The sequence below is a fragment of the Streptomyces sp. YJ-C3 genome, assembly GCF_053891275.1.
On the sequence record NZ_CM132685.1, the window covers coordinates 283344 to 398686 of the forward strand.

General features: G+C 71.7%; 86 protein-coding genes, 2 tRNA genes and 3 pseudogenes (1 of these 91 only partly in view). 52 read left to right on the forward strand and 39 right to left on the reverse strand.

What is annotated here, in order from left to right:
- Nucleotides 1-349 precede the first annotated feature (349 nt).
- Both ACVHNB_RS01300 and ACVHNB_RS01305 read right to left on the reverse strand, forming a co-directional pair.
- Entirely contained in the window at nt 350-772 is a 423-nt protein-coding gene (locus ACVHNB_RS01300) for a tetratricopeptide repeat protein (RefSeq protein ID WP_456227233.1), read from the reverse strand.
- 21 nt (nt 773-793) lie between these two features.
- Nucleotides 794-1359: pseudogene (locus ACVHNB_RS01305) on the reverse strand (YdcF family protein).
- A gap of 91 nt (nt 1360-1450) precedes the next feature.
- Here ACVHNB_RS01305 and ACVHNB_RS01310 point away from each other — a divergent pair.
- The 3 genes and pseudogenes from ACVHNB_RS01310 to ACVHNB_RS01320 form a co-directional block, all read left to right on the forward strand.
- Nucleotides 1451-1708 (forward strand): annotated as a pseudogene (locus ACVHNB_RS01310) (site-specific integrase); the annotation flags it as partial.
- A 631-nt stretch (nt 1709-2339) separates the two neighbouring features.
- Complete coding sequence (locus tag ACVHNB_RS01315; protein ID WP_456227234.1) at nt 2340-2762, forward strand: hypothetical protein; 423 nt, start codon at nt 2340-2342, stop codon at nt 2760-2762.
- A 13-nt stretch (nt 2763-2775) separates the two neighbouring features.
- The gene (locus ACVHNB_RS01320) at nt 2776-5274 is read left to right on the forward strand and encodes a tetratricopeptide repeat protein (RefSeq protein WP_456227235.1); all 2499 of its coding nucleotides are present in this window, start codon (nt 2776-2778) and stop codon (nt 5272-5274) included.
- A gap of 110 nt (nt 5275-5384) precedes the next feature.
- Here ACVHNB_RS01320 and ACVHNB_RS01325 read toward each other — a convergent pair whose 3' ends face one another.
- The 5 genes from ACVHNB_RS01325 to ACVHNB_RS01345 form a co-directional block, all read right to left on the reverse strand.
- Nucleotides 5385-5864: an NUDIX domain-containing protein gene (locus ACVHNB_RS01325; RefSeq protein ID WP_456227236.1), complete on the reverse strand. Its 480-nt coding sequence runs from the start codon at nt 5862-5864 to the stop codon at nt 5385-5387.
- A 19-nt stretch (nt 5865-5883) separates the two neighbouring features.
- Nucleotides 5884-7098, reverse strand: coding sequence for a helix-turn-helix domain-containing protein (locus tag ACVHNB_RS01330; RefSeq protein WP_456227237.1), 1215 nt, complete (start codon nt 7096-7098; stop codon nt 5884-5886).
- A gap of 282 nt (nt 7099-7380) precedes the next feature.
- Nucleotides 7381-7454, reverse strand: a tRNA-Pro gene (locus ACVHNB_RS01335).
- A 48-nt stretch (nt 7455-7502) separates the two neighbouring features.
- The gene (locus tag ACVHNB_RS01340; RefSeq protein ID WP_428953302.1) at nt 7503-8243 is read right to left on the reverse strand and encodes a Pr6Pr family membrane protein; all 741 of its coding nucleotides are present in this window, start codon (nt 8241-8243) and stop codon (nt 7503-7505) included.
- Nucleotides 8244-8288: 45 nt separating this feature from the next.
- The gene (locus ACVHNB_RS01345) at nt 8289-9260 is read right to left on the reverse strand and encodes a metallophosphoesterase (protein WP_428953301.1); all 972 of its coding nucleotides are present in this window, start codon (nt 9258-9260) and stop codon (nt 8289-8291) included.
- A 77-nt stretch (nt 9261-9337) separates the two neighbouring features.
- Here ACVHNB_RS01345 and ACVHNB_RS01350 point away from each other — a divergent pair, with 77 nt between their 5' ends.
- Nucleotides 9338-9802 (forward strand): GatB/YqeY domain-containing protein, encoded by a 465-nt coding sequence (locus ACVHNB_RS01350; RefSeq protein ID WP_404220116.1) that lies wholly within the window; start codon nt 9338-9340, stop codon nt 9800-9802.
- Nucleotides 9803-9880: 78 nt separating this feature from the next.
- Here the strand turns inward: ACVHNB_RS01350 and ACVHNB_RS01355 are convergent, their stop codons facing one another.
- On the reverse strand, nt 9881-12124 hold the full coding sequence (locus ACVHNB_RS01355) for a transglycosylase domain-containing protein (RefSeq protein ID WP_456227238.1): 2244 nt from the start codon (nt 12122-12124) through the stop codon (nt 9881-9883).
- Nucleotides 12125-12564: 440 nt separating this feature from the next.
- On the opposite strand from ACVHNB_RS01355, the gene ACVHNB_RS01360 reads away from it, so the two are divergent.
- On the forward strand, nt 12565-12909 hold the full coding sequence (locus ACVHNB_RS01360) for a WhiB family transcriptional regulator (RefSeq protein WP_365564675.1): 345 nt from the start codon (nt 12565-12567) through the stop codon (nt 12907-12909).
- Between the two features lie 39 nt (nt 12910-12948).
- On the opposite strand, the gene ACVHNB_RS01365 is transcribed toward ACVHNB_RS01360, so the two are convergent.
- Both ACVHNB_RS01365 and ACVHNB_RS01370 read right to left on the reverse strand, forming a co-directional pair.
- Nucleotides 12949-14220 carry an ArsA family ATPase gene (locus tag ACVHNB_RS01365; protein ID WP_428953299.1) on the reverse strand — a complete coding sequence of 424 codons (1272 nt, stop codon included), beginning with the start codon at nt 14218-14220 and terminating at the stop codon, nt 12949-12951.
- Between the two features lie 12 nt (nt 14221-14232).
- A complete protein-coding gene (locus ACVHNB_RS01370; RefSeq protein ID WP_428953298.1) occupies nt 14233-15192 on the reverse strand; it encodes an ArsA family ATPase in 960 nt (319 codons plus the stop codon).
- Between the two features lie 85 nt (nt 15193-15277).
- Here ACVHNB_RS01370 and ACVHNB_RS01375 point away from each other — a divergent pair, with 85 nt between their 5' ends.
- From ACVHNB_RS01375 to ACVHNB_RS01390, 4 genes are all read left to right on the forward strand, one after another.
- Nucleotides 15278-15442, forward strand: a complete 165-nt coding sequence (locus ACVHNB_RS01375) for a DUF4177 domain-containing protein (protein WP_073494871.1) — start codon at nt 15278-15280, stop codon at nt 15440-15442.
- Complete coding sequence (locus tag ACVHNB_RS01380) at nt 15439-15909, forward strand: RidA family protein (protein ID WP_428953297.1); 471 nt, start codon at nt 15439-15441, stop codon at nt 15907-15909. Before ACVHNB_RS01375 ends, ACVHNB_RS01380 begins: the two co-directional genes overlap by 4 nt.
- A gap of 83 nt (nt 15910-15992) precedes the next feature.
- Entirely contained in the window at nt 15993-16865 is an 873-nt protein-coding gene (locus ACVHNB_RS01385; RefSeq protein ID WP_456227239.1) for an NUDIX hydrolase, read from the forward strand.
- Nucleotides 16865-17695: an MBL fold metallo-hydrolase gene (locus ACVHNB_RS01390; protein WP_428953295.1), complete on the forward strand. Its 831-nt coding sequence runs from the start codon at nt 16865-16867 to the stop codon at nt 17693-17695. The genes ACVHNB_RS01385 and ACVHNB_RS01390 overlap by 1 nt, the downstream gene beginning before the upstream one ends.
- A 13-nt stretch (nt 17696-17708) precedes the next feature.
- On the opposite strand, the gene ACVHNB_RS01395 is transcribed toward ACVHNB_RS01390, so the two are convergent.
- The 3 genes from ACVHNB_RS01395 to ACVHNB_RS01405 form a co-directional block, all read right to left on the reverse strand.
- A complete protein-coding gene (locus ACVHNB_RS01395; RefSeq protein WP_428953294.1) occupies nt 17709-18608 on the reverse strand; it encodes a sigma-70 family RNA polymerase sigma factor in 900 nt (299 codons plus the stop codon).
- 37 nt (nt 18609-18645) lie between these two features.
- A complete protein-coding gene (locus tag ACVHNB_RS01400; protein ID WP_428953293.1) occupies nt 18646-19452 on the reverse strand; it encodes a nucleotidyltransferase domain-containing protein in 807 nt (268 codons plus the stop codon).
- A 111-nt stretch (nt 19453-19563) separates the two neighbouring features.
- On the reverse strand, nt 19564-20238 hold the full coding sequence (locus tag ACVHNB_RS01405; protein WP_016642758.1) for a Crp/Fnr family transcriptional regulator: 675 nt from the start codon (nt 20236-20238) through the stop codon (nt 19564-19566).
- Between the two features lie 357 nt (nt 20239-20595).
- On the opposite strand from ACVHNB_RS01405, the gene nth reads away from it, so the two are divergent.
- From nth to ACVHNB_RS01420, 3 genes are all read left to right on the forward strand, one after another.
- Complete coding sequence (nth, locus tag ACVHNB_RS01410) at nt 20596-21417, forward strand: endonuclease III (RefSeq protein ID WP_428953292.1); 822 nt, start codon at nt 20596-20598, stop codon at nt 21415-21417.
- A gap of 73 nt (nt 21418-21490) precedes the next feature.
- Nucleotides 21491-22267 carry an NUDIX hydrolase gene (locus ACVHNB_RS01415; protein ID WP_428953291.1) on the forward strand — a complete coding sequence of 259 codons (777 nt, stop codon included), beginning with the start codon at nt 21491-21493 and terminating at the stop codon, nt 22265-22267.
- A gap of 93 nt (nt 22268-22360) precedes the next feature.
- Entirely contained in the window at nt 22361-23560 is a 1200-nt protein-coding gene (locus ACVHNB_RS01420; RefSeq protein ID WP_456227240.1) for a MarP family serine protease, read from the forward strand.
- Nucleotides 23561-23585: 25 nt separating this feature from the next.
- Here the strand turns inward: ACVHNB_RS01420 and ACVHNB_RS01425 are convergent, their stop codons facing one another.
- The 6 genes from ACVHNB_RS01425 to ACVHNB_RS01450 all read right to left on the reverse strand — a co-directional run bounded on the left by ACVHNB_RS01425 (nt 23586) and on the right by ACVHNB_RS01450 (nt 31669).
- Nucleotides 23586-23771: a hypothetical protein gene (locus ACVHNB_RS01425; RefSeq protein ID WP_428953289.1), complete on the reverse strand. Its 186-nt coding sequence runs from the start codon at nt 23769-23771 to the stop codon at nt 23586-23588.
- Between the two features lie 256 nt (nt 23772-24027).
- Entirely contained in the window at nt 24028-24969 is a 942-nt protein-coding gene (locus ACVHNB_RS01430) for an alpha/beta fold hydrolase (protein WP_428953288.1), read from the reverse strand.
- Nucleotides 24966-25475 carry a phage holin family protein gene (locus ACVHNB_RS01435; protein ID WP_428953287.1) on the reverse strand — a complete coding sequence of 170 codons (510 nt, stop codon included), beginning with the start codon at nt 25473-25475 and terminating at the stop codon, nt 24966-24968. The genes ACVHNB_RS01430 and ACVHNB_RS01435 overlap by 4 nt, the downstream gene beginning before the upstream one ends.
- A 64-nt stretch (nt 25476-25539) precedes the next feature.
- Nucleotides 25540-26940, reverse strand: coding sequence for a Na+/H+ antiporter NhaA (gene nhaA, locus ACVHNB_RS01440; RefSeq protein WP_428953286.1), 1401 nt, complete (start codon nt 26938-26940; stop codon nt 25540-25542).
- Between the two features lie 199 nt (nt 26941-27139).
- Complete coding sequence (acs, locus tag ACVHNB_RS01445) at nt 27140-29098, reverse strand: acetate--CoA ligase (protein WP_428953285.1); 1959 nt, start codon at nt 29096-29098, stop codon at nt 27140-27142.
- Between the two features lie 183 nt (nt 29099-29281).
- Nucleotides 29282-31669 (reverse strand): bifunctional SulP family inorganic anion transporter/carbonic anhydrase, encoded by a 2388-nt coding sequence (locus ACVHNB_RS01450; RefSeq protein WP_456227241.1) that lies wholly within the window; start codon nt 31667-31669, stop codon nt 29282-29284.
- 334 nt (nt 31670-32003) lie between these two features.
- Here ACVHNB_RS01450 and ACVHNB_RS01455 point away from each other — a divergent pair, with 334 nt between their 5' ends.
- Nucleotides 32004-33293: a hypothetical protein gene (locus tag ACVHNB_RS01455; RefSeq protein ID WP_456227242.1), complete on the forward strand. Its 1290-nt coding sequence runs from the start codon at nt 32004-32006 to the stop codon at nt 33291-33293.
- A 6-nt stretch (nt 33294-33299) separates the two neighbouring features.
- Here the strand turns inward: ACVHNB_RS01455 and ACVHNB_RS01460 are convergent, their stop codons facing one another.
- A complete protein-coding gene (locus tag ACVHNB_RS01460) occupies nt 33300-34280 on the reverse strand; it encodes an ATP-binding protein (RefSeq protein WP_428953282.1) in 981 nt (326 codons plus the stop codon).
- 101 nt (nt 34281-34381) lie between these two features.
- On the opposite strand from ACVHNB_RS01460, the gene ACVHNB_RS01465 reads away from it, so the two are divergent.
- Nucleotides 34382-35206, forward strand: a complete 825-nt coding sequence (locus ACVHNB_RS01465; protein ID WP_428953281.1) for a Fic family protein — start codon at nt 34382-34384, stop codon at nt 35204-35206.
- 362 nt (nt 35207-35568) lie between these two features.
- Here the strand turns inward: ACVHNB_RS01465 and ACVHNB_RS01470 are convergent, their stop codons facing one another.
- Nucleotides 35569-36420: an HAD family hydrolase gene (locus tag ACVHNB_RS01470; protein WP_428953280.1), complete on the reverse strand. Its 852-nt coding sequence runs from the start codon at nt 36418-36420 to the stop codon at nt 35569-35571.
- 563 nt (nt 36421-36983) lie between these two features.
- Here ACVHNB_RS01470 and ssd point away from each other — a divergent pair.
- From ssd to ACVHNB_RS01505, 7 genes and pseudogenes are all read left to right on the forward strand, one after another.
- Nucleotides 36984-38093 carry a septum site-determining protein Ssd gene (ssd, locus tag ACVHNB_RS01475; RefSeq protein ID WP_428953279.1) on the forward strand — a complete coding sequence of 370 codons (1110 nt, stop codon included), beginning with the start codon at nt 36984-36986 and terminating at the stop codon, nt 38091-38093.
- A gap of 175 nt (nt 38094-38268) precedes the next feature.
- Nucleotides 38269-39408, forward strand: a complete 1140-nt coding sequence (locus ACVHNB_RS01480; RefSeq protein WP_428957599.1) for a TadA family conjugal transfer-associated ATPase — start codon at nt 38269-38271, stop codon at nt 39406-39408.
- Nucleotides 39409-39419: 11 nt separating this feature from the next.
- On the forward strand, nt 39420-40274 hold the full coding sequence (locus ACVHNB_RS01485; protein WP_456227243.1) for a type II secretion system F family protein: 855 nt from the start codon (nt 39420-39422) through the stop codon (nt 40272-40274).
- Between the two features lie 220 nt (nt 40275-40494).
- A complete protein-coding gene (locus ACVHNB_RS01490; RefSeq protein ID WP_456227244.1) occupies nt 40495-41301 on the forward strand; it encodes a type II secretion system F family protein in 807 nt (268 codons plus the stop codon).
- Nucleotides 41302-41506: 205 nt separating this feature from the next.
- Nucleotides 41507-41743, forward strand: coding sequence for a DUF4244 domain-containing protein (locus ACVHNB_RS01495; protein WP_456227245.1), 237 nt, complete (start codon nt 41507-41509; stop codon nt 41741-41743).
- Nucleotides 41730-42104 (forward strand): TadE family type IV pilus minor pilin, encoded by a 375-nt coding sequence (locus ACVHNB_RS01500; protein ID WP_428953277.1) that lies wholly within the window; start codon nt 41730-41732, stop codon nt 42102-42104. Before ACVHNB_RS01495 ends, ACVHNB_RS01500 begins: the two co-directional genes overlap by 14 nt.
- Nucleotides 42101-42478, forward strand: a pseudogene (locus ACVHNB_RS01505) (Rv3654c family TadE-like protein); the annotation flags it as partial. The gene ACVHNB_RS01500 and the pseudogene ACVHNB_RS01505, both read left to right, overlap by 4 nt.
- A 369-nt stretch (nt 42479-42847) precedes the next feature.
- Here ACVHNB_RS01505 and ACVHNB_RS01510 read toward each other — a convergent pair.
- Nucleotides 42848-45370 carry a DEAD/DEAH box helicase gene (locus ACVHNB_RS01510; RefSeq protein ID WP_456227246.1) on the reverse strand — a complete coding sequence of 841 codons (2523 nt, stop codon included), beginning with the start codon at nt 45368-45370 and terminating at the stop codon, nt 42848-42850.
- Between the two features lie 82 nt (nt 45371-45452).
- On the opposite strand from ACVHNB_RS01510, the gene bldG reads away from it, so the two are divergent.
- The 6 genes from bldG (at nt 45453) to ACVHNB_RS01540 (ending at nt 51831) form a co-directional block, all read left to right on the forward strand.
- Nucleotides 45453-45794, forward strand: coding sequence for an anti-sigma factor antagonist BldG (bldG, locus tag ACVHNB_RS01515; protein ID WP_003975386.1), 342 nt, complete (start codon nt 45453-45455; stop codon nt 45792-45794).
- 101 nt (nt 45795-45895) lie between these two features.
- Nucleotides 45896-46330: an ATP-binding protein gene (locus tag ACVHNB_RS01520; protein WP_428953274.1), complete on the forward strand. Its 435-nt coding sequence runs from the start codon at nt 45896-45898 to the stop codon at nt 46328-46330.
- A 331-nt stretch (nt 46331-46661) separates the two neighbouring features.
- Nucleotides 46662-49079 carry a sodium-translocating pyrophosphatase gene (locus ACVHNB_RS01525; protein WP_428953273.1) on the forward strand — a complete coding sequence of 806 codons (2418 nt, stop codon included), beginning with the start codon at nt 46662-46664 and terminating at the stop codon, nt 49077-49079.
- 232 nt (nt 49080-49311) lie between these two features.
- Entirely contained in the window at nt 49312-49893 is a 582-nt protein-coding gene (locus ACVHNB_RS01530) for a small secreted protein (RefSeq protein ID WP_428953272.1), read from the forward strand.
- A gap of 108 nt (nt 49894-50001) precedes the next feature.
- Nucleotides 50002-51525 (forward strand): DUF7059 domain-containing protein, encoded by a 1524-nt coding sequence (locus ACVHNB_RS01535; protein ID WP_428953271.1) that lies wholly within the window; start codon nt 50002-50004, stop codon nt 51523-51525.
- A gap of 108 nt (nt 51526-51633) precedes the next feature.
- Nucleotides 51634-51831: a hypothetical protein gene (locus ACVHNB_RS01540; protein ID WP_456227247.1), complete on the forward strand. Its 198-nt coding sequence runs from the start codon at nt 51634-51636 to the stop codon at nt 51829-51831.
- A 106-nt stretch (nt 51832-51937) separates the two neighbouring features.
- Here the strand turns inward: ACVHNB_RS01540 and ACVHNB_RS01545 are convergent, their stop codons facing one another.
- The 3 genes from ACVHNB_RS01545 to ACVHNB_RS01555 form a co-directional block, all read right to left on the reverse strand.
- The gene (locus ACVHNB_RS01545; RefSeq protein WP_428953269.1) at nt 51938-52222 is read right to left on the reverse strand and encodes a TM2 domain-containing protein; all 285 of its coding nucleotides are present in this window, start codon (nt 52220-52222) and stop codon (nt 51938-51940) included.
- 198 nt (nt 52223-52420) lie between these two features.
- Nucleotides 52421-52816 carry a DUF2752 domain-containing protein gene (locus tag ACVHNB_RS01550; RefSeq protein WP_456227248.1) on the reverse strand — a complete coding sequence of 132 codons (396 nt, stop codon included), beginning with the start codon at nt 52814-52816 and terminating at the stop codon, nt 52421-52423.
- Nucleotides 52817-52818: 2 nt separating this feature from the next.
- On the reverse strand, nt 52819-53295 hold the full coding sequence (locus tag ACVHNB_RS01555) for a TM2 domain-containing protein (protein ID WP_428953267.1): 477 nt from the start codon (nt 53293-53295) through the stop codon (nt 52819-52821).
- A 374-nt stretch (nt 53296-53669) separates the two neighbouring features.
- Here ACVHNB_RS01555 and topA point away from each other — a divergent pair, with 374 nt between their 5' ends.
- Together topA and tmk are read left to right on the forward strand one after the other, a co-directional pair.
- The gene (gene topA, locus ACVHNB_RS01560) at nt 53670-56495 is read left to right on the forward strand and encodes a type I DNA topoisomerase (RefSeq protein WP_428953266.1); all 2826 of its coding nucleotides are present in this window, start codon (nt 53670-53672) and stop codon (nt 56493-56495) included.
- A gap of 134 nt (nt 56496-56629) precedes the next feature.
- A complete protein-coding gene (gene tmk, locus ACVHNB_RS01565; protein ID WP_456227249.1) occupies nt 56630-59767 on the forward strand; it encodes a dTMP kinase in 3138 nt (1045 codons plus the stop codon).
- A gap of 20 nt (nt 59768-59787) precedes the next feature.
- Here the strand turns inward: tmk and ACVHNB_RS01570 are convergent, their stop codons facing one another.
- Nucleotides 59788-60237, reverse strand: coding sequence for an N-acetyltransferase family protein (locus ACVHNB_RS01570; protein WP_456227250.1), 450 nt, complete (start codon nt 60235-60237; stop codon nt 59788-59790).
- Between the two features lie 81 nt (nt 60238-60318).
- On the opposite strand from ACVHNB_RS01570, the gene ACVHNB_RS01575 reads away from it, so the two are divergent.
- The 4 genes from ACVHNB_RS01575 (at nt 60319) to ACVHNB_RS01590 (ending at nt 64811) form a co-directional block, all read left to right on the forward strand.
- On the forward strand, nt 60319-61524 hold the full coding sequence (locus ACVHNB_RS01575; protein ID WP_428953263.1) for a DNA polymerase III subunit delta': 1206 nt from the start codon (nt 60319-60321) through the stop codon (nt 61522-61524).
- 106 nt (nt 61525-61630) lie between these two features.
- Complete coding sequence (locus ACVHNB_RS01580) at nt 61631-63208, forward strand: alpha/beta hydrolase (protein ID WP_456227251.1); 1578 nt, start codon at nt 61631-61633, stop codon at nt 63206-63208.
- A 124-nt stretch (nt 63209-63332) separates the two neighbouring features.
- A tRNA-Thr gene (locus tag ACVHNB_RS01585) sits at nt 63333-63406 on the forward strand.
- Nucleotides 63407-63515: 109 nt separating this feature from the next.
- The gene (locus ACVHNB_RS01590; protein WP_428953261.1) at nt 63516-64811 is read left to right on the forward strand and encodes a DUF1015 family protein; all 1296 of its coding nucleotides are present in this window, start codon (nt 63516-63518) and stop codon (nt 64809-64811) included.
- Between the two features lie 53 nt (nt 64812-64864).
- Here ACVHNB_RS01590 and ACVHNB_RS01595 read toward each other — a convergent pair whose 3' ends face one another.
- The 5 genes from ACVHNB_RS01595 to ACVHNB_RS01615 all read right to left on the reverse strand — a co-directional run bounded on the left by ACVHNB_RS01595 (nt 64865) and on the right by ACVHNB_RS01615 (nt 72002).
- A complete protein-coding gene (locus ACVHNB_RS01595; RefSeq protein ID WP_456227252.1) occupies nt 64865-66628 on the reverse strand; it encodes a fatty acyl-AMP ligase in 1764 nt (587 codons plus the stop codon).
- Between the two features lie 47 nt (nt 66629-66675).
- Nucleotides 66676-68064, reverse strand: a complete 1389-nt coding sequence (locus tag ACVHNB_RS01600) for a condensation domain-containing protein (RefSeq protein ID WP_456227253.1) — start codon at nt 68062-68064, stop codon at nt 66676-66678.
- Complete coding sequence (locus ACVHNB_RS01605) at nt 68064-68360, reverse strand: acyl carrier protein (RefSeq protein ID WP_428953258.1); 297 nt, start codon at nt 68358-68360, stop codon at nt 68064-68066. The genes ACVHNB_RS01600 and ACVHNB_RS01605 overlap by 1 nt, the downstream gene beginning before the upstream one ends.
- Before the next feature lie 94 nt (nt 68361-68454).
- Nucleotides 68455-70170 carry an acyl-CoA dehydrogenase gene (locus ACVHNB_RS01610; protein ID WP_456227254.1) on the reverse strand — a complete coding sequence of 572 codons (1716 nt, stop codon included), beginning with the start codon at nt 70168-70170 and terminating at the stop codon, nt 68455-68457.
- Nucleotides 70167-72002 carry an acyl-CoA dehydrogenase family protein gene (locus ACVHNB_RS01615; RefSeq protein WP_456227255.1) on the reverse strand — a complete coding sequence of 612 codons (1836 nt, stop codon included), beginning with the start codon at nt 72000-72002 and terminating at the stop codon, nt 70167-70169. The genes ACVHNB_RS01610 and ACVHNB_RS01615 overlap by 4 nt, the downstream gene beginning before the upstream one ends.
- A 197-nt stretch (nt 72003-72199) precedes the next feature.
- Between ACVHNB_RS01615 and sbnA the strand changes: the two genes are divergently transcribed.
- The 10 genes from sbnA (at nt 72200) to ACVHNB_RS01665 (ending at nt 95796) form a co-directional block, all read left to right on the forward strand.
- Nucleotides 72200-73183 carry a 2,3-diaminopropionate biosynthesis protein SbnA gene (sbnA, locus tag ACVHNB_RS01620; RefSeq protein WP_428953255.1) on the forward strand — a complete coding sequence of 328 codons (984 nt, stop codon included), beginning with the start codon at nt 72200-72202 and terminating at the stop codon, nt 73181-73183.
- A gap of 8 nt (nt 73184-73191) precedes the next feature.
- Nucleotides 73192-74181 carry a 2,3-diaminopropionate biosynthesis protein SbnB gene (sbnB, locus tag ACVHNB_RS01625; protein WP_456227256.1) on the forward strand — a complete coding sequence of 330 codons (990 nt, stop codon included), beginning with the start codon at nt 73192-73194 and terminating at the stop codon, nt 74179-74181.
- A 46-nt stretch (nt 74182-74227) separates the two neighbouring features.
- Nucleotides 74228-74440 (forward strand): MbtH family protein, encoded by a 213-nt coding sequence (locus ACVHNB_RS01630; protein ID WP_428953253.1) that lies wholly within the window; start codon nt 74228-74230, stop codon nt 74438-74440.
- A gap of 66 nt (nt 74441-74506) precedes the next feature.
- Nucleotides 74507-79726 (forward strand): amino acid adenylation domain-containing protein, encoded by a 5220-nt coding sequence (locus tag ACVHNB_RS01635; protein ID WP_456227257.1) that lies wholly within the window; start codon nt 74507-74509, stop codon nt 79724-79726.
- Complete coding sequence (locus ACVHNB_RS01640) at nt 79723-90651, forward strand: amino acid adenylation domain-containing protein (RefSeq protein WP_456227258.1); 10929 nt, start codon at nt 79723-79725, stop codon at nt 90649-90651. The genes ACVHNB_RS01635 and ACVHNB_RS01640 overlap by 4 nt, the downstream gene beginning before the upstream one ends.
- Nucleotides 90648-91688, forward strand: coding sequence for an ornithine carbamoyltransferase (locus ACVHNB_RS01645; protein WP_456227259.1), 1041 nt, complete (start codon nt 90648-90650; stop codon nt 91686-91688). Before ACVHNB_RS01640 ends, ACVHNB_RS01645 begins: the two co-directional genes overlap by 4 nt.
- Nucleotides 91685-93067, forward strand: a complete 1383-nt coding sequence (locus tag ACVHNB_RS01650; RefSeq protein ID WP_456227260.1) for an MFS transporter — start codon at nt 91685-91687, stop codon at nt 93065-93067. The genes ACVHNB_RS01645 and ACVHNB_RS01650 overlap by 4 nt, the downstream gene beginning before the upstream one ends.
- Nucleotides 93064-94005 (forward strand): TauD/TfdA family dioxygenase, encoded by a 942-nt coding sequence (locus ACVHNB_RS01655; RefSeq protein ID WP_428953248.1) that lies wholly within the window; start codon nt 93064-93066, stop codon nt 94003-94005. The genes ACVHNB_RS01650 and ACVHNB_RS01655 overlap by 4 nt, the downstream gene beginning before the upstream one ends.
- 6 nt (nt 94006-94011) lie before the next feature.
- Nucleotides 94012-94794 carry a 4'-phosphopantetheinyl transferase family protein gene (locus ACVHNB_RS01660; protein ID WP_428953247.1) on the forward strand — a complete coding sequence of 261 codons (783 nt, stop codon included), beginning with the start codon at nt 94012-94014 and terminating at the stop codon, nt 94792-94794.
- 9 nt (nt 94795-94803) lie between these two features.
- Complete coding sequence (locus tag ACVHNB_RS01665) at nt 94804-95796, forward strand: TauD/TfdA family dioxygenase (protein WP_456227261.1); 993 nt, start codon at nt 94804-94806, stop codon at nt 95794-95796.
- A gap of 79 nt (nt 95797-95875) precedes the next feature.
- On the opposite strand, the gene ACVHNB_RS01670 is transcribed toward ACVHNB_RS01665, so the two are convergent.
- The 3 genes from ACVHNB_RS01670 to ACVHNB_RS01680 all read right to left on the reverse strand — a co-directional run bounded on the left by ACVHNB_RS01670 (nt 95876) and on the right by ACVHNB_RS01680 (nt 99880).
- The gene (locus tag ACVHNB_RS01670; RefSeq protein WP_428953245.1) at nt 95876-96523 is read right to left on the reverse strand and encodes a class I SAM-dependent methyltransferase; all 648 of its coding nucleotides are present in this window, start codon (nt 96521-96523) and stop codon (nt 95876-95878) included.
- A gap of 100 nt (nt 96524-96623) precedes the next feature.
- The gene (locus ACVHNB_RS01675; protein WP_456227262.1) at nt 96624-99125 is read right to left on the reverse strand and encodes an FtsX-like permease family protein; all 2502 of its coding nucleotides are present in this window, start codon (nt 99123-99125) and stop codon (nt 96624-96626) included.
- Complete coding sequence (locus ACVHNB_RS01680) at nt 99119-99880, reverse strand: ABC transporter ATP-binding protein (protein ID WP_456227263.1); 762 nt, start codon at nt 99878-99880, stop codon at nt 99119-99121. The genes ACVHNB_RS01675 and ACVHNB_RS01680 overlap by 7 nt, the downstream gene beginning before the upstream one ends.
- 251 nt (nt 99881-100131) lie before the next feature.
- On the opposite strand from ACVHNB_RS01680, the gene ACVHNB_RS01685 reads away from it, so the two are divergent.
- A complete protein-coding gene (locus tag ACVHNB_RS01685; RefSeq protein ID WP_456227264.1) occupies nt 100132-100884 on the forward strand; it encodes a thioesterase II family protein in 753 nt (250 codons plus the stop codon).
- Here the strand turns inward: ACVHNB_RS01685 and ACVHNB_RS01690 are convergent.
- Complete coding sequence (locus ACVHNB_RS01690; RefSeq protein ID WP_428953241.1) at nt 100868-101506, reverse strand: DedA family protein; 639 nt, start codon at nt 101504-101506, stop codon at nt 100868-100870. The genes ACVHNB_RS01685 and ACVHNB_RS01690 overlap by 17 nt on opposite strands.
- A gap of 194 nt (nt 101507-101700) precedes the next feature.
- Here ACVHNB_RS01690 and ACVHNB_RS01695 point away from each other — a divergent pair, with 194 nt between their 5' ends.
- Both ACVHNB_RS01695 and ACVHNB_RS01700 read left to right on the forward strand, forming a co-directional pair.
- Nucleotides 101701-102972 carry a sensor histidine kinase gene (locus ACVHNB_RS01695; RefSeq protein ID WP_456227265.1) on the forward strand — a complete coding sequence of 424 codons (1272 nt, stop codon included), beginning with the start codon at nt 101701-101703 and terminating at the stop codon, nt 102970-102972.
- An 11-nt stretch (nt 102973-102983) separates the two neighbouring features.
- Nucleotides 102984-103628, forward strand: a complete 645-nt coding sequence (locus ACVHNB_RS01700) for a response regulator transcription factor (RefSeq protein WP_428953239.1) — start codon at nt 102984-102986, stop codon at nt 103626-103628.
- A 21-nt stretch (nt 103629-103649) separates the two neighbouring features.
- On the opposite strand, the gene ACVHNB_RS01705 is transcribed toward ACVHNB_RS01700, so the two are convergent.
- Complete coding sequence (locus tag ACVHNB_RS01705; RefSeq protein WP_428953238.1) at nt 103650-104642, reverse strand: LuxR C-terminal-related transcriptional regulator; 993 nt, start codon at nt 104640-104642, stop codon at nt 103650-103652.
- 167 nt (nt 104643-104809) lie between these two features.
- Here ACVHNB_RS01705 and ACVHNB_RS01710 point away from each other — a divergent pair, with 167 nt between their 5' ends.
- Nucleotides 104810-105019, forward strand: coding sequence for a hypothetical protein (locus ACVHNB_RS01710; RefSeq protein WP_428953237.1), 210 nt, complete (start codon nt 104810-104812; stop codon nt 105017-105019).
- 7 nt (nt 105020-105026) lie between these two features.
- Here the strand turns inward: ACVHNB_RS01710 and ACVHNB_RS01715 are convergent, their stop codons facing one another.
- On the reverse strand, nt 105027-108125 hold the full coding sequence (locus tag ACVHNB_RS01715; protein ID WP_456227266.1) for an AfsR/SARP family transcriptional regulator: 3099 nt from the start codon (nt 108123-108125) through the stop codon (nt 105027-105029).
- Between the two features lie 299 nt (nt 108126-108424).
- Here ACVHNB_RS01715 and ACVHNB_RS01720 point away from each other — a divergent pair, with 299 nt between their 5' ends.
- Together ACVHNB_RS01720 and ACVHNB_RS01725 are read left to right on the forward strand one after the other, a co-directional pair.
- Nucleotides 108425-108937, forward strand: coding sequence for a SigE family RNA polymerase sigma factor (locus tag ACVHNB_RS01720; protein ID WP_428953235.1), 513 nt, complete (start codon nt 108425-108427; stop codon nt 108935-108937).
- A 31-nt stretch (nt 108938-108968) separates the two neighbouring features.
- Nucleotides 108969-110252 (forward strand): hypothetical protein, encoded by a 1284-nt coding sequence (locus ACVHNB_RS01725; protein WP_456227267.1) that lies wholly within the window; start codon nt 108969-108971, stop codon nt 110250-110252.
- A 31-nt stretch (nt 110253-110283) separates the two neighbouring features.
- On the opposite strand, the gene ACVHNB_RS01730 is transcribed toward ACVHNB_RS01725, so the two are convergent.
- Entirely contained in the window at nt 110284-111972 is a 1689-nt protein-coding gene (locus ACVHNB_RS01730; protein ID WP_456227268.1) for a bifunctional 3'-5' exonuclease/DNA polymerase, read from the reverse strand.
- 208 nt (nt 111973-112180) lie between these two features.
- Between ACVHNB_RS01730 and bla the strand changes: the two genes are divergently transcribed.
- Nucleotides 112181-113062, forward strand: a complete 882-nt coding sequence (bla, locus tag ACVHNB_RS01735; RefSeq protein ID WP_428953232.1) for a class A beta-lactamase — start codon at nt 112181-112183, stop codon at nt 113060-113062.
- Here the strand turns inward: bla and ACVHNB_RS01740 are convergent.
- A complete protein-coding gene (locus tag ACVHNB_RS01740; protein ID WP_456227269.1) occupies nt 113020-113868 on the reverse strand; it encodes an NAD(P)H-binding protein in 849 nt (282 codons plus the stop codon). The genes bla and ACVHNB_RS01740 overlap by 43 nt on opposite strands.
- A gap of 82 nt (nt 113869-113950) precedes the next feature.
- Here ACVHNB_RS01740 and ACVHNB_RS01745 point away from each other — a divergent pair, with 82 nt between their 5' ends.
- Nucleotides 113951-114349, forward strand: a complete 399-nt coding sequence (locus ACVHNB_RS01745) for a winged helix-turn-helix transcriptional regulator (RefSeq protein ID WP_428953230.1) — start codon at nt 113951-113953, stop codon at nt 114347-114349.
- Nucleotides 114339-115343, forward strand: the 5' portion of a protein-coding gene (locus ACVHNB_RS01750) for a DUF2786 domain-containing protein (RefSeq protein WP_456227270.1). Its footprint extends 96 nt past the window's final position; 1005 of the gene's 1101 nt are visible here — the first part of the coding sequence; its start codon is at nt 114339-114341; the stop codon falls past the right edge of the window. The genes ACVHNB_RS01745 and ACVHNB_RS01750 overlap by 11 nt, the downstream gene beginning before the upstream one ends.

A 115343-nucleotide genomic window follows, 5' to 3' on the forward strand; every position in this document is an offset into this window, starting at 1 on the left:
CGTTCGTTAGTTTGTGAAAACTGCAGGTCAGGGACACCGTGGCTCACTCGCCCCACCCACCACTCACCCCAGCTCCCATCCCGTCCGCCACGATGTGCCCGCGGCCGGGAACGGCGCCCCCTCCCACCCGGTGCCGGCCGATCCCCCGCCGGAGGCAAGAGCGGCGCCCCGAGCGGAGCCGGGTGCTTGATGAGGTAGAGAAAGTTGTAACAGCTCTCCAGCTACGGGAAGTTGGATCTGGTACCGGACCGGGCGGTGAGGGTGCGTCCGTCATGGTCTCGGATGCGGGGCGCCATGTCGTCGGTCGAGGTACCTGCGATGCGAACGCTGAAGGCTTCAGTCGTCCGCCTCATGAGCTCGGGCTCGATGACGCCTCAAAGGCAGCGAGGATCTCCTGGGCATACTGGTCCCGTGGGGCGATCTCTTCGACCGTTTCGCGTGCGCGCTCAGTTCGGCCTGTCTCGCAGAGCAACCGGACGAGCCTGTAGAGGGCGTCGCGGTCGCCGTTCTCCGCGCGCTCGTGGAGTACCGATGCCAACCCGCGATCGCGAAGCGCTCGGTTCAGCCGCCGACGGGCGTGGATGTCCATGTGGGCCAGGTCCGTGAGCTCTGCGAGTCGTCCGGCGTGGACGAGTAGGTCCATGTGCCACAGGTGGTTGCCGTGTCTGGTGTAGTCGGTGGAGTAGCACTCGGCGTGGGCGCTCACCAGGGGGATGGCGGTGTCCCAGTCGCCTGACTGCTCGGCTGCCTGTGCCTGCTCGAACCATCTCACCGGAGGAGTATCGCCCAGCCCTCAGACCGAAGTCTTGCCGGTGGTGAGGAGTTGGCTGGTGAAGCCCTCGCGGCAGAGTCGCTCGTACGCCTCGAGCACATCGTCGGGTACGGACTGGCTGATCATGAAGCCCTGGTCCGGATAGATCAGCAAGTGCTGAAGCGCACCGACAAGCACGTCGATGACGAGGCGGGCGTCCCCTTCGTACGGCTTGCTGATCAGAAGCACGGAGGACACGTCCACTCCGGCCTCCTCGAGCACGGCCTTGGAAAGACGGATGTTCTCACCGGTGTTACGGGCATTGGGCTCGACGAGAACCGCCGACCTGGGAACGCCGAGTTCAAGTGCCCGCTCGCGACAGTGGACCGCTTCACCTCGCGGCATGCGGTCCTTTGTCGTGGGGCTGGTGGCCCCGTGAAAACAAGCAGTGGAGCCATGCCGCGCTGGTAGATGTCTACTGCCGTGTCGGCCACACCCAAGTCGTGACTGCCCGAGCCGATAGCGACCGAGCAGGGCCGCAGGGTGTGGCCCATCTGGTGGGAGACCCACAGGCGTCGTGCGTCGGTCCATGCCTGCGTCGAGATCATTCCTGCCCCTTCGCCCTTCGCCCTTCGCTGAGTCCGGGACCTAGAAGTCGTACTCCCAGGCGAAGCGCGAAGCCGCGTGTACACCGATGGCCTCAACCGCTCGGTCAAGCGGGCCACGGCGCGGGACAAGGTGAAGCGCAACGTCGTCGCCCTGCTGACCGGGGCTCGGACCGAGGAACTGTGCGCGCTGACCTGGGACCACGTCTTCCTCAGCGGGAGGCCGGAAGCCAATCCGCCGCAGCCTCCGCACATTGCCGTGTGGCGGTCGGTCCGGCGTGGAGGGGACACCAAGACGCGGAAGTGCCGGCGCACGCTCGCCCTGCCGACACGTTGCGTAGAGGTCCTGTGGGCTTCCGGCCCGTGATCCAGACCGGCGCGATGGTCATGGACGGCATCTTCAAGCGGGATCTGGAGCCGTAGTCACGCAGAGAGGCACGCACGCAGAAACAGGTGAGGCGCCTACCGAATCCGGTAGGCGCCTCACCTGCTGTTTTGGCTGTCGGGGTGGCGGGATTTGAACCCACGACCTCTTCGTCCCGAACGCGATCTCGGGAAGTTTGGCCTGGTAGAGCGGGGGCCCGCCTGCATTGAGGTGCTTGGTTCCGTCCATGGTCGTCCACCGAAGCCCTCAGGCGGATGCGGCGGTTGGCCCCCTGTTTGGCTCCCTGCGGGTGTGCTGATCCAGCCCGGACGGGGTCGTGAACATGTGCCCCGTCACGAGTGAGCTTGTTAATCCGTGCAGTGCACATGTGTGCCTCTGGGGGACCGCCCACCCATGAACGGGGCCGATCAGGTGCTGAACGCCGCTACGTCGCGTTCGGCTGACTGCCGGCGACGAGAGCGGGCGCAAGCTGAGGGAACTGGTGCCCACTGTGAGGCGAGCGACGCGCCAGATGCACGCATCCGGAAGCGGGAATTCACAGTACACACAGTGGCCGGATCCTTAAAATGGCGGTACGAGTCCGCTGTAAGGAGCCACCATGGACCCTGCCCTGCTCGCCGTTGCGTCTACAAGCGCCAACGCGCTCGTCTCTCTTATGACTACAGACATTTGGGAACGAGCCAAAGCTGGCGTCACAAAAGCCTATGCCAAGCTATCTAAACCCTCAGGAATGGTCGAGCAGGAACTTGAAGAATCCCGAGGGGATTTGGGAAGTGCCATCGAGCGCGGCGATTCCGAGCAGACATCAATCGAGGTACAGCAGATGTGGCAAGGGAAATTCCGCCGCCTACTGGCGGAACACCCCGAAGCCGCATCTGATCTCGACATGTTGACTCGTTTGTGGAATGAAAACTCTGGAGCGATCGCTCCAGCCGTCGGTAACGCAATCACCCAGACGGCTACAGCGAGCGACAGTTCTCGAATCTACCAGCAGGGTTCTGGAATACAGTTCAATAACTGACCAAGGGGGAGACATGGAAGAATTACATGCTCCTTCCATTCAAAATTACTTCCGGGGGCACGCCGAGCAGGACGGCCGGGTATTCACCCTAGCTTCCGGAATCCAAGTAAATGCCGACCATTTACAGATTTCAGACCTACCTCAGCAAGGGCCGCTCGAAGGTCTAAGTTCATATACTCCGGTCCCTGTGGCTTCCGCGGACCCACTGGATTTCGGCGTTTATCGAGCTGAAGCCAATCAGGACGGACAGCTCCCAGAATACGTATCGAGGAATACTGACGCAGAGATCAGGCGCCGAATCTCGGAAGTGCACACAAACGGTGGATTTGTGTTAATTTCAGGAGATTCTACAGCCGGGAAAACTCGCTCGGCATTCGAGGGGCTAATGGCTGAGTGTCCTGGAAGTAAAATTTGGGCACCAACCGATGGTCCGGATTTGGTCAGAAATCTGCGAGCTGCGATAGAGCAGCAAGACGATTGCTTCATATGGCTAGACGACCTGGAACGCTACATAGGGCCGGACGGCTTGACGCCAACTACATTAGCGGTGATGAAAAAATTCAAACTCCGCAGCATCGCAACCATCCGGGCAGAACAATATCGACGCCTGACGCCCATGCAGAATACCGCTCATCGACTCGACGATGTCGGTAGGCACAATGCACTTGGATCCCGCGTTCTTGACCAGCTGCATCCCATCGTTCTGGATCGGCGCTGGCACGAGAGTGAACTCGCGAGGGCGCGCGAAGTTCGTGACTCCAGGGTTACTAGTGCAGTGGCCCATAGCCGTCTATTCGGAGTTGCGGAGTACATGGCTGCGGGTCCACGGCTCTTTCAAGAGTGGTCCCTTGCTGGCGGTCCCGGTGGTAGCCCTCGGGGGGCAGCACTTGTCGCGGCAGCGGTCGATCTAGCGCGAGCGGGGATCACCAGCGAAGTGCCGATCAACGTACTTCTTGAGTTGCACGAGGCCTATCTCAACAAGATGGGTGGTGACTTGCTTCGTCCGGAGGGCGTGCAAGAAGCGCTGGAGTGGGCGACGCTGCGCCGCTATGGAATTACGAGCCTCTTGCTCCCTATCAGGGCGGGTTCACACTATCGCGTATTTGACTACCTACCTGACGCCCTAGCTCGTTCGTCGGAACCCCCAGAGATACTTACAGAGGCATGGCAGGCAGCCTTGGAATACGGCGACCAGGCCAGCCTTTCTTACCATGTAGGTATGGCTGCCGTTCAGCATAGGCAATGGGGGATTGCCGAAAAAGCGTGGTCGAACGACCTGGAAAAGAACCCTATCCCTGCTCGAATAAATCTCGGCCGAGTTTACTTGAAGCTTGACAAGACAGTAGAGGCGAAGTCGACGTGGCAGGAGGCGGTTGACCTAGGAAGTATCGATGCGGCCATATACCTCGGAAGCCAATACGAGAGAGAGGGACGTATAGCCACGGCGGTGAGCCTCTTCCGAATCGGAGCCGAAAAGAACGATGCGCACGCCACCTACCACCTGGCCTACGCATTGCCGGATGATAAAGAAGCAATTGAGTGGTGGCATCGGATCGCAAATGATACGTCCACGGACTCGAGCGGTGGGGCTGCCCACAATCTAGCGCAAGCCTACGCCAGGCAAGGCGACAAAGAATCCAGCAGTAAATGGTGGAAAATAGGCGCCGAAAGGGGCAACGCTTATGCGATGAACAATCTTGGGGTCGACCTGCGCAATAAGGGTTTCCGGCCTGAAGCGCTGGAATGGTTCAAGAAAGCCGCAGAAGCCGGTAACTCCAGGGCATTCGTTAACTGGGGAGACCTAGTCGCGAAACGCGGGGATCGCGAAAAGGCGAAAGAGTTGATCGAAACGGCAATAACCCTGGGGGATAACGCCGCATACCATCGACTCGCCTTGCTTTATCTCGATGCAGGCGAAAATATGAAAGCTGACGAATGCTGGCGTAAAGGCTACGAGGCAAGCGACTCCATGTGTGCCTATAATTACGGGGTCAGCTTGAAAAATGGTGGATTCCTCGAAGGTGCCAAGGAGGCTTTCCGGGCGGCCGTTGCTGGCGGCGAAGTCCGCGCTTCTTTGCTCTATGCCTTTCTGCTTGTTGATGACGGGGATATCTACGAAGCCGAGATTCAGTTCATCAAAGCGCTAAGTGTGGCTCAGCCGGAAGAAATTTGCGACTTCGGTCGAGAATTTCTTCGAATCGGGAAATTTGGTCACGCCATGAAGTGGCTAGACCTGGCGCTCATGAAGGGGCATACGCATTCTGCTTGCCCTGCTGGCACAGTTTTTCTGCAATCTGGCTACTACGAACATGGGGAGTACTTTCTTCGGATCGCCCTCGCTGGGGGGCACGAACACGCGGGCAGAGTTCTAAGTGATTGGCTAGTTCGGACTGGGCGAGGCGCCGCAGCGGCAAAAGTGATGCGATCTACCCAAACCGCCCCCAAAGATAGAAAGGCGACCGCAAGAAAGAAGCATCCGCGCCGTAAACGCCACCGCAGCCGTCGACGCTGAGCGCACGGGCGGCCTATTCGTCCACCCGTACTCAGAGTCAATTCTGCCGAGGTGGCCTGTCACGTCGCGGTCTTCTGCTACGCAGTAATCGCTCCCAAGCCTTTGGGTATCTACTCGGGCGGTATGCCATGCTCCAGATATGCCACGGTGCCGGCGCTCCGCGCAGCCGCAGCTGCTCGGATACGGCGTGCGAGGCGCGGAATCGTGAGGTCATCGACGGCATCCGCGGGGTGGAAGGCATACGACTTGATCTCGGATGCCTGCAAGACGATCTCAGTCTGGAGCCGCTCGGGCAGAACGCCGCCGTCGAACAGGTAGAGCACCTTGTCGCCCTCGGCCGGACTCGGCGCCCAGTCGACGACGAGAAGGCGTCCGACTGCCGGTTCGATGCCGAGTTCCTCTCGGACCTCGCGGACACACGCCTGGAACGGCGACTCGCCCGCGTCGACGTAGCCACCGGGGATGTCCCGGTAGTCCTTGTACGTCGGCTCAAGGAGCATGACGCGGCCCTGGGCATCAAAGAAGAGCGCGCCCGAGGCCATGCGCGGGCGCGCCATCTTCGCTTCGTGTTCGTTCTCGGTCTCGCTCATCCGACCGAGCCTAACCAGATCAGATCACTCGAAGCCTCTCCGCCAGGTCAGCCACGGAACGAGTCGGCCGCCCGCGGGTTCCGCGAACCCAGCCGAGCACGATCTCTCGGCTCATGTAGTGGTGCCGCACCTGCTCCGGTGCCATTTCCTCGGCGTCGAGAACCACGTTGAGCGCGTCATCCGTGCGGTTCCAGGCCGTGAGCGCTCGTGCCACTTCGAGGTTGTGCCGCACCCGGCGTTCGACGGGAAGTCCGCTCGTATCGACCTGCGGCCCCAGCTCCGCCGCAACCTGGAAGTCTCCCAACTCACCGGCGGTGGCAACCTTGTGAATCGAGACGTTGGTGGGCCCGAAGGCCGTCCACATGTGGTTTCCGTCAGTCCCCAGCCGTGACGCCATCGCGTCGGCCTCACGCAGGAAGGCGTGAGTCGTCACACGGTCTTCTGCGCGAGCCGCCGCCATCGAGCCAGTCAGAAAGAGAGTTCCGTAGACGGACAGGTACGCCGGAGTCGCCTCGCCGAGCCCTGGCTCGAGGTAGCCGGCCGCGTCGCTCACGAGTTGCACCGCAGTCTCGAAGCGCCCGGTCGACAGAAGGCAGTGCGTCACCGACCGGAAGAGAGAACCGACGACGACGTTGTTTCCGCTCTGCTGCGCGGCGGCAAGCCCGCGATCCGCAGCCATCCAAGCGAGTTCGTTCTCTCCCAACTTGCCGAGCACCATCGCGGCCCCCTGATAGGTCAGGGCGAGCAGCGCGTTTGCCTCCTCCCGCTCTTCTCCGGCGTACGTACGCGCTGCGAGCAGGGCATCCGAGAGGATCAGGGGCAGTTGGCGCGTCGCGAAGCCGTACTGAGACGCCTGGTAGGCGTCCCAGACCTCGCTCACGTCTGACCTCAGGGCGGTCAGCGACGGAGGTTCTCCATCTGTCGGCGCCCCGAGGAGTGGCGTCAACTGGCGGTAGTCCATCAGCGCTTCGCGCAGGGCCGGCACCGTGCGGCGTCCGCTCTCAGCCGACCACTCCAGCAGGGTTGGCTCGCCGATGAGGTCTCCGATGGACACGTCCAACGCGTGAGCCAGTGAACGGATCACGGAGAGTCGGTCCAGCTCGATGCGGTTGTCCTCCGCTTTGCCGAGCCAGTCCGCGGTGCGGCCGACTAGCCCGGCCAGCACGTCTTGGGAGATTCCGCGGCGATGGCGGTACCACGCGACCCGCTCGCCGATCGTCAGTTGCTGCGTCATTCCTCGCATGACTTCAGCCTCGTCTCGGTTCGCAGATAGACCCCGGAAAGATTTTCCGGGGTCTACTCGTGAGCGGCTCATAGCGTCGTGGTTGTCGGGAGCCAGACACCCGGAACGACGACGAAGGAGCACGTCCATGTCTCTGGCAGCTGGTGAGCGGCATCAGGTGATGATGACGCCCACCGCCGACGAGGCTTGACCAAAAGCCTTTGGCCCCCTGTTTGGCTCCCCAAGTACGACAGAGGGCCTATCGCGATCACGCGATAGGCCCTCTGACCAGCGTCGGGGTGGCGGGATTTGAACCCACGACCTCTTCGTCCCGAACGAAGCGCGCTGCCAAGCTGCGCTACACCCCGATGTCGTTGCTCCGCTTCCCGCAGTCCTGCAGGTCGCGGCGACATCGATTACTTTAGCGGACCGGCGGCCTGAGACGAAATCCGGTTTTCGGGGCCGCGCATCCAGGGCCTGATCCGGTCGATCGCGACGAGGGCCAGGGCCAGGACGTAGAAGGCCAGGCCGAAGATCACGGCGTTGCCGAGGACACCGAGGTAGCCGTGGTCGTCGACGTCCAGGAACGGGTACGGGTAGCGGGCCGGCGTGCCCGGCGTCATGATCGCGCCACGGGCCAGGGCGAAGGCGAAGTAGGCCAGGGGATAGGCCAGCCAGATCGCGGCGTGGCGCGGACGCAGGGTGCCGGGGCGGGTGAGCAGGAGCCAGTCCAGGACGGCGCCGATGGGCGTGACCGTGTGCAGGAGCTGGTTGGAGAGCTGACGGGCCCCGGTCATCACGTGGTCCGGGTCGTCCGTCATGGAGAAACCGCTGGAGTCGTTGGCCAGGATGACGTGGTAGACGAGGCCGGTGATGCAGATGAAGAGCAGGACGCCGCCCGTGACCAGGGGAGGCAGGGGCGGGCGGGCGCTCCAGGCGCGCAGCGCGGAGAGGGCGAGAACGATCGCGACCAGGATGTTGGACTGGATCGTGAAGTAGCTCAGGACGCGCAGGGCGCTGTCGCTGATCGACAGGTCGATGACGATGCCCGTCGCCGCCGCCAGCGCCACCAGGGCACGGAAGACGGCGGCCACGGGGCGGCGGTGCTGCGGAACGACTGCCTCCGCCGGTACGGAGGCGGCACTCGGCGTGATCATCCACCCACGGTAGGGCCCGCCCCGCGGCGGGGCGAGCGAGGGGAGCTACCGGGCCGGGGCCGCCGGGGTCAGGGTCAGGAGCGAGGCCTCCGGCGGGCAGGCGAAGCGGACCGGGGTGTAGCGGTTGGTGCCGCAGCCGGCCGAGACGTGGAGGTAGGAGGTGTTGCCCTCGGCCTCGTGCGTCGACAGGCCCTTCACGCGGTCCGTGTCCAGGTCGCAGTTGGTGACGAGGGCGCCGTAGAAGGGGATGCAGAGCTGGCCGCCGTGGGTGTGCCCGGCGAGGATCAGCGGATAGCCGTCGGCGGTGAAGGCGTCGAGGGAGCGCAGGTACGGGGCGTGCACGACGCCGAGCGAGAAGTCGGGCCCGGACAGCGGTCCGCCCGCCACCTCCGCGTACCGGTCGCGCTTGATGTGCGGGTCGTCCAGGCCGGTCAGGCCGATCTCGACGCCGGCGACCTTCAGCACGCCCCGGGTGTTCGTGAGGTTCAGCCAGCCCGCCTCGTCGAAGCCGTCGCGCAGGCCCTGCCACGGGTTGTGGATCGCGCCGACGACGGGCGGGTTGCCGTTCAGCCCGTGCGCGCCCCGGACCTTCTCGGCCAAGTAGCGGGCGGGGTTACGGGGCTTGGGCCCGTAGTAGTCGTTCGAGCCGAAGACGTACGCGCCCGGGAACTCCATCAGCGGGCCGAGCGCGTCCAGGACCTCCGGCACGCCCTCGGGGTCCGAGAGGTTGTCGCCCGTGTTGATGACGAAGTCGGGGCGCAGGCCGGCCAGCGAGCGCAGCCAGCGCTGCTTCTTGCGCTGCCCGCCGACCATGTGGATGTCGGAGACCTGGAGGATGCGCAGCGGGCGCATGCCCTGCGGCAGGACCGGGACCGTCACCCGGCGAAGACGGAAGGAACGGGCCTCGAAGCCCGCCGCGTAGGCCACTCCGGCGGCGCCCACCGCCGCGATACCGGCCGTCACTTTCAGGGAGGTCTTCAGCGACGTCTTCAGGGGGGCTTCGTATTGCGCGCGCATGAGGCCCATCGTGTCAGACCGGCCGGGCCCCGGAAATCGGCGGGCGCCGCCGCCCTCGCACCTGCGACAATCGAGGCATGACCACGCTCAAGTCGAAGCTGCAGGACGACCTCAACGCCGCGATCAAGGAGCGCGATGAGCTGCGCTCCTCGACGCTCCGGCTGACCCTCTCCGCGATCACGAACCAGGAGGTCGCGGGCAAGGAGAAGCGCGAGCTCTCCGACGACGAGGTGCAGAAGGTGATCGCCAAGGAGGCGAAGAAGCGCCGCGAGGCGGCCGACGCGTTCGAGAAGGGCGGCCGTGCCGAGTCCGCCGCCCGCGAGCTGGCGGAGGGCGAGATCCTCGCCGTGTACCTGCCGCAGCCGCTGAGCGACGCCGAGTTGGAGCAGATCGTCGCCCAGGCGGTCGAGGAGGCCAAGGCGGCCGGGGCCGAGGGCCCGCGCGCCATGGGCCAGGTCATGAAGATCGCGAACCCGAAGATCGCGGGCCGCGCCGAGGGCGGCCGCGTCGCCGCGACGGTGAAGCGCCTGCTGGCCGGCTGACCGCGGAGCGGACCATGTGAGAGGGGCGCCCCCACCAGGTGGGGGCGCCCCTCTCACATGCCGGGCCGGTGGCGGGGCTCAGCGGCCCCAGCCGCCGCCGTTCCCGTTGCCGCCGTTCCCGTTGTTCCCGCCGAGCAGGTCCGGCGGGATGGAGATGCCGGGCAGCGGACCGTCGTCGCCGTTGCCGCCGTCGTCCCCGGGCTTGCCGTCGTCCCGGCCCTTGTCCCGGTCCTTGTCCTTGTTCTTGTCCGGGTCCGGGATGTCGACGAGGTTGAAGCCCGGCGCGGGCTTGCCGGACAGGGCGCCGGTCATGGCGCTCCGCCAGATCGGGCCGGGCGTGTCGGCACCGTAGACCTTGTCGTGGAACCGGCCGCCGATCGGGATGTTCACCATCTCGACGTTCTGCTGCGGGCTGCCGACCCAGACGGCACCGGACAGGTTCGGCGTGTAGCCGACGAACCAGGCGTTCTTGCGCAGGTCCGTGGTACCCGTCTTACCGGCGTTGGCCCGGTCCTGGAGACCGGCCGTCTTGCCGGTACCGGAGTCGGTCACGCCGCTGAGCAGCGTGTTGATCTTGTCCGCGGTCTCCGTCGACATGGCGCGCGAGCACTTCGTCTTCGGCACGCCGAGCGACTTGCCGTCGGCGGTGCGGATCGACTCGATGGCGATCGGCGTGCAGTACGTGCCCTCGTTGGCGAACGCGGCGTAGGCGGAGGCCATCGTCAGCGGCGACAGACCCGTCGAGCCGAGGGTCATCGACGACGGCACCTCGGGCACCTTCGTGCCGTTGCCCTGGACCACGCCGAGCTTGTCGGTCATCTGGACGACCGGGCACATGCCGGTGTCGGCGAGCATCTGCACGAAGTACGTGTTGATGGACTTCTCCATCGCCTCCTTGAGGCGATAGGGGCCGACCTCCGACTCGTTCTCGTTCTCCACCGTGTAGCCGCCGTCGTTCACCCACGGCTTGCCGCTGCACGTCTGGACCTGCTTCGGGTACGGCATGTCGTACGGCGCCGGGTACTGCTGCGTCGCCGGCTTGCCGCTCTCCAGGGCCGCCGACGCCAGGAACGGCTTGAACGTCGAACCCGTCGGGAAGCCGTAGTTGGAGCCGCCGTAGGCCGCGTCGACCGAGTAGTTGTACTCCGTCTCGTTCTTGCTGTAGCCGTACGGCTTCGACTGGCCCATGCCGAGGATCTTGCCGGTGCCGGGCTCGACGAGCGTGACCGCCGTCGCGACCTTGTCCGACTTGTAGACGTTCTCCTGGATGGAGGCCTGCACCGAGTCCTGCGACTGCGGGTCGAGCGTGGTCTTCACCGTCAGGCCGCCGCGGTTCCACACCTTGGCGCGGTCTTCCTTCGTCTTGCCGAAGACCGGGTCGCTGAGGAAGACCCGCCGGACGTAGTCGCAGAAGAACGCCGAGCCCTTGACCGCCGTGATGCAGCCGTTCTGCGGCTTGCTGACCTTGAGACCGAGCGGCGTCTCCTTCGCCTTCTCGGCCTCGGCCCGCGAGATGTCGTGCACCTCGGCCATGCGCTGGAGCACCACGTTGCGCCGCTTCTTCGCCTCGGCCTCGTCGTTGACGGGGTCGTAGCGGCTCGGCGACTGCACGATGCCGGCGAGCAGCGCGGACTCCTGCACGTTCAGGTCCTTGGCGTGCTTGGAGAAGTAGCGCTGGGCGGCGGCCTCGACGCCGTACGCCTGCTGGCCGAAGTACGTGATGTTCAGGTAGTTGGCGAGGATCTTCTTCTTGCCCAGCTCGTCCTCGACCTGGATCGCGTACTTGAGCTCGCGGACCTTGCGGCCGATCGTCTGCTGGGTGGCCTGCGCGACCTTGGTCGGGTCGTCGCCGGCCTCCTCGATGAAGACGTTCTTCACGTACTGCTGCGTGAGCGTGGAGGCGCCCTGGGAGACGCCGCCGTCGCGCGCGTTGGCGTTGATGGCGCGCAGGATGCCCTTCGCGTCGACGGCCCCGTGCTCGTAGAAGCGCGAGTCCTCGATGGCGACGAGCGCCTTCTGCATGTACGGGGAGATCTCGTCGAGCGGGACCACGGTGCGGTCGCGCGAGTAGACGGTCGCGAGCTTGCCGCCCTGGTTGTCCAGGATCGTGGTGCGCTGACTCAGCGGCGGTGTCTTCAAGTTGGCCGGAATCTCGTCGAAGCCCTCGACGGATCCCTTGGCCGCGAGGCCGAGCGCGCCCGCGGCGGGCAGCGCGATTCCGGCGAGGACGGCTCCGGCGAGCACGCTGACACCGAGGAACTTGGCGGCCTGCTGAGCCGGCGACAGTCCGCCGCCGCTCCCGGCCGAGCGCTTCTTTCCCATGCAGGGCAGCCTACGTTCTGATTCTCCGGACAGCCGTATATGCCTTGGCCTAAGCTGCACTCAACTGTCACAGCAGTGCGGTCTCGTATCAAGACGTGGGACGAACCCGAATCGTTCCCGACGTCCCTTGTAGTCATTCCCGTCCTCTCCTGCGGGGCTTCCGCAGAGGGGCTGGAGAGCGCCCGAAACCGCCTCGTGTGTCACTCGGTGTCCGTTGTGACGCAAGTGAACTGTCCTGGTTTGCCGGGGTTATTACGCATGTCCCTCGGTCACTCCGTCGGGTGATCTGCCGCTTACGCATAGTCCGTTCGGACCATTCAAGATTGGGCCCGAAGGGGGTGTTGCGCTGTGCCCACCTTCCGTAACGTCCTCAACTGGCGGCGGTGAATATGCCGCTGCCGCCGTGGGGGAGCCTCGATTCGGGAGAGGACGGCGCCGGTATGGGCTGGGTAGTCGACTGGAGTGCGCAGGCCGCCTGCCGCACTACCGATCCGGATGAACTGTTCGTTCAAGGAGCAGCGCAGAACCGGGCGAAGGCGGTGTGCACGGGATGCCCCGTGCGGACCGAGTGCCTCGCCGATGCGCTGGACAACCGCGTCGAGTTCGGCGTGTGGGGTGGCATGACGGAGCGGGAGCGCCGCGCACTGCTGCGCAGGCGTCCGACCGTCACTTCATGGCGCCATCTCCTCGAGACGGCGCGGACGGAGTACGAGCGTGGCGCGGGCCTGCTGCCCGCGGAACTCGAGGACGACGAGACGTACGAGAGGTACGCGGCCGTCGGCTAGCGCCGGACGGCACGCGTCACTCGCCGATCCACGTACGGCTCACGCAGCTCCGGCCGGAGTGCCACCGGCCGCGAGCCGTTCTCCGATGTCCCTGAGGCCTGCCAGGTCGTGCACGTCACCGGGCAGCGCCGCGACCTCGGTCACGGCGACCTCGGGGTGCAGCGCGGTGAAGCGGTCTCGGGTGCGCTGTTCGCGGGCGACCACGTGCATGCGCTCGGCGTGCAGCCGCAGCAGTCCTGCGGTCAGTTGCTGTGCGGTGTGCTCGGACGGTGTCTCCGCTGCGGCGGGGGAGCCGGACGCGGGAGCGGCCTCGGGAGTGGTACGCAGCTGTTCCTTCCCGTCCGCCTGATCCACAATGCCGCGCTCGTCAAGATTTTCTGCGGCGGCCAGCGCGCGCTCGGCGGACAGCCGGTCGGCGCCGCTGCCGTGCACCCGGTTGAGCACCAGACCGGCGAGCGGCATCCGCTCGGCGGCCAGCCGTTCCACGAAGTACGCGGCCTCGCGCAGCGCGTCCCGCTCCGGCGCGGCGACCACGAGGAACGCGGTGCCGGGTGCCTGGAGAAGCTTGTACGTGGCGTCGGCGCGGGTGCGGAAGCCGCCGAACATGGTGTCCATCGCGGCCACGAACGTCTGCACGTCGCGCAGGAGTTGACCGCCGAGCAGCTTGCCGAGCGCGCCGGTCATCATCGACATCCCGACGTTCAGGAACTTCATGCCCGCGCGCCCGCCGACCTTCGCCGGCGCCATCAGGACCCGGATCAGTTTCCCGTCGAGGAAGGAGCCGAGGCGCTTGGGGGCGTCCAGGAAGTCGAGCGCGGAGCGCGAGGGGGGAGTGTCGACCACGATCAGGTCCCACTCGTCGCGGGAGCGCAGCTGCCCCAGCTTCTCCATCGCCATGTACTCCTGCGTGCCCGCGAAGCCCGCCGAGAGCGACTGGTAGAAGGGGTTGGAGAGGATCGCCTTCGCGCGCTCCCCGTCCGCGTGCGCCTCGACGATCTCGTCGAAGGTGCGCTTCATGTCGAGCATCATCGCGTGCAGCTCGCCGCCCTCGGCCGCTCCGGTGGAGGCGATGCCCTTCACCCGCCGCGGAGTGTTGTCGAGCGAGTCGATGCCCATGGACTGGGCGAGGCGGCGGGCCGGGTCGATGGTGAGCACGACGACCTTGCGCCCGCGCTCGGCGGCGCGCAGCCCGAGGGCCGCGGCGGTCGTGGTCTTGCCGACGCCGCCACTGCCGCAGCACACCACGATGCGGGTGTCCGGGTCGTCGAGCAGCGGGTCGATGTCGAGCGTGCCCTCAGGATCCAGCGTCATCGAAGCGGTCCCCTAAATCCCTTGCTGTCGCAGTTCCTCGGCGAGCCGGTACAGGCCCGCGAGGTCCAACCCCTCGGTGAGCAGCGGCAGTTCGTGCAGCGGCAGCCCCGCCTCGGCGAGCAGCTCGCGCTGCGCCCGCTCCAGGGCGTACCGCTCCGCGTACTCCTCGGCCTGCGCGAGCAGCGGTCCCACGAGCTTCTTCGCGCCGCCGAGCCCGGCCGCCGTCAGCGCCTCGGTGACCGCGGGGCGCACCGACGTGTCGCGGCTCAGTGCCAGGGCGGGTTCCCCGAGGAGCGCGGGCCGCACCATGTTCACCATGATCCGTCCCACCGGAAGCTGGGCGGCGCGCAGCTCGGCGACCCCGTCGAGGGTCTCCTGCACCGGCATCTCCTCCAGCAGGGTCACCAGGTGCACCGCGGTCTCGCGGGACTTGAGGACCCGCATGACGGCCTGTGCCTGGTTGTGTATCGGGCCGATCTTGGCGAGCCCGGCGACCTCGTCGTTCACGTTGAGGAAGCGCGTGATGCGGCCCGTCGGGGGCGCGTCCATCACCACGTAGTCGTACGTGTAGACGCCCTGCTTGTCCTTGCGGCGCACCGCCTCGCACGCCTTGCCCGTCAGGAGTACGTCCCTGAGGCCCGGCGCGATGGTGGTGGCGAAGTCGATCGCGCCCAGTTTCTTCAGGGCGCGGCCCGCGCCGCCCAGCTTGTAGAACATCTGGAGGTAGTCGAGCAGCGCCAGCTCGGGGTCGATGGCGAGCGCGTACACCTCCCCGCCGCCGGGTGCGACGGCGATCTTCCGCTCCTCGTACGGGAGCGCTTCCGTCTCGAAGAGCTGCGCGATGCCTTGGCGCCCCTCCACCTCCACTAGGAGCGTGCGCTTTCCCTCGGTCGCGAGGGCGAGCGCGAGTGCGGCGGCGACCGTGGTCTTTCCGGTACCGCCCTTGCCGCTGACGACCTGGAGCCTGCTCACGTATTCGAGCCTAACCAGTGAGTGCCCCGATCACGCAGCAGCCTCCGGAACGTCCCACCCCGATACGGCGGCTACAGTCGGCCCCATGGCTAAGAAGTGGGAATACGCGACCGTGCCGCTCCTCGTGCACGCGACGAAGCAGATCCTCGACACCTGGGGCGAGGACGGCTGGGAGCTGGTGCAGGTCGTACCGGGGCCGAACAACCCCGAGCAGCTGGTGGCGTACCTGAAGCGCGAGAAGCAGGCATGAGCGGGAACGTCGAGGCGCGGCTGGCCGAGCTCGGTCTGACGCTGCCGCCCGTCGTCCCGCCGGTGGCGGCGTACCAGCCGGCCGTGCAGTCCGGCGTGTACGTGTACACGGCCGGGCAGCTGCCCATGGTCGACGGCAAGCTGCCGCTGACCGGCAAGGTCGGCGACGAGGTCACCGCGGAGCAGGCCAAGGAGCTGGCCCGCACCTGCGCGCTGAACGCGCTGGCCGCGGTCAAGTCCGTCGCCGGTGACCTGGACCGGATCGCGCGCGTCGTGAAGGTCGTCGGGTTCGTCGCCTCCGCCACCGACTTCACCGGGCAGCCCGGCGTCATCAACGGCGCGAGCGAGCTGCTCGGCGAGGTCCTCGGCGACAAGGGCGTGCACGCCCGCAGCGCCGTCGGCGTCGCGGTCCTGCCGCTGGACGCGCCGGTCGAGGTCGAGTTCCAGGTGGAGCTCACCGAGGCGTGAGGCCGTGAACGGCCCGATAAGGCCGTGTTTCCGGTGACGGGTGGGCCCTCGAACATCCGCCCGTCACCGGATAGCCTCCGGCCATGGCAAACGGGCAGTGGTATCCCCCCGAGTGGCCGGACCGCATCCGCGCCCTCGCCGCCGGCACCCTGGTGCCCGCGACGCCCCGGCGCGCCGCGACCGTGATGCTCCTCAAGGACGCCGACGGCGTCGAGGTGCACATGCTGCGGCGGCGCGCGTCCATGGCCTTCGCCGCCGGCGCGTACGCGTATCCCGGCGGTGGCGTCGACCCCCGTGACGACGACCGGCAGGTCCGCTGGGCCGGGCCGTCGCGCCAGGAGTGGGCCGCGCGCCTCGGCGTACCCGACGAGGACGCGCAGGCCATCGTCTGCGCGGCGGTGCGCGAGACCTTCGAGGAGGCGGGCGTGCTGCTCGCCGGGCCCACCCCGGACACCGTGGTCGACGACACGACGGGCGCCGACTGGGCCGCCGACCGGCAGGCGCTGATCGCCCGGGACCTGTCGTTCGCCGAGTTCCTGGACCGGCGCGGCCTCGTGCTCCGCTCCGATCTGCTCGGCGCCTGGGCGCGCTGGATCACCCCCGAGTTCGAACCGCGCCGCTACGACACCTGGTTCTTCGTGGCCGCGCTCCCCGCGGGGCAGCGCACCAGCGACGACTCCACGGAGGCCGACCGCACCGTGTGGATCCGCCCGGAGCGGGCCACGGCGGCGTACGACCAGGGCGAGTTGTCGATGATGCCGCCCACGATCGCGACGCTGCGGACCCTCGCGGCGTACGACTCGGTGGACGGCGCGCTGGCCGGTTCGGCGGCGTGCGACCTCACCCCCGTGCTGGCCCGGGCACGCCTGGAGGACGGTGAGCTGGTGCTGTCCTGGCCCGGCCACGACGAGTTCACCAAACACATCCCGACCGCTCCGAGCAGGGGGAACAGCTGATGACCGAGGCCGCCGCCCTGCCCGGGCAGCCGCGCGGCGGGGTGCTGTCCGGCCCCGCCACCGCCCGCGCCGTCAACGTGCTGGCGCCCAACGCGTCCGCGATGACCCTCGACGGCACCAACACCTGGATCGTCGCCGAGCCCGACAGCGACCTCGCCGTCGTCATCGACCCGGGCCCGCTGGACGACGCCCATCTGACGCAGGTCATCGCCACCGCCGAGAAGGCGGGCAAGCGGATCGCCCTCACGCTCCTCACGCACGGGCACCCCGACCATGCCGAGGGCGCGGGCCGGTTCGCCGAGCTGACCGGCACGAAGGTGCGGGCGCTCGACCCGGCGCTGCGGCTCGGCGACGAGGGGCTCGCGGCCGGCGACGTCGTCACGACCGGCGGTCTGGAGCTGCGGGTCGTCCCGACGCCCGGCCACACCGCCGACTCCCTGTGCTTCCATCTCCCCGCCGATCAGGCCGTGTTGACCGGCGACACGATCCTCGGGCGCGGCACCACCGTGGTCGCCCACCCGGACGGCCGCCTCGGCGACTACCTCGACTCGCTGCGCCGCCTCAGGTCCCTGACCGTCGACGACGGGGTGCACACGGTGCTGCCCGGCCACGGCCCGGTCCTGGAGGACGCCCAGGGCGCGGTCGAGTTCTACCTCGCGCACCGCGCCCACCGTCTCGCCCAGGTCGAGACCGCCGTCGAGAACGGCTACGCGTCGGCGCCCGACGTCGTCACGCACGTGTACGCCGACGTGGACCGCTCCCTGTGGCCGGCCGCCGAGCTGTCCGTCCGGGCCCAGCTCGACTACCTGCGCGAACACGGCCTGATCTAGGGCCGGACCGCCCCTAGGAGTCCGCCCCGGGCCAGGTGACGCCCATGGCGGCCAGCCGCGGCGGGTCGGCGATGATGTCGACGCCGATGACCAGGCCGTCCCGGAAGGTGAGGGCGAGCACCGTGACGACCTGGCCGCGCGGCACCTGCACGATGCCCATCCCGTCGCCCACGAACGCCGGGTACGCGGTCGGCACCAGCTGCCCGAACATCGTCGCCTGACCGGCCACCTCCAGGGCGCCGCGGACCAGCTTGGACGCCGTGCCGGGCCCCGCGTCCACCCGCAGCAGCACCTCGGGGTCGAGGAGCGCGAGCAGCGCCTCGAAGTCCCCGGCGCGGGTCGCGGCGAGCCAGGCGTCGACCACCTCGCGCTGCCGGGCCAGATCGGTCGCGGGCGGCACGGTGGCGCCCTGCACCCGGCGCCGGGCCCGGCTCGCCAGCTGCCGGGTCGCCGCCGGGGTCCGCTCGACGACCGGCGCGAGCTCCTCGAAGGGGACCGCGAACATGTCGTGCAGCACGAACGCCAGCCGCTCCGCGGGCGCCAGCGTGTCCAGCACGACGAGCAGCGCCAGGCCCACGGAGTCCGCGAGTTCGGCCTCCTGACCGGGGTCGGCCGGCCGGATCACCAGATCGGGAACACGGGTCTCGGCCGTGCCCGCGTCGAGGGGGTCCTCCCGGCGTGCCGCGCGCGTACGCAGCATGTCCAGGCAGATCCGCCCGACGACGGTGGTCAGCCAGCCGCTCAGGTTCCGTACGTCGTCGCTGTCCGCGCGCTGCAGCCGCAGCCAGCTCTCCTGCACGGCGTCCTCCGCCTCGGTGAGCGAACCGAGCATGCGGTACGCCACGGACCGCAGCCGGCCGCGCTCCGCCTCGAAGCGGGTGGCCAGCTCGGACTCGGACCGGGACTGTGTCATGCCGGGTTCCCCTCCAGGGACGTCGCGTTGGGTGGTCTCAGGGCCGGGGCGTCTTGATGCCGTGCACGCGCGCGTACTCGTCCGCCAGCCACGGCCCGATCTCGTCCGTGTACGTGTGCAGCGCGTCGAAGTCCCCTGTCGGCGCGTACGCCGCCGAGGCCGCGGCACGCATCGGGCCGGCCCACCGCGCGTAGTACGTCCCGAACACCTCGGCCATCTCGTGCAGATCGCTGGTCCAGCCGTTCCAGCGGGGCATGACGAGCGTGAAGCCGGTCCGCACGAGGTGCCGGGAGACGCGCCGCTCCAGGCGGGGGAGCTCCTCGGGACCGGCCGCGGCGATCTGCTCGCGCCAGCGCGGCAGGAACAGCGCGAGGTCGCCGTTGGTCTCACGGGCGAGCAGGGACGTGGGCCGGTAGCGCGGCAGATACTCGGCCAGGTCCTCGCCGAGCAGCGGAGTGCACAGGCAGGCGAGAAACCAGCCCAGGTCGTACCTCTCCAGCTCGCTCAGCAGCGTGGCCCGGCCGGCCAGCAGGGTGCCCGCGCCGTCGATCTGCGCGAACTCCTTGTCCAGCGCCTCGTCGAGCGTGCGCGCGTCGGCCCGGTCGGCCTCGCTCGGCCCGTCGCGCAGGACGAGCAGCAGGTCGAGGTCGGAGCGGCCCGGCCGGGCGGTGCCGCGCGGCACCGAGCCGTACAGGTACGCGCTCGTCATGCGTGCCCCGAAGACGTCGAGCAGCCGGTCGCGGGCGGCGGCCACGACGGGGCGGAACGGTGCCGCGACGCGGGCCAGGGAGCCTTCGCGCGCGATGTATCCCTGGGGGTCGAGCCCACGGGTGGGATTGGCCATGGGGTAACTGTGCAGGGAAGGAGGGCGCGGGGCACCGTATTTCCTGACCTGTACGCGGACGGGTCCCGCCACGAGGTGTGGCGGGACCCGTCTACGCGGCGGTGGGAGACCTCAGCGCGAACGCTTGGCCAGGCGCTCCACGTCCAGCAGGATCACGGCGCGCGCCTCCAGACGGAGCCAGCCGCGGCCCGCGAAGTCGGCCAGCGCCTTGTTCACGGTCTCGCGGGAGGCGCCGACCAGCTGGGCCAGCTCCTCCTGCGTGAGGTCGTGCACGACGTGGATGCCCTCCTCGGACTGCACGCCGAACCGGCGCGACAGGTCGAGCAGCGCGCGGGCCACGCGGCCCGGCACGTCGGAGAAGACCAGGTCGGACATCTGGTCGTTGGTCTTGCGCAGGCGCCGGGCGACGGCACGCAGCAGGGCAGCGGCCACCTCCGGTCGCGCGTTCAGCCAGGGCTGGAGGTCGCCGTGGCCGAGGCCGAGCAGCTTCACCTCGGTCAGCGCGCTGGCGGTCGCGGTCCGCGGACCGGGGTCGAAGAGCGACAGCTCTCCGATGAGCTCACCGGGGCCGAGCACGGCCAGCATGTTCTCCCGGCCGTCGGGGGAGGTGCGGTGGAGCTTCACCTTGCCCTCGGTGACCACGTAGAGGCGGTCGCCGGGGTCGCCCTCGTGGAACAGGGCATCGCCGCGTGCGAGGGTCACCTCACTCATGGAGGCGCGGAGCTCCGCGGCCTGCTCGTCATCGAGCGCCGCGAAGAGCGGGGCGCGCCGCAGAACGTCGTCCACGAGTCTCTCTCCTATGTCGCCTGCACTGTGGGGGACGGATGATTCCCGCCGCCCATTTTGCCGGACGGTCCAAACAGTGTGATCAGTCACTCAGGCACAAGTCTGCCGCACCTGCGTCACAACCCGAGGGGGAGGGGCCCATTCGGGGGCCGATCCAGTGGCTCCAGGGCGGATGTCGGTGCCGGGCTTTAGGCTGGCCGGGTGTCCAAAAAGCCGGTGACAGCGCAGGCGGAGGGGGCTGGGACGGTGGCGGCCGACCGCAATTCCGCTGTGGGCGAACAGGGGTGGACCGACGCCCGCTCCACCGGGCCGACCCCGCCCGAGACCGTGTCCGTACTGGGAAAGGCCGCCTAGCTCATGCCCGCGAAGAAGCCCGCCGTGAAGACCGGCTCCGCCAAGCCCGAGAGCCGCACCGCGCTCGTCCGCCGGGCCCGGAAGATCAACCGTGAGCTCGCGGAGACGTATCCGTACGCGCACCCCGAGCTGGACTTCGAGAACCCGTTCCAGCTGGTCGTCGCCACGGTCATGTCGGCCCAGACGACCGACCTGCGGGTGAACCAGACGACTCCGGCGCTGTTCGCCAAGTACCCCACGCCCGAGGACCTCGCCGCGGCCGACCCGGAAGAGGTCGAGGAGCTGATCCGGCCGACCGGGTTCTTCCGCGCCAAGACGAAGTCGATCATGGGCCTGGCCAAGGCGCTGAGCGAGGACTTCGGCGGCGAGGTGCCCGGCCGACTGGAGGACCTGGTCAAGCTGCCCGGCGTGGGCCGCAAGACGGCGTTCGTCGTGCTGGGCAATGCGTTCGGGCGGCCGGGCATCACCGTCGACACCCACTTCGGCCGGCTCGTGCGCCGCTGGAAGTGGACCGAGGAGACCGACCCCGACAAGGTCGAGAAGGCGATCGGCGAGCTGTTCCCGAAGAGCGAGTGGACGATGCTCAGCCACCACGTGATCTTCCACGGCCGCCGTATCTGCCACTCCCGCAAGCCGGCCTGCGGTGCCTGCCCGATCGCCCCGCTCTGCCCGGCGTACGGCGAGGGCGAGACGGACCCGGAGAAGGCGAAGAAGCTGCTCAAGTACGAGAAGGGCGGCTTCCCGGGCCAGCGCCTCAAGCCCCCGCAGTCGTACCTGGACGCGGGCGGTCTCCCGGCCCCGCCGCTGGGTGGCACGACCGGGTGACGTTCCCGGATGACGGAACGAATCGGGGGCGGCCGGGCGTTGGGCGAATCACGACAGGTACGGGGGCGGCGAGATGAAGCACGTGAGCGAGATCGACGGGATCGACGGGATCGACGGACCGGGCGCGGCCGGTGACCTTCAGGGCACCGGTGACGCGGCCCGCGGTGCCGCCCCGCACGTCCCTGACGTCACGCTGCGCACGGAGGGCCTGCCCGACTGGCTCGACCCCGTCGCCCACGCGGCGCGCACCGTCCGCGGCGAACAGCTCAGCCGCTTCCTGCCCCCGAAGGACGGCGCGGGCAGACAGTCCGCGGTCCTGATCCTGTTCGGCGAGGGCGAGCGCGGCCCCGAGCTGCTCCTCATGGAGCGTTCGGGCTCCCTCAGATCGCACGCGGGCCAGCCGGCCTTCCCGGGCGGTGCCCTCGACGCGGAGGACGGCGACCCGCGCACCGAGGGCCCGTTGCGCGCCGCCCTGCGCGAGGCCTGGGAGGAGACGGGCCTGGACCCGAGGGGCGTTCAGCTCTTCGGCGTGCTGCCGCAGCTCTACATCCCGGTGAGCGGCTTCGTGGTGACCCCGGTGCTCGGCTGGTGGCGGGTGCCGACGCCGGTCGCCGCGGTCGACCCGGCGGAGACGGCCCGCGTCTTCACGGTCCCCGTGGCGGATCTCACGGACCCGGAGAACCGGGCGACGACCGTCCACCCCAGCGGCCACAAAGGACCCGCGTTCCTCGTGGAATCCGCGCTGGTGTGGGGCTTCACGGCCGGCGTCATCGACCGGATCCTGCACTACGCGGGATGGGAGCGCCCCTGGGACCGGGCGAAGACGGTCCCACTCGACTGGCGCGCATGACAGGGTGGCCCCCGTGCCGTGGCGTCCCGGAGACCGACCCCGTGACCCCGGCCGGGAAGTGGAGATCCGCGATGCGAGGCGAGGCCTGAATCGGTGAACGTGCTGGACATCCTGCTGCTCGCAGCCGCCGTCTGGTTTGCGATCGTGGGCTACCGCCAGGGCTTCGTCGTCGGCGTCCTGTCGGTGATCGGCTTCCTGGGCGGCGGCCTCGTCGCGGTCTACACGCTGCCCGTCATCTGGGGAGCGGCCACCAGTGACGCGGAGGTGACGACGACCGCCACGGTCGTCGCCGTGGTCGTCGTGATCGTCTGCGCCTCGGTGGGCCAGGCCTTCACCACCCACCTGGGCAACAAGCTGCGGCGGTACATCACCTGGTCCCCGGCCCGCGCGCTCGACGCGACGGGCGGCGCCCTGGTCAACGTCGCGGCGATGCTCCTGGTCGCCTGGCTGATAGGTTCCGCCCTCGCCGGTACGACGCTGCCCACGCTCGGCAAGGAAGTCCGCAGCTCCAAGGTGCTGCTGGGGGTCTCACGGGCGCTGCCCACCCAGGCCGACACCTGGTTCGCCGACTTCTCCTCCACGCTCGCGCAGAACGGTTTCCCCCAGGTCTTCAGCCCGTTCGCGAACGAGCCGATCACCGAGGTCCAGCCACCCGACCCGGCCCTGGCGAACAGCCGGACCGCGCTGACCGCCAAGCGGTCGATCGTCAAGGTCGTGGGCCAGGCGCCCGGCTGCGGCAAGGTCCTGGAGGGCACCGGCTTCGTCTTCTCCGACCGCCGCGTGATGACGAACGCGCATGTGGTCGGCGGCGTCGACGAGCCCACCGTGCAGATCGGCGGCGAGGGCATCAAGTACGACGCGAAGGTCGTGCTCTACGACTGGAAGCGCGACATCGCGGTCCTGGACGTGCCGACGCTGAAGGCGCCCCCGCTCCAGTTCACGACGACGGACGCGCAGCGCGGCGGTAGCGCGATCGTCGCGGGCTTCCCGGAGAACGGCGCGTACGACGTGCGACCCGCGCGCGTCCGCGGCCGCATCACGGCCAACGGCCCGGACATCTACCACCGCGGCACCGTCCGGCGCGATGTCTACTCGCTCTTCGCGACGGTCCGTCAGGGCAACTCCGGCGGACCGCTCCTGACCCCCGACGGCCGGGTCTACGGCGTGGTCTTCGCCAAGTCCCTGGACGACGCGCAGACGGGCTACGCGCTGTCCGGGGACGAGATCCGCACCGACATCACCCAGGGCCGCACGGCGGTCCAGCAGGTGGACACGGACGCCTGCGCCCTGTGAGAGGTCCGGGTGGACCGGGAATGTGTCAGCCGCGCCCGCTGTGGCGCAGCCGGGCGGACATCCACCGGGCCCTACGGCGCAGGATGCGCGGGATCCCCAGCCGGGGATCGTGCGCCGCGTACCCTTCCGGCGCTCCCCTCTGGAGAGAGCCCAGCGTCATCGCTGGGCGGCGATTGCGTGCTGCGTCACTGTAGTCGTGCGTCCAGCCCATACACCGACGTGTGCCCGGGCCTCATGGTCGGTAATCGCCCCCACGGCCCCCAAATTGGCTTATGCGCCAGGCATTTGGCTGTTCGTAGGACAGACGTTCGCGCCCGGATACCGGGCGCTCAACGGTCGGGCTCGGGGTCCTTCAGCCAGCTCACCAGTTCCTTGGAGAACGCGACCGGGTCCTCCTCATGCGGGCTGTGCCTTCCCGGGGGACAACCCCCGGACCCCCGGCCGGGACCGGCGCTGGTCGTTGGTGCCTACCGGTCGGGCTCGGGGTCCTTCAGCCAGCTCACCAGTTCCTTGGAGAACGCGACCGGGTCCTCCTCATGCGGGAAGTGGCCGAGGCCGTCGAACAGGCGCCAGCGGTAGGGCGCTTCGACGTACTCGCCGGAGCCCGCGGCGCTGCGGGTGCGCATCACCGGGTCCAGCGAGCCGTGCAGATGCAGCGTGGGCACCCGGACCGGCCGCTTCATCCGCCGGTTGAACTGGATGCCGTCAGGGCGGGCCATCGACCGCACCATCCACCGGTACGGCTCGATCGAGCAGTGCGCGGTCGACGGGATGGACATGGCGCGCTGATACGTCTGCGCGGTCTCGTCGTCGGGCTGGTGCGGCCCCGACCAGTCCCGGACCAGGCGGCCGACCAACGCCGCGTCGTCCGCGACCAGCTGACGCTCCGGCAGCCACGGCCGCTGGAAGCCCCAGATGTACGATCCGGCGGCGGTCTGCTTGACGTCCGAGAGCATGGCCGAGCGCCAGCGCCGCGGGTGCGGCATCGACGATACCGCGAGCCGGCGCACCAGCTTGGGCCGCATCACGGCCGCGGTCCAGGCGAGATAGCCGCCGAGGTCGTGCCCCACGAGCGCCGCGTCCGGCTCGCCGAGCGAGCGCACCACACCGGTGATGTCGAGCGCGAGGTTCGCCGGGTCGTAGCCGCGCGGCGTCCGGTCGCTGCCGCCCACGCCCCGCAGGTCCATGGCCACGGCCCGGAAACCGGCGTCGGCGAGCGCGACGAGCTGATGCCGCCAGCTCCACCAGAACTGCGGGAAACCGTGCAGCAGCAGCACGAGCGGCCCGTCGCCCATCTCCGCGATGTGGAAGCGCGCGCCGTTGGCCGCGACGTCCCGGTGGGTCCAGGGACCGTCCAGACGTACGACAGAGGAGGGCGGCTGGGCCGAAGGAGTGGCGGGGTCCGTCATGAAGACGAGCGTGCCACAGCCTCGATGGCCTCGGGGACACGGTCGGCGGGCGTCACCTGACGGGGGTGCGGCTTGGCGTTCTGCAGTACGCCCGCCGTCTCCTTGACCGACGCGGCGACCTTCTGCGGGCCCTTGCCCTTCTTGGCCTTCTTGGCGAAGGCGATGCCGATCAGCCCGAGCAGGACCGCGAGGAACAGGCTCGCAGCGAAGGAGAGCAGGAAGCACCAGGCGAGGTTCCAGCCGCCGTTGCCGTTGTGCCCGCCCGTCCAGGTGTTGATGCCGTACGCGAGCGCGAAGCTCAGCATCGGCAGCGAGAAGATCAGTACCAGCAGCGCGGCCGAGAAGGCGCCGCCGCTCACCACGCCCTTCTTCACGTCCTGCTTGAGCTGCGCCTTCGCGAGGGCGATCTCGTCGTGCACCAGTGCGGACATCTCGGTCGTCGCCGAGGCGAACAGCTGGCCGACGCTGCGTTCGGAGCCGACCGGGCTGCCGTCGGGTGCGCTCATCGCGTACTCCCTGTTTTCCTGTAGAAGCTTGTGGATGCTCCGGATGTGCGGACTTGCTGTCAGATCATGCCGGACGCTCGTCCCCGCCGCCTGCCCCGCCCGTCACTTCGGCAAGCCTTCGATGCTCCGCGGCCTTCTTCTCGTAGATCTCGGCCATCCGCAGGTGGTACTCCGGCTTGTCCTTCTCGTAGATGTCGGGGATGCCGTCGAGGTCCTCGTCACGCTCCTCCTCTTCCCACAGGGCGCGGTACTTGGAGTTCCGGATCTTCAGCAGTACGCCGCTGATCACGGCCGCGAGCAGCGAGCCGATGAGGACGGCGGCCTTGACCTCGTCGGTGAGCACCGGGTCGTCGGTGAAGGCCAGTTCGTCGATCAGCAGCGAGACGGTGAAACCGATGCCGGCGAGGGAGGCGACCGCGAACACGTCCGGCCAGGCCAACTCGTCCGAAAGCGACGCCTTGGTGAAGCGGGCCGTCAGCCAGGTACCGCCGAAGATGCCGACGGCCTTGCCGACGACGAGGCCGAGCAGTACACCGAGCGTCTCGGGCTTGGTGAAGACATCCCCCAGCGCCCCGCCCGACACGACCACACCCGCGCTGAACAGGGCGAACAGCGGCACCGCGAACCCGGCCGACAGCGGCCGCACCAGGTGCTCGATGTGCTCGCCGGGGGACTGCTCCTCGCCCTCCCGGCGGGTGCAGCGCAGCATCAGGCCCATGGCGACACCGGCGATGGTGGCGTGGATGCCGCTGTTGTACATCAGGCCCCAGATGACGAGCGCGAGCGGCACGTAGACGTACCAGCCGCGTACGCCCTTGCGCATCAGCAGCCAGAAGACGGCGAGGCCGACGACGGCGCCGCCGAGCGCGGCGAAGTTCAGGTCGCTGGTGAAGAAGACCGCGATGATCAGGATCGCGAAGAGGTCGTCGACGACGGCGAGGGTCAGCAGGAAGGCGCGCAGGGCGCTCGGCAGCGACGTACCGATGACGGCGAGGACGGCCAGCGCGAACGCGATGTCGGTCGCGGTCGGCACGGCCCAGCCGTCCATCGAGCCGCCCCCGACCACGTTGACCAGGGTGTACACGAGGGCGGGCACGGCCATGCCGCAGAGGGCGGCGACGACCGGGAGCGCGGCGGCCTTCGGGTCGCGCAGATCACCGGCGACGAGTTCGCGCTTGAGTTCGATGCCCGCGACGAAGAAGAAGATCGCGAGGAGGCCGTCGGCGGCCCAGTGCTGGAGGGAGAGATCGAGGCCGAGCGCGCCGGGCCCGATGTGGATGTCGCGGACGGTCTCGTAACTGTGGCTGATCGCCGGGACATTGGCCCAGATGACGGCCGCGACGGCGGCGACGAGCAGCAGGACACCGCCGACGGTCTCGGCCCGCAGGGCGTCGGCCACGAAGTTCCGCTCGGGCAGGGACAGCCGGCCGAGTGCCTTGCGGTCGTTCTTCTGGGGCGCGCTCACGTGTGAGACCTCCGGTCAGGTACGGCTGATTGCTCGCCGACCAGACTTCCCGGCACACCCTGTGGACTTCCTGTCGCGTTCTTGACGCGCCCTTCACCCTACCGGGTGTACGCATGGCGTACCTGGTGATCATCACCATACGCACGAAACGGGCACCCGGCGCGCTCGCCGGGTGCCCGTTCGCCGTGCTGGGGCGGGATCAGTCCTCGCTGGGCGCCGCCGGCAGCTTCGTCTGGATCAGGTCCATCACGGAGGAGTCGGCGAGCGTGGTGACGTCACCGACCGCCCGGTTCTCCGCGACGTCGCGCAGCAGACGGCGCATGATCTTGCCGGAGCGCGTCTTGGGCAGCTCGGCGACGGGCAGGACCCGCTTGGGCTTGGCGATCGGGCCGAGGGTGGCACCCACGTGGTTGCGCAGGTCGGCCACCAGGTTCTCGTCGTCCGCGTTCGCGCTGCCGCGCAGGATCACGAAGGCGACGATCGCCTGACCGGTCGTCTCGTCGGCGGCGCCGACCACGGCGGCCTCGGCGACGGCCGGGTGCGAGACCAGCGCCGACTCGACCTCGGTGGTCGAGATGTTGTGCCCGGAGACGAGCATGACGTCGTCGACCCGGCCGAGGAGCCAGATGTCGCCGTCCTCGTCCTTCTTGGCACCGTCACCGGCGAAGTACTTGCCCTCGAAGCGCGACCAGTAGGTGTCGATGAACCGCTGGTCGTCGCCCCAGATGGTGCGCAGCATGGAGGGCCACGGCTCGGTGAGGACCAGGTAGCCACCGCCGCCGTTCGGCACCTCGTTGGCCTCGTCGTCGACGACGGTCGCGGCGATGCCGGGCAGCGGGCGCTGGGCCGAGCCCGGCTTGGTCTCGGTGACGCCCGGCAGCGGCGAGATCATGATCGCGCCGGTCTCGGTCTGCCACCAGGTGTCCACGATGGGGCACGTGTCGCCGCCGATGTTCTTCCGGTACCAGACCCACGCCTCGGGGTTGATCGGCTCACCGACCGACCCGAGCACGCGCAGGCTGGACAGGTCGAACTTCGCGGGGATGTCGTCGCCCCACTTCATGAACGTACGGATCGCGGTGGGCGCCGTGTAGAGGATCGTGACGCCGTACTTCTGCACGATCTCCCAGAACCGGCCCTGGTGCGGGGTGTCCGGGGTGCCCTCGTAGATGACCTGCGTCGCACCGTTCGAGAGCGGACCGTACGTGATGTACGAGTGCCCGGTGACCCAGCCGATGTCGGCCGTGCACCAGTACACGTCGGTCTCCGGCTTGAGGTCGAAGACGGCGTGGTGCGTGTAGCTGGCCTGCGTCAGGTAGCCGCCGGAGGTGTGCAGGATGCCCTTCGGCTTACCCGTCGTGCCCGACGTGTAGAGGATGAAGAGCGGCTGCTCGGCGTCGAAGGCCTGCGGGGTGTGCTCGGCCGACTGGCGGCCGACGACGTCGTGCCACCAGACGTCGCGGCCCTCGGTCCAGGCGACGTCCTGCTTCGTGCGCTGCACGACGAGCACCTTGTCGACGCCCTCGACGCGGGTCAGCGCGTCGTCGACGGCCGGCTTGAGGGCCGACGGCTTGCCGCGGCGGTAGCCGCCGTCGGAGGTGATGACGACCTTGGCGTCGGCGTCCTCGATGCGCTTGGCGATGGCGTCGGCCGAGAAGCCGCCGAAGACCACCGAGTGCGCGGCACCGATGCGGGCGCAGGCCAGCATCGAGATGACCGCCTCGGGGATCATCGGCAGGTAGACGGCGACGCGGTCACCCTGCTGGACGCCCAGTTCGGTCAGCGCGTTGGCGGCTCGGCTGACCTCGTCCTTGAGCTCGGCGTAGGTGATGGCCCGGCTGTCGCCCGGCTCGCCCTCGAAGTGGATCGCGACCCGGTCGCCGTTCCCGGCCTCCACGTGCCGGTCGACGCAGTTGTACGCGACGTTGAGCTTGCCGTCCTTGAACCACTTGGCGAACGGCGGGTTCGACCAGTCCAGTGTCTCGGTCGGCTCGGTCGCCCAGGTCAGGCGGCGGGCCTGCTCGGCCCAGAAACCGAGCCGGTCAGCCTTGGCCTGCTCGTACGCCTCGGCCGTGACGTTGGCGCTCGCCGCCAGGTCAGCCGGCGGCGCGAAGCGTCGCTCCTCCTTAAGAAGGTTGGCCAGGCTTTCGTTGCTCACGACATCTCCCTTGCGCTGCTTTGCGGGGGCGACCGTTGTGTCCCAGGCCACAGCTCATCAGACGCCGACCCCTGGTGACAAGGGGGGTCGGCGAATTGGTTTAGACCTGTAAACGGCTCCCGGCCGGACCGGCCGGGAGCCGTACGTTCTCATCCCGTTCCACGTGCGGGGGAAAGGGACGGTTCAGGCGCGCGCGGCGCCGCTGACGCTGCTGTCGTCGAAGGTCGTGGCCGCGACCTGACCGAAGACGGGATCGGCCTCCTCCAGCAGATAGGCCTGCGCCTCACCGACGTGGAAGTACATCCCGTGCAGCTCGAGCGCGCCCCGCTCCAGGGCCCTGGCCACCGACTCGTGCGCCCGCAGATGCTCCAGCTGCTGGACGACATTGGTCAGACAGAGCTGCTCCACCGTGTCGGCGGGGGCCCGCCCGGCGAGCCGTGCCCACGGCAGCTCCTTGTCCGCCAGCCGCTCCAGGCTCGGGTTGCCGTGCCGCAGCCACCGCTTGAGGGGGGTGAGCGCGCCGCCGGTGGGCGGGCTGCTCAACAGCGCCTGCATGGCACCGCATCCGGAGTGCCCGCACACGGTGATCGACTGGACCTCCAGCACGTCCACGGCGTACTCGATGGCGGCCGCGACCGAGTCGTCCCCGCTCTCGGCGCCGGGCAGGGGCACGAGATTGCCCACGTTCCGTACGACGAAGAGGTCGCCGGGACCGCTCGACGTGATCATCGACGTGACGAGCCGCGAGTCGGCGCAGGTCAGGAACAACTGCGTGGGCTTCTGCCCCTCGCGCGCCAGCCGCGCCAGCTCACCGCGGACCAGCGGAGCCGTGTCGCGCTGGAACGCGCTGATCCCACTGGCCAGTTGATGCCCGCCACGCCGCGGCGCGGCGGTCTCGGTCCTGGTCTCGGCCGCGGTCTCGGGCGCCGCGGTGTGCGGCCGGTCGCAGTGGTGGTTGCGCCACGGCGTCCAGGGCCGGCAGCACGTGTGCGCCGTGCTCGCGGGCTCGGCGATCCGGGCCCCGGAGCGGCCGGTCAACTCCACTTTTCCCCCTTGGGTCGTATGCGACTTCTGCCAGCCCTGCAGCGCTTCGAACGCGGCATGGTCCATGAAGGAGCCGTCCAACTCGACGACGGCGTCGGCCCCTTGGGGGACCTGGTGCAGGAAGCGGCTCAGGCGTGGCACGGCGAGAAACGTCAACTGCCCTCTGACCCGCACATGGTGGACACCGTGCGGGTCCTCCTCGTGCGTGATGCGGGTGCGGGCGAGGCGGTGCAGCGCGACGCCGACGGCGACCGCGACGCCGAGCCCGACGCCCTGCAGGACGCCGAAGACGACGACGCCGAGGGTCGTCACGACGTACACCAGGACCTCGCGGTGGCGGGTCACCGAGCGGATGTGGTTCAGCGACACCATCTGGATGCCGACCGCCATCACCAGGGCGGCGAGCGCGGCGAGCGGGATCAGCTCCAGGACGGGGACCAGGAGGAGCGTTGCGGCTACTACCCAAACGCCGTGCAGCATCGCGGAGTTCCCGCTGACCGCACCCGCGTTGATGTTCGCCGTGGTGCGCACCGCGACGCCCGCGACGGGCAGCCCGCCGAGCGATCCGGAGACGATGTTCGAGGCGCCTTGGGACAGCAGCTCGCGGTCCAGGTTCGAGCGGCGCATCCTGGGCGGCAGATCGGGCCGGCCGGCGGCCAGCTTGTCCGCGGCGACGGCCCCGAGCAGCGACTGCACGCTGCACACCAGGGTGGTCGTCAGGACGGCGGCGGCGATCCCGAGCACCGGCCCGTCCGGAAGTCCGGCCAGCGCGTGGCTGCTCCAGGACGGCAGGTCGACCTCGGGCAGCGTCAGGCCGAACAGCGCAGTGACCGCGGTCGCGGAGGTCACCGCGATGAGCGCCGCGGGCACCTTGCGCGTGACGCGGCCGACGCGTCCCGGGACACGGGGCCAGGCGAAGAGCACGGTGAGGGTGAGGGCGCTCACGGCGAGCGCGGCCGGCTGCACGTTCGCCAACTGGGCCGGCAGCGCGGCCAAGTTGTCGAGCACGGCGCTCTCGGGGGTGCCGCCGAGGACGATGTGCAGCTGGGCCACGGCGATGGTGATGCCGATGCCGGCGAGCATGCCGTGCACGACGGCGGGGCTGACGGCGAGCGCCGTGCGGGCCACCCGCAGGCAGCCGAGCCCGAGCTGGGCGATCCCGGCCATCATGGTGATCGCGCAGGTGGTCCGCCAGCCGTAGCGCTGGATCAGCTCGGCGGTGACCACGGTCAGGCCGGCGGCCGGGCCGCTGACCTGGAGTGGGGCGCCGCCCAGCAGGCCGGCGACGAGTCCGCCGACGGCGGCGGCGACGAGCCCCGATTCCAGGGGCGCGCCGGTCGCCAGGGCGATGCCCAGGGACAGGGGGAGCGCGATCAGGAAGACCGCGATGGACGCCGACAGATCGGCGCCGGCGATACGGAAGCGGCGGCCGGGCCCCGGCGGGGGGCTGTGGGCCTTTCGGGCGGCGGCTGTCGGCTCGTCCGTCCGGTCGGAGTCACTGGTGCGAGTGGGTACGCAGGCTGACATGTTTCCCGTCTCCTCCGGGGTGCAGCGCGGTCGCGGAATGTGGGGGACCCCTCGTGGTGGGCGGGGTCGATCGCGGCCGTGGTTCACGGCGTGCAGCGGCGGGATGAAAGCAACGCTCGGTAAACGGATCGTAATGCAGAGTAAAGGTTGTGGACGGATTAAACGGGCAAATGGGGTAATACTTCACTCCGGAGAGTGAATAAGAATCCTGGTCGGCTTGTCGTACAAATTCCGTGCGGACCTCGTGCGACGTTGACGGCGCCGCTCGCGCAAAGCGGGCATTTCTCGCATTCACCGTCTTGCAGGTCGACTCAAGGAAGTAGGTGGGCGGAAGATGGCCGCCACCCAGAGGATCGCCACCCTGAGGATCACCGCGGCCATCGCCGCCGCCGCGGCGTGCGCCGCGGTCCTCGCCGGCTGTGCGAACAGTGACACCGGCTCCGCACCCAAGCAGGGCGCCCCCGGCCCGAAGAAGGCCGCGCCCGCCGCCCCCGGCAGCGTGGTCCGGCTGATCGGCGACGGCTCGACCGCCTACACCGGTCAGCAGCCGCACCTGCCGAGAGCCGAGCGGCTCAGACCGGGCCAGAAGCCCCCGCAGTTCGTGGTCTTCTCCTGGGACGGCGCCGGCGAGGACAGCCAGAGGCTCTTCTCGCACTTCCGCAAGGTAGCCAAGGCGAACAACGCGACCATGACGTACTTCCTCAGCGGCGTCTACATGCTCCCCGAGGGCAAGAAGGACCTGTACCACGCGCCGCAGCACTCGCCCGGCCGCTCCGACATCGGCTTCAACGACGCCAAGGGAATCAAGGACACCGTCGACCAGCTGCGCGGCGCCTGGCTCGAGGGCAACGAGATCGGCACCCACTTCAACGGCCACTTCTGCGGCAGCGGCGGTGGCGTCGGCCAGTGGTCGGTGGCCGAGTGGAAGAGCGAGATCCAGCAGGCCAAGTCCTTCGTGAAGGCGTGGAAGACCAATACGGGCCTGAAGAAGGCGGCCCCGCTGCCCTTCGACTACGACAAGGAACTCGTCGGCGCCCGCACCCCCTGCCTGGAAGGGCAGAAGAACTTCATGCGCGCGGCCTCCGAGATGGGCTTCCGCTACGACACCAGCGGTGTCAACAACCAGCTGTGGCCCAAGAAGAAGAACGGCCTGTGGGACCTGTCCATGCAGCTCGTCCCCTTCCGCGGGCACTCCTACGAGCAGCTCACCATGGACTACAACTTCATGGTCAACCAGTCGGGCACCACGACCCAGGGCGACCCCGACAAGCGCGAGTACTGGGGCGACCAGATGCGCGACAGCCTGGTCGCGGGCTTCGACCGCGCCTACAAGGGCAACCGCGCCCCGCTGATCATCGGCAACCACTTCGAGTCCTGGAACGGCGGCGTCTACATGCGTGCCGTCGAGGAGACGGTCCACACGGTCTGCAACAAGCCCGAGGTCCGCTGTGTCTCCTTCCGGCAGCTCGCCGACTGGCTCGACGCGCAGGACCCGAAGACCCTGGCCAAGCTCACGAAGCTCGACGTCGGGCAGGCGCCCCGGCAGGGCTGGGCGTCCTTCCTCACCGGCAAGCCGGCCCCGGCCCCCAAGGGGGTACCGGGCGCACCGGCCACCAAGTCGTGAGCGTCGTCAGGCAGTTGTGGTGACGCTCTCCTGAAGGACGTAGTCGGGGTCGATCTGAGCAGCCAGGTCGGCCCCGGTCCGCTCGTTGCCCCAGCTCTGGGCGTTGCGCAGATGGAAGTGGACCATCTGGCGCGTGTAGCGCTCCCAGTCGCGGGTCCCGTACGTCGCGTCGGCGGCGGCCTGGAGTGCCTGCAGGGCGCCCCGGTTCGCCTCCTCCAGGAGCTCGAAGCGCGGCGGGCGCCCCTTCTCCATGGCACGCACCCAGTCCGAGTGCCCGACGGTGACGAGCAGGTCGTCGCCGACCTCGGCGCGCAGGAAGTCGAGGTCGTCCTCGCCCTGCACCTTGTTCCCCACGACCTTCAGGTCGATCCCGAAGTCCCGGGCGTACTCCTTGTACTGGCGATAGACCGAGACCCCCTTCCGCGTCGGCTCGGCGACGAGGAACGTCATGTCGAAGCGGGTGAACATGCCCGAGGCGAAGGAGTCGGAGCCCGCGGTCATGTCGACCACCACGTACTCGTCACGGCCGTCGACCAGGTGGTTCAGGCACAGCTCCACCGCTCCGGTCTTGGAGTGGTAGCAGGAGACACCGAGGTCGGCCTCGGTGAAGGGGCCGGTGACCATCAAACGGACGGTGCCGCCGTCGAGTTCCACCGGACGCGCGCAGGCGTCGTACACCGGGTTGTTCTCCCGGACGCGCAGCAGCCGCGAGCCCTCCCCGGGCGGCGTCGTCTTGATCATCGTGTCGGCGGAGGCGATCCGCTGGTTCGAGCCGCGCAGATAGTCCTTGATGAGCGGCAGCCGGGCGCCCATGGCGGGCAGCTCCGCGGCGACGTCCTCGTCGAGCCCCAGCGCGGCTCCGAGGTGCTGGTTGATGTCGGCGTCGACGGCGACGACCGGGGATCCGGTGGTGGCGAGGTGACGGATGAAGAGCGAGGACAGCGTGGTCTTGCCGCTGCCGCCCTTCCCCACGAAAGCGATCTTCATGTTCACGTAGCGTAGCGGCGCGATCGCTTTCCGTGTCCCACTCGCGTGAAGAAGACCACTCCATCGTGGGGCGGGGGCCCAGGGCCCGTAGGGTCGTACTCATGAGTACGACAGCCGATCCTCTTGCCACGCTCGGAACGCTCCCCGGCGTGAGCGATTCCGTGGACTCCGTGCGCAAGGCTGTGGACCGGGTCTACGGGCACCGGGTCATGCGGCGCCGCAGCAACGAGGTCACCTCCGAGGCGGCCCTGCGCGGCGCTCGGGGCAGCGCGGCGCTGTCCGGCGCCGACTGGGCGCTCGAAGAGGTGCGCAGGCGCACCGACTTCAGCGGCGGGGACGGCGACGACGAGGCGCGCACGGTCGGCGCCTCCTTGCGGCTGACCGCCGAGGCCGGTCAACTCCTGTCCATCTGGCGGCAGTCGCCCCTGCGCGTGCTGGCCCGTCTGCATCTGGTCGCGGCCGCCGACCAGGGGGACGCGGTCGGCCGCCCGCGCACGCCGGGCGAGCCGGTCGACGAGCCGCTCATCGAGCTGCCGCTGCCGGACGCGGACGAGGTGGCGGGCCGGCTCGAAGGACTCTCGCAGCTGGTCATCGCGGGGAGCGCGGCGCCCGCTCTGGTGAGCGCCGCCGTGGTGCACGGCGAGCTGCTCGCGCTGCGGCCCTTCGGCTCGCACAACGGCCTGGTCGCCCGGGCGGCCGAGCGCATCGTCCTGGTGGGCAGCGGCCTCGACCCGAAGTCGATCTGCCCCGCCGAGGTGGGGCACGCGGAGCAGGGGCGCGCGGCGTACGCGGCCGCGCTCGAAGGCTATGTCTCCGGCACGCCGGAGGGGATGGCGGCCTGGATCGCCCACTGTGGCAGGTCCGTCGAGCTGGGCGTCAGGGAGTCGACCGCGGTGTGCGAGGCGCTGCAGCGCGGCGCCGCGTAAAGCACCCGCGTCTCGGAACAGTCCTCGAACAGGGGTGCGGCGGTACGAGTCCTCGTACCGCCGCTGGCATGACTCGCCGGGTTACCAAGCGTCCTCGATATGTTGCCCATCAGGTCGGGACGTTGCCCGTCACCTGGTGCGGCTGGCCCGTAATCGACGGGTCGACGTCGCGTGGGTGCCCGGTGTTCATGCTTCGGTCCGTGGGGCCTGGTTTGCGTGTGAAGGTGATCCTCTCGGATGTCCTTGGTCTCGCGGGCCGTTGACTCCTTTGTACTCCTCCCCTGGGAGAAGCGGAAGCCCTGGCTGCACTTCTTTACTTTTAGGTTCAAACAGGGGTGAATCGGGCGCCGTTTTCCGGGATCTCAGCGCGAGGCGGCCAGTGACCGGCGCCGGCTGGCGTACCAGACGAGGCCCGCGGTGGCGGCCGCGGCGCCGACCGCGGCCGCCGCGACCAGGGCCGGACGCGACGGGGCGGAGAGGTTCGGCAGCCGCTGCTTGAGCCGGACCGGCTTGTGGAAGTCCAGAATCGGCCACTCGCGCGCGAGCGCCTCGCGACGCAGCGCCCGGTCCGGATTGACCGCGTGGGGATGGCCCACGGCGCTCAGCATCGGCACGTCCGTCGCCGAGTCGCTGTACGCGTAGCACCGCGCCAGGTCGTACCCCTCGGTCCGCGCGAGCTCCTCGATGGCCTCCGCCTTCGTCGGCCCGTACGCGTAGTACTCCACCTCGCCCGTGAAGCAGCCGTCGTCCCCGACGACCATGCGGGTGGCCACGACCCGGTCCGCCCCGAGCAGCTCGCCGATCGGCTCGACGACCTCGGCACCCGACGTGGAGACGATGACGACGTCCCGCCCGGCGGTGTGGTGCTCCTCGATGAGGGACGCCGCCTCGTCGTAGATGATCGGGTCGATCAGGTCGTGCAGCGTCTCGGCGACGATCTCCTTCACCTGCTGCACGTTCCAGCCGCGGCACAGCGCCGAGAGGTACTCGCGCATGCGCTCCATCTGGTCATGATCGGCACCGCCGGCGAGGAAGACGAACTGCGCGTACGCGGTGCGCAGCACGGCCCGCCGGTTGATCAGCCCGCCTTGGTAGAACGACTTGCTGAAGGTGAGCGTGCTCGACTTTGCGATGACCGTCTTGTCCAGGTCAAAGAACGCGGCTGTGCGGGGCATGGAGTGGGTCAAGGAGTGGTTTTCCACGATGGTGAGCATAGGCGCCCACCATTCGGCGTAAGCTGGGGCGCGTGGGTTTGCCTGAGAAGGCTCTCGGGTACACCATGGAAGTCACGGATCGTTCGCGACCGTGCTAACCCGGTCTGGCTCCTCCCCCCCCGAGTCGGACCGTGGGGACGACCCCCGCTCTCCCCCCCGGCGGGGGTCGTCGCATGTCCGGACCCGTTTTCGGGTCCTTTTTTCTTGCCCCTTCGCCGGTGATTCCCGTGCTGCGAACGGGAGTTGACCCGCACCCCGTCGTCACGGTGTGTGACCGTCAGGATGCTCTGCGGAGGTTCCGACGTGCCTTCGTGGCGTCACCGGTATGGGTGACGGAGATATTCACAAGCGTTCTCGCGTCCACAGTTATTGACCAAGATCCACACGATTTCCGGGATCGCTGCACGGTGATTCCGCACGCGAAGTTCGGACCGGCGTTCATGGCCGGTTCGTTATGGCCGGGCCGCGAGCGGCGGCCGGTATTCGGGGCTCCGGCGCCGGGGCTTCGCGGCGGACCGGATCGCCCGCGGGTGCGGGCGAGTGCAAAGAGAGGGGGCCGGATCGTGACGGAAGTCATCGCGGGTGACGCGCGGGGCGTGCGGCGCGCGCCGCTGATCGTGACGGAGGACGTGGAACTGCTGGACGATCTGCTGCGGTTGTGCGCCGCGGCGGGCGTGCGGCCCGAGGTCGGGCACGGGGTGCCCGAGGCCAGAGGCGGCTGGGAGGCGGCGCCGCTCGTGCTGGTCGGGGACGATGCCGCGGGCCGGCTGCGCGGGGTGGCCCGACGGCGGGGCGTCGTGCTGGTCGGGCGTGACCAGGACGACTCCGGGGTGTGGAAGCGGGCCGTGGAGATCGGTGCCGACCATGTGCTGATGCTGCCGGACGGCGAGCAGTGGCTGATGGACCGGATCGCCGACGTCGCCGAGGGCGTGGGCCGCCCCGCGCTCACCGTCGGGGTGATCGGCGGCCGGGGCGGAGCAGGCGCCTCGACGCTGGCGTGCGCACTGGCGGTGGCGTCCGCGCGGGCCGGGCACCGCACGCTCCTGGTGGACGCTGACCCGCTCGGCGGCGGGCTCGACGTGCTGCTCGGCGGTGAGGCGGTGGACGGCCTGCGCTGGCCCGCGTTCGCGCAGTCGCGGGGGCGGGTCGGCAGCACCGCCCTGGAGGAGTCGCTGCCCCGGCTGCACGATCTGCGGCTGCTCAGCTGGGACCGCGGTGAGCTGGCCGCGGTGCCGCCGGAGGCCGTGCGGGCGGTGCTCGCGGCGGGCCGGCGCCGGGGCGGGGTCATGGTGGTGGACCTGCCGCGCCGGGTCGACGCCGGCTCGGTGGAGGCGCTGGCCCAGCTCGACCTGGGGCTGCTCGTGGTGCCACCGGAACTGCGGGCCGTCGCGGCGGCCCGGCGGATGGCCGGGGCGGTGGGGATGGTGCTGCGCGATCTGCGCGTGGTGACGGCGCCGACGCGTGGTGCTGCCGCCCTCGACGGGGACGAGGTGGCGCGGCTGCTCGGGCTGCCACTGGCGGGTGAAGTGCCGCTCGATGGCCGGGTGTTGGCCGGGTCGGGACCGGGCTCGGGGACTGGAGCGGGGCTGGGTGTGGGGGGTCCGTTGGGGCGGTTCTGCGCTGAGTTGTGGGGGCGGATGTCGGTGGGGTCGGGGGATGGGGGCGGCCTGTGAGCGGGGGGCGTGAGGTGGCTCAGATGACTGAGACGACTGAGACGACTGAGACGGCTGGGGCGGCTGGGGTGCCTGAAGCGGTCGAAGTGGTGGGCGGGATGCAGGTGGGCGGGATGCAGGTGGCGTGTGGGGTGGATGCGGGAGGTTGCCCGTGAGTGCGGTGGTCGGGGCGCGGATGCTCGACGGCGTACGCCAGTGGCTCGCGGAGAACGGGGCGGAGGCGACCCCCGCGCGGGTGGCCGAGGCGCTGCGGGCCCAGGGCCGGATTCTGGGGGACGCCGAAGTGCTGGGCGCGGCGGGGCAGTTGCGGTCGGAGCTGGTGGGAGCCGGGCCGCTCGAGTCGTTGCTCGCGGATGCTTCGGTGACGGACGTCCTGGTGTCGGCGCCGGATCAGGTGTGGGTCGACCGGGGCGGCGGACTGGAGTTGACCGGAGTCACCTTCGAAAGTGCGTCCGCCGTACGGAGGCTGGCGCAGCGGCTCGCGGCCGTGGTGGGGCGGCGCCTCGACGACGCCCGGCCCTGGGTGGACGCGAGGCTGCCCGACGGGACCCGGCTGCACGCGGTGCTGCCGCCGATCGCGGTGGGCTGCACCTGTCTCGCGCTGCGGGTCGTACGGCCCCGCGCCTTCACGTTGGAGGAACTGGTGGCGGCGGGGACCGTGCCGCCGGGTGGCGACCGTGTGCTGCGGGCACTGCTCGACGCGCGGCTGTCCTACCTGATCAGCGGCGGGACGGGCAGCGGCAAGACGACGCTGCTGAGCGCGCTCCTCGGCCTGGTCGGGCCGCGGGAGCGGATCGTGCTGGCCGAGGACTCCGCCGAGCTGCGGCCGGACCATCCCCACGTGGTGCGGCTGGAGGCCCGGCCCGCCAATCAGGAGGGCGCCGGGGCCGTGGGCCTGGAGGACCTGGTGCGGCAGGCGCTCAGGATGCGCCCCGACCGGCTCGTGGTCGGTGAGGTGCGCGGCGCCGAGGTCGTGTCCCTGCTGGCCGCGCTCAACACGGGTCACGAAGGCGGTTGCGGGACCGTGCACGCCAACGCGGCGAGTGATGTCCCGGTGCGCCTGGAGGCGCTGGGGACGGCGGCCGGGCTCGATCGTGCGGCGCTGCACAGCCAGTTGGCGGCCGCGGTGTCCGTGGTGCTGCATCTCGTACGGGACCGGAGTGGGCTGCGGCGGCTCGCGCAGGTGCATGTGCTGGAGCGGGACGCGGCGGGGTGGGTGCGGGCGGTGTCGGCGCTGGAGTGGGGCGAGCGAGGGTTCGTGCCGGGGCAGGGGTGGGCGCGGCTCGGGGAGCTGTTGGGGGTGCGGTTGCCGTGAGGAGCTGGGCGGTGTCGGGAGCGGTCGTCGGGGCGCTGGGAATGGTGGCGGTGCTGTGGGCCGCCGGGATGCGGGACGCGGAGGTGCGACGGGCCCGCGCGGTGTTGGGCGTCGGGCCGGGCGAGGGCGCGGTGTCGGGGTGGCGGTGCGTCGTCGAGCGCTGGTGGAGGTGGGGCAAGAGGCGGCCCGAATGGGGGTGCGTGGCCGGCGGGCTGGTGATCGGTCTCCTCGGGGCGTCGGTGGTGCCGCTCGTGATCGGGGCCTGCGCCGTGCCGGGTGCGGCGCGGGTGCGGCGGGCTCGGGAGGCGCGGGGCGATCGGGAGCGACGCGGGGACGCGGTCATCGGGCTGTGCGGGCTGATGGCGGGTGAGGTGCGCGCCGGGCGGCAGCCGGGGGAGGCGCTGGCTGTCGCGGTACGGGAGTCGGCGGCACTGTCCGGCGCGGGGAGCGCGGCCGTGGTGGCCGCCGCGCGGTTCGGCGGGGACGTGTCCGGCGCGCTGCGGGAGGCGGCGCGGGAGCCGGGTGCCGAGGGGTTGCACGGGCTCGCGGCGTGCTGGCGGGTGGCCGTCGACCGAGGGGCCGGGCTCGCGGCCGGACTTGAGCGGCTCGCGGGTGCGTTGCGGGCGGAGCGGGACCAACGAGCCGACCTGAAAGCCCAGTTGGCTGGCCCTTGGTCGACCGCGGTGATGCTCGCTGGGCTGCCGGTGCTCGGGCTGCTGCTCGGTTCGGCGATGGGGGCACAGCCGCTGCGGGTGCTGCTGCATACGGGGGCCGGGGTGGGGTGCCTTGTGGTGGGCGGGGTGCTGGAGGCGGTGGGGATGTCGTGGGCCGTGCGGGTTGTGCGGGGGGCGGAGGTGGGGGGTTAGCGGGTTCGTGGTGGGTGCGGGGTGCGGGGTGCGGGGTGCGGGGTGCGGGGTGCGGGGTGCCGGGGTGCCGGGGTGTGGCGTGGTGTCGGGCTCTGCGGATGAGGACTGCAGGTCGGAGCCCGGAGCCCGGAGCCCGGAGCCCGGAGTGCGGAGTGCGGAGCTTGAGGTGTGAGGTCAGGCCGCATCGCTTGCGGATCGAGGGTTGAGGGAGTGAGAGGCGATGGATGTTGTCCACAGGCTGGGGGCAGTGCTGTGTGTTGCGGCGCTGGTGGCGTGGCTGCTGCTGGAGGTCGGGGCGCGGCGGCGGCAGCGGGCGGTGCGGCGGAGGGTGAGGTGCGTACTGGCGGCCGTCGCGGAGCGGCCGGTGCGACCGTCGTGGAAGGTGCCCCCGGTTGCGCGGCGTTGGGGGCCGGTGGCCGGGGCGGTGAGCGCCGGTTATGTGCTCATCGGCGGCGTGGCCGGGCTGGTGGTCGGGATGCTCGCGGGGGCAGGCGTATGGCGATGGCGGCGGGGTGAGGAGGGGCGGGCGAGAGCAGCGGCACTGGCGGGTGCGAGTGCGAGTGTGAGAGCGGGTGCGCGCGCTGAGGCTGAGCGGCAACTTCCCCTGGTGGCCGATCTGTTGGCGGCCTGTATTGCGGCCGGTGCGGAGCCGGTGGAGGCCGCGCGGGCGGTGGGGGAGTCGGTGGGCGGGCCGGTCGGACGGGCGTTGGCGAAGGGTGCCGCGCAGCTGCGACTCGGTGGTGAACCGGCGCTCGCATGGCGGGAGTTGGCGGCGATTCCAGGAGCCGGTGCGTTGGTCCGGCTCCTGGAGCGGGCGGGGGAGTCCGGGGCGCCGGCCGCGGCACCCGTGGCGCAGTTCGCCGCGGAGTGCAGAGCCGAGCGCGGGCGCCGGGCGACGGCCGTGGCACGTCGGGCGGCGGTGGTCATCACGGCCCCGGTGGGGCTGTGTTTCCTGCCCGCGTTCCTCGTGATCGGGGTGCTGCCCGTGGTGATCGGCCTCGCGGACGGAGTGCTGGGCGGCCGGTGAAGGGAGGCGCAGGTGTGGCCCGACCGTACGGGCGATGAGCGAACGGCAGTGATTCTCACGCAGCAGTGGTTCTCGAGCAGCCGTGGTTCCCAAGCAGCAGTGGTTCTCACGCAGCAGTGGTTCTCAAGTAGCGGTGTTTCTCGAGCCGTAGTGGTTCTCAAGTAGCCGTGATTCTCGAACGGCATGGATTCTCCAGGGGGTTGTGATGGAAGGAACGCGCAAGGTGTGGACGTGCGGGCGGCTGCGGCAGGGAGTGCTGCGCTGGGCCCGGGTGGTGCGGTCGTCGGCACGCAGGGACGCCGGGATGGTCAGCGCCGAGTACGCCGTGGGGCTGATCGCGGCGGTGGGTTTCGCCGGGCTGCTGTACCAGGTGGTGACGAGCGATGCGGTGCAGTCGGCGTTGCAGTCCCTGGTGGCGAAGGCGCTCAATGGGTCGTTCTGAGGCGCTCCGCGATCGACGTCGGGACCGGGGATTCGTGACGGCGGAGGCGGCCGTGGTGCTGCCGGTGCTGGTGGCGTTCACGATGGCGCTGGTCTGGGCGGTACTGGCGGCGTCCGCGCAGATCCGGTGCGTGGACGCGGCGCGGGCCGGGGCGCGGGCCGTGGCCCGGCAGGAGCCGCGGGGAGCGGCGGTCGCCGCCGCGCGTGAGGCCGCGCCGTCCGGTGCGCGGGTCGAGGTGAGCCGGGAGGGCGGCCTGGTCCGGGTGACGGTGCGGGCGCGGTCGACGGGACCGGGGCCGCTCGCCGTCGAGTTGAGCGCGCAGGCCGTGGCGGCGGCGGAGGAGACGGTGGGGGAGGCATGAGGAGACGGTGGAGGAACGGGCCGCGCGGGGTGCGGCGATCCGGCCGGGCGGGTTCGGATCGAGGGTCCGCGACGGTGTGGGTGGTGATGGCGCTGGCCGCGATCGGGGCGCTCTTCGGTGGTGTGCTGGCCGTGGGGCGGGCGGTCGAGGCACGGCACCGGGCGGGCGGCGCGGCCGATCTCGCGGCGCTCGCGGCGGCCGATCACTGGATGGAAGGGAAAGCGGACGCGTGCGCTCTGGCCGGCCGGGTGGCCAGGGCCCAGGGAGCGAGAGTCGTGCGGTGCGCGGTGTACGGGGAGGTGTCCGACGTGACCGCGGCCGCGGGATCCGGGGCGTTCACCGCCCGGGTCAGGGCTCGGGCGGGGCCTGCGGGCCCGGTCGCGCCAGGACCGGCAGCGGCGGCCGGAGCGGTACGGATCGTGCCGTGGTCGTCTCAGGTGATGACGGGTGCCGGGCCTGTCGTGCCCGGTCGCGCCTTCCGTGCGGATACGCGGATATTCCGAGGGCCGGCCTCGCACAAGACGCCCGCAGACCCGGACGGGCCTGGGGATCCGGACGGGCCTGGAGATCCGGACGGGTTGTAGAGCCGGATGGGTCTGTAGATCCGGACGGCCTTGAAGGCCCGTACGGCGCTTGAGGGTTGGGCGAGACGTGGCCCGACGAACGGGCGGTGCCCCCGAAGTGAGTCCTGTGGAGACGCCCTGCCCCGCCCCGGTCGGAGCCGCACGGCCCCGCCCATGGACTCAGCCGCTGACCGGCGCCGTCCCCGCCGCGTCCGACCCCGCGCCGCCCGGCCCCGTCCCCGTACTGCCCGCGTCCGCACCCGCCCCCTTCAGCAGTACCGACAGAAGCCGTACCGCTCCGCGCTTGTGCAGGGGGTCGTTGCCGTTGCCGCACTTGGGGGACTGGATGCAGGACGGGCAGCCGGCCTCGCACTCGCAGGAGGCGATGGCCGCGCGGGTCGCGGTGAGCCATTCCTGGGCGGTGTGGAAGGCGCGTTCGGCGAAGCCCGCCCCGCCGGGGTGGCCGTCGTAGACGAAGACCGTGGGGAGCAGCGTGTCCGGGTGGAGGGGGACCGAGACGCCGCCGATGTCCCAGCGGTCGCACGTGGCGAAGAGGGGGAGCATGCCGATGGAAGCGTGTTCGGCGGCGTGCAGGGCGCCGCCGAGGATCTCCGGGTTGATGCGGGCGGCGTCGAGTTGGTCCTCGGTGACCGTCCACCACACGGCGCGGGTGCGCAGCGTACGAGGAGGGAGGTCGAGTTTCGTCTCGCCGAGGACCTCGCCGGTGATGAGACGGCGGCGGAGATAGCCGACGACCTGGTTGGTGACCTCGACCGAGCCGTAGCACAACCGGCCCTCGCCCCAGGGGACTTCGATGTCGGTTTCCAGGATGGAGATGGCTGTCGTGTCGCGGGCGGTGGTGGAGTACGTGGGGTTGGCCGGTTCGACCAGGGCGACGTCGTCGTCGAGGTCGAGGTGCTTGACCACGTAGGTGCGGCCCTGGTGGAGATGGACCGCGCCGTCGTGGACCGTCGTGTGCGCGGAGGCGGCGTCGACGGTGCCGAGCAGCCGGCCCGTGGCGGCCTCGACGATCTGGACGGGGCTGCCGCCCTCGCCGCGGATGTCGGCCAGGTCGGCGGCGGACTCGCGGCGCGTCCAGTGCCAGGCCCTGGTGCGGCGGCGCAGCAGTTTCGCCGCTTCCAGCTGGGGGAGCAGCTCGCTCGTCGCCGGGCCGAACAGTTCCATGTCGGCTTCGGTGAGGGGGAGTTCGGCCGCGGCCGCGCACAGGTGCGGGGCCAGGACGTACGGGTTGTCCGGGTCGAGGACCGTCGACTCGACCGGCTGGTCGAAGAGGGCCTCGGGGTGGTGGACCAGGAACGTGTCCAGGGGGTCGTCGCGGGCGACGAGGATGGCGAGGGCGCCCTGGCCCGAGCGGCCCGCACGGCCCGCCTGCTGCCACAGGGAGGCGCGGGTGCCCGGGTAGCCGGCGATGACGACGGCGTCCAGGCCCGAGACGTCGATGCCGAGTTCGAGGGCGGTGGTGGCGGCGAGTCCGAGGAGTTCGCCGGAGTGCAGGGCGGCTTCGAGGGCGCGGCGTTCCTCCGACAGGTAGCCGCCCCGGTAGGCGGCGACACGGCGGGCCAGCGAGCGGTCGATCTCGGACAGGCGTTCCTGGGCGATCACCGAGATCAGCTCGGCGCCCCGGCGGGACCGTACGAAGGCGACCGAGCGGACGCCCTGCACCGTCAGGTCGGTGAGCAGGTCCGCGGTCTCGGCGGTGGCGGTGCGGCGGACCGGGGCGCCCTTCTCGCCCTGCATCTCGGTGAGAGGAGGCTCCCAGAGGGCGAAGACCAGTTCGCCGCGGGGCGAGGCGTCGTCGGCGACCTCGACGACGGGCAGGCCGGTCAGCCGGCGGGCGGCGACGGCCGGCTCGGCCGCCGTGGCCGAGGCGAGGAGGAAGACCGGGTCGGAGCCGTAGCGGGCGCAGAGGCGGCGCAGGCGGCGCAGGACCTGGGCGACGTGCGAGCCGAAGACGCCGCGATACGTGTGGCACTCGTCGATGACGACGTACTTGAGCGCCTTGAGGAAGGAGGACCAGCGCGGGTGGGAGGGCAATATCCCGCGGTGCAGCATGTCGGGGTTGGTGAGGACGTAGTTGCCGTACTGGCGTACCCACTCGCGTTCCTCGAACGGAGTGTCGCCGTCGTAGACCGCGGGGCGGATCGCCGGGCCCAGAGGTTGTGAAAGTTCCTTCACCGATCGGCACTGGTCGGCGGCGAGCGCCTTCGTCGGGGCGAGGTACAGGGCCGTCGCGCCGCGTCCGTTGGGTGCCTCGGAGCCGTCGAGCAGCTTCGACAGGACCGGGGCCAGATAGGCGAGGGACTTGCCGGAGGCCGTCCCGGTGGCGACGATCACCGACTCGCCGTCCAGGGCGTGCTCCGCCGCGCGTGCCTGGTGGGCCCAGGGGTGTTCGATTCCCGCGTTCTGTACAGCGGCGATGACCTCGGATCGGATCCGGTCCGGCCAGACGGCATGACGTCCCGGACGAGGGGGCAAGTGCTCCGTATGAGTGATGCGCGCAGCCCTGCTCGGACCCGCGGTGAGCCGCTCCAGGACCACCCCGGGAGAGGGGCGCGAGGCGGCGGGTGCCGGGGGTCGATCGGATCGGTGATTCTTGGCCATCGGCACCGAGTGTGTCACTGGCGTGACGGACAATGCTCCCAAGGCGTCGTGCACGCCTGCCGGTAAGTGATTGAATGCCATCGCGGCTGGCGAACCGTCCCGGGGGATCAAGCCGAGGTATCCCCGAGGGGCGACCGCTCGATAGCAAGGTGCTGGAGGATCCGTGGACCTGTCCCTGTCGACCCGTACCGTCGGCGATCGTACGGTCGTCGAGGTCGGTGGCGAAATTGATGTGTATACCGCGCCCAAGCTGCGCGAGCAGCTGGTCGAGCTGGTGAATGACGGCAGTTTCCACCTTGTCGTCGACATGGAGGGCGTGGACTTCCTCGACTCCACCGGGCTCGGCGTGCTGGTCGGCGGTCTCAAGCGTGTGCGCGCCCATGAGGGCTCGCTGCGCCTGGTCTGCAACCAGGAGCGCATTCTCAAGATCTTCCGGATCACGGGTCTGACCAAGGTGTTCCCGATCCACACCTCGGTCGAGGAAGCCGTCGCGGCGACCGACTGATCAGTTTGATCAGGCCGATCCGGTAGATCAGGTTGATGGCGGGGATCGGGCCGTGGCCGGCCCGGTCCCCGAGAGCACGCCCGTATGTCCGAGGGGGATGCATGGCCACCGTCGAACTCCGCTTCAGCCCTCTGCCCGAGCACGTCAGGACGGCCCGCCTCGTGGCGGCCGCCGTGGCGCGCAGGGCGGGCGTGGACGAGGCCGTGCTCGACGAGGTCCGGCTCGCCGTCGGTGAGGCGTGCAGCCGCGCCGTGGGGCTGCACCAGAGCAGTGGTATCCCCGCGCCGGTGCGGGTGGCGCTGATCGAGGAGGAGAAGAAGTTCTCCATCGAGGTCGGCGACGAGGCGCCGCGCACCGTGGCCGCCCCCGAGGTGCCCGGTGCCCGTGGTGCCGCCGACGATCTGGAGGCGGAGGGCGAGGACGAGATGGGTCTCGCCGTCATCAGCGGCCTCGTGGACGATGTGGAGGTCACCGCCGACGCGTCGGGCGGACTCATCCGCATGAGCTGGCCCGCGGCGCCCGTGACACTGCCGTAGGGACCGGGCCGCTCCCCGGAGCGCGCCATTGTTCTCTGTCGTGATCTTTGTTTCGATCTTTGTCGAGGCCTTGTTCGCCACCCATGGTGAACAGGGCCTTTTCTGTGTTCCCCGTTGATTTCCCGCTCGTGGATTCCTAGATCGGCGATCATCGATAATGCCTCAAGGGCGTTATTGATTTTCCTTCCGGTCGGGCCCGACTGGTGTTCGTCGATCATTTGCCGGGTAGCAGAAGAGGAACAATTCCGTTTACCGCGCACTGTTTTGATCAGGTCCCGCTCCCTACAATCCGTCCACATCTTGAGCTCAGCCCAAGCGTCAAGGAGGACGAATGGCGGAGCCTTCTGCCCCCGCTCACCTCGCAGCCGCAGTTCTGACGGACGACAACCGGCTGATCGTGATCGTCATCGCCGTCGTCGCGCTCGCGGCGCTCGCCGTCGCCGGAGTCCTGGTGCGCCAGGTGCTCGCCGCCGGTGAGGGCACGGATTCCATGAAGAAGATCGCGGCCGCGGTCCAGGAAGGCGCGAAAGCCTATCTGGGCCGACAGTTGCGGACCCTCGGCGTATTCGCCGTCGTGGTGTTCTTCCTGCTCATGCTGCTTCCCGCGGACGACTGGAATCAGCGGGCCGGACGTTCGATCTTCTTCTTGATCGGCGCCCTGTTCTCGGCGGTCACCGGCTATATCGGAATGTGGCTCGCGGTGCGCAGTAATGTGCGGGTCGCCGCCGCGGCCCGGGAAGCCACACCGGCGGAAGGTGAGCCGGAAAAAGATCTCACCGCCGTCTCGCACAAAGCCATGAAGATCGCTTTCCGTACGGGCGGCGTCGTCGGCATGTTCACGGTGGGCCTCGGCCTGCTCGGCGCCTCCTGTGTCGTGCTCGTCTACGCGGCCGACGCGCCCAAGGTCCTGGAGGGTTTCGGGCTCGGGGCCGCGCTGATCGCCATGTTCATGCGGGTCGGCGGCGGCATCTTCACCAAGGCCGCCGACGTCGGCGCCGACCTGGTCGGCAAGGTCGAGCAGGGCATTCCGGAGGACGATCCGCGCAATGCCGCGACCATCGCCGACAACGTGGGCGACAACGTCGGAGACTGCGCCGGAATGGCCGCCGACCTCTTCGAGTCCTACGCCGTCACGCTCGTCGCCGCGCTGATCCTCGGCAAGGCCGCCTTCGGCGACGCCGGTCTCGCCTTCCCGCTGATCGTGCCCGCGATCGGCGTCGTCACGGCGATGATCGGCATCTTCGCCGTCGCGCCACGCCGGTCCGACCGCTCCGGCATGAGCGCCATCAACCGCGGCTTCTTCATCTCCGCGCTGATCTCGCTCGCCCTCGTGGCCCTGGCCGTCTTCACGTACCTGCCGGGGAAGTACGCCGACCTGGACGGGGTCACCGACGCGGCGATCCGCGCCAAGGACGGCGACCCGCGGATCCTCGCGGTCGTCGCCGTGGCCATCGGCATCGTGCTCGCCGCGCTGATCCAGCAGCTCACCGGCTACTTCACCGAGACGACCCGGCGCCCGGTCAAGGACATCGGCCGGACGTCGCTGACCGGACCCGCGACCGTCGTGCTCGCCGGCATCTCCATCGGGCTCGAATCGGCCGTGTACACGGCGGTGCTGATCGGGCTCGGCGTGTACGGGGCGTTCCTGCTCGGCGGTACGTCGATCATGCTCGCGCTGTTCGCGGTCGCGCTGGCCGGCACCGGCCTGCTCACCACCGTCGGCGTCATCGTCGCCATGGACACCTTCGGTCCGGTCTCCGACAACGCGCAGGGCATCGCCGAGATGTCCGGTGACGTGCAGGGGTCGGGCGCGCAGGTGCTCACCGACCTGGACGCCGTGGGCAACACGACGAAGGCCATCACCAAAGGCATCGCCATCGCCACCGCCGTGCTCGCCGCCTCGGCGCTGTTCGGTTCGTACCGGGACGCGATCCTCACCGCGGCCCGGGACGTCGGCGAGAAGGTCGGCGACGGCGGGCCGATGAACCTGGTGATGGACATCTCGCAGCCCAACAACCTGGTCGGGCTCATCGTCGGCGCCGCGGTCGTGTTCCTCTTCTCCGGACTCGCCATCAACGCCGTGTCGCGGTCCGCGGGTTCGGTGGTCTACGAGGTGCGCCGGCAGTTCCGCGAGCGTCCCGGGATCATGGACTACACGGAGGAGCCCGAGTACGGACGGGTCGTCGACATCTGCACGAAGGACGCGCTCAGGGAGCTGGCCACGCCCGGCCTGCTCGCCGTCATGGCGCCGATCGCGGTCGGCTTCACGCTCGGGGTGGGTGCGCTCGGCGCGTACCTGGCGGGCGCCATCGGCACCGGGACGCTGATGGCGGTCTTCCTCGCCAACTCCGGTGGCGCGTGGGACAACGCGAAGAAACTCGTCGAGGACGGGCACCACGGCGGCAAGGGCAGCGAGGCCCATGCGGCCACCGTGATCGGTGACACGATCGGGGACCCGTTCAAGGACACCGCGGGGCCCGCCATCAACCCGCTGCTGAAGGTGATGAACCTCGTCGCGCTGCTCATCGCGCCCGCGGTGGTCAAGTTCAGCTACGGGGACGACGCGAGCGTGCCCGTGCGCATCGTGGTGGCCGTCGTCGCGCTCGCCGTGATCGTCGGGGCGGTGTACGTGTCGAAGCGGCGCGGCATCGCGGTCGGCGACGACGAGGGTGACGGCGGTGACGGCGAGCAGAACCCGGGGCGGGTGCCGAGGCCGGCGGACCCGGCCGTGGAGCCGTCCCGGACGTAGGGCGGATCAACAGGCGGGCGGACAGCGGCTCTTGATGCCCTGTCCGCCCGCTGCGGTGCCGGCTCCCGTGTCACCTGCGGCTTCCGAACCTGCGCGGGATTCGTGCGTACTTCTTCCGTGAGCCTTCTCTCCCTTGGTGCAAATGGCTGCTAAAGGTCAATAAAGCGGTCTTATGGGACGCCCGAGGTGCGATTGTCGTGTGCTCGGCGTGTAAGTTCCGGGGCCGAGAGCCATGGAAGGGACCGATCCGGTGAACAAGAAGCTTGCAGCCGCACTGTCCGGCGGTGCGGTACTGGTACTGGCCTTGTCGGGCTGCAGCGACGACAGCGACGCGAAGCTGAACTCCTGGGCCAAGGAGGTCTGCGACGCGGTCCAGCCGCAGGCGAAGAAGATCGAGTCGGCCAACGCCGCGATCCAGAAGGAGACGTCGGACAACAGCGCGCCGGCCGATGTCCAGAAGACGGACTCGAAGGCGTTCCAGGACATGTCCGACGCGTACAAGGCGATCGGTGACGCCGTCGACAAGGCGGGGGCCCCGCCGGTCGACGACGGCAAGACGAAGCAGCAGGACGCGGTCCAGGAGCTGGACAAGATCTCGACGTCGTACGCGGGCCTGAAGAAGCAGGTCGACAAGCTGGACACCGACGACCAGGCGAAGTTCGCCGAGGGCCTCAAGGGGATCGCGGGCGAGCTCGACAAGTTGAGCCAGAGCGGCAGCGACGCCCTGAAGAACCTGGAGGAGGGCGACGTGGGCAAGGCGATGGCCAAGCAGGAGAGCTGCAAGAGCGCTTCCGCTTCGCCGTCGGCCTCCTAGGTCCGGCCTCTTCGTCAGCGCCCCCGGTGCCGCGGTCCGTCCGCCGCGCCGGGGGCGCCGTCGTTCACCCGCACCCCCTGCGGGGCGCGTCGGCGTCACAATGGAGGCGTGAGTTCTTCCGTTTCCGCCGCCCTGCCCGCCGCCGACCGACCCGACGTCGCCGCCTCGCTGCGCGCCGCCCTGCTCGCCGCCGAGTTCACCGCCGACGGCCTCCTCGAACTGCTCGGGGCGCCCGCCTACGCGGCGCTCGCGCGCAGCGAGACCGTGCCCGCCCTGCGCGCCACCCGGGAGGACTCCTCCCTGGCGACGCTCGTCCGGCTCTTCCTGCTGCAGCGGCCCGTGCCGCGGGAGCGCGTCGCCGGGGTGCTGCCCCTCGACGCGTGCCTGGAGAGCGGGTGGCTGCGGGCGAGCGGCGACGAGGTGGCCGCGACCGTCGACGTACGCCCGTACGGCGGACCCGACGGCGAGGACTGGTTCATCGTGTCCGACCTGGGCTGCGCGGTCGGCGGCGCCGGCGGCATCGGCAGCCACGAGGAGGGCGTCGTGCTCGGCGTCGGCGGGGCGTCCACCACGCTCGCCGGAATCACCGTCCGTACGCCCGTCGCAGCCGCCCTCGACCTCGGCACCGGTTCCGGGATCCAGGCGCTGCACGCGGCGCAGCACGCCACCCGGGTCACCGCGACCGACCTCAACTCCCGCGCCCTGCACATCACCGCGCTCACCCTCGCCCTGTCCGGGGTGCGCGGCTCCGATCTGCGCGAGGGGTCCCTGTACGAGCCCGTGGGCGACGCGACGTACGACCTGATCGTGTCGAACCCGCCCTTCGTCATCTCGCCCGGCGCGCGCCTCACCTACCGCGACGGCGGGATGGGCGGGGACGATCTGTGCCGCACGCTCGTTCAAGGGGCGGGGGAGCGCCTGAACGACGGGGGGTACGCGCAGTTCCTGGCCAACTGGCAGCACGTGGAGGGGGAGGAGTGGACCGAGCGGCTGCGCTCGTGGGTGCCGCGCGGCTGCGACGCCTGGATCGTGCAGCGCGAGGTGCAGGACATCACCCAGTACGCCGAGCTGTGGCTGCGCGACGCCGGTGACCACCGCACGGACCCGGCCGAGTACGCGGCCCGGTACGACGCGTGGCTCGACGAGTTCGAGGCGCGGAAGGTGAAGGCCGTCGGGTTCGGGTGGATCACGCTCCGCAAGTCCTCCGGCGCGTCCCCCTCGATCGTCGTCGAGGAGTGGCCGCACCCCGTCGAGCAGCCGCTCGGCGACGTGGTGCGGGCGCACTTCGAGCGGGTCGACTGGCTGCGCACGCACGACGACGCGGCCCTGCTGGAGTCCTCGTTCCGGCTCGCCGGTGAGGTCGTGCAGGAGCAGGTCGGGCTGCCGGGCGCCGAGGACCCCGAGCACGTCGTGCTGCGGCAGGGGCGCGGGATGCGGCGGGCGACGAAGGTGGACACGGTCGGCGCCGGGTTCGCGGGCGTCTGCGACGGGACGCTGAGCGCCGGACGGATCCTGGACGCCATCGCCCAACTCGTCGGCGAGGAGCCGGTGCTGCTGCGCGACCGCACCCCGGCGCAGATCCGCACCCTGGTCGAGCAGGGCTTCCTGGAGCCCGTCGGGGACGCCGGATAGCCGCTCTTCGCCGTGCGCTGTCCCGGAGTTCACCCGGGGTTCCCCCGCCCGTGCCAGCGTCACCGGCCTGGGCGGCGCGAGCCGCCCCGACGTCGGGGAGGCAAGGCGATGGAGAGTGCACCTGCGGTCTTCGCGGGCACGGTGTTCGCGCTGTTCGGCGCGGGACTCGTGGTGTGGACGGGGGCGCGCACGGCGCACCGTGAACCGGTGGCGTACGGAGCTCGCCCGGTGGCGTCGGCGGTGGTCGCCGGGGCCGTCGGCGTGGGCTGTCTGGCGCTCGCGGCATGGTGTTTCGGCCAGGTGTGACGCGGGTTCAGGAACCGTGGCGCGTACGGCGACGCCCGCCTCCGGAAGGGTCCGGGGCGGGCGTCGGCGCGTACGGGAACGTACGCGGGCGTGCGACGACGGGGCGTCAGCGCAGGGGGCGGCCCTGGGCGTCCGTACGGTCGTTGCTCGTGAGGAACAGGATGCCGTCGATGAAGCCCCACAGACCGCCGGCGCCGCAGGTCAGCACGGAGACGACGAGCTGCCAGACACCGATCTTGGTGTCGCCCACGTAGAAGCGCCCGACGCCGAACGAGCCGAGGAAGATGCCGAGCAGGCCGGCGACCAGCTTCTGCTTGTCGGAGTACGGGCGGCCCTGCGGGTCGACGCCGAACGGGGCCTCGGGAGTGGCGCCGGGGAAGGGCTGGGACATGGGAGTTGCTCCTAGGGACGTGAAAGCGGGCACGGCGAAGCCGGGCCTGTGAGCGGATGATCCGAGAGTGACGCACCGGTGGGGACACGGCGTTGGCCTCGGGAGTCCGAAGCGTAGAGGGGGACAGCGGGGTGTCAGGGCGTCGGGGCACCGATCGTGGCGAGTTCGTGACCTTGCGCGTACGGCGGTGACGGGCGATCAGAACACGTTGCGCAGCACGGTCCAGAGCACGGCGACGGTGAGCAGGACGAGCTGGGTGCGGGTGCTCGGCACCGGCACCCACCGGCGCCCGCGCAGCCCCGACCAGAGCCAACGCCCCAGCAGGAAGAGGACGAACGGGGTGACCACGAGCAGCAGCGCGTTGTCGTGCCAGGCCGTGCCGAACCGGCCGTGCAGCACGTCGTACACCATGCGGGTGCCGCCGCAGCCGGGGCAGAGCAGCCCGGTGAGCGCGCGGAACGGGCAGCCGGGCAGCCAGTGTCCGGGCTCGTGCGGATTCGTGTCGTAGAGGTACGCGGCTGCGGCGGCCCCGGCGACGAGCACCGCGAGGGGTGCCGTGGCCGGGGCGCGCAGGACGGCGCGGGCGGAGGTCACGACTACGAGCGCAGGATGCGGCCCTGCGCGTCGGTCGTGTTGCTGCCGGCGAGCATGACGATGCCGTCGATGAAGCCCCACAGACCGCCGATGCCGCAGGTCAGGACGCCGACCAGGAGCTGGCCGACGGCGAGCCCGGTGTGGCCGGTGTAGAAGCGGCCGACGCCGAACGTGCCCAGGAAGATGTTGAGCAGACCGGCCGTCATCTTCGACTTGTCGGAGTACGGGCGGCCGTAGGGGTCGTACCCGTAGGGCGCCGCCGGGTCGTAGGCGACGGGCATGCCGGGCTGGGGCGGGTAGCCGCCGCCGGCCGGGGCGGAGCCGGGGTACGGGTAGCCGTAGCCGGGCTGGCCGCCCTGCGGGGGCTGGCCCGGAGCCGCGCCGTATCCGGGCTGCGAGCCCTGCTGCGGGTAGCCGTACGGGTTCGCGCCCGGCTGCTCCTGCGGGGGCTGCTGGCCGTAGGGGTTGCTGTCGGACATCGGGATGCTCCTGGGTCGGGATGCCGGTGGGGACGAGCCGGAGGCTTCCCTTGGGCTCCCCCAGCCATCCGCCATCTTGTCAGGAGCAGATAAGGGAGTGGAGCGAGGGAGCGCGACAGCAGCGCAATAGGGACGTCCGTGACAGGAATGTGGCACTGGATGGCACACACAGTGATCTTGTGGGTACCCGGAGGTGAAGCGTCCGCTCCCCGGTCCGGGGGCAGGATCACGAGGAGTCGGGTTACCGTTCCGAGTGGCTGCTGCGTGCTTTTCCCGTTTGACACACCGGCGGGAGGTACCGTCACACTCCGCAGTGCCATTGCCGTACTACCGACCAGAACGGCCCCAACCGCCGACCGGAGAGAAGAGCGAAGTTGTCCCCGACCAGCGAGACCGCACAGGGCGGCCGTCGACTCGTGATCGTCGAGTCGCCCGCCAAGGCGAAGACGATCAAGGGCTATCTCGGCCCTGGGTACGTCGTCGAAGCGAGCGTCGGGCACATTCGCGACCTCCCCAACGGCGCCGCCGAGGTGCCCGACAAGTACACGGGTGAGGTGCGCCGCCTCGGCGTCGACGTCGAGAACGACTTCGAGCCGATCTATGTCGTCAATGCCGACAAGAAGTCCCAGGTCAAGAAGCTCAAGGACCTGCTGAAGGACTCCGACGAACTCTTCCTCGCCACCGATGAGGACCGCGAGGGCGAAGCCATCGCGTGGCACCTCCTGGAGGTCCTGAAGCCCAAGGTTCCCGTCCACCGGATGGTCTTCCACGAGATCACCAAGGACGCGATCCGCTCCGCCGTGGCCAACCCGCGCGAGCTCAACAAGCGCATGGTCGACGCCCAGGAGACCCGCCGCATCCTCGACCGTCTCTACGGCTACGAGGTCTCGCCGGTCCTGTGGAAGAAGGTCATGCCGCGCCTGTCGGCGGGCCGTGTCCAGTCGGTGGCCACCCGCCTCGTCGTCGAGCGGGAGCGCGAGCGCATCGCCTTCCGCACCGCCGAGTACTGGGACCTGACCGGCACCTTCGCGACCGGCCGGGCCGGCGACTCCTCCGACCCGTCGTCCCTGGTCGCGCGGCTCAGCGCGGTCGACGGCAAGCGCATCGCGCAGGGCCGCGACTTCGACTCGCTCGGCCAGATCAAGGGCGGCAACTCGGCGAACACCCTCCACCTGGACGAGGCGAACGCGCGAGCGCTCGCCGCCGCCCTGGAGAACACGTCGTTCGCCGTCCGCTCCGTCGAGTCCAAGCCGTACCGCCGCTCGCCGTACGCCCCCTTCCGTACGACGACCATGCAGCAGGAGGCCTCGCGCAAGCTGGGCTTCGGCGCCAAGGCGACCATGCAGGTGGCCCAGAAGCTGTACGAGAACGGCTTCATCACCTATATGCGTACGGACTCCACGACCCTGTCGGACACGGCGGTCTCGGCCGCTCGTGCCCAGGTCACGCAGTTGTACGGGTCGGACTACCTGCCGGACAAGCCGCGCACCTACGCGGGCAAGGTCAAGAACGCGCAGGAGGCGCACGAGGCGATCCGCCCCTCGGGCGACCGCTTCCGCACGCCCGCCGAGACCGGTCTGACCGGTGACCAGTTCAAGCTCTACGAGCTGATCTGGAAGCGCACCGTCGCCTCCCAGATGAAGGACGCGGTCGGCAACAGCGTCACGGTCAAGATCGGCGGCACGTCCTCCGACGGCCGCGACGCCGAGTTCAGCGCGTCCGGCAAGACCATCACCTTCCACGGCTTCCTCAAGGCCTACGTCGAGGGCGCCGACGACCCGAACGCGGAGCTGGACGACCGCGAGCGCCGGCTGCCGCAGGTCGCCGAGGGCGACCCGCTGTCCGCCGAGGAGATCTCGGTCGACGGCCACTCGACCAAGCCGCCGGCCCGCTACACCGAGGCCTCGCTGGTCAAGGAGCTGGAAGAGCGCGAGATCGGCCGCCCGTCGACGTACGCGTCGATCATCGGCACGATCCTCGACCGCGGCTACGTCTTCAAGAAGGGGACGGCCCTGGTGCCCTCCTTCTTGTCGTTCGCCGTGGTCAACCTGCTGGAGAAGCACTTCGGGCGGCTCGTCGACTACGACTTCACCGCCAAGATGGAGGACGACCTCGACCGCATCGCGCGGGGCGAGGCCCAGTCCGTGCCGTGGCTGAAGCGCTTCTACTTCGGCGAAGGCTCCGGCGACGCCAGCGCGGCCGACGCGGGCAACGGCGACGGTGACCACCTCGGCGGCCTGAAGGAACTCGTGACCGACCTGGGCGCGATCGACGCCCGCGAGGTCTCGTCCTTCCCCGTCGGCAACGACATCGTGCTGCGCGTCGGGCGCTACGGCCCCTACGTCGAGCGCGGCGAGCGCGACTCCGAGAACCACCAGCGCGCGGACGTCCCCGAGGACCTCGCCCCCGACGAGCTCTCGGTCGAGTACGCGGAGGAGCTGCTCGCCAAGCCGAGCGGCGACTTCGAGCTGGGCACGGACCCGACGAGCGGCCACCAGATCATCGCCAAGGACGGGCGCTACGGCCCGTACGTCACCGAGGTGCTCCCCGAGGGCACCCCGAAGACCGGCAAGAACGCCGTGAAGCCGCGCACCGCCTCGCTCTTCAAGACCATGTCGCTCGACACGGTCACGCTGGACGACGCCCTGAAGCTGATGTCGCTGCCGCGCGTGGTGGGCGCCGACGCCGAGGGCGTCGAGATCACCGCGCAGAACGGGCGGTACGGGCCGTACCTGAAGAAGGGCACGGACTCGCGCTCCCTGCAGGCCGAGGAGCAGCTCTTCACCATCACGCTGGAAGAGGCGCTGGAGATCTACTCCCAGCCCAAGCAGCGCGGGCGTGCGGCCGCCAAGCCGCCGCTGAAGGAGCTCGGCCAGGACCCGGTCAGCGAGAAGCCGGTCGTCGTGAAGGACGGCCGTTTCGGCCCGTACGTCACCGACGGCGAGACGAACGCCACCCTGCGGTCCGGCGACTCCGTGGAAGAGATCACACCGGAGCGCGGCTTCGAACTGCTCGCGGAGAAGCGGGCCAAGGGCCCCGCCAAGAAGAAGACCGCGAAGAAGGCACCGGCCAAGAAGACCGCCGCCAAGAAGACCGCGGCCAAGACGACCACGGCCAAGAAGACGGCGGCGAAGAAGACCACCGCCAAGAAGACGACCGCTAAGAAGGCACCGGCGAAGAAGGCCGCTCCGGCCGAGTAGGAGCCGTGCGGCACGGGCCGGACATGTGAGGGTCGGACTTATCCGGACGGACGCCTCCGGGGATCGCTCCCCGGGGGCGTTTGTTTGTTCGGGCGGCCCCTCGTGGTGTCGGTGGCGCCCGATAGGCTGGACGAATGACCCGTGCCGAGCAGCCAACGGCCCCCCACACGGCCACAGACGACGCCCTGGTAGCGGACTCCCGAGAGCGCGCCGTGCGCGCGCTCCTGCGCGTACCGCAGTTGAAGCGGCTGTGGTCAGCACAGCTCGTCGGCGGGGTCGGTGATGTTCTCGGGCTGCTTGTGCTCGTGGTGCTCGCCCTGCAGGCGGCCATCTCCGAGGGTTCGTTCGGCGGTGGGTACCGGGGCGTGGCCTTCGCCGTCGCCGCGGTGTTCGGCGCCCGGATCCTGTCGACGCTGCTGTTCGGCGCCGTCCTGCTCGGACCGCTGACCGCGCTGACCGCCCCGGGCGGCCCCCTCGACCGGCGCTGGACCATGGTCGGCGCCGACGGGCTGCGCGCCGCGCTGCTGATCGTCGCCCCCCTCTGGATCGACTGGACTCCGGACAACGCGCTGGCGCTGGTCCTCGTGACCGCGTTCGTCGTCGGCGTCGCCGAGCGGTTCTGGACCGTCGCCAAGGAGAGCGCGGCGCCGTCCCTGCTGCCCGCGCCGCCGCTGGAGGGCGCGTCCGTACGGCCGCTGCCCGACCACATGGACGCCCTGCGGCGCCTCTCGCTGCGGACCGGCTTCGTCGCCGTACCGCTGGCCGCCGCCGCACTCGTGATCGTGACGCTCGTCCAGAACCTGATCGCCGCGGGCGTCGACTGGTTCGCGCTGCACCAGGTGGCGCTGTCGTCGTACGTGAGCGCGGGACTGTTCGCCGCGTCGCTGTCCGTCGTCTTCTTCCTCGAACTGCCCGGCACGCAGACCCCGCGCGCGCGGTCGCCGCTCGAAGGCCTGCGCCGCCCGAAGACCGGCAGCGGCATCGACAAGGGACGCACCGGCGCGATCCCGCTGCTCGTGCTCGCCTGCGCCGCCGTCGCCGGAGCGATCTCGGCCGCCGTCGCCGTGTCCGTGCTGCACGCCAAGGACCTGAGCGGCGGACCGGTCACCTTCGGGCTGCTCGTCCTCGGCCTGACCGGCGGCACCGTCGTCGGCATCCGCACCGCGCCGACCGTCCTTCCGTCGCTGTCCCGGCGCCGGCTGCTCGCGCTCGCCATCGCCCTGACCGGCCTGGCCCTGCTCGCCGCCGGCCTCGTCCCGGACGTCACCAGCGTGATCCTGCTCGTCGCGGTCGCCGGAGTCGCCGCGGGCATCGCCGCCAACACCGGGCACGCGCTCCTGGACCAGGAGACCGAGGAGTACCGGCGGGCCCGCACCACCGAGCACCTGCAGGCCGTCGTCCGCGTCAGCGTCGCGCTGGCCGTGCTGGCCGCGCCGCTGCTGGCCGCGCTCATCGGGCCGCACCGCCTGGAGAACGGCAAGTTCGTGTTCGCCCACGGCGGCGCCGCGTTCACCCTGATGCTGGTCGGCGCGCTGCTGCTGCCCGTCGCCGCGCTGGTCCTCGCCAAGGCCGACGACCGCAGCGGCGTACCGCTGCGCCACGACCTGAAGGACGCCCTGCTCGGCGGGAACGACCCGGCGCAGGCCCCCGCCGCGACCGGCTTCTTCATCGCCCTGGAGGGCGGCGACGGCGCCGGCAAGTCGACGCAGGCGGAAGCCCTCGCCGAGTGGATCCGCGGCAAGGGCCACGAGGTCGTCGTCACCCGCGAGCCGGGCGCCACCCCCGTCGGCAAGCGGCTGCGCTCCATCCTGCTGGACGTGTCGAGCGCCGGGCTCTCGCACCGTGCCGAGGCCCTGCTCTACGCCGCCGACCGCGCCGAGCACGTCGACACCGTCGTACGGCCCGCCCTGGAGCGCGGCGCCGTCGTCATCTCCGACCGCTACATCGACTCGTCCGTCGCCTACCAGGGCGCCGGCCGCGACCTGTCGCCCGTCGAGGTCGCCCGCATCAACCGCTGGGCCACCAGCGGCCTCGTCCCGCACCTGACGGTGCTGCTCGACGTGGACCCGGAGGCCGCCCGCGAGCGGTTCACCGAGGCGCCGGACCGGCTGGAGTCGGAGCCGCTGGAGTTCCACAACCGGGTGCGCTCCGGCTTCCTGACGCTGGCCGCGGGCGACCCCGGCCGCTACCTGGTCGTCGACGCCGGACAGGAGCCGGAGGCCGTCACCACCGTCGTCCGGCACCGGCTCGACCTCCTCCTGCCGCTCTCCGAAGCCGAGATCAAGGCACAGGAGGAGGCCCGCAAGGCCGCCGAGGAAGAGGCGCGGCGCAAGGCCGAGGAAGAGGCCGCGCGCAAGGCCGAGGAGGAGCGCATCGAGCGCGAGCGGCAGGAGCAGCTCGCCAAGCTCCGTGCCGAGGAGGAGGAGCGTCAGCGCCGCGAGCTGGAGGAGGCGCAGCGCATCGAGGCCGAGCGCCAGGCCGAGGAGGCCCGGCAGCGCGCCGAGGAGGCACGCAAGAAGGCCGAGGCGGAGCAGGCCCGGCTCCTCGCCGAGGAGCAGGCCCGCGCCGTCGAGGAGGAGCGCCGCCGCAAGCAGGCCGAGGAGGAGGCACGCCTGCGCGCCGAGGCCGAGGAGCGGCGCCTGGAGAAGCAGCGCAAGGCCGAGGAGGCGCTGCTGCGCGCCGAAGAGGCCCGGCGGCTCGCGGCCCAGGCCGCCCAGGCGGCGCAGACCAGCGCGACGGCGGCCACCCGGTCGACCGGGACCGCGGCTCGCCGCAAGCCCGCCGAGCCCGCCGCGCCTGTCGAGTCCGCCGCGCCTTCCGTGCCGGACAACGAGACGACGGTCCCGACGCCGATCGTGCGGCCCGAGCCGACCCAGGCCGAGGAGACCGCGGTGCTGCCGCCGGTGCGGGACGCCGAGGAGACCGCGGTGCTGCCGCCGGTGCGGGACGCCGAGGAGACGACGCAGCTGCCGCGTCCGCCGGCCGGTGCCGCGGACGAGACGGCCGTGCTTCCCCAGGTGTCCGACCGGACCGAGGACCGGGTGCCGCCCGGGTACTTCCGCGACGAGCGGCCCGCGCGGCCGGAACAGCCGGAGAGCGAGGCCGCCCGTACGGCGGAGCTGCCGCAGGTCGACGAGGAGGGCCGGCCGCGGCGCCGCCCCCGCCCGGACTGGGCGGAGGAGACGCCGCTGGACGACCTGCCGTCACTGGCCGACGAACTGCTGGGCGGACAGAACGAGGACGACGACCGGGGCGGACGGCGCCGCCGGTAACCGCGGCGCGGGGGTGGGGCTCAGACCAGCCTGAGCTCCACCCAGTCCACCGTGTCCCCGTCCAGCCGGTACCGGTCGACCTCCTGGGTGAACCCGGCGCGTTCCGCGAAGCGCAGCCCTGCCGTGTTCGAGGCCAGCACCACCGTCTCGACGGCCTCGGCGCCCAGGGCGCGGGCCTTGCCGAGCCCGCGCTCGTACAGCGCCCGGCCGAACCCCCGGCCCCGGTGGTCCGGCAGCACCCGCGAGATCACCGCGGCGACTCCGTCCCGCGGGGTGCGCACGGTCGAGCAGCCGACGAGGACGTCCCCGGCGTACGCGACCTCCAGGACGTTGCGCCCGGCGCGCTCGCGGACGTCGTCCAAGGAGAGGTACGCGGAGGCGACCGGCACGATCGTGTTGTGCACGTACTGCCAGTCGGCGACCAGCGCGCTGTCGGCGGCGGTCAGGGTCTCGACACGGAGATCAGTCATGGGCGTAGCCAACCCCGGTCCGGGCGGGGTTGTCAGTGGTTCCCGGCACAATGGCCTGAGCTCGAGGAAGGCGGTAACCGCATGACCGTATGGGACGACCTGGTCGGTCAGGAGCGCGTGGTCGCGGAGCTGGACGCGGCCGCGCGGGACGCGGACGCCCTGGTGACCTCCGCGGGGGCCGGCACGCCGCCGCCCGCGACGTCGAAGATGACGCACGCCTGGCTGTTCACCGGGCCGCCGGGCGCGGGCCGGGTCACGGCGGCCCGCGCGTTCGCCGCGGCGCTGCAGTGCGTGTCGCCGGACCGGGCGCTCGGCGGCGCCCCCGGCTGCGGATTCTGCGACGGCTGCCACACCGCCCTGCTCGGCACGCACGCCGACGTCACGACCGTCGCCGCCGTCGGCACGCAGATCCTCGCCGAGGACATGCGCGACACCGTCCGCAAGTCGTACACGTCACCGGCGACCGGCCGGTGGCAGGTGATCCTCGTGGAGGACGCCGAGCGGCTCAACGAGAAGTCGGCCAACGCCGTGCTGAAGGCCGTGGAGGAGCCCGCCCCGCGCACCGTGTGGCTGCTGTGCGCGCCCTCGGTGGACGACGCGCTGCCCACCATCCGCTCCCGCTGCCGGCTGCTGACGCTGAGCACCCCCGCCGTGGACGCCGTCGCCGACATGCTCGTACGACGCGACGGCGTCGAGCCCGCCGCCGCCGCGACCGCCGCCCGCGCCACGCAGGGCCACATCGACCGGGCCCGGCGCCTGGCCACCGACCCGCGCGCCCGGGAGCGCCGGGCCGCCGTACTGAAGGTGCCGCTGCGCGTCGAGGACGTCGGCGGCTGCCTCAAGGCGGCGCAGGAGCTGGTCGACGCGGCGACGGAGGACTCCAAGCAGCTCGCCGAGGAGGTCGACACCAAGGAGACCGAGGAGCTGAAGGCGGCACTCGGCGCGCAGAGCGGCGGCCGGATGCCGCGCGGCACGGCCGGGGTCATGAAGGACCTCGAGGACAAGCAGAAGCGGCGCCGGACGCGTTCGCAGCGCGACAGCCTCGACCTGGCGCTCACCGAACTGACGGGCGTGTACCGCGATGTGCTGGCGCTGCAGCTCGGCTCGCGGGTGGCCCTCGCCAACATCGAGATCCAGGACTCGCTGGAGCGGCTGGCCCGGGGCACGTCACCGGAGTCGACCCTGCGGCGTATCGAGGCGATCGGCCGGTGCCGCGAGGCCCTCGACCGCAATGTCGCTCCGCTGCTGGCGGTCGAGGCGATGACGATGGCGCTGCGGGCGGGATAGATCCGGCTTCCGGGCTCTGGCCGCGGGGCGCCGCCGCCGGGCGGGGCTGTCACGCGAGGGACCGACAGAAAGTGACCATGTGCGCGCGGAGCGTTACGCTCGCCGGATGTACTCCAGGCGCCACCCCTCCACCGCCCGCCGCCGGACCGTCCTTCTCGCCGCCGCCACCGGACTGCTGCTGACCGGCATCTCCGCCTGTTCGCCGGGGAGTTCGGGCACCGCGGACGCCTCGCTCGCCGCGCTGCCCAGTTCCGACCGGACCAGGCTCAGCGCCTACTACGACCAGAGCCCGAAGTGGCGTGAGTGCGGCGCCCCCGGCTTCGAGTGCGCCACCCTCAAGGCGCCGCTCGACTACGACAAGCCGTCCGCCGGCGACATCGACCTCGCCGTCTCCCGCAAGAAGGCCACGGGCAAGGGCAAGCACCTCGGCTCGCTCCTGGTCAACCCGGGCGGCCCCGGCGGCTCCGCGATCGGCTACCTCCAGGCGTACGCGGGCATCGGCTACCCGCAGAAGGTCCGCGCCGGCTACGACATGGTCGCCGTCGACCCGCGCGGCGTCGCCCGCAGCGCGCCCGTCACCTGCCTCGACGGCAAGCAGATGGACGCCTACACGCAGACCGACGTCACCCCCGACGACACCGGCGAGCAGAAGCAACTCGGCGCCGCGTTCCAGAAGTTCGCGACCGGCTGCGAGACGCACGACAAGACGTCGAAGCGGGTCCTGCCGCACGTCTCCACCGTCGAGGCGGCCCGCGACATGGACCTCGTGCGCGCGGCCCTCGGCGACGAGAAGCTGAACTACGTCGGCGCCTCCTACGGCACGTTCCTCGGCGCGACGTACGCGGGCCTGTTCCCCGAGCGGGTGGGCCGGCTCGTCCTCGACGGGGCGATGGACCCGTCGCTGTCCGCGCAGGAACTGAACCGGCAGCAGACCGCCGGGTTCGAGACGGCGTTCCGGTCCTTCGCGAAGGACTGCGTCGGCCGCTCCGACTGCCCGCTCGGCACCGGCACCCCGGACGAGGCGGGCACCCGCCTCAAGGACTTCTTCACCACCCTCGACCGCACGCCCCTCGGCACCGGCGACCCCGACGGCCGCAAGCTCGGCGAGGCGCTCGCCACCACCGGCGTGATCGCCGCGATGTACGACGAGGGGGCCTGGCCGCAACTGCGCGAGGCGCTCACCGCCGCGATGAAGAAGAAGGACGGCGCGGGCCTGCTCGCCCTCTCCGACAGCTACTACGAGCGCGACCCCGACGGCACGTACTCGAACCTGATGTTCGCCAACGCCGCCGTGAACTGCCTCGACCAGCCGCCGGCGTTCACCTCGTCGAAGGAGGTCGAGGACGCGCTGCCCTCCTTCGAGAAGGCGTCCCCGGTCTTCGGCGCGGGCCTCGCGTGGTCCTCACTGAACTGCGCCCACTGGCCGGTGCGGCCGACCGGCGAACCGCAGCGCATCACCGCCGACGGCGCCGCCCCCATCGTCGTGGTCGGCACCACCCGCGACCCGGCCACCCCCTACCCGTGGGCCCAGGCCCTCGCCGGCCAGCTCTCCTCCGGCCGCCTGCTCACCTACGACGGTGACGGCCACACGGCGTACGGCCGCGGCAGCGACTGCATCGACGGGGCGATCGACACCTACCTGCTCACCGGCACCCCGCCCGCGGACGGAAAGCGCTGTTCGTAGCGGTGAGCCCCTGGTCAGCCCCGGTCGGCCCCGCTCTTCCCCGGTCAAAAAGGGTGGGCGGAGCACCCCCGGGGAGCGTGTAGGATTGGCGACGTTGCTGACGCACTCCGGTGCGCGCGGCGGCGCCGCCTTAGCTCAGATGGCCAGAGCAACGCACTCGTAATGCGTAGGTCTCGGGTTCGAATCCCGAAGGCGGCTCTTCTTGAAACCCCAGGTCAAGCAGGACTGACCTGGGGTTTCTGCGTGATGCGGAGCGCGCCTCAGTGCCTGAAATCGAGGTGAAAGAGCGGCTTTCTACGCTGCGGCCATGAATTTCACGGCTCCTGTGCCGGCCCCCGTCCGGGGCGGACTTCAGCTTCATCCGTTTCGTGGGCTGCGCTATGTACCGGAGCGGGCCGGCAGTGTCGGAGCGCTCGCCGCGGTCACCGCCGACGGGGTGGCGGACACGGAGCCGGGCGATCCGTTCCACATCGTGCGGCTGATCCTGCCGCGCGGGCGGACCCCCGCCGACCGCACCGCGCACGTCGTGCGCACCCTGGCCGACTGGCTGTCACAGGGGGTCATCGCCGCCGATCCCGAGCCCGCGCTGTACGTGTGCGAGCAGCGCGGCGCCGGCTTCGTGCAGTGCGGGATCGTCGGTGCGCTGCGGCTGCCGCGGCACGGGGAGGACGTGGTGCTGCCGCACGAGGACGTGTTCGAGCACGTCGTCGAGGACCGGGCCGGTGTGCTGCGGGCCACTGCCGCCCAGTTGGAGCCGATGCTGCTCGCCTACCAGGGGGACGACGGACCGTACGGGGCGGGCGGTGTCATCGAGCGCACCGTGCGGCGGCCCGCGCTCGTCACCGCCGTGATGGAGGACGGGGTGCGGCACCGGCTCTGGGCGGTGACGGATCCGGTGGAGCTGGCGCGGATCGACGCCGATCTCGGCCGGCGGCAGGCGATGATCGTGGACGGGCACCACCGGTGGGCCACGTATCTGCGGCTGCGGGACGAGGCGGGCGACAGCAGCGGGCGGGAGCCCGGGGGCTGGGACTTCGGGCTGGCGCTGCTCGTGGACACCCGGCGCTATCCGTTCCGGGTGCGGGCCATCCACCGGGTGCTGCGGCGGCTGCCGGTGGCACGGGCGCTGGCCGCCGTCGAGGGCGCGTTCCGGGTCCGGGAGGTGCGGGGCGAACTGCCGTCCGCGCTGGATGCGTTGGCCGGCGCTGCCCGGGAGGGCGGGAACGCGCTGCTGCTGACCGGGGCCGGACCCCGCGTGTTCCATCTGCTGGACCGGCCCGATCCCGCGCTGCTCGCGCGGACCGTGCCAACTGACCGGCCGGCTGCCTGGCGGGAGCTGGACGCCACCGTGCTGCACACCACGCTGCTCGACCACGTGTGGGAGGTGCCCGACGAGCCCGACGAGATCGCCTACGTCCATGACGCGCGGGCCGCGGTCGCGCAGGCGCACCGGGAGGGCGGCACGGCCGTGCTGATGCGGCCGGTCGGCGAGCGGACCGTCCGGGAGCTGGCCGGGGTCGGCGTGCGGATGCCGCGCAAGTCGACGTCCTTCGGTCCCAAGCCCGCCACCGGACTCGTCATGCGCAGCCTCGACCTGTCCTGAGCGCGGTGCGCCGGAACACGAGGGGCGCCTCGTCGTGAGGCGCCCCTCGCGCGTCACGCGGCCTGCGCACCGTCCAGGTGGCGGCTCACGAGCCCGCCGTCCAGGAACTGGGCGCGCATCGCCGCCCGCTGGATCTTGCCGCTGGTGGTGCGCAGCACCGCGCCGCGCCTGACCAGCGCCACGGCCGCGGGCCTGACACTGAAGTCACGGGCGATGCCGCCCTTGATCCGGGCGGCCAGACGGGGGAGTTCGTCGGCGCCGACCGAGCCGCGCACCTCGTGCACGACCACGAGCTGCTCCTCCGTACCGCCGTCACCGGTGGCGACCGGGACGGCGAACGCGGCGCCGAACAGGCCCACCAGCTCCGGGTGCTGCCGGCGCAGCCCGTGCTCCACGTCCTGCGGATAGATGTTGCGGCCGCGCAGGATCAGCACCTCCTTGATGCGGCCGGTGACGTAGATCTCGCCGTCGTGCAGGGTGCCCAGGTCGCCGGTCCGCACGTAGCCGGCGTCCCCGTCCAGCGTGCTGACGCCGAACGTCTCGCGGGTGGCGTCCGCACGGCCCCAGTAGCCCTGCGCGACGCTGGACCCGCGCAGCCAGATCTCGCCGATCCGGCCGTGCGGCAGCGCCTCGCGGGTGGTCGGGTCGACGATCCGTACGGCGTACTCCTGGGCCGTGCCGCAGCTGACCACGTCGCGGCCGGGCCGGCCCTCGCCCACCGGGTGGAACTCGTGCCGCTCCAGACGGGACTCGTCGATGCGGGTGACGGCGAGCTCGCGCGGTCCGGTGCCCGAGATGAACACGGTCGCCTCGGCCATGCCGTAGCAGGGCGCCATGGTGTCGCTGCGGAACCCGGCCGGCGCGAAGCGCTTGGCGAACGCGGCGAGGGTGGAGGCCTGGACCGGCTCCGAGCCGTTGGCCGCGTACCGCCAGTGGGACAGGTCGAGTTCGGCGAGCTGCTCGTCCGTGATCTGCCGGGCGCACAGCTCGTAGGCGAAGTTGGGGGCGGCGGACCAGTTGATCCGGTACTTGTCGATCATCCGCAGCCACCAGTGCGGCCGCTTCAGGAAGGTCGTCGGGCTCATCAGGACGCACGAGCCGCCGAGCAGCAGCGGCGGCAGCAGGATCGCGAGCAGCCCCATGTCGTGGTACTGCGGGATCCATGAGCCGAACCGGGTGGTGCGGTCCAGGCCGAACGCGGTACTGAGCGCCGCCGAGTTGTGCAGCAGGTTGCCGTGATCGACCATGACGCCCTTGGGGTCCGAGGTGGATCCCGAGGTGTACTGGAGCAGGGCCAGCGTGTCCTGGTCGACGGCGGGCACCCGCCAGGCCTCGGCGTGCGCGTCGGTGAAGTCGGGGCCGTCGGTGACGGCGCAGACGATCTCGCGGCCCGGGTCGGAGGTCGCCCAGTCCAGGACGCTCGCGGCGACGGCCTCGCTGGTGAGGACGGCGGCGACGGTCGCGTTCTCGACGATGGAGTCCACCCGGCGGCGCTGGTGGCTGTACTGGCCGGGCAGCGAGGACGGGACGGCGACCATGCCCGCGTAGAGGCAGCCGACGAACGCGGCCGCGAACTGCAGGCTCTCCGGGTACAGGAGCAGCACCCGGTCACCGGGCGCGTACCGCTCCTGGAGCCAGCCCGCTATCCTGCGGGCCTCGTGGTCGAGTCTGGCGTACGACCATGTCTCGTCGCCGTCGGGCGAGTTGGGGTCTCGTACGAAGATCACCGCCGGGTCGTCCGGGGTGACATGGGCGTTCGTGCGGATGCGGGCCGTGGCGCTGCGGGCCTGCAGGAGCGTGTGGTCGTCCTTGAGCATGGGGTCCCCAGAGGTAGGCGGGAAGCGGGTGTGGGTGGCGGGCGCGGTCACCAGTCGGATGCCTGGCCCAGCGCCAGCAGGTCGTCCAGGTCGTCGGCCCGGACCAGTGCCGCGGTGGCCACCGGGGCGTCCGGATCGTCGACGGCCGCGGTGAGCAACTGCACGTAGGAATCGAGAAGCCGGCGGATGGTCGACTCGTCGAACAGGTCGGTGGCATAGCGGAACACCGCGGTCAGCGCGGACTCGCTCTGCCGCATCTCCACGTTGATGTCGAACTGGCCCTCCAGCTGCGGTACGTCGATGAGCGCGACGCGCAGACCGGCGTACTCGGTGTCCGTGCCCCGGGCCGCCGCCTCGGTGACCCGCATCAGGAGCGGCTCCAGGCGGCCGGGGGCGACCATCGTGAACACCATCCGCACGGGCGGGTTCCGACCGTTGTAGGGTTCCTCGCCGGCGAGCAGGGCGTACGGGTAGCCGATGTGTTTCATGGCCCGCATGACCTGGCGCTGCGCCGTGTTCGCGGCCTGCCCGAAGGTCGTCGTGTCGGTGAAGTGGGCGGGCAGCACCAGGGTGTTGACGAGGTAGCCGACGACCTCGCGCATGCCGGGGCCGCTGCGGGTGGTCGTCGGGCAGCCGATGAGGAAGTCCCGCTGACCGCTGTAGCGGTGCACCAGGGACTGGAAGACGCCGAGCGTCAGGGCGAACGGGGTGACGCCCGCCCGCCTGGCCGCCTCGCGCAGGCGCGGCAGCAGCTCGTCGGGGAGCCGGGCCTCGCAGGTGGCGCCGTTGAAGACGGCCGGCGGGCGCGGGGCGCGCGGCCGGTCGGAGGGGAGTTCGGCGGCGGAGGCGTCCGCGCAGAACTCCTCCCAGAACGCGACCAGCTGGTCCCGGCGGGTGCCGCCGAGGAGCTCCTGCTCGCCCCGCACGTAGGCGTCGTAGCCGCGGGCCAGGGGCGGCGGTGCGGTGTCCGTCGCGTAGGCGTCGAGCAGGTCCTGGAGCAGCAGCCACTGGGAGGTGGCGTCGGTGACGATGTGGTGGGTGGAGACGACGATCACGTGGTCGTCGGGGGCGATGCGCAGCAGCAGCGCCCGGCAGGTGCCCTCGTCGGTCAGGTCGAAGGGGGTGTCGCCGAACTCCTTGACGTACTTCTCCAGTCGGCTGTTCCCGGTGACGCCCGGAACCTCCCGGACCTGGAGCTGCACCAGGTCCGGGAGGCCGATCACCCGCTGCGGGCCCGCGGCGGTCTCGGTGAAGGTGGAGCGCAGCACGTCGTGCCGTTCCACCACCGCGCGCAGCGCGCGCCGCAGCCGTGCCTCGTCCAGGCCGCCGCGCACCCGCAGGGCGGCCTGGACGTTGTAGGCGGGGCTGTCGGGCGCCATCCGGTACAGGAACCAGAGCGCTTCCTGCCCGATGGAGAGGGCTCGGTCCTGGGCCATCACCGAGCGGCGAGTTCGGAGTGGATGTGCGCGGTGAGCGCGTCGATCGTGGGGTGGTCCCAGGCGAGCGTGGCCTCGACGAGGATGCCGAACTCGTCCTCCACGTCACCGCAGAGCGTGAGGGCGTACACGGAGTCGAGGCCTATCTCGACGAGCAGGTCGTCCGTGGCGATGTCCTGCGGCTTGACGTCGAGGAAGTAGGCGACGCGCTCGATCAGCCAGGTACGGACGGTCTCGACGGTCGCGGTGTCGGTCGTGGCGGTGCCGGTGGTGGTGTCGGTGCCGGAGGTGGCCATGAGGAGGCTCCTGGTGATGTGAAGGGTGTGGAAATTGGTGGGGTAGGGCTTCTGGTCCGGATACGGATACGGGTCGGGGTACGCGGGGGCGCGGTCAGGCCCGCGCCAGCCGCGAACGGTCGAGGTCGTAGCCCGCACGCTGTTCCTCCCTCGCGGTCAGTTCGGCGAACAGCCGGTGTTCCACCGCGTCGGGCAGGGCGCCCACGTCGTGGCCCAGGCGCGCGGCGATCCGGGCGAGGGCGCCGGTCAGCCAGGCGTCGTCGCGCAGGAACGCGTCGACGCTGTGCTGGTTGTGCCGCCATACGCCGATGCACGCGGCGGCCATCGACAGATGCGCGTACCGGTCGGCCAGCGCGAAGCCGGAGCGGCCCGCGACCACCGAGTGCTCGCTCGGCGGCAGGACCCGGCAGCGCCGGCCGAGGTCGGCGAGGTCGTCCCGGAGCAGCGCGGTGATCCGGGCGGCGGCCGGGGGCAGCGCCGCGACGGCGGCGGGGCTGTGGAGCAGGGCGGTGAGCTGGTCGGCGCCGCGTGAGGTGAGTTCGAGGGCCTGGTAGTCGATGTCGTCGAGCGGCGCGGACAGGTCGAAGAGCGCGGCCGGCGGCAGCTCGGCCGTGCCCCAGCTGGCGGCGGCGAGCCGGGGCAGCTGGGGCAGCGTCGTGGCCTGGCAGACGGCGGCGTTGGCGTGCGCGAAGGTGATGGCGGGCAGATCGCGGAAGAACTTCTGGAAGATGCCGTAACGGCCGTCGCGCCAGTACGAGTTCGCGCCGAGCAGGGTGCCCAGGGTGTGCGACGTCCTGTGCAGGACCTTGGGCACCACGTACTTGTTGACCGCGGTGACGACGCTGGTCTGGCCGGGCAGGACGTGCAGGGCGCGGCACGCCACGGTCGACATGCAGTCGGCCGCGAGCAGGTCCAGGAAGGCGCCGACCAGGGTGGCCCTGGCGTGCGGCAGGTCGGCGACCCGGCGGCCGTACAGGGCACGGTCGAGGGCGAAGCGGGTCACCGTGCGCAGCTGGGTGTCGGCGGTGCCGACCATCATGCCGGGGAGCACGGCGCGGGTGGTCTGGAAGGCGCGCAGGACGGTCTCCATCGCGCTGCCGACCGGACCGACGGGCGCGTCGGCGGGGACGGCGAGGTCGGTGAAGTCGGCGCCGCCGATGAGACATCCGCGCAGTCCGACCGTGGGAAAGCGGTAGTCCCTGCGGAGCTGGTCGGCGGGGGCGTCCGTGAGGTCCACCCACAGGTGGGAGTGGCTGCGGTTGCCGGGGCCCGCGCCGGTGCGGGCGAGCAGCACCACGGCGTCGGCCCGGCCCAGGTTGTTGACGATCTGCTTGCGGCCGTTGATCAGGTACCGGCTGCCGTCGGCGGTCAAGGTGGCGGTGAGGTCGGTGCGGGTGAAGTCGTTGCCGTGGGGCAGTTCGTTGTAGCCCGCCGCGGTCTTGCCGCCGGCCAGCAGGATCTGCGCCATCCGCTTCTGCTGGACGTCGCTGCCCGCCGTCCACATGGCGGAGCCGGAGATGTAGTTGGTGAAGCCGTAGCCGAGGGCCAGGGTGGGGTCGCGGCGGGAGACCGTACGCATCATGCGCATCAGGCGGTCGATCCGGCCGAGACGTCCGCCGTGCCGCCGGGGCACGTACTCCGCGTTGAACCCGTAGGCGTCCAGGGCGGCTTCACCGGCCGGCAGGATCTCGGCGCGCTCGTCGGCGGCGAGGACGGCGGCGTACCCCAGCGGGTTGTCCGGGTCGTGGGCGTCGCCGAGCGCTCTTTCCAGGACGTCGGGGCCGCCGGGAACGGCGTTCTGCTCGGTCATGACGCCTCCTGGGCGGGGGAGCCGGCGGGCCCGGTCGCGGTGCCGGTCTCCGACTCGGCGAGCGGGAAGGGCAGCAGGGAGAACATCTCGCCCCTCTCGTACTGGTCGACGAGCAGCGGCATCAGCCGGTCGAGCACCGCGGAGCCGTCGGTGCCGTCCTCGGGCAGCGTGCCGGGCGTCAGCCGCTCGGCGAGGCGGCTGAGGCAGGCCTCCAGCCACAGGCCGTCCCGCCACAGGCCGGCGGTCGCGGTGGTGCCGGCGGTGACGGTGTTCCGGTTGCGCAGCCACACCTGGACGCAGGCCGCCGCGGCGGAACACAGGGTGTAGCGGTGCGCCAGGTCGAAGGCCGCGGCGGGCACCTCGCGCGGGCTCGGCCGGTGGGCGGCCATCTGCTCGTGCGTGGTGTCGCTGATCCGCAGGAGGTGCTCGGCGACGGCCAGGAGGCTCTCGGGGGCCTCGCCCGCGGCCGTGAGCTCCCGCAGTTCCACCAGGCTCCGGGGCAGGGACGCCGCGACGCTGTTGCCGGTGCGCGAGGTCAGCACCAGCCGGGCCGGGTCGAAGGCCGGTATGTCCGCGTCGAGCGCGGCCGCGGCGGCCAGGCCCTCGGTGTCGGTGCGTCCGGCCCGGTAGCCGCGGGCGAGGGCGGCGAACTGGTTGATCAGGGCGTTCAGGTTGACCAGCGTGTTGCCGTCGAAGATGCCGACGATCCGGTGGTCGCGCTCCAGCTTGGGAAAGAGGCCGTGCGCGAACTCCTCGCTGAGGAAGGAGCGGGCGCCGAGGAACTGGCCCATCGCGGAGATCAGTTCGTCCGCGGTGGTCGGCACCAGGTACTTCACCGCGGCCGACGAGACGCTCATCTCCTCGGTGAGGGTGTGCACACCCCGCGAGGCGACCAGGGTGACGGCCTCCATGGCGAGCAGATCGGCGTAGGCCTCGGTGAGGGCGCGGTGCGCCTGCGGCAGATCGATCAGCCGCTTGCCGTACAGCCGGTGCTCCAGGCCGAATTCGGTGGCGATGCGCAGCGCCCGGTCGCCGGCGCCGAGCGAGAGCGCCGCGCAGATCGTGCGGGTGATCTGCAGGCTGCGCAGGACGGTCTCGATGCCCTCGCCCTCCTCGCCGATCAGCGCGGAGGCGGGCACGACGGCGCCGTCGAAGGCGATGCCGCTGATGTCGGCGCCGCGGATGCCGTGCGTCCTCGCCGCCGGAAGACAGGTGTAACTGCCCTCTTCCAGCTGGGACTTGTCAGCGAGGAGCAGGCTGTAGCCGCGGGTGCCGCCCGCCGGGGAGGTCCTGGCGAGGACGCAGACCAGGTCGCTGCGGGTGGCGTTGTTGATGAGCCACTTCTCGCCGTCGAGCCGGTACCCGCCGTCCACGGGGGTCGCGGTCAGCTCGCCGGAGAGCAGATCACTGCCATGAGCCCGCTCGGTCAGGCCCCAGGAGACGACGGCACCGGACGCGACCCGCGCCCCCAACTCCGCCGCCTGGTCGGCCGATCCGCCCACCCAGGTGCTCACCGCGCCCAGATACGTCTTGGTGTGCGCGATCGCCACGGTCAGATCGCGCCGGGCCACCACCCGCACCAGCTGGAGCAGATCCTCATAGCTGTGCAGGGCGCCGCCGTGCCGGGCGGGGACGTAGTGCGCGGGCAGGTCCAGCGCGTCGAGCCTGCGCACCGCTTCCGCGGGGAACGCCTCCGCGGCGTCGAGTTCGCGCAGCCGGGCCGCGAAGAACGGCAGGTCCCTGCGGGCGGGATGGCCCAGGGCCCGGTCGAAGCCGCCGGCCCGGTCGTACGGCGCGTACCGCCGCGGGGGTGCGAGTTGAGGTTCCGTCACGACTCCACCTGAATCTGAGAATGCGAGCACTCCGGGATTTCTGAATGGCCCCAGTCTTGGTCACCGGACAGAGCGCTGTCGCAGGATCTCGGTGTCAGGATGCTGCGGCTGCATCTGCCTGCCAGCGCTGAACCCGTTACCTCCTCCAAAGGCGAACTAGTGTCTCCACTGCACGCCTAACAGGTGGAAGGGAATCCATGCCGAAAACATTTGATTCGGGGATTCTGGGGACGATCGGCAAGACGCCTCTGGTGAAACTGGAGAGAGTGTTCCCCGGGGAGCACTCACAATTCTTTGCCAAGATCGAGCGGTTCAACCCAGGTGGCAGCATCAAGGACCGAAGCGGCCTCAACATGCTTCTCGAGGCGCTGCGCACCGGCAAGATAACGCCGGGGCGTTCGGTGGTCGTGGAATCGAGCTCAGGAAATCTGGCGGTCGGCCTCGCGCAGATCTGCCGGTACTTCGATCTGCGGTTCATCTGTGTGGTCGACGCCAAGACCACGGAGCAGAACCTGGCCATCATGCGGGCCTACGGGGCCGAGGTCGAGGTGGTCGACAAGCGGGATCCGGCGACCGGCGAGTTCCTGCCGGTGCGGCTGCGCAGGGTGCGCGAGCTCGTGGCGAGCATCCCGCACGCGTACTCGCCCGACCAGTACGCGAACCTGTCCAATCCGCAGGCGCACGAGCGGACGATGCGGGAGATCGTGGAGGCGCTCGACGGGCGGCTCGACTACCTCTTCTGCTCGGTCAGCACCTTCGGCACGCTGCGCGGCTGCGCGGACCACCTCCGCAAGGAGGGGCTGCGCACCAAGGTCGTGGCGGTCGACGCGCAGGGCAGCGCCATCTTCGGCCAGCTGCCCACCCGCCGGCTCATCCCCGGCCACGGCGCCTCCGTCGTGCCGGCCCTGATGGACCCGTCCGCGGCCGACGAGGTGGTGCATGTCTCCGACCTCGACTGTGTGGTGGCCTGCCGCCGCCTGGTGGCCCGCGAGGCGATCCTGGCCGGCGGTTCGTCCGGGGCGACACTCGCCGCGGCGGAGCGGATGCTGCCGCGCATTCCGGCCGGTTCGGTCAGCGCGCTGATATTCCCCGACGGCGGCGACCGCTATCTCAACACCGTCTATTCCGACGACTGGGTGCACGAACACTTCGGTGAAGTGTCGCATCTTTGGAAGGACTGAAACGCCCGATGCTCGTACTGCGCAAGGCAGACGTAGAGAAGATGCTCAGCGGAAGGGAGAAGGAACACATAGAACTGGTCAGGCAGACCTATGCACTGCACGACCGGGGCGCCACCGCCGTTCCGCACTCCATCTTCCTGCGCTTTCCCGACCAGCCCGCGAACCGCATCATCGGACTCCCGTCCTATCGCGGCGGCGAGAGCCCGGCCGCGGGACTCAAGTGGATTTCCTCGTTCCCCGCGAACATTCACTCCGGAATCCCGCGCGCCAGTGCCGTGATGGTGCTCAATTCGCTGCGCACCGGACACCCCGAGGCGCTGCTCGAAGCGTCTTTGATCTCGGCCGCGCGGACCGCGGCCAGCGCGGCCCTCGCCGCCGACATGCTCACCGAGGGGCGCCGTCCGAAGGGCGTCTCCCTCATCGGCTGCGGCGTCATCAACCTGGAGATCCTGCGCTATCTGAAGGCCGCGATCGACACGCTCGGCGAGGTGACGGTCCACGACACCTCGCGGGCCCGTGCCGAGGAGTTCGCCCGCGCCTGCAAGGAGATCCTGCCGGACGCCGTGATCCAGCTCGCCGACAGCCTCGACGACGCCCTGGCCGCCCAGCGGCTCGTCTCGTTCGCCACGAACGCGGGCGAGCCGCACGCGGACCTCACGGCCGCCGAGCCCGGCACCGTGGTCCTGCACATCTCGCTGCGGGACATCGACCCGCTCTCCATCAACGGCGCGCACAACATCGTCGACGACGCGGACCACGTGTGCCGCGAGCGCACGTCGCTGCACCTGACCGAGCAGATCACCGGCGGCCGCGCCTTCATCGACGCGTCGATCGGCCAGCTCATCAACGGCACGGTCGCGTTCACGCCCGACCCGGACAAGGTCACCGTCTACTCGCCGTTCGGCCTCGGCGTCCTCGACCTGGCCCTCGCCGTCGACGTGCAGGCCGGCGCCCGCGAGCTCGGCATCGGCGTGGAGGTCACGGACTTCCTGTCCTGACCCGGCCCCCTTCCGTCATCCCTTCCGTACGTCTCCGAGGAGAACCATGTCCAGCCAGTCCGCCACCCCCGCCCAGCGCGTCGTCCTGAACGCCGAGGAGCAGTACTCGATCTGGCCCGCCGACCGTGAACTGCCCGCGGGGTGGACCGCCGAGGGCACCGAGGGCACCCGCGAGGAGTGCCTGGCCCGCATCAACGAGGTGTGGACCGACATGCGTCCGCTGAGCCTGCGCCGCCGCATGGAGGGCGCCGCTGCCTGAACCCCCGTCGCCTGAACGGCATGTCCACGCACCGTCCAGTACGTCAGGTCATTGAAGGAGCACCTGTTGAACGCCGCACAGTTGCCGGGGGAACCCCTGAGCGGAACTGTCCCGCCCACCCTGCCCGCGCTCTTCACCGCGCAGGCGGACCGCACGCCCGACGCGGCTGCCGTTCTGGACGGCCCACGCACGCTGACCTACCGGGACCTGGCCCGCGCCGCCGAGCGCACGGCGCGCTTCCTGCGCTCGCAGGGCGTGGGCCCGGGTTCCCTGGTCGGGGTGTGCCTGCCCCGGGGCGCCGAGCTGATCGCCGCCCTCCTCGGGGTGTGGCAGGCGGGGGCGGCCTATCTGCCGCTCGACGTCGGCCACCCGCACGAACGTCTCAGATCCCTGATCACCCAGGCCGGTGCCGACCTCGTGGTCACCACCGGCGCGCTGCGCGGGCCGCTCGGGGAGGACGGCCCGCGCGCGGTGACCACCGAGGAACTGTCCGCCGCCGACGAAGGGGCCGAGGCCGGCCCGGCCGACACGGTCACGGTCGACCCGTCCTCGCTCGCGTACACCATCTTCACGTCCGGCTCCACGGGGGCGCCCAAGGGCGTCCAGATCACCCACGAGGGCATCGCGGGCCGTATCGCCTGGGCCGTGCGCGCACAGCGCATCGCCGCCGGTGACCGGGTCCTGTTCAAGACGTCCGTCGGCTTCGACGCGGCGGGCTGGGAGATCTTCGCGCCGCTGGTCAGCGGGGCGAGCGTCGTCATCGCGCCGGACGGCACCGAGAAGGACGCCGCCGCCCTGCTGACGGCCGTCGCCGCCGGCGGTGTCACCGTCCTCCAGGTGGTGCCGTCCGTACTGCGCCTCCTGGTCGAGGAACCGTCGTGGGAGGGCTGCGGCGCGCTGCGCCTGCTCTGCTCGGCGGGCGAGCCGCTGCACGCCGAACTGGTCCAGCGGGTGCGGGCGTTGACCGGCCTTGCCGTGGAGGTCTGGAACACGTACGGCCCCACCGAGTGCTCGATCGACGTCACCGCCCATCGTGCCGACCCGGCGCAGACGGCGGGCCCCGTGCCGATCGGCCGGCCGCTGACCGGGATGCGGGTGCTCGTCCTCGCCGCGGACGGCAGCCTCGCGCCCAAGGGCGTCACCGGCGAGCTGTACGCGGGCGGCGCGGGCGTCGCCCGGGGCTACGCGGGCCGCCCCGACCTCACGGCGGAGCGCTTCGTGCCCGACCCCTACGGTCCGCCCGGCGCCCGCCTGTACCGCACCGGCGACCTGGTCCGCTGGAACGCGGCCGGCCTCCTGGAGTACCAGGGCCGCGCCGACGGACAGCTCAAGGTCAACGGCGTGCGCATCGAGCCCGGCGAGATCGAGGCCCAGCTCACCTCCCACCCCGAGGTCATCGGCGCGGCCGTCGTCGCGTTCCGCCCGGACGGCGAAGAGCACCGCATCGGCGCCGCGGTCACCACGCGCGGCGAGCTGACCCCGAGCGACCTGCGCAGGTTCCTGCGCACCCGGCTGCCCGACAGCCATGTCCCGTCCCTGTTCCGCACGTTCGACGAGCTGCCGCTGACGCCGAACGGCAAGATCGACCGCAAGGCCCTGGCCGCCGCCCTGGAGGAGGGCGACGACCTCACCGGACAGGGCGCCTACGTCGCCCCGCGCAACGCCGCCGAGGAGAAGGTCGCCGAGGTGTGGGCGACCCTGCTCGGCCGCGAGAAGATCAGCGCCACCGACGACTTCTTCGCCCTGGGCGGCACCTCCCTCCAGCTCACCCGGCTCGCGGCCCGGCTGCGCGCCACCGGTGTCACCCTGTCGATGCGCGGCCTGTTCAGCGCCACCACGGTGGCGGCGCAGGCCGAGCTGCTGGGCGCGCAGGACGGCGACAGCGCCCCGATCCCGGCGGTCGACCGCGCGGGCCGGCTGCCGCTGTCGTCGGGGCAGCGCAGGCTGTGGTTCCTGGACCGGATGAACCCCGGCAGCCGCGAGTGGGTCGCCCCGCTGATCCTGCGGCTGCCCGCCGCGACCACGCCGGACGAGCTCGGGTCCGCGCTGACCGCGCTCGGCGGCCGCCACGAGGCACTGCGCACCCGGTACGCCGACGAGGGCGGCGAACCGCGCCAGGTGATCGGTGCCGCGCACCCGGTGGAACTCCGGGTCGTCGACACCGGGCGCGAGCAGCTCGCCGAGCGCTTCGAGGAGCAGTTCGCGCGGGGCTTCGACCTGGCCACCGGGCCGCTGTGGCGGGCCCTGCTCGCCCGGATCCCCGGCGAGGACCACGTCCTGCTCGTCACCCTGCACCACATCGCCTGCGACGGCTGGTCCACGGTCGTCCTGGAGCGCGAGCTGCAGGAGCTGTGCGCCGCCGCCCGCGAGGGCCGCGAGCCCCAACTCCCGCCCGTCGCGGTGCAGTACGCGGATTACGCGGCCTGGCAGGCGGGGCGCCAGACCGAGGAGTTCGTCGCGGGCGAGCTGGCCCACTGGAGCGCCGCCCTCGACGGCATCGCCCCGCTGGACCTGCCCGCCGACCGTCCCCGGCCCGCCGAGCGCGACCCGCGCGGCGCGGTCGTGCCGGTCCGCGTCGAGCCGGAACTCGCCGCCGCGGTCGAGGAGTTGAGCCGCCGCAACGCCGCCACCCCGTTCATGACCCTGCTCACCGCGTTCGCGACGGTCCTGGCGCGCCAGACCGGGCGCTGGGACGTGCCCGTCGGCACGCCGGTCGCGGGCCGCACCCGTCAGGAGCTGTCCGGCACGGTCGGCTTCTTCCTCAACTCCCTCGTCGTGCGCTGCGGTCTGGGCGCCGAGCTGAGCTTCGAGGAGGCGCTGGGCCGGGTGCGGGCCGCGGCGACCGCCGCCTTCGCCCACCAGGAACTGCCCTTCGACCGCCTGGTCGACGAGGTGCAGCCGGAGCGCGACCTGTCGCGCACCCCGCTGTACCAGGTCGCCTTCGACATGCACAGCGAGGGCGTCACCAGCATCGCCACCGACGCCGCGGACCTGCGCGCCTTCGCCGAGGCGTGGACGGTCGCCAAGACGGACCTGTCGGTCTTCATCGGGCGCTCGGCGGACGGCTCCCTGGAGGGCGTCCTCGAGTACGCGGTCTCGCTCTTCGACGAGGCGACCGTGGTGCGGGTGCGGGAGCAGTTCATCCGCCTCCTCGAGGAGGTCACCGTCGACCCGTCGGCGCGCCTGGCCGAGGTGCCGCTGCTGTCCGACGCGGAACAGCGCCTGATCCGTACGGAGTGGAACGCGAGCGCCGCCGACTTCGGTGACGCGACCGTGTGCGCCCGCTTCGAGGAGCAGGCCGCCCGGACACCGGAGGCGCCCGCGATCGGCTTCGCCGGTGACATCGTCACGTACGCCCAGCTGGACGCCCGCGCCAACCAGATCGCCCATCACCTGCGTGCCTCGGGCGTGGGCCCCGGTGCCGTCGCCGGCGTCCTCCTCGACCGCGGCCCGAACCTGGTCGCGAGCCTCCTCGGTGTCTGGAAGGCGGGCGCGGCGTACGTGCCGATCGATCCGTCGTACCCGGCCGAGCGCATCGCCTCCATGCTGGACAGTGCGGGCGCGGCCACGGCCCTCACGCACTCCGCCTACGCCGACCGCTTCGGCGACGGCGTCGACCTGGTCCTGGTGGACCTGCACGGGTCCGCGATCGATGCCCGGCCGCGGACCGCGCTGCCGCGCACGGACGACGGCGACGCCCTGGCGTACGTCATCTTCACGTCGGGCTCGACGGGCCGGCCGAAGGGCGTCGCGATCCCGCACCGGGGCCTGGCCAACCATGTCGCCTGGGCCGCCCGGGACCTGGCCTCCCGCGGCACCCGCGGCGCGCCGCTGTTCTCGTCGGTCGCCTTCGACCTGGTCGTCCCCAACCTGTGGGCGCCGCTCGTCACGGGACAGCGGGTGCACACCATCGCGCAGGACACCGACACCGCCGACCTGGCGCGGGAGCTGGTGGCCGCCGGCCCGTTCAGCTTCATCAAACTGACGCCCGGACACCTGGAAGTACTGGCGGCCCGGCTGACCGCCGACGAGGCCGCGCACCTCGCGCCGGTGCTGGTGGTCGCGGGCGAGGCCCTCACCCGTACGACGGTCGAGCGGTGGCGGGCACTGGCCCCGGACACCGATCTCGTCAACGAGTACGGGCCGACCGAGGCCTCCGTCGGCACCTGTGTCTTCCCCGTGCCGGACGACGAGGCCGGCGAGGTCATGCCGATCGGGCGGCCGCTGCCGAACATGACCATGTACGTCCTCGACGCCCGGCTCGCGCTCGCGCCCATCGGCGTGCCGGGTGAGCTGTACGTCGGCGGCACCGGTGTGGCGCGCGGGTACGCGGGTCGCCCCGACCTGACGGCCGAGCGTTTCGTGCCCGACCCGTACGGGCCCGCGGGCGCGCGCCTGTATCGCACCGGCGACCTCGCCCGTACCCGCCCCGACGGCGCCGTGGAGTTCCTCGGCCGCCTCGACGACCAGGTGAAGATCCGTGGCTATCGCATCGAACCCGGCGAGATCCAGACCGTCGTCGCCGAGCACCCGGCGGTTCGTGAAGCGGTCGTGGTGGCGCGTCAAACGCCGGCTGGCGACCAGCAGCTCGTCGCCTACTACGTCCCGCGCGAGGACGCGGACGTGACCCCGGCCGAGGACCTCACCGCGCACTGCGCCGCCCGGCTGCCCCCCTACATGCACCCCGACCACTACGTCCCGCTGGCCGAGATCCCCCTCAACGCCAACGGCAAGACCGACAGGCGCGCCCTGCCCTCGCCGGACGCCTCCGACGCGGCGGCCCCGGCCGGCCGGATCGCCCCGCGCACACCCACCGAGGAGCGCATCGCGGAGATCTGGACCGAGCTTCTCTCGGTCGAGCCCGGCGTGACGGACAGCTTCTTCCACTCCGGTGGCAACTCGATCCTCGCCATCCGCCTGATCTCGCGCATCCAGGAGGAGTTCGACATCGACTTCACGGTGCGCGCCGTGTTCGAGGGCCCGACGGTCGCCCAGCTCGCCGTCGCCGTGGAGGACGCCGTCCGCGCGGAGATCGAAGCGGGCCTCGACGAGGAGGAACTGCCCGTGCCCTCGGGCCCGGAGGACCTCGACGACCCGTCGGAATCCGAGGACCCGTCCGGCCTGGCCGATCCCTCCGACCCCGAGGACCTGGTGGATCCCGATGATCCGTCCGGGTTCTCCGGACGGCCCGCCGGTCTCGACGAGCCGTCCGGCCTCGCCGCCCCGTCCGCCCTGCCCAGCCAAGCGATCAACGGCCTCGCGCCGGTGAAGGAGTTCACAGCATGAGCACCGGTGCCACCACGCCCCCGGGCACGGACACGGACGCCGCGCGCGACAAGCTCGTCGAGCAGCGGCTCGCCGGGCGACGCCGCGGGCGCAGAACAGGGATACCCAAGGCGGACCGGACCGCTCCGCTGCGCCTGTCGTACGGGCAGGAGCAGATGTGGTTCCTCAACCGCCTCGACCCCGACAGCACCCAGTACCTCGTCCCGCTCCTCGTCCGGCTGACCGGGCCCCTGGACGCCACCGCCCTGGCCGGCGCCTGGCAGCGGCTCACCGACCGGCACGAGATCCTGCGCACCCGCTACGCCCTGCACGGCGAGGAGCCGGTGCAGATCGTCTCCGCCCGCGAGCGGGTCACCCTGCCCGTCGAGGACCTCACGCCACTGCCCCGTGGCCGGCGCGAGGAGCGCGTCCGGGCGATCGTCACCGACGAGCTGTTCGTACCGTTCGACCTGGAGCGCGACCTGCCGGTGCGGGCCCGCCTCGTCCGGCTCGACGACGAGGAGCACGTGCTCGCCGTCGTCTTCCATCACATCGCCTGCGACGCCTGGTCCACCGAGGTCGTCGGCCGCGAACTCAGCGCCCTGTACACCGCCCTCGCCCGCGGCGAGGAGCCCGACCTGCCCGAGGTCGCCGTCCAGTACGCCGACTTCGCGGCCTGGCAGCGCGCCGAGATGTCCGGCGCCACCCTGGAGCGGCACCTCGACCACTGGAAGGGCGAGCTCGCGGGTCTCACCCCGATCGAGCTGCCCACGGACCGGCCGCGCAAGAGTGTCCGGGACGCCACGGGTGACACGGTCGCCTTCTCCGTACCCGCCGAACTCGCCGACCGTCTGGCCACGTTCGCCCGGGAGCGGGCCGCCACTCCGTTCATGGTCGTGCTCGCCGCGTTCCAGAGCCTGCTGGCCCGCCACACCGGCTCCGCCGATGTCACCGTGGGCACCGTGGTGTCCGGCCGCGGCCGCCCCGAGCTGCAGGGCATGCTCGGCTACGGCATCAACACCCTGGCGCTGCGCGGCAGATGGGACAGCGGCACCTCCTTCGGGGAGCTCGTCGCCGCCACCAAGGACACCGTCCTCGGTGCCTTCGACCACCAGGGCGTGCCGTTCGCCCGGCTGATCGACGCCGTGCAGCCCGAGCGCGACCTGTCCCGCAACCCCCTCTTCGACGTCGCCCTGACCATGCACGGCGAGCGGACCGGCTCCTTCGCCCTCCCGGGCGTCGTCGCCGAGCCGTTCCACGCCGAGGGCAACGCCGCCAAGTACGACCTCGACCTCCAGCTGCGCCAGGACGCCGACGGCACCCTGCACGGCCACCTGGAGTACGCCGTCGAGCTGTTCGACCGCTCCACCGCCGAGCGGCTGACCGGACACCTGGTCCGGCTGCTCGACGCGGCGACCGCCGACCCGGACGCCGACCTCGACCGGCTCTCCTTCCTCGGCGCGGACGAGGTCCGGCTGCTCACCCAGGGCGCGGCCGTCACCGGCGAGGTGACACGGACCGTGCACCGGGCCTTCGAGGAGCAGGCGGCCCGCACCCCGGACGCCGTCGCCGTGCACGTCGCCGGCGAGGAACTCACGTACGCCGAGCTCAACGAGCGCGCCAACCGCGTCGCCCACCACCTCATCGGCCTCGGCGTCGGCCAGGAGACCCTGGTCGGCGTCTGCCTGGAGCGCGGCACCGACCTGATGCCGGCCCTGCTCGGCGTGCTCAAGGCGGGCGGCGCCTATCTGCCGCTCGACCCCTCGCAGCCCGCCGACCGCATCGGCTACATGCTCGACGACGCCGGCGCCCCGGTCGTGGTGACCGAGCGCGCCCACGCGGAGCTGCTGTCCGGCCTGCACGACGGGCCGCTCCTCGTCCTCGACACGGCGGAGGGCCGCGCCGCCCTCGCCGCCGAGCCGGCCGGTGACCCGGCCGCGCGCACCGACGCCGACAGCCTGATCTACGTCATCTACACCTCGGGCTCCACGGGCCGCCCCAAGGGGGTCGGCCTCACCCACGCCAATGTGCACCGCCTGTTCACGGTCACCGCACGGCAGACGGAGTTCCGCACCGACGACGTGTGGACGCTGTTCCACTCCTACGCCTTCGACTTCTCCGTGTGGGAGATGTGGGGCGCGCTGCTGCACGGCGGCCGCCTCGTCGTCGTGCCGAAGGAGGTGTCGCGCGACCCGTCCGCCTTCCTCGACCTGCTGGTCGAGCAGCGGGTGACCGTGCTCAACCAGACGCCGTCCGCGTTCCGCGCCCTGGTCACCGCCGCCCGCGAGGGCGACCCGCGCGTCGACGCACTGGCCCTGCGCACCGTGGTGTTCGGCGGCGAGAAGCTGGAGGTCGCCGATCTGCGGCCGTGGGCCGCCCGGCTGGGCCTGAGCGCCCCGACGCTCGTCAACATGTACGGCATCACGGAGACCACCGTGCACGTCACGTACTACGTCCTCGACGAGGACGACCTGGCGCAGGGTTCCGTCAGCCCCGTCGGCGTGCCCCTCGACGACCTCGCCGTCCGCATCCTCGACGCGCACGGCAACCTGGCGCCGATCGGGGTGCCCGGCGAGATCCACGTCGCGGGCCGCGGGGTCGCCCGCGGCTACCTGGGCCGCCCCGCGCTGACCGCCGAACGGTTCGTGCCGGACGAGTTCGGTGCGCCGGGCGACCGCCTCTACCGCAGCGGCGACGTCGCGCGGCGCCTGGCCGACGGCAGCCTGGAGTTCCTCGGCCGCAACGACGCCCAGGTCAAGATCCGCGGCTTCCGTATCGAGCTCGGCGAGATCAACGCCGCGCTCACCGGGCAGGACGGCGTGCGCGACGCCGTCGTCCTGGTCAGGGAGGACACCCCGGGCGACAAGCAGCTCGTCGCCTACGTGGTCCCCGCCGACGGCGCCGCCGCCGCGGACACCGCCGGCCTGCGCGCCGCGCTCGCCCGCGACCTGCCCGAGTACATGATCCCGGCGACGTTCGTCACCCTCGGCGCGCTCCCGCTGACCGTCAACGGCAAGCTCGACACCAAGGCCCTGCCCGCGCCCGCCGCGCGCGTCGCCGGAGCCGAGTACACCGCACCGCGCACCGATCTGGAGCAGCGCACCGCCGCGATCTGGGGCGAGGTCCTCGGTGTCGCCGAGGTCGGCGTCCACGACAGCTTCTTCGACCTCGGCGGGCATTCGCTGCGCGCCATCAACCTGGCGGGCCGGCTGCGGGAGGCCGGGCTCGACGTCAGCGTCCGCGACCTGTTCGAGCACCGCACCGTGGCCCTGCTGTGCGAGCAGCTCGCCGACCGGGCGCCGGTCACCGCGACGCACGGCGTGCGCCCCTTCGCGCTCGTCACCGACGAGGACCGGGCCCGGCTGCCCGAGGGCCTCGCCGACGCCTACCCCATGTCGCAGGTCCAGCTCGGCATGGTCGTCGAGATGCTCAGCGACAGCGCCCGCCACCCGTACCACAACGTCACCTCCTTCCGGATCCCCGACAGCCGCTCCTTCGACGTCGAGGCGCTGCGCGCGTCGGTCGCCTCGGCCGTCGCCCGGCACGAGGTACTGCGCACCTCCTTCGACCTCAACTCCTATGCCGTACCGATGCAGTTGGTGCACGAGAACGTCGAACTGCCGGTGCAGGCACGCGATCTGCGCGGCCTGGACGACGAGGCGGTGCGGGACGCGCTGCGCGCCTTCACCGAGGAGGAGCGCTCGCGGCTGATCCCGCTGGACAGCGCACCCCAGCTGCGTCTGTACGGCACCGCCTGCGACGACGGCAGCTGGTGGCTGACGATCACCGAGTGCCACGCGATCCTCGACGGCTGGAGCCACCACTCCCTCCTGATGGAGATCGTCGAGGGCTACCACCGGGCCCGCGACGGGCAGCCGGTGGACGCCCCGGCCGCGCCCGCCGTGCGGTTCGCGGACTTCATCGCCGCCGAGGTCGCCTCGCGCGAGACCGGCGACGACCGCGCCTACTGGACCGGCATCATCGAGGGCCATGCGCCGTTCGCGCTCCCCGAGGCCTGGGCCGGCGACGGCGTCGCGGGCGCCCCGCACCGCGTCAAGGTCCCCTTCCACGACCTGGAGGACGGGCTCCGCGCCCTGGCGTCCACGGCCGGGGTGTCCCTCAAGAGCGTCCTGCACGCCGCCCACCTGAAGGTGCTGAGCACGGTCACCGGCGACGAGCGCTTCTTCACCGGCCTGGTGTGCAACGCCCGTCCCGAGGCCCTCGGCGCCGACGGCCTGTACGGCATGCACCTCAACACGCTGCCGTTCGCCTTCGACGGCGCCCCGGACACCTGGCGCGACCTCGTGCGACAGGTCTTCGAGCGCGAGGTCGAGCTGTGGCCGCACCGCGGCTACCCGATGCCCGACATCCAGCGGGAGGCCGAATCCGGCGCGGCCGGTCAGCGTCTGGTCTCCGTGCGCTTCAGCTACCACGACTTCGACCAGGTCGACCGCGCACAGGTCGACTACCTGGCGAGCATCGACGACAGCCCCACCGAGTTCCCGCTCGGCGTCTCGGCCCGCCTGGGCCACCTCTTCCTGACGGGCGGCCGCAAGCACGTCTCCGCGCAGGCCCTGGAGCGCCTCGCGGGCACGCTGCGCGAGGTCCTCGTGGCGATGGCCACGGACCCGGACGGCGACGCCCGGGCCTCGTACCTCCCGGACGCGACACGGAAGGTGCTCCGTCAGCAGGGCACGGGCGAGAGCGCCGACTTCGGTGACGCGACCGCGTGCGCCCGCTTCGAGGAGCAGGCCGCCCGCACACCGGACGCGCCCGCCGTGTCACTCGGCTCGACGACATGGACGTACGCGGAACTCGACGCCCGCGCCAACCGGATCGCCCATCACCTGCGTGCCTCGGGCGTGGGCCCCGGTGCCGTCACCGGTGTGCTCCTCGACCGCGGCCCGGACCTGGTCGCGAGCCTGCTGGGCGTGTGGAAGGCGGGCGCGGCGTACGTGCCGATCGATCCGTCGTACCCGGCCGAGCGCATCGCCTCCATGCTGGACAGCGCGGGCGCGGCCACGGCCCTCACGCACTCCGCCTACACCGACCGCTTCGGCGACGGCATCGGCGTACTGGCCCTGGACCGGGACGAGTCGGCGGTCGCCACCCGCCCCGCGACGCGCATCGAGCGCACGGACGACACCGACACCCTCGCCTATGTCATCTTCACGTCGGGCTCGACGGGCCGGCCGAAGGGCGTCGCGGTGACACATCGCGGCCTGGCCAACCATGTCGCCTGGGCCGCCCGGGACCTGGCCTCCCGTGGCACGACCGGCGCGCCGCTGTTCTCGTCGGTCGCCTTCGACCTGGTCGTCCCCAACCTGTGGGCGCCGCTCGTCACGGGACAGCGGGTGCACACCATCGCGCAGGACACCGACACCGCCGACCTGGCGCGGGAGCTGGTGGCCGCCGGCCCGTTCAGCTTCATCAAGCTGACGCCGGGGCACGTCGACGTGCTTGCCTCGCAGCTGACACCGGAGGAGGCCGCCGCGCTCGCGCCGGTGCTGGTGATCGCCGGTGAGGCCCTCACCCGTACGACCGTGGAGCGGTGGCGGGCGCTGGCCCCGGACACCGATCTCGTCAACGAGTACGGGCCGACCGAGGCCTCCGTCGGCACCTGTGTCTTCCCCGTGCCGTCCGGCGAGTCCGGCGAGGTCATGCCGATCGGGCGGCCGCTGCCGAACATGACCATGTACGTCCTGGACGCGCGGCTCGACCAGGTCGCGGTGGGTGTACCGGGTGAGCTGTACGTCGGCGGCACCGGTGTGGCGCGCGGGTACGCGGGCCGCCCCGACCTGACGGCCGAGCGTTTCGTGCCCGACCCGTACGGGCCCGCGGGCGCGCGCCTGTATCGCACCGGCGACCTCGCCCGTACCCGCCCCGACGGCGCCGTGGAGTTCCTCGGCCGCCTCGACGACCAGGTGAAGATCCGTGGCTATCGCATCGAACCCGGCGAGATCCAGACCGTCGTCGCCGAGCACCCGGCGGTGCGCGAGGCGGTCGTCGTCCCGCACGAGACGACGACCGGCGACATCCAGCTCGTCGCGTACTACGTCCCGTCCGGCGCGGACACGTCCGTGGCGGAGCTCGCCGAGCACACGGCCGCCCGGCTGCCCGACTACATGATCCCGGCGACCTACATCGCCCTCGACGAGATCCCCCTCAACGCCAACGGCAAGACCGACAGGCGCGCCCTGCCCTCGCCGGACGACACCGACCTCGCGAGCGGTACGCCCCACGTCGCGCCCCGCACCATCACCGAGGCACAGGTCGCCGCGATCTGGGCGCAGGTCCTCGGCCTGGAGCGGGTCGGCGTCCTGGACGGCTTCTTCGACCTGGGCGGGCACTCCATCCGCGCGGTCGCCCTGGTGGGCGCCCTGCGCGCGGCCGGGTTCGACGTCGGCGTGCGGGAGGTCTTCGAGTACCGCACGGTCGCCGAGCTGAGCGAGTTCCTCACCGGGCGCCCGGCGCCGGCCGAGACCGCCCCGCCGGTCGAGCCGTTCGCGCTGCTCGCCGACGAGGACCGCGCGCGCCTGCCCGAGGGCGTCGTGGACGCGTACCCGATGTCGCAGGTCCAGCTCGGGATGCTCGTGGAGATGCTGGCCGACGACGAGAAGCGGGTCTATCTCAACGTCGCGTCGTTCCGCATCACCGACGGCACCCCGTTCGACGCGGACGCCCTGCGCGGCGCCCTCGACGTGGTCACCGGGCGGCACGAGATGCTGCGCACCTCCTTCGACCTGGACGCCTTCACCGCGCCGCTCCAGATCGTCCACCCGACGGCCCGGATCCCGCTGGCGGTCGAGGACCTGCGCCGGCTGTCCGACGGTGCCCGCGAGCTGCGCGTGCGGGACATCATGGGCGAGGAGCGGACCCGGGGTCTCGACCTCGCGGCCGCGCCCCTGCTGCGCATGACCGCACAGGTGGAGGCCGACGACTCCTGGCGCCTCGTCGTCACCGTCTCCCACGCCATCACCGAGGGCTGGAGCCACCGTGCCCTCCTGATGGAACTCCTCGACGTCTACCGCGCCCTGCGCGAGGGCCCCGCCCCGGCGCCCGTCGAGGCACCGCCCGTGCGCTACGCCGACTTCATCGCGGCCGAACTGGCCTCCCTGGACTCGGCGGACGACCGGCAGTACTGGCAGGACGTCATCGGCCGGTACGCACCGTTCGCGCTGCCCGCCGGCTGGGCCGGCGACACCGCGGAGCCGGCCGAGAAGTACCGGCTCGCCGTGCCCGTGCACGACCTGGAGCCGCGGCTGCGCGCCCTCGCCACCCAGGCGCAGGTGTCGTTCAAGAGCGTGCTGCTCGCCGCGCACCTGAAGGTGATGAGCACCCTCACCGAGGAGGACGGCTTCTTCAGCGGCCTGGTGTGCAGCGCCCGCCCCGAGTCACCCGGCGCGGAACGCGTCTACGGCATGTACCTCAACACCCTGCCGTTCGCCTTCGACCGCACCGCGGGCACCTGGACGGACCTGGTGCGCCAGGTCTTCGCCCGCGAGGCCGAGGTCTGGGACCGCCGGCGCTTCCCGATGCCCGTCATCCAGCGGGACGCGGGCACCGGACGCCTGCTCCGGGTCCGGTTCAGCTACCAGGACTTCGACCACGTCGACGACAAGCTCGTCGACGCCGGGGCCAGCGGCGGCGAGGGCGGCACCGAGTTCGCGCTCGCGGTCTCCGCCGTCTCCGGGCACCTGCTGCTGACCACCCACACCCACGCCCTGGCCCGCGCGCAGGGCGAGCGTCTGACCGCCCTGTACCGGCAGGTCCTGGAGTCCATGGCCGCAGACCCGCGGGGCAGCGCCCAGGACACCCACCTGCCCGCAGCGGAACAGGAGTGGCTGCTCGCCCAGAACGACACCGCCCGGGACTTCCCGGACCTCACCGTCCTGCAGCGCTTCGAGGAACGGGCCGCCCGCACTCCCGACGCCCCCGCCGTACGGCACGGCGACGCCACCGTCTCGTACGCCGAACTCGACGCCAGGGCCACGCGGTTCGCGTACCGGCTGCGCGCGGCGGGCGTCGGCGCCGAGTCCACGGTCGGCGTGCTGCTCGACCGCGGCCCGGACCTGCTCGCCACCCTGCTCGCGGTGTGGAAGGCGGGCGGCGCCTATGTGCCGATCGACCCGTCGTACCCGGCCGAGCGCATCGCCGCCATGTGCGACAGCGCGGCCGCCACGCTCGCCGTGACGCAGGAGGACCGCGCGGACCGCTTCCCCGGCACCGTGCCGGTCCTGGACGTCGCCGAACTCGCCGACAACAGAGGCGAGTTCGGGGCCGTGGCCCGCGTCGACGACCCGGAGCGGCTCGCCTACGTCATCTTCACCTCCGGCTCCACCGGGCGGCCCAAGGGCGTCCAGGTCCCGCACCGGGGCCTCGCCAACCATGTGGCCTGGGCGGCGGACGAGCTCGCCGCGCGGGGCACGGGCGGCGCGCCGCTGTTCTCCTCGGTCGCCTTCGACCTGGTCGTCCCCAACCTGTGGGGACCGCTCGTCACCGGTCAGACCGTGCACATCGTGGCGCAGGACACGCTGCCCGCCGACCTGCCGGCCGCGCTGCTCGACGGCGGCCCGTACAGCTTCATCAAGCTGACCCCGGGCCACCTCGACATCCTCACCGAGCAGCTCACCACCGAGCAGGTCGACCGGCTGAGCCGGGTCTACGTCGTCGCGGGCGAGGCCCTGCCGGGCAGCACCGCGAACCGCTCGCTCGAAGTGCTCGGCTCCGGCCGCATGATCAACGAGTACGGCCCGACCGAGGCGTCCGTCGGCTCGACCGTCCACCCCGTCACGGACCACGTCGCCCTCGACGTCGTCCCCATCGGGCGGGCGCTGCCGAACATGACGACGTACGTCCTCGACGCGGCGATGCGGCCGGTGCCGGCCGGCGTCCTCGGCGAGCTGTACGTCGGCGGCACGGGTGTGGCGCGCGGGTACGCGGGCCGCCCCGACCTGACGGCCGAGCGTTTCGTGCCCGACCCGTACGGGCCCGCGGGCGCGCGGCTCTACCGCACCGGCGACCGGGTACGGCTGCTCGCGGACGGGAACATCGAGTTCCTCGGCCGCCTCGACGACCAGGTGAAGATCCGCGGCTACCGCGTCGAACTCGGCGAGGTGCAGGCCGTGCTGGCGGCCCACCCGGCCGTCCGGGACGCGGTCGTCGCGGTCCACGAGCCGACCCCCGGCGACAAGCGCCTCGTCGCCCACCTCGTGCCCGCCGAAGGACAGCGGCTCCCGGACGCCTCGGCCCTCGCCGACGACTGTGCCGCGCTGCTTCCCGAGTACATGGTGCCCTCGGCGTTCGTCACCCTGGAGGCCATCCCGCTCAACGCCAACGGCAAGGTCGACCGCAAGGCCCTCGCCGCCCCCGACCGCTCGGCGATGCGCTCAGGCCGCGACTTCGTGGCGCCGCGCACCGACACGGAGCGGATGCTCGCCAAGATCTGGTCCGAGGTGCTCGGTGTCGACGAGATCGGCGTGCACGACGAGTTCTTCGAGCTGGGCGGACACTCGATCCTGATGATCCAGGTGCTCGCGGCGGCCCGCCGCGAGGGCCTCGCGGTCTCGGTGTGGCGGATGTACCAGCACGGCACGCTCGTCGACCTCGCCGCGGCGATCGACGAAGACGCTGCCGCCGCCGCTGCCGAGAAGGCCGCCGAGGCCGCCGCCGCGGCGCCCGCACAGGTCGAGGTCCCGGCCGAACTGCTCGCCTCGCTCCTCGAGCGGGCCGCGGGCGGCGACGCCGGACGCCTCGCCGACGGGCCGCTCGCGCAGGTCGCGGCGCTGCTCGGGAAGGAGACCAGGACCCAGGAGACGGTCGCCCTCGACGACCTGGAGTCCCTCATGGCCGAGCACCAGGTGCCCGGCGCGAGCCTGGCCCTGCTCGGCGCCGACGGATCGGTGCGCACCCACGCGGCCGGCGTCCTGTCGGTGGACGGCGAGCAGCCGGTCACCCCGGACACCCTGTTCCAGGTCGGCTCGATCAGCAAGCACGTCACGGCGTTCGCGACGCTGCGGCTCGTGGCCGAAGGACGTATCGCCCTGGACGACCCCATCGACACGCACCTGACGTCCTGGCACCTCGACGAGCTCGACTCCGCGCCCGGCGCGGTGACGCTCCGGCATCTGCTCGGGCACACCGCCGGTCTCGCCCGGCACCGCAGCGTCGGCTTCGCGCCGGGCGGCGAAGTGCCCACGCTGAGGGACCTGCTGGAGGGGACCGGGGCCGTCTCGACGCCGCGGGTGCGGCGTCAGCTGGTGCCCGGCTCCACGTTCCGCAAGTCCAGCACCCACTACTGGGTCCTCCAGCAGCTCCTCGAGGACGTCACCGGTGAGGCGTTCCAGGGCCTCGCGCACCGCCTGGTCCTCGCGCCGCTGGGCATGACCGGCAGCAGCTTCGACCAGACCTTCCCGCGGACGGCCGGACGGCCGGTGGCGCTCGGCCACCACGTCAAGGGCGTCGCCATGGAAGGGGGCTGGCGCGAGCGCGCCCACCTCGCCGCCGCCGGACTGTGGACGACGGCCGGGGACATCGCGAAGCTCGCCCGGCAGGTGCGGGCCTCGCTCCTGGGCCACGACGGGGCCCTGCTGCCCCGCGCCGTCGCCCAGGAACTCCTCGCCACCCACCCGGGCAGCTTCTACGGGCTCGGCACCATCGTCGACGACTCCGGCAGCGACGCCGAGTTCGGGCACGGCGGCGAACCCGCCGGGTACTGGAACCTGTCGCTCTCCCACCTGGGCAGCGGTGTCGGCCTGGTCGCCCTCACCAACTCCGACAGCGGAAAGGGCGTCGTCAAGCATCTGACCGCCCGCCTCGGCAGGGCCGAAGAGACATTCGGCAAGGGCGAGTTGATGGCCGAGTGGGCAGCCGCGGGCACCGGTTCCGCCGCCCCCGCCGACCACCCGCTGCTCAGCCCCGTCGTCACCGACGAGGAGCGCGTATGACCGCATCCGGCAGCCAGACACGCCACCCGCGACCGGCCACCCCCACCCAGGAGGACCCTGTGCACCACCCCCGCACACGCCACCTCATCTCCATCGACGACCTCACCGACGACGACCTGCGCACCCTCGTGGCCGACGGCGTCGCCTTCAACCAGGCGGCCCAGGCGGCCCGGCGGACCGGGTCGGACCGCGCGGCCGGGCCTCTCCAGGACCAGGTCGTCGGCATCTACTTCAGCAAGACGTCCACCCGTACCCGTACCGCCTTCTCCAGCGGCGCCCTGCGCCTGGGCGCCTCACTGATCACCTACGGTCCGGGCGACCTCCAGCTCAACACCGGCGAGACCAGCGAGGACACCGGCGCCGTGCTCTCCCGGATGCTCGACGTCCTCGTCGCCCGTACCGCGGGCGACGAGGCGGAGATGCGGGCCTGGGCGAGCCAGCGGCGGATGTCCGTGGTCAACGCGATGAGCGCCGGCGAACACCCCACGCAGGCCCTCACCGACCTCACCACCCTGAGCCTGCGCTTCGGCCGCCTGGAAGGGCTGCGCGTCCTGTACGTGGGGGAGGGCAACAACTCGGCGTCCGCGCTCGCCCTCGCCCTCAGCCGCTTCCCCGGCACCGAGCTGGAACTGCGCACCCCGCCCGGCTACGGGCTCGACCCGGCCTACCTGGCCCGCGCCCGGGCGCACGCCGCCCGCAGCGGGGCGAGCGTGCGCGAACGGCACGACATGGAGGACCTGCCCGGCGGCTTCGACGCGATCTACACCACGCGCTGGCAGACCACGGGCACCACGAAGGCCGAACCCCACTGGCGCGACGTGTTCGCGCCGTTCCAGGTCGGCGCGCGGCTGTGGGAGGCGAGCCCCAAGGCGGTGTTCCTGCACGACCTGCCCGCGCACCGCGGCGACGAGGTCACCGCCGAGGTGCTCGACGGGCCGCACAGCATCGCCTTCGACCAGGCCGAGAACAAGATGCACAGTGCGATGGCGGTCCTGAAGTGGTGCCGAGCGGGCGGCCCGGCCGCACCGGGAGAGTGAGCGTCACCGACGACCGGACGGCCCCCGCCGACGCGCACGCGAAGGGGGCCGGCCCGGTCCCGCTGCGGCGCAACCGCGACTTCCTGATGCTGTGGTCCGGCGCCGGGCTCACCCTGCTCGGCTCCCGCGCCACCTCCGTCGCCTACCCGCTGCTGCTGATCTGGTCCACCGGATCGGCGGCAGCGGGGGCGGTGGCCGGATTCGCCGCCCAACTCCCGCAATTGATCGTGCAGTTGCCCGCGGGAGCGCTCGTCGACCGGTGGAACCGGCGGCTGACGATGCTCGTGTGCAGCGCGGGCTGCGTCCTCTCCACGGCGAGCGTGGTGGCGGCGGTCGCGGCAGGCCACGTCCACCTCGCCCACCTGGCCGCGGCCTCCTTCGTCGAGGGCTCCCTGATGGTCTGCTACCGGCTCGCCGAACGGGCCTGCGTCCGGCACGTCGTCCCGGCCGCGCAGCTGACCGCCGCGCTCTCCGGGAACGAGGCACGGGGGCGGGCCGCGGGCCTGATCGGGCAACCGCTCGGCAGCGCCGCGTTCGCCGCGGCGCGGTGGTCGCCGTTCCTGCTCGGGAGCGTCGCGCACGTGCTGTCGCTGCTCGCCGTCCTGCTGATCAAAAAGCCGTTCAGCAGCAGGCCGGCGGCGGCCCGGCGCAGGCTCGGCCCGGAGATCGCCGAAGGGCTGCGCTGGCTGTGGCGGCGGCGTTTCCTGCGCAGGATCACGCTGCTGATCTCCGGCAGCAACGTCGTCTTCCAGGCGCTCGCGCTGCTGCCCGCCTTCGTCCTGTACGAGGACGGGCTCTCCCCCGCGACGGTCGGGGTGATCGCGGCGATCAGCGGGGCGGGCGGCGCCGTCGGCGCCCTGTGCGGCGGCTGGGGCATGCGCCGGATCGGCCTGGTCGGACTGATCCGCGGGGCGCTCCTGGTGTGGGCGCTGCTCGTGCCCGCACTGGCCCTGACCCGGTCGCCGCTGCTCCTCGGGGCGCTGCTCGCCGGGATGAGCCTGGTGGGCGGCGCCGTCAACGTCGCCGGCGGCGTCCACCAGGTGCGCACCACCCCCGACGCCCTCCAGGGGCGCGTCAACAGCGCGCTCCAGCTGGCCGGTTCGGGCGCCAACGCGCTGGGCGCCCTCACCGGGGGAGTGCTCCTCGACTCCCTGGGGGCGGGCCGCACCGCCGTCCTCCTGGGCGCGGCGATGGGCGCCCTGGCGCTCGTCGCCGTGGCCTCCGCGCTCCCCCGGCTCCTCGCGGCCGAGGAACTGCGGACCCGCCAGGACCAGGACCCGGCACACGACGCACACGACGCACACGACCAAGAAACAGCCCAAGCAGAAGCACAAGCAGAAGCACAAGCAGAAGACCGAGAAGGAGAACGCACTCCATGAACGCGACCCCCAGCTGGACCCCCCTGGTCATCACCCCGCAGAGCGCCGGGGTCGAGGCCTCGGCCGCAGGGCTGCTCAAGGTGATCGGGGACACCGCCACCATCGACGACCAGCTCGTCAAGGAGAAGGCGCTGATCTTCCGCGGCTTCGGCGTCACCCAGGAGGAACTCGACCCGGTCATGGACGAGTTGCTGCCCAACCGCCTCGCCTACGTCCACGGCAACTCGCCGCGCACCAAGGTCGGCAAGAACGTCTACACCTCGACGGAGTACCCGCAGGAGTTCACCATCTCGATGCACAACGAGATGTCGTACGCCCACGCGTGGCCGGCCCGGCTGCTCTTCTTCTGCCAGAAGGCCGCCGAGACCGGTGGCGCCACCCCGGTGACGGACTCCGCGCTCTGGTTCCGGTCCCTGGACCCGGAGGTCAGGGAGGCGTTCAAGGACGGCGTCTGCTACCAGCAGAACCTCCACGACGGCTACGGCCTCGGCAAGAGCTGGCAGGACACCTTCGAGACCACCGACCGCGCCGAGGTCGAGGCCTTCCTCGGCACCACCGGCGCCCAGTGGGAGTGGAAGCCGGACGGTTCGCTGCGGGTGCGCCAGATACGGCCCGCGACCGCCCAGCACCCGGTGACCGGCGCCGAGGTGTGGTTCAACCAGTCCGACCAGTGGCACCCGGCGGGCCTCGGCGACGACACCGCCGCCGCCCTCGCCCAGATCCTGCCGCCGGAGGAACTGCCGCAGTCCGTCACGTTCGCCGACGGCACGCCCATCCCCGACGCGTACGTCCTCCAGATCCGCGACCGGGGCCTGGACGCCGCTGTCGACTGCGACTGGCGCACCGGCGATCTGATGCTCATCGACAACATGCTGGTCTCGCACGGCCGCCGGCCCTTCACCGGGACCCGCCGCGTGCTCGTCGCGATGTCCGACTGAGGCCCGGTGAGTACCGCTGAGCGCGAATACCGCGCCCTGTGCGACAGCGGCGGTGTCCACCTCTGGCAGGGCGCCACGCACGCCCCGCCGTCCGCGGCCGAGCTGCGACTGCTCTCCGCGGCCGAGCGCGAGGTGATGCGCCGCAGGTCACGCCTCGACGGCCTGCGCTACGCGGGCGCCCACATCGCCGTACGCCGGGTTCTCGCCCGGTATCTGGGGGTGGCGCCCGCGGGCATCCGGTTCGGCACGACGCCCTGCCCGTGGTGCGCGGACCCGCGGCACGGCAGGCCGGTCGTCCGAGCGCCGGACACGGAACTGGAGTTCAACCTGTCCCACGCGGGCCCGCACTGGGCCCTCGCGGTGACCTGCGCGGGGCAGGTCGGGGTCGACGTGGAGGACGGCCGGTCGGGCAGCCCGGCCGGCGCCGCGTCGCTCGTCCTGTCCCCGTCCGAACTCGACCATCTGGACAGCCTGCCGGACGACGGGGCCCGCGAGGCCGCCTTCCTGCGGTGCTGGACCCGCAAGGAGGCGGTTGTGAAGGCGATCGGCGTCGGTATCACCGGGGACCTCAAGTCCCTCGAGGTCCATCCCGAGGACCCGGGCCCGCTCGTCGTCTCCTGCGCGGACGGCGCCGGCGGCGACTGGCTCGTCCAGGACGTGCCGAGCCGCGCGGACCTGTTCGTGGCGCTCGCCAGGCCCGCCGCCAGTACGGGCCCCGTCGTCCTGCGCGCCCAGGGCACCCCGCTCTCCCACTCCGTCCTCGAACCCTTCGCCTCCTCCAGGAGCTGATGACCCACCATGACCGCCACCACCCAGGCGAGCTCGCCGTCGACCGCCGCAACAGCCCGGGGCATCGACCTGCCGGGCCACCTGCCCAAGGTCTTCCTCGCGCCGGACCCCGACGCCGAGATCGGCGCGTACATCGCACAGCACCGGGCGGGCATCCGCGCCGCCCTCACCGAACGCGGCGCGGTCCTGCTGCGCGGCTTCGCCGTCGACGGCGTCGACGGCTTCAACGGCTCGGTGCACGCCCTGTCGGGCACACCGCCGCTCACGTACGCGGAACGCTCCTCGCCGCGCAGCACCATCAAGGGGCAGGTGTACACCTCGACCGACTACCCGGCGGACGAGGAGATCTTCCTGCACAACGAGAGCTCGTACCAGTCGGTCTGGCCGCAGACCCTGTACTTCTTCTGCATCGAGCCCGCCCACACGCTCGGCGCCACCCCGCTCGCCGACATCCGCGCGGTCCACGCGGCCATCGACCCCGAGGTGCGCGAGGAGTTCACCCGGCGCCGCTGGCGCGTGGTGCGCAACTTCCACGAGGACTTCGGCGTTCCGTGGCAGCAGGCGTTCAACACCGACGACAAGGAGCGGGTCGCCGCGTACTGCGCGAGCAAGGGCATCGACGTGGAATGGACCGCGGGCGGGCTGCGCACCACGGCGGTGCGCGACGCGGTGCACCGCCACCCGGTGACGGGGGAGACGGTGTGGTTCAACCACATCACGTTCTTCCACGTCAGCACGGTCGCCCCCGATGTGCGCGACGGCCTCCTGGAGATCTTCGCGCCCGAGGACCTGCCCACCAACTCCTACTACGGCGACGGGGCGCCGATCCCGGACGACGTCGTCGCCCATCTGCGCCAGTGCTACCGGGACGCCAGCACCCGCTTCGACTGGGAGCGGCACGACGTCCTGGTCGTCGACAACATGCTGGCCGCGCACGCCCGTGAGCCGTTCACCGGGCCGCGGAAGATCGCGGTCGCGATGGCGGAGCCGTCCGACGGCTGACGCCGCGGGCCGGCCCCGAAACGGATCCGCCGCCGTACCGGACAGGTACGGCGGCGGACTCATGCGCGCTCCGGGGGATTCAGGCGCGCATGACCGTGCTTGCCGCGGCGCACGAACTGTCGCGTGCGGCAGGCAGGTTGAGGGCGGCGGACGCCTTGCGGGGGCGCGGCCGCCGGGTGTGGTAGACGAAGGCCGGCGGCACGTTGCCCCACACCGTGCGCCCCGGCACCACCTCTTCGAAGGACGAGCCGAGCATCCGCCGGAACCGCCGGGCGGAGGCCAGGCGCGTCGCGTGCACATAGCCGAACGTCGTGAACGCCCCCTGCGGAGCCAGGGCCTGCCGCACCGAGTCGAGCGTCGTCCGCTGCACCGGCCGGGGCAGGGTGGCCCAGGGCAGACCGCTGATGACGACGTCCGCCGGGCCGAGCCCGCACTCCTCGAGCAGCCGGGGCAGCGCGGACGCCTCGGCGTTCAGGACCCGCACCCGCGGATAGCGTGCGGCGAGCGACGCGGCGAGCCGGGGATTGATCTCCACGGCCAGATGGTGGCCGCGGCCGCCCAGGAGCTCCTGGATGACCGCCGTGAACGCGCCGGTGCCGGGCCCGAGTTCGACGACCACCGGGTCGCCGGACTCGGGCACGGGAACCGCCACCTCGGTGGCGAGCCGGCGCGAGCTGGGGGCCACGGCGCCGACCTGAAGGGGAGAGCGCAGGAATTCTCTGAACATCGACCCGGCCGCACCGGTCTCACTCGTCAACGTTTACTGCCTCTCGGGCTCGTAGGGATCGGTACGTGTCCACGACGGCTTCTTCGGCGCGGTCCGCCGGCTACTCCCGCATGCCCGCCAGCTCCACCGGCCGGGTCCGCAGCGCGAACGACGCGGGCAGGGCCGCCGCGAGGACCGCGAGGACCGCGCTGGCACCGATCACCGCGCCCACCGTCGGCCAGGGCACGACGACCCCGGACCACACGTCGAGCAGCCCGAGGGCGCCCCAGACACCGAGCAGGTTCACCGCCGAGACCGCCGCGCCGAGCACCGCGCCGACCACGACGACCATCACCGACTCCACCGCGACCAGCCGCAGCACCTGGGCCTTCGTCGCGCCGGTCAGGCGCAGCGCCGCGAGATCGCGGACCCGGTCGGTGGTCGCCATCACCAGCGTGTTGGCGAGGGCGATGCCCGTGTAGACCAGGGCGATGGCCAGGATCATCAGCAGGCCGAGCCGGGTGGACTCGCTGGAGCGCGGGTAGTGCGCGTCCACCCACCGGCCCGCGGTGCGCACCTCGACGCCGCTCGCCTCGCCGGCCGCGCGCAGCCGCTGGGCGACGGCCGCCCGGTCGGCGTCGCCGGTGACCTTGATGTCGACGCGGTCGATGCCGGCGGCCGACGCGTTGTGGTCGGTGAGATAGACGCCGTTGCTGCCGGTGCCGACCGCGAGGACGGCGGCGATCCGCAGGCTCACCTTGCGGCCGTCGCCCAGCCAGACGGGGACCTGTTGGCCGACGCGGGTGGTCAGCCACTCCTCGTTGACGACGATGCTGTGATCGTCCAGATCGCTCAACCTGCCCGCCACCACGGGCAGTTCCGAGACAGCCGCCAGGTCCTCGGGGTCGGCGACCGCGCGGGCCTCCGAGCGGACCAGGGCGGTGCCCTCCTCCAGGACGGTCACCCCGGTCGAGCGGGACGTGCTGACCGTGACACCCGGCACGGCGCGGGCCGCCCGGACGAACCGGTCGGGCAGCGCCCGGCCCGCGTCGCCCGCCGACGCCACGAAGTCGGCCCGGGTCTGGGTACGGGCCTCGGCGGCCTTGGCCTCGTTGATCGTGGCCGTCGTGCCCATCAGGGAGCAGGCCAGCGCCACGGTGATGATGACCGGCGCGGCCACGGCCGCCGTCCGGCGCACCCCGGCCGCCGCGTTCTCCCGCGCCAGCATGCCCACGGCGCCCGGCAGCCGGGCGGGCAGCCAGGTGAGCAGCCGGGTCAGCGGACGCACCAGGACCGGCGCGAACAGCGCGAACGCCACGATGAGGAGCATCGGCTGCGTGATGTACGTCTTGCGCTTCAGCACGTCGCCCGGGTTCTCCACCAGCGCCATGACCAGCAGCCCGAGGCCGGTGAGCAGCACGGCCGCGGCCACCAGACGGCGGCTCCACGGCATGGTGCCGCTGTCGACGGCGGACTCCCGCAGCGCCGCCGTGGGGCCGGTACGGCCGGCCCGGAAGGACGCCACGACCACCCCGCACAGGGCCACGAACAGCCCGGTCCAGAAGGCGACATGGAGCGGCCAGGTCTGCTCCCCGATCCGGAACCAGGCCGGAGCGATGCCCTGCCCCGACATCCACGCGGCGAGCCGCGGCGCGCCCCACCGGCCGAGCAGGCAGCCCGCACCCGACGCGAGCACCCCGATCACCAGGGCCTCCGCGTACACCATGCGCCGCACCTGACCGGGCGTCGCGCCCGCCATCCGCAGCAGGCCGAACTCGCGCCTGCGCTGCGCCACCGCGAAGGTGAACGTCGAGGCCACGACGAACACCGAGACGAACGCGGTGATGCCGGCCGCGGTGCCGAGCAGCGCGTTCACCGAGACCAGGGCCTCCTTGTCACGGTCCGGGTCCGGGTCCGCGCGGCGCCGGTCGTCGCCGGTCAGCACGGACATGCCCGAGCCGGGGCCGACGGCCGCACGGACCGCGGCCGGATCGGCGTCCACCGTGACGCGGTCGATCCGCGGCGAGACGCGGGCGGCCTCGGCGGCGGTGAAGAACACCGCCGACTCGAATCCGGCGCCCGGCACCGTGCCGACCACCGTGCGGGTGCCGGTGCCCGCGGGCGTGCCCACCTCGATCCGGTCGCCGGTACGCACCTGCGCGCCGGGCCCGGTCGTGACGACGACCTCGCCGGGCGCTGAGGGGGCGCGTCCGGAGGAGAGCCGGTAGGGCGTGGCGGCGGCGATCGTCCACGGGTGGCCCACGGGCGCGCCCGCGTCCTCGCCGAGGCGCGCACCGCCGGACACCGAGACCGGGAACGTACGGTCCTCGGCGGTGGCGCCCACCGCGGCGAGGCGCTCCGCCAGCTTCTCCGGGACGGCCCGCGGGTCGGTCAGCGTCGACGCACGGACACCGATCGGTGTGTCGACCTTCAGCTGGTCCGAGGCCTGCACCACCACCTTCGCCTCGGCGAACCGCTCGGTGCCGCGCTCCGGCGCGTCGAACGTCGCCGCGAGCGCCAGACCCGTGGTGGCGATGAGCCCCACGCCGAGCGCGAGCGCCAGGAACGAGCCGACGAAGGTGACCCAGCGGGTGCGCATGCCGCGCAGCGCGAGACTCAGCACGACGCCACCGCCGCGGCCTTCGACGGGACGGCGGCGCTCAGGGCCGTCATCCGTCCGGCGACCTGCTCCGCCGACGGCGCGTACAGCTCGTCGCGGACCCGGCCGTCGGCGAGGAACAGCACCCGGTCCGCGTAGGACGCGGCGACCGGATCGTGCGTCACCATGATCACCGTCTGGCCGCGGTCGACCATGGCGCGCAGCAGCGTCAGGACCTCCCGGCTCGTGGTGGAGTCCAGGGCGCCGGTCGGCTCGTCACCGAACAGCACCTCGGGCCGGGTGACCAGGGCGCGGGCCAGCGCCACCCGCTGCTGCTGACCGCCCGACATCTCGCTGGGCCGGTGTCCGGCCCGCTCGCGCAGCCCCACCTGCTCCAGGACCTCGAGGACCTCGGCCCGCCTCGGGCGGCGGCCCGCGAGCCGCAGCGGCAGCCCGACGTTCTGCTCCGCGGTCAGCGCGGGCAGCAGGTTGAAGGCCTGGAAGACGAAGCCGATGCGCTGCCGGCGCAGCAGGGTCAGCTTCTTCTCGCTCAGCCGGGTCAGATCGGTCTCGTCGAGGAACACCTGCCCCCCGGTCGGCCGGTCCAGCCCCGCCGTGCACTGCAACAGGGTCGACTTGCCGGAGCCCGACGGCCCCATGACGGCGGTGAAGGTGCCCCGGGGAATGTCGAGGCTGACCTGGTCGAGGGCGGTGACCGCGTTCTCACCGGTCCCGTAGGACCGGGTCACCGTGCGGAGCCGGACGGCTGCTTGATTCATGGTGTCCACTCAATCGGGCCCGCCCGACGGTCACATCGGAGCGGGACGGAGTCTTCGGGGTGGAGGTAGCTCCACCCTCCTGTGCACGATGGCTGCACCCGGCACGAAAAGTGCAGGCCGTCGGGGTGCAGGAACCTGCAGCGGCAGCGTCCTGCCCGCGCGCGCCCCGCCATCGGGCCCGGAACCGGCGGATCATGACGGGGACGGGGCCCGAGCGGGGCCGTGCCACGACAGCGTGAGGGTGGGTTCGCATGGGCGTCGCAGGTGCCGGGATCAGGAGCCGGTGGTTCCGCCGCTATCCGACCGCGGACGGGGCGGTCCGGCTGCGGCTGATCGGCTTCCCGCACGCGGGCGGCACGGCGACCCTGTTCCACGGCTGGGCGGCGCGCCTGCCGCGCGGCGTCGAACTGCTCGCCACCCAGTACCCCGGCCGCCAGGAACGGCTCGCCGAACCGTGCGCCGAGAACATGGCGGAGCTCGCCGACCGGATCACCGACGCGCTCCAGCCCGAACTCGGCGTTCCCCTCGCCCTGTTCGGGCACAGCCTCGGCTCCGCCGTCGCCTACGAAGTGGCACGCCGGCTCGACGAGCGGCACGGCGTCGTCCCGGAGCTGGTCATCGTCTCCGGACGCGGCGCACCCCACACCGAACGCGGTGGCACGCTCCATCTCCTCGACGACGACCGCCTCGTCGCCTCCGCCCGCGGCCTCGGCGACCTGGGCTCGGCCGTCTACGACGACCCCGACCTGCGCCCGCTCCTGCTGCCCTCGCTGCGCGGCGACTTCCGCCTCATCGAGTCCTACCGGCCCACCGACCCGGCGCCGCTGCGCGCACCGCTCACGGCGGTCGGCGGCGTGAGCGACCCCGGCTGTTCCCTGGCCGACCTGCTGTCCTGGCAGCCGCTCACCACGTCCACGTACGAGCACCAGGTCTTTCCCGGCGACCACTTCTACCTCGTGCCGCGCGAGGCCGAACTCCTCACGTACCTCAACGGGCGGTGGTGAGTTCGGCGGCGGCCTGGGCGTTTCTCGTCTTCCGGTACGAGAGCAGCATCGGCAGGGAGCTGGTGAGCAGCAGCGCCGCGGACGCCCCGGCGAGTACACCGGAGCCGCCCCACTTCTGCCAGGAACCGCCCGCGATCAGCCCGACCGCCACACAACTGGGCGCCCACAGCAGGCTGCCGAGCAGGGACAGGCCCAGATAGCGGGCCCACGGGACGCCGGCGGCGCCGCACATCACGGGCACCAGGGTGCGCAGCGCCGCGTTGAACCGGCCGAGCAGCACCGCCCGCGCGCTGTACGTGCCCACGGTGTGCAGCGCCGTGCGGTAGCTGCGCGAACCGGTCACCCGGGCCGGCAGGTTCGCGGCGAGCCGTGGCCCCCAGCGCCGCCCCACCAGATGACCGACCACATTGCCCGCGAGCGCGCCGAGCACCGCCATCGCGATCGCCGCGGGCACCGGAAGACTGCCGTGGTGCGCGAGCACGCCGCTCGCCATCAGCGCGGTCTGTGAAGGGAGCAGCATGCCGAGCAGCGGCAGCGCGGGCTCCGCCATGGGAAGCAGGAAGACGATCAGCAGCGTCAGCCACGCGGGCACAGCCGCCAACTGTTCCTGGATCCAGGCCATTTCGGTCCCCTCGCCGAGCCACGGCCCCGCCGGGCGGGGCCGGACGCACCCGGTGCGTCCGGTCTCAAGAAGACCGCGCGCCGGCCGTCCGGCACATCGCAGCTGGGATCACTCCTGGCGGGCAGCCAGGGCCCACCCCGATGGTGGACCTAGCTGGGTGGTCCGGCCCCGGAAGGTCTCATAACGTGCGGCCCATGCCTTCCCCGACGATCTGGACCCGGCTGCATCTGCGCCGCTACGTGCTCAGCGGCTGGCCCTGGCGCGCGGCGCTGTATCTGCTCAGCAGCGTGCCGCTGGGCGCCGCGACCCTGCTCACCCTGGTGCTGCTCGCCGTGGCGGGCGGCGTGCTGACCGTGGTCGTCGTCGGACTTCCGCTGCTGCTCGTGCTCGTCCTCACCGGTGTGCCGCTCGCCTCGCTGGAGCGCCGACGGCTGCGCCTGATCGACACCGAGCCGATCGCCGACCCGCACCGCGACCCCGGCCGCACCGGTCTCACCGCATGGCTGCGCACCCGGCTGCAGGAGCGCAGCACCTGGCGCGAGCTGGGCTACGCGGTGCTCTTCGGCTTCCTGCTGTGGCCCCTCGAAGCACTCGTCGTGGGCTCCGTGCTCACCGTGTGCGGCGGGCTGCTCGCGACGCCGGTGATGCTCGCGTTCGACGGCGAGGAGGCGCGGGTCCTCAAGATGTGGATCGTGGACAGCTGGCCGGGGGCGCTCGGCGCGGCCCTGGCCGGGGCGCTGCTGCTGCCCGTGTTCGCCTACCCGCTGGGCGCGATCGCCGCGGGCCGGGCCGCCCTCACCCGCTTCCTGCTGTCCTCGCCCACCGGTGAACTGAACACCCGCATCAAGGAGTTGGGACGTTCGCGGATCCGCCTCGTGGACGCGTTCGAGGCCGAGCGGCGCCGGATCGAGCGCGACTTGCACGACGGCGCGCAGCAGCGGCTCGTCGCCCTGTCCATGACGCTGGGCCTCGCCCGGCTCGACGCGCCGGACGGGCCGCTGGGCGGCCTGCTCGCCACGGCGCAGGACGAGGCGGCCACCGCCCTCGTCGAGATCAGGGAACTCATCCGCGGCATCCACCCCCAGGTCCTCACCGACCGCGGTCTCGTGGCGGCCGTCGAGGATCTCGCGGACCGCTCGGCGGTCCCCGTCGACGTCGACTTCGACCTGCCCGGGCGCCCCCCGGAAGCCATCGAGACAGCCGTCTACTTCGCGGTCAGCGAGGCCCTCGCCAACGTCGCCAAGCACAGCGGCGCGAGCCGCGCCCAGGTGCGCGGCCGGCTGACGAAGGGGCAGCTGGTCGTGGAGGTCGAGGACGACGGCCACGGCGGCGCGGACACCGCGCAGGGCACGGGACTGCTGGGTGTCGCCGATCGTGTCTCGGTCCTCGACGGGCGGCTGCTAGTGTCCAGTCCGCCCGGCGGCCCCACCGTGTTCCGCCTTCAAGTCCCCTGCTCAAACCCCTGATTGAGGAACTGATGCTGCGCATCGTGCTGGCCGAGGACAGCGTGCTGCTGCGCGAGGGCCTGGTCGGCCTCATGGAGCGCTTCGGCCACCAGGTGGTCGCCGCCGTCGGCACCGCGGACGAGCTCACCGAGGCCGTCACCGCACACCGGCCCGACATCGTGGTGACCGATGTGCGGATGCCGCCCGGCTTCTCCGACGAGGGCCTGCGCGCCGCCATCGCGCTGCGCCGGGCCCGGCCGGGGCTGCCCGTCCTGGTGCTCAGTCAGTACGTGCAGCGCACGTACGCCGAGGACCTGCTGGACTCCTGCGACGGCACCGGCGTCGGCTATCTCCTCAAGGAACGCATCGGCCACGTCGAGGAGTTCATCGACGGGGTGCACCGGGTCGCCGAGGGCGGCACCGTCGTCGACCCCGAGGTGGTGCGGCAGCTGATCAGACACCGCCGCGACCCGATGTCCCGGCTGACCGCACGGGAACAGGAGGTGCTCGCGCTGATGGCGGAGGGCAAGTCCAACGCGTCGATCGCCGCGGCCATGGTCGTGAGCGAGGGCACCGTCAGCAAGCACTTCGGCTCCATCCTCACCAAGCTCGACCTGTCGCTCGACGACACGACCAACCGCCGGGTGCTCGCGGTCCTCGCGTATCTGCGGGGCTGACATGTCCTTCCCGGACCGGCCCTAGGCCGTCAGCCACCCGCGCTGCGCCGCCAGCGCGCCCAGCTGGAAGCGGCTGCGGGCACCGAGCTTGGCCATCAGTTCGGCGGTGATCCGCCGGCTCGTGCGCACGGAGACGCCGAGCTTCCGGGCGATCACCTCGTCGGTGAGCCCGCCGGCCAGCAGCCCGAGCACGGCGCCCTCCTCGTCGCTCAGCTCCCGCGCCCGGCCCGGCGCCCGCTCCTGGCCGAAGCGTGACGCCTGGCTCCACACCTGCTCGAACAACGCGCGCAGCGCGGCCACCGGACCGGGACTGGACAGCAGGAACGCCCCCCGGTCGGGCTGGTCCGGGTCGAGCGGCACCAGGGCCTTGTTCCGGTCCCAGATCAGCATCCTGAGCGGCAGGTGCGGCGCCGTCCTGACCTGACCGCCCTGCTCGCTCAGCCACTGGGCGTACTCGGTGGTCGGGCGGTCGTTGCGGATGCTGTGCGCGTAGACGCACCGCACGTGCACGGACCGCTCCAGGAGCATCCGGTCGAGGGGCCGTGCCGCGTGCAGCCGGTCGGCGGGCTGGGCGCCGCCGGGCAGCAGCGCCTGTGCCTCCTCGCGGCACTCCTGGCTCACCTTCTCGATGCAGGCCTGGATCGCGTCCGGGCCACTGGCGAGCTGCACCGAGTCGATTTCCCCCGTGACGGCGCCCCGCCGATATTCCGAAATGAGTTTTTCGGCGGCCAGTTTGCTTTCGGAGAGCGACAGCTGGAGCTTGAGCAATTCCCTTTCCTGGGACTGGACGAGCGATCTGAGACCGAGTTCCGGATCCACCGCGCGGGTGCCGTCCCGATGTTCCTGCGAGGTCTGCACGAGGGCGAGCCCGGCGAGCTCGTCGAGCGCTCCCGCCGCCCTGTCGAGCGGCCATCCGAGCTGCTCGGCCATCTGCTGCGGGCTCGCCCCAGGCCGCTTCAGCAGAGCACGGTAGGCGCGTTCCGCATCCACCCCGACGCCAATCTCCTTGAGCACGCTCTTCCCCCTCCTGCTCGACATCGGAGCAGACCCTAGCCGGAGGGTATGTCGGCTCATTTTCTCCGGCCGCGGGCGCGAGAAATCGAGGAGAAATTGGCGCAACAATTTGCTGGGGTACGGTTTGGCCCAGCTGAAGAGATCAGCTACGGAGGGGGTTTCAGAACATGCAGAAGAAGACGGGTCTCGTCGTTTCGGTGCTCGGTGCGGTCGCGGTGAACATCGCGCTCCTCGGAGGTACGGCCGGTGCCGACGACCTGCCCTGGACGGGTCCCGCCCCGGAGGCCGGCGTCGCGGGTGTGACGTCCTTCGTGAGCGACACGGTGACCACCCTGGGCGAGGGAGACGACGACAACGACCTGCCCTGGACCAAGTAGTCCGGGATCACCGGGTGGCCAGGAGCTGTTCCAGGGGGACCGGCCGCCCGTCGGCGACGCCGCCGGCCACGTCGATGAGCCGGGCGGCGCGCTCCTGCCACGAGGGCGCGGCCAGCAGGGTGAAGGCCTGATGGGCCCGCCGTAGCCGGTCCACCGCCGCGGCGTCGCCCCGCAGGGCTTCGGAGCAGGCCCGGTCGGTCTCGATCCGGGCCTGCAGGAACCGGTCCCCGACGCTCTCGGCGGCGGTGAACGCCTCGCCGAGGGTGGCGTCGGCCGCGCCGAACTGCCCCTGCCGCCACTGGGCCTCGCCCAGGGCGCGCAGGGCGTACGCCTCCCCGAGCCGGTCGCCCTGCGCACGGGTGAGCTCGATGACCTCGTGGCAGGTCGCGACCACATCGCGCAGATCGCCGATGCGCAGATACGCCTCGGCGAGCCGGTAGATGTTCTGCGCCCGGCTGCGCATCGACCCGGCCTCGGCGCCGGCCGTGATGGCCTCCCGGGTCAGCGCGATCCCGATCTCGTTGTTGCCGCGCTCCAGCTCGATCTGCGCCAGCAGGCCCAGCGCGTGGGAGCCGCTGACCAGGTCGTCGGTCTGCCGGAACCGGTCGAGCGCGGCACGGCAGCGCTCGGCCGCGCCGTCGAGGTCGCCCCGGAACCGGGCACACAGGGCGAGGTTGCGCAGCACGACGGCCCGCTCGTGCGGGTCGTCGGCCTGGTCGAGCAGCTCCATCGCCGAGGTCAGCAGGTCTTCCGCGTCCTGGTAGCGGCGCTGGTAGATGGCGAGCGAGCCGAGCGAGCGCAGCATGACCGTGGCGCCGAAGGCGTCGTCGGCGAGCCGGGCGCACTCCAGGGCGCTCTGCGCGGCCTGCTGCCAGTCCTCCAGGTAGTTGCGCATCTCGAAGAGCGGCACGGTGCGTGCGGTCAGCTCCCAGGCGTGGCCGGCGTCGCCGCGCCGCGTCGCCGCGTCCACCATGCCGAGGATGGCGTCGCGTTCCGACTCGAACCACTCCAGGGGGTCGGCGAGCAGCTCCGCCACCGCGTCCGCCGGCAGCTCGCGGGCGAGTAGCCCCCGATGGCCCGGCAGATGGCCCGCCCCGTACAGCTGCTGGTGTGCGTTGTCGGCGAGCGTGAGCAGAGTCCCGTAGGTGCGCTCCAGGGCGTCCGCGCGCGCGTCGTCGGGATCCTCCTCGTGCGAGCGCTCCCAGGCGAAGAGCCGCAGCAGTTCGTGGAAGCGGAACCGGGCGGGCAGGTCCGCGCGGGTCATGGAGACCTCCAACAGCTGTGCGTCCACGAGCTGTTCGAGCAGGTCCTCGGCCTCCGTCAGGTCCGCGTCCAGGACGGCGGCGCCCGCCCAGGAGGCGAAGCCCGCGACCGGGAGCAGCGCGAGCCGCCGGAAGAGCCGGGCCGCCTCGGGCGACAACTCCCGGTAGCTGAGCCAGAATCCGGCGCGGACGCCGCCCTCGGGGGAACTCAGCACGTCGAGCCGCCCCGCCCGGTCCTCCAGCCGCGTGGCGAGCCGGCGCAGCGACCGGTAGGGCCGCGGGGTGAGGCGGCCCGCGGCGATGCGCAGGGCCAGCGGCAGATGTCCGCACAGCTCCGCGAGCCGCGCCGCGGCGTCCGGCTCCGCGGCGACCCGTTCGCGGCCGATCACGGTGGCGAGCATCCGGTCGGCCTCGTCCGTCGTCATCACGTTCAGGTGGATCTGAACGGCTCCGTAGTCGCTGACCAGTTCGTCCAGCGGGTCTCGGCTGGTGATGAGCACCAGGCACTGGCCGCGCCCCGGCAGCAGCGGCTGGATCTGCGTGAACGAGCGCACGTCGTCCAGGATGATGAGCAGCTTCCTGTCGTTCAGCAGGGAGCGGTACAGGGCGGCGCGCTCCTGGAGCCCGGCGGGGATCTGCGCGCTGGACACGCCGAGCCCGCGCAGCGCCTGGTCGAGGACGGACATGGACGACAGCGGCCGGTTCGACTCGTGGTAACCGTGTACGTCGATGAAGAGCTGCCCGTCGGGAAAGCGGTCGGCGATCCGGTTGGCCCAGTGCACGGTCAGCGCGCTCTTGCCGATGCCGCTCACCCCGGTGACGACGGCCACGGCGAGCGAGGACCCGTCGGAACTGCGGTGCAACAGCGTGTCGAGCGCCTCGATCTCCGGTTCGCGTCCGGTGAACGTGGACAGCGCGAGCGGCAGTTGGGCCGGCGCACCGGGTCCGGTGCCGGGCTCGGGCTGCGGCGCGGCGGCGGGTGCCGGGACGGCGACGGGGGCGGGCGCGGGAACGGGCTCGGGGACCGGCGCGGGTTCAGGGGCGGCGGCCCGGGCCGGTCGCGGATGTTCGGCGAACCCCTCGGGGCCGTCGCCGCCCTGCAGGATCCGGCGGTGCATCTCCTGGAGTACGGGCCCCGGTTCGATGCCCAGTTCGTCCACCAGGGCCCGTCGGCCCTCGCGGTAGACCTGCAGTGCCTCGGCGCGCCGCCCGGCCATGTGATGGGCCTGCATGAGGTGGGCCCGGGCCTGCTCGCGCAGCGGGTGCTCCTTCACCAGGGCCGCGAGCTGCGGACCGACCTTCTGGTGGTGGCCGAGGCCCAGTTGGAGGGCCGCGTACTCCTCGCTCACATCGAGGCGGAACTCGGCCAGCTGACCGGAGATGTCATCGATGTGCGTGCCGGCGAGTCCGTCGAGCGCGGGTCCCCGCCACAGGGCGAGAGCGTGCTCGAACAACGCGGTCGCCTCCGCGGCCTGTTCACTGTGTGCCGCCACCATTCGGGCCCGCGCCACCGACTGGTTCAGATCCTTCAGGTCGATATAGCAGTGCGCGGAGTGGAGTATGTAGCCGGGGTGGCTGGTTTCGATCAAAGCGTCCGGCGCGGACGCCTCTCGGAAGATTCTTCGCAGAGACGTAATACAGATAGCGATTTGGTTGCGCGCGGTGGCGGGCGGATCCCCCTGCCACACCGCCTCCGTGAGGCTGTCCACCGAGACGACCCGGTCGCAGGAGAGCAGCAAGGTGGCCAGAACCGCACGCTGACGTGCGCTGCTGATCCGGATCGGACGGCCGGCGGCGGCCGCCTCAAGTGGTCCGAGCAGCTTGAAGGACACCACGTCGCTCACAGCGAATTCACTTCCCCGTCGGCCGTGCGACGCCTTCCCACCCCGTTGTCCCCAACCCGGCCGGTTCACCTCGTTGTCTGCGGCTGAGGCGACTTTCCAGATTGTGAAAATGAAAGCATCGCACCCCCAATGATCATCAAGTCGGATGCAAAGTCAACCGTGTATCGAACAGTGGTGACGGGATGCCGCTGCCGCGAAGTCGCACGATTGACAATTCGATTATTGCGCACCTGTGAAACATTCTGCCGGGGTCGGCGCGTCTATCAGGTGTAGGTGAGGCGAAGGGGAGGACGCCGGGGATGAGACGGTCGCTTGAGAGCGGGTTCCGTGAGTTCGCCGAGGCGCGCACGGGTCAGCTGTTCCGGTCCGCGTGCCTGCTGACCAGCGGTGACACCCATCTGGCCGAGGACATGGTGCAGGAGACGCTGGGGCGGATGTACGTCGTGTGGGGCCGCTCCACCGTGCGGCTCGGCAATCCGGCGGCGTACGCGCAGACCGTGCTCGTGCGGGCGTACCTCGGGCACCAGCGCCGCCGCTCGGCGGCCGAACGGCCCTCGGACGACCTTCCGGAGCCGGTGGCGTCCGGGCCGGGTGATCCGTCCCTGCGGCTGACGCTCCTCGACGCGCTGCGCCAACTGCCCCCGAAGGACCGGGCGGTCGTCGTGCTGCGCTACTGGGAGGACCGGTCGATCGAGGAGACCGCCGACGTGCTGCACCTCAGCTCGGCCGCCGTACGCACCCGCAGCACCCGGGCCCTGGCCCGGCTGCGCGAGCAGCTCGGCGGCACCGTGGGCGAATTCGCCGCCCACTGACCATACGTACAAGCAGAGGGGAGTGGTCGGGGTGTCCGGAGCGGACGACGGCCGGGACGGTTTCGAGGACGTTCTCTCGGGGGCGCTGCGGCGCACCGGGGAGGGATTCGCCGCCGACGGGCGGACGCTGGTCGACGGCGGCGTGCTGCGCGGCCGTCGCCGGCTGCGGCGCCGGCGGACCGGCGCGGTGACCGGGAGTGTGGCGGCGCTGGCCGTCGTGGGGCTCGGGGCGTCGTACGCCGCCGGGGCCTTCGACGCCGTCGCGCAGAGCGGAGTCGCGGCGCGGCCGTCCGCCGCGTCGTCGGCCGCCGCGCCGGACGCGAAGAAGAAGGGGGCGCACGGCGACGGCCCGCAGTTGAGCGCGGACAAGGTGGTCGCGATCCTCGAAGGGCTGCTGCCCGAGGGGAAGGTGAGCGGCCGGGACGGGCGGGGGACCGCCGACCGGTCCGGGCCGCTCGCGCACCTCGTGTACGACGACGGGCACGGCAAGGGCGCCATCGGGGTCAGCGTCGGCGTGGCCGACCCGGACGGGGGTGCCGTGCAGCAGCAACTGGAGTGCCCCGACAAGCGGTTCGTGGCGCACGACTCGTGCACGAACGAGACGCTGTCCGACGGCTCGCGGCTGCTGCTGATGCGCGGCTACGAGTACCCGGACAAGCGGGTCGACACCAAGCTGTGGCGTGCCTACCTCGTGACTCCGCAGGGGTACACCGTCGACGCCGGCGAGTGGAACGCGGCCGCCGAGAAGGACGCCCCGGTGTCCCGGTCCGAACCGCCCTTGAGCATCGGGCAGTTGAAGACCCTGGTCACGTCCTCGAAGTGGCGGCCCGTGATGCGCGCGCTCGGCGAGGCGCCGTCCGAGCCGCTCGAGCAGCCGCCCGCGCAGGGCACCGACAAGGCGGCGATGCTGAAGAAGCTCAAGGCGCTGCTGCCGCACCGGGTGCGGGTCACCGCCGAGGGCGGGCAGGGGGACGGCTACGCGTACGTGGTCGTCGACGACGGCAAGGGCGAGACGCTCGTCCAGATCAATGTGCAGTCCGGCATGGACGATGTGCGGGGCGACCTGTTCGGGTCCGACGCCGAGACGCTGCCCGACGGCACGCAGGTGGCGACGCACCAGGGGGCCGGCGACGACAAGGGCGGTACGGGGATCGTGATGTGGACCGCCGACGCGATGGACACGGACGGGTTCCGGGTCGTGGTCTCCGCGTTCAACTCCGGTTCGCAGTCCACCGCCGCGACCCGGCCCGAACCGGCGCTGACCATGGCCGAGTTGAAGCGGCTCGTCCTGTCGGAGGCATGGCACCAGCAGTAGTCGCCCCGCGGTTCCCGCTCACGGCGTCAGGTCACTTGGCGTCGGCGTAGCACTCCACCACCGCCACCGTGAACGGGAACCGCACCGGCGTCTGCCCGAACGTCAGCCGCCCCGCCAGCTCCGAGGCCCGGCGGATCGCCTCGGTCACCCGGGACGCCTCCGCCTCGGGGCAGTGCACGATCACCTCGTCGTGCTGGAAGAACACCAGCTCCGCCGCGAGCCCGGCGAGCTCCTGCCGCAGCGCGGCCAGCAACAGCAGGGCCCAGTCGGCGGCGCTGCCCTGCACCACGAAGTTGCGGGTGAAGCGGCCCCGGGCGCGTGAGTTCGACGACGCGTAGCCGTACGCCGGCTCGGCGCCGGAGGACGCCTGTCCGGGATCGTCCTGCGGGAGACCGGCCTCCTCGGCGTCGGCCGCGCCCACGGCCGGCGGGCACGTGCGCCCCAGCCAGGTGCGCACCAGGCGGCCCTCCTCACCGGCGCGGGCCGCCTCGTCGACGTAGGCGACCGCTGTCGGGAAGCGGCGGCGCAGCAGCGCGAGGTTCTTCAGGCCGTCGCCGGACGTCTGCCCGTATATGGCGCCGAGGACCGCGATCTTGGCCTGGCCGCGGTCGCCGGAGAAGGCGCGGTCCGAGACCGACTGGTACAGGTCGCCGTCCTGGCCGGCGACCTCCATGAACGCCGGGTCGCGGGAGATCGCGGCCAGCACCCGCGGCTCCATCTGCGCCGCGTCGGCGACGACCAGACGCCAGCCCGGATCGGCGACGACCGCGCGGCGGATGACCTTCGGGATCTGCAGGGCCCCGCCGCCGTTCGTCGTCCAGCGGCCCGAGACCGTGCCGCCCGGCAGGTACTCGGGTCTGAACCGGCCCTCCCGCACCCAGTCCTGCAGCCACGACCAGCCGTGCGCGGTGTAGATCCGGTACAGCTTCTTGTACTCGATCAGCGGCCGTACCGCGGGGTGGTCGAGGGACTCGATCTCCCAGCGCCGGGTGGATGTGATCTTGAAACCCGCCTGCGCGAACGCCTTCACCACGTCCGCGGGCAGCTCGGGGCGCACGCGCCGGCCGAACGCCGCGGACACCTCGTCCGCCAGCTCCGCGAGGCGGCGCGGCTCGCCACCGCCCGCGTACCGCTCACCGAGCAGCTCGTGGAGCAGGGCCCGGTGCACATCGGCCCGCCACGGCAGCCCGGCCGCGTGCATCTCGGCGGCCACCAGCATGCCCGCGGACTCCGACGCGGTGAGCAGCCGCATCCGGTCCGGCAGGCCCGTCGCCGCGTGTCTGCGCTGCTGGTCCGCGTACACCTCGACGAGATTGTCCAGCGGTACGTCCACGGGCGGGCGCGGCTCGAACAGGGACGACTGGGAGCCGGGCTCGGCGACCCGGGCCGGCGGATCGGGCGGCACCGGCGCGTTCCGCAGCCGGGCCAGGGCTGCCGCGGCGGAGCGGGGTTCGCCGTGCCGGCCCTCGTGGGCCAGCAGCAGATTCTCGGCGGCCTCGATGTCGTAGCACCGCTCGACCCGCACTCCGGCGGCGAGCAGCCGCGGGTACACCGCATGCGTGTCCCGCCACACCCACCGGGCCACGCCGGTCCGGCTCCGCACGCTCTCGACCAGGTCGGGCTCACGGGTGACCGGCCCGGCGGGCAGCCCGTCCGGGCCCAGCGGCACCAGGTCGGCGCCGCCGTGCTCGGTGAGGGCGAGGGCCCAGCGTTCGGTCACACGGCCGAGTGTCACATCCGGCACTGACATTTCCTTGTGGCCAACATTCCGGCCAAGTCGGCGGTGTCGCCGCGTGCGGGCCCGCGCCGCTGTTTCACTCGGCGGGACACGTACGAGACGGCACTCGACACGTACGAGACCGCACGCGTCACGGACGAGACCGCCCGCGTCACGTACGAGACGGCAACGGAAGAGGACGGGAACCACCTTGCGCATCAGCCGCCGCGCCCTGCTGACCACCGGCACCGCCCTGGGGGTGACCACCCTGCTGGCACCCGGGACCGCCCGCGCCGCCGACGGGACCGGCCGCCGCCTGGCCGCCCTGGAACGCGAGCACGGCGCCCGCCTGGGCGTGTTCGCGCGGAACCTGCGCACCGGAGCCGTGGTCACCCACCGCGCCGACGAGCGCTTCCCCCTCTGCTCCACCTTCAAGACGCTCGCCGTCGCCGCGGTGCTGCGCGACCTCGACCACGACGGCACGTTCCTTGCCCGCCGCGTCCACTACACGCAGGCCGACATCGACCGGGCCGGCGGCGCCCCCGTCACCGGCCGCCCCGAGAACCTCGCGCACGGCATGACCGTCGCCGAACTGTGCGGCGCGGCCGTCTCCTACAGCGACAACACCGCCGCCAACCTCCTCCTGCGCGACCTCGGCGGCCCCACCGCCGTCACCCGCTTCGCCCGCTCGGCCGGGGACCGGGTGACCCGGCTCGACCGCTGGGAGCCCGAGCTGAACTCGGCCGAGCCGGGACGGACCACGGACACCACCACACCGCGCGCCATCGGGACCACGTACGCCCGGCTCGTCCTCGGCCGGGCCCTGGACCCCGCCGACCGGGACCGGCTGACGGACTGGCTGCTCGCCAACACCACCAGCGGCAAGCGGTTCCGCGCCGGACTGCCCGACGACTGGGTCCTCGCCGACAAGACCGGCACGGGTGAGTACGGCACGGCGAACGACGTCGGCATCGCCTGGGACCCGTCCGGCGCGCCCGTCGTCCTGTCCGTGCTCACCACCAAGCCCGCGCAGGACGCCACGCCCGACGATCAACTGGTGGCGAGGGCAGCCGAGTTGATCGCCTCGGTGTAGGCCTCGGCCGCCGGGCGCGGGGCCCGGCCGAGCAGCTCGCGGAGCGTGCCGCGGTCCGCCGCCGCGATGCCCGAACCGTCCAGGAAGCCCGCCGCGATCGCCGAGTACGTCCCGACGAGCATCGGCACCTGGAACGGGAGCGCGCCGGACGCCGCGATCCGCTCCCGCGCCCCGGCCAGCGTGCCCGGCGCGTACGCGGCGCCCGCGGCCCGCGCCAGCTCGGCGCCGCCCAGCGGGGTCTCGCCCACCAGCTCGTGGACGCGGGACGCGTGCCGCGCCGGGTCCAGGGCCACCCGCACCGCCGCCTCCGCCAGATCGTCCCGGGCCACCGCGGCGAGCCGCCCCGCGCCGAGCGGCGCCGTGATCACGCCGTCCGGGCCCGGCGCGGCGAGGAAGGCGAGCAGTTCGGCGTAGAGCCCGTTGCGCAGGACCGTCCAGGCGGGCAGGGACGACTCCCGCAGCCGGCGCTCCGTCCAGCGGTGGGCCAGGGCGTACGGGAGGTGGTCGCCGTCGCCCGACAGGCTCGTGTAGACGACGTGCCGCACGCCGGCCCGCTCGGCCGCCGTGACCGCCGCCCCGTGCCGCGCGACGACCTCGTCGTCCTCGCCGTAGCCCGCCGAGATCAGGAGCAGCGTGTCCACTCCGGCGAAGCCCTCCGTGAGCGTGCCGGGCGCGTCGAAGTCGATGCGGCGCCGCCCGGTCCCGGCCCCCGGCTCGCGGGTGCCGAGCAGGACGCCGGGGCGGCCCGCGAGCCGCCCCGCGATCAGTGTGCCCAGCTCGCCGGAAGCGCCTGTGACCAGCAGCATGGAAGGTCCCCCTCATGAGATGCGTTGTGTGTGCTGAGACCATCGTCGGGGCGTGGGAGCAGGCCCGTAAGGAGGCACTTTGATGTCAGTGGGGCACACCGGGGTAACCACTCCCGAGCCGGTCGTCACCTGCGACGACCACGACGACTGCGGGATCCGCGACGTCCTGGACCGGCTCGGCGACAAGTGGTCCGTGCTGGTCGTCGTCGAACTCGCCGCGGGCGTAAGGCGGTTCCGCGAGCTGCAGCGCGCGGTGACCGGCATCTCGCAGCGCATGCTGACCCTGACCGTGCGCCGCCTGGAGCGGGACGGGCTGGTGACGCGCACGGTGCACCCGACGATCCCGCCGCAGGTCGAGTACGAGCTGACCGGGCTGGGCCACAGCCTCACCCACCTCATCAAGGGCCTCGCCGACTGGTCCCGGGAACACAAGCCAGACATCGCCGCCGCCCGCGCCGCCTGGGACGCACATGAGCACTAGCACCGTCGAGCGGGCCTTCGCCGCCGCGCTGTACGCCGCCGACCACGACCTGGACACCGGCGCGTCCCTGCTCGCGGCCGACCCGTCCGCCGACGCCGAACTCGCCCGGCGCGGCGCTGAGTTCGTGCGCCGCGCGTGGGAGCGCGGCTGGCAGCCCGCCGACGTGGTCCGGATGGTCGTGCGCGAACTGTCCGCGGGGCACGCGGGGCTCGCCGCCCGGCTGATCCGCGCGGAGACCGGGCGGTACGCGACGCTGCCGCCGCGCTGGCCGGCCCAGCTCGCCGAACTCCCCGAAGGCGAGCCCCGCCAGGACCGCTTCTCGTACGCCACGACCGTCCTGGAGCTGTACCGGCTGCTGCTGCGGCTGCCCGCGATCGAACCGGCCGGCCCGGTGCCGGGGGAGTCCGTGACGGTGCCCGTCGCGGGCGAGCCGCGCGCCCTGGCCCGGATCCGCGCGCTGCTCGCGAAGGCGGAGGCCACCGGCTATCCGCCGGAGGCCGAGGCGCTGTCCGCCAAGGCCCAGGAGCTGATGGCCCGGCACTCGGTCGACGAGGCGCTGCTCGCGGCCCGTACGCACGCGAAGGACGCGCCCGCCGCGTGCCGGATCGGCGTCGACGCCCCCTACGAGACGGCCAAGGCCGTGCTCCTGGACGCGGTGGCCGGCGCGAACCGCTGCCGTGCCGTGTGGAACAGCGCGTTCGGCTTCTCGACGGTCGTCGGCTTCGAGCCGGACCTGGAGGCGGTCGAGGTCCTCCACACGTCCCTGCTGGTGCAGGCCTTCGCGGCGATGACCCGGGCCGAGGCGGAGCAGCGGGCCGCGGGCCGCAAGCGCACGAAGACGTTCCGCCAGTCGTTCCTGGCCGCGTACGCCCACCGGATCGGCGACCGGCTGGCGGCGGTCGCCGATCAAGTGGCCGGCGAGCAAGGTGAGTTGCTGCCGGTCCTGGCCGCGCGCGATGTCGCTGTCGCGGGGCGGGCGCAGGAGATGTTCCCG

What these genes read in the sequence shown, in the direction of transcription:
- ACVHNB_RS01360 (WP_365564675.1), top strand. Translation starts at nt 12,565, where the DNA reads ATGGGCTGGGTAGTCGACTGGAGTGCGCAGGCCGCCTGCCGCACTACC.
- ACVHNB_RS01460 (WP_428953282.1), bottom strand. Translation starts at nt 34,280, where the DNA reads ATGAAGATCGCTTTCGTGGGGAAGGGCGGCAGCGGCAAGACCACGCTG.
- ACVHNB_RS01510 (WP_456227246.1), bottom strand. Translation starts at nt 45,370, where the DNA reads ATGGCATTCAATCACTTACCGGCAGGCGTGCACGACGCCTTGGGAGCA.
- ACVHNB_RS01540 (WP_456227247.1), top strand. Translation starts at nt 51,634, where the DNA reads ATGGAGAGTGCACCTGCGGTCTTCGCGGGCACGGTGTTCGCGCTGTTC.
- ACVHNB_RS01720 (WP_428953235.1), top strand. Translation starts at nt 108,425, where the DNA reads ATGAGACGGTCGCTTGAGAGCGGGTTCCGTGAGTTCGCCGAGGCGCGC.
- ACVHNB_RS01455 (WP_456227242.1), top strand. Translation starts at nt 32,004, where the DNA reads ATGGCCGCCACCCAGAGGATCGCCACCCTGAGGATCACCGCGGCCATC.
- ACVHNB_RS01325 (WP_456227236.1), bottom strand. Translation starts at nt 5,864, where the DNA reads ATGAGCGAGACCGAGAACGAACACGAAGCGAAGATGGCGCGCCCGCGC.
- ACVHNB_RS01745 (WP_428953230.1), top strand. Translation starts at nt 113,951, where the DNA reads ATGTCAGTGGGGCACACCGGGGTAACCACTCCCGAGCCGGTCGTCACC.
- ACVHNB_RS01695 (WP_456227265.1), top strand. Translation starts at nt 101,701, where the DNA reads ATGCCTTCCCCGACGATCTGGACCCGGCTGCATCTGCGCCGCTACGTG.
- ACVHNB_RS01555 (WP_428953267.1), bottom strand. Translation starts at nt 53,295, where the DNA reads ATGTCCGACAGCAACCCCTACGGCCAGCAGCCCCCGCAGGAGCAGCCG.
- sbnB (WP_456227256.1), top strand. Translation starts at nt 73,192, where the DNA reads ATGCTCGTACTGCGCAAGGCAGACGTAGAGAAGATGCTCAGCGGAAGG.
- ACVHNB_RS01465 (WP_428953281.1), top strand. Translation starts at nt 34,382, where the DNA reads ATGAGTACGACAGCCGATCCTCTTGCCACGCTCGGAACGCTCCCCGGC.
- ACVHNB_RS01450 (WP_456227241.1), bottom strand. Translation starts at nt 31,669, where the DNA reads ATGTCAGCCTGCGTACCCACTCGCACCAGTGACTCCGACCGGACGGAC.
- ACVHNB_RS01480 (WP_428957599.1), top strand. Translation starts at nt 38,269, where the DNA reads ATGCTCGACGGCGTACGCCAGTGGCTCGCGGAGAACGGGGCGGAGGCG.
- ACVHNB_RS01640 (WP_456227258.1), top strand. Translation starts at nt 79,723, where the DNA reads ATGAGCACCGGTGCCACCACGCCCCCGGGCACGGACACGGACGCCGCG.
- ACVHNB_RS01610 (WP_456227254.1), bottom strand. Translation starts at nt 70,170, where the DNA reads ATGACCGAGCAGAACGCCGTTCCCGGCGGCCCCGACGTCCTGGAAAGA.
- ACVHNB_RS01435 (WP_428953287.1), bottom strand. Translation starts at nt 25,475, where the DNA reads ATGAGCGCACCCGACGGCAGCCCGGTCGGCTCCGAACGCAGCGTCGGC.
- ACVHNB_RS01575 (WP_428953263.1), top strand. Translation starts at nt 60,319, where the DNA reads ATGACCGTATGGGACGACCTGGTCGGTCAGGAGCGCGTGGTCGCGGAG.
- ACVHNB_RS01740 (WP_456227269.1), bottom strand. Translation starts at nt 113,868, where the DNA reads ATGCTGCTGGTCACAGGCGCTTCCGGCGAGCTGGGCACACTGATCGCG.
- ACVHNB_RS01345 (WP_428953301.1), bottom strand. Translation starts at nt 9,260, where the DNA reads ATGCGCGCGCAATACGAAGCCCCCCTGAAGACGTCGCTGAAGACCTCC.
- ACVHNB_RS01425 (WP_428953289.1), bottom strand. Translation starts at nt 23,771, where the DNA reads ATGGGCTGGACGCACGACTACAGTGACGCAGCACGCAATCGCCGCCCA.
- ACVHNB_RS01600 (WP_456227253.1), bottom strand. Translation starts at nt 68,064, where the DNA reads ATGGCCCAGGACCGAGCCCTCTCCATCGGGCAGGAAGCGCTCTGGTTC.
- sbnA (WP_428953255.1), top strand. Translation starts at nt 72,200, where the DNA reads ATGCCGAAAACATTTGATTCGGGGATTCTGGGGACGATCGGCAAGACG.
- ACVHNB_RS01395 (WP_428953294.1), bottom strand. Translation starts at nt 18,608, where the DNA reads ATGACACAGTCCCGGTCCGAGTCCGAGCTGGCCACCCGCTTCGAGGCG.
- ACVHNB_RS01315 (WP_456227234.1), top strand. Translation starts at nt 2,340, where the DNA reads ATGGACCCTGCCCTGCTCGCCGTTGCGTCTACAAGCGCCAACGCGCTC.
- ACVHNB_RS01645 (WP_456227259.1), top strand. Translation starts at nt 90,648, where the DNA reads ATGACCGCATCCGGCAGCCAGACACGCCACCCGCGACCGGCCACCCCC.
- ACVHNB_RS01520 (WP_428953274.1), top strand. Translation starts at nt 45,896, where the DNA reads ATGGCCACCGTCGAACTCCGCTTCAGCCCTCTGCCCGAGCACGTCAGG.
- ACVHNB_RS01570 (WP_456227250.1), bottom strand. Translation starts at nt 60,237, where the DNA reads ATGACTGATCTCCGTGTCGAGACCCTGACCGCCGCCGACAGCGCGCTG.
- ACVHNB_RS01685 (WP_456227264.1), top strand. Translation starts at nt 100,132, where the DNA reads ATGGGCGTCGCAGGTGCCGGGATCAGGAGCCGGTGGTTCCGCCGCTAT.
- ACVHNB_RS01415 (WP_428953291.1), top strand. Translation starts at nt 21,491, where the DNA reads ATGAAGCACGTGAGCGAGATCGACGGGATCGACGGGATCGACGGACCG.
- ACVHNB_RS01670 (WP_428953245.1), bottom strand. Translation starts at nt 96,523, where the DNA reads ATGTTCAGAGAATTCCTGCGCTCTCCCCTTCAGGTCGGCGCCGTGGCC.
- ACVHNB_RS01665 (WP_456227261.1), top strand. Translation starts at nt 94,804, where the DNA reads ATGACCGCCACCACCCAGGCGAGCTCGCCGTCGACCGCCGCAACAGCC.
- ACVHNB_RS01390 (WP_428953295.1), top strand. Translation starts at nt 16,865, where the DNA reads ATGACCGAGGCCGCCGCCCTGCCCGGGCAGCCGCGCGGCGGGGTGCTG.
- ACVHNB_RS01595 (WP_456227252.1), bottom strand. Translation starts at nt 66,628, where the DNA reads ATGCTCAAGGACGACCACACGCTCCTGCAGGCCCGCAGCGCCACGGCC.
- ACVHNB_RS01655 (WP_428953248.1), top strand. Translation starts at nt 93,064, where the DNA reads ATGAACGCGACCCCCAGCTGGACCCCCCTGGTCATCACCCCGCAGAGC.
- ACVHNB_RS01355 (WP_456227238.1), bottom strand. Translation starts at nt 12,124, where the DNA reads ATGGGAAAGAAGCGCTCGGCCGGGAGCGGCGGCGGACTGTCGCCGGCT.
- ACVHNB_RS01470 (WP_428953280.1), bottom strand. Translation starts at nt 36,420, where the DNA reads ATGCTCACCATCGTGGAAAACCACTCCTTGACCCACTCCATGCCCCGC.
- ACVHNB_RS01500 (WP_428953277.1), top strand. Translation starts at nt 41,730, where the DNA reads ATGGGTCGTTCTGAGGCGCTCCGCGATCGACGTCGGGACCGGGGATTC.
- ACVHNB_RS01545 (WP_428953269.1), bottom strand. Translation starts at nt 52,222, where the DNA reads ATGTCCCAGCCCTTCCCCGGCGCCACTCCCGAGGCCCCGTTCGGCGTC.
- ACVHNB_RS01380 (WP_428953297.1), top strand. Translation starts at nt 15,439, where the DNA reads ATGAGCGGGAACGTCGAGGCGCGGCTGGCCGAGCTCGGTCTGACGCTG.
- ACVHNB_RS01605 (WP_428953258.1), bottom strand. Translation starts at nt 68,360, where the DNA reads ATGGCCACCTCCGGCACCGACACCACCACCGGCACCGCCACGACCGAC.
- ACVHNB_RS01525 (WP_428953273.1), top strand. Translation starts at nt 46,662, where the DNA reads ATGGCGGAGCCTTCTGCCCCCGCTCACCTCGCAGCCGCAGTTCTGACG.
- ACVHNB_RS01490 (WP_456227244.1), top strand. Translation starts at nt 40,495, where the DNA reads ATGGATGTTGTCCACAGGCTGGGGGCAGTGCTGTGTGTTGCGGCGCTG.
- ACVHNB_RS01375 (WP_073494871.1), top strand. Translation starts at nt 15,278, where the DNA reads ATGGCTAAGAAGTGGGAATACGCGACCGTGCCGCTCCTCGTGCACGCG.
- ACVHNB_RS01330 (WP_456227237.1), bottom strand. Translation starts at nt 7,098, where the DNA reads ATGACGCAGCAACTGACGATCGGCGAGCGGGTCGCGTGGTACCGCCAT.
- ACVHNB_RS01680 (WP_456227263.1), bottom strand. Translation starts at nt 99,880, where the DNA reads ATGAATCAAGCAGCCGTCCGGCTCCGCACGGTGACCCGGTCCTACGGG.
- ACVHNB_RS01580 (WP_456227251.1), top strand. Translation starts at nt 61,631, where the DNA reads ATGTACTCCAGGCGCCACCCCTCCACCGCCCGCCGCCGGACCGTCCTT.
- ACVHNB_RS01365 (WP_428953299.1), bottom strand. Translation starts at nt 14,220, where the DNA reads ATGACGCTGGATCCTGAGGGCACGCTCGACATCGACCCGCTGCTCGAC.
- ACVHNB_RS01320 (WP_456227235.1), top strand. Translation starts at nt 2,776, where the DNA reads ATGGAAGAATTACATGCTCCTTCCATTCAAAATTACTTCCGGGGGCAC.
- ACVHNB_RS01530 (WP_428953272.1), top strand. Translation starts at nt 49,312, where the DNA reads ATGGAAGGGACCGATCCGGTGAACAAGAAGCTTGCAGCCGCACTGTCC.
- ACVHNB_RS01690 (WP_428953241.1), bottom strand. Translation starts at nt 101,506, where the DNA reads ATGGCCTGGATCCAGGAACAGTTGGCGGCTGTGCCCGCGTGGCTGACG.
- ACVHNB_RS01590 (WP_428953261.1), top strand. Translation starts at nt 63,516, where the DNA reads ATGAATTTCACGGCTCCTGTGCCGGCCCCCGTCCGGGGCGGACTTCAG.
- ACVHNB_RS01400 (WP_428953293.1), bottom strand. Translation starts at nt 19,452, where the DNA reads ATGGCCAATCCCACCCGTGGGCTCGACCCCCAGGGATACATCGCGCGC.
- ACVHNB_RS01700 (WP_428953239.1), top strand. Translation starts at nt 102,984, where the DNA reads ATGCTGCGCATCGTGCTGGCCGAGGACAGCGTGCTGCTGCGCGAGGGC.
- nth (WP_428953292.1), top strand. Translation starts at nt 20,596, where the DNA reads ATGCCCGCGAAGAAGCCCGCCGTGAAGACCGGCTCCGCCAAGCCCGAG.
- ACVHNB_RS01710 (WP_428953237.1), top strand. Translation starts at nt 104,810, where the DNA reads ATGCAGAAGAAGACGGGTCTCGTCGTTTCGGTGCTCGGTGCGGTCGCG.
- tmk (WP_456227249.1), top strand. Translation starts at nt 56,630, where the DNA reads ATGACCCGTGCCGAGCAGCCAACGGCCCCCCACACGGCCACAGACGAC.
- ACVHNB_RS01630 (WP_428953253.1), top strand. Translation starts at nt 74,228, where the DNA reads ATGTCCAGCCAGTCCGCCACCCCCGCCCAGCGCGTCGTCCTGAACGCC.
- ACVHNB_RS01350 (WP_404220116.1), top strand. Translation starts at nt 9,338, where the DNA reads ATGACCACGCTCAAGTCGAAGCTGCAGGACGACCTCAACGCCGCGATC.
- ACVHNB_RS01430 (WP_428953288.1), bottom strand. Translation starts at nt 24,969, where the DNA reads ATGACGGACCCCGCCACTCCTTCGGCCCAGCCGCCCTCCTCTGTCGTA.
- ACVHNB_RS01340 (WP_428953302.1), bottom strand. Translation starts at nt 8,243, where the DNA reads ATGATCACGCCGAGTGCCGCCTCCGTACCGGCGGAGGCAGTCGTTCCG.
- ACVHNB_RS01385 (WP_456227239.1), top strand. Translation starts at nt 15,993, where the DNA reads ATGGCAAACGGGCAGTGGTATCCCCCCGAGTGGCCGGACCGCATCCGC.
- ACVHNB_RS01495 (WP_456227245.1), top strand. Translation starts at nt 41,507, where the DNA reads ATGGAAGGAACGCGCAAGGTGTGGACGTGCGGGCGGCTGCGGCAGGGA.